Annotated in this window: 84 protein-coding genes, 1 tRNA gene and 1 pseudogene; 43 read left to right on the top strand and 43 right to left on the bottom strand. The window is 63.4% G+C overall.

What is annotated here, in order from left to right; all coding sequences use genetic code 11:
• Together CRO48_RS23970 and CRO48_RS23965 are read right to left on the bottom strand one after the other, a co-directional pair.
• Positions 1 to 3,311 (bottom strand): Ig-like domain-containing protein (locus CRO48_RS23970; protein WP_176526869.1); only part of this gene is annotated, 3,311 nt, incomplete at its 3' end.
• Between the two features lie 353 nt (positions 3,312 to 3,664).
• A complete protein-coding gene (locus CRO48_RS23965) occupies positions 3,665 to 4,597 on the bottom strand; it encodes a ribose-phosphate pyrophosphokinase (protein ID WP_097142285.1) in 933 nt (310 codons plus the stop codon).
• Positions 4,598 to 5,027: 430 nt separating this feature from the next.
• On the opposite strand from CRO48_RS23965, the gene CRO48_RS23960 reads away from it, so the two are divergent.
• A complete protein-coding gene (locus tag CRO48_RS23960) occupies positions 5,028 to 6,617 on the top strand; it encodes a calcium-binding protein (protein WP_097142284.1) in 1,590 nt (529 codons plus the stop codon).
• A 176-nt stretch (positions 6,618 to 6,793) separates the two neighbouring features.
• Here CRO48_RS23960 and CRO48_RS23955 read toward each other — a convergent pair whose 3' ends face one another.
• From CRO48_RS23955 to lgt, 5 genes are all read right to left on the bottom strand, one after another.
• A complete protein-coding gene (locus CRO48_RS23955) occupies positions 6,794 to 7,654 on the bottom strand; it encodes a hypothetical protein (protein WP_097142283.1) in 861 nt (286 codons plus the stop codon).
• 109 nt (positions 7,655 to 7,763) lie between these two features.
• On the bottom strand, positions 7,764 to 8,915 hold the full coding sequence (locus tag CRO48_RS23950; RefSeq protein ID WP_097142282.1) for a M24 family metallopeptidase: 1,152 nt from the start codon (positions 8,913 to 8,915) through the stop codon (positions 7,764 to 7,766).
• 19 nt (positions 8,916 to 8,934) lie between these two features.
• The gene (pgeF, locus tag CRO48_RS23945) at positions 8,935 to 9,711 is read right to left on the bottom strand and encodes a peptidoglycan editing factor PgeF (protein WP_097142281.1); all 777 of its coding nucleotides are present in this window, start codon (positions 9,709 to 9,711) and stop codon (positions 8,935 to 8,937) included.
• A gap of 113 nt (positions 9,712 to 9,824) precedes the next feature.
• Positions 9,825 to 10,925, bottom strand: coding sequence for a class I SAM-dependent methyltransferase (locus CRO48_RS23940; RefSeq protein ID WP_097142280.1), 1,101 nt, complete (start codon positions 10,923 to 10,925; stop codon positions 9,825 to 9,827).
• 15 nt (positions 10,926 to 10,940) lie between these two features.
• The gene (gene lgt, locus CRO48_RS23935; protein WP_176526868.1) at positions 10,941 to 11,777 is read right to left on the bottom strand and encodes a prolipoprotein diacylglyceryl transferase; all 837 of its coding nucleotides are present in this window, start codon (positions 11,775 to 11,777) and stop codon (positions 10,941 to 10,943) included.
• Between the two features lie 203 nt (positions 11,778 to 11,980).
• Here lgt and CRO48_RS23930 point away from each other — a divergent pair, with 203 nt between their 5' ends.
• The 4 genes from CRO48_RS23930 (at position 11,981) to CRO48_RS23915 (ending at position 14,405) form a co-directional block, all read left to right on the top strand.
• Positions 11,981 to 12,241 carry an accessory factor UbiK family protein gene (locus CRO48_RS23930; protein ID WP_097142279.1) on the top strand — a complete coding sequence of 87 codons (261 nt, stop codon included), beginning with the start codon at positions 11,981 to 11,983 and terminating at the stop codon, positions 12,239 to 12,241.
• Positions 12,242 to 12,624: 383 nt separating this feature from the next.
• On the top strand, positions 12,625 to 13,125 hold the full coding sequence (locus CRO48_RS23925; protein ID WP_097142278.1) for a type III secretion system chaperone family protein: 501 nt from the start codon (positions 12,625 to 12,627) through the stop codon (positions 13,123 to 13,125).
• 2 nt (positions 13,126 to 13,127) lie between these two features.
• A complete protein-coding gene (gene proC / locus CRO48_RS23920) occupies positions 13,128 to 13,946 on the top strand; it encodes a pyrroline-5-carboxylate reductase (protein ID WP_097142277.1) in 819 nt (272 codons plus the stop codon).
• Between the two features lie 117 nt (positions 13,947 to 14,063).
• Positions 14,064 to 14,405 carry a tRNA-binding protein gene (locus CRO48_RS23915; RefSeq protein WP_097142276.1) on the top strand — a complete coding sequence of 114 codons (342 nt, stop codon included), beginning with the start codon at positions 14,064 to 14,066 and terminating at the stop codon, positions 14,403 to 14,405.
• A 212-nt stretch (positions 14,406 to 14,617) separates the two neighbouring features.
• Here the strand turns inward: CRO48_RS23915 and CRO48_RS23910 are convergent, their stop codons facing one another.
• The 3 genes from CRO48_RS23910 to CRO48_RS23900 are packed head-to-tail and all read right to left on the bottom strand — an operon-like array spanning position 14,618 to position 17,242.
• Entirely contained in the window at positions 14,618 to 16,003 is a 1,386-nt protein-coding gene (locus CRO48_RS23910) for an ATP-binding protein (protein ID WP_097142275.1), read from the bottom strand.
• A 34-nt stretch (positions 16,004 to 16,037) separates the two neighbouring features.
• The gene (locus tag CRO48_RS23905; RefSeq protein WP_097142274.1) at positions 16,038 to 16,739 is read right to left on the bottom strand and encodes a response regulator; all 702 of its coding nucleotides are present in this window, start codon (positions 16,737 to 16,739) and stop codon (positions 16,038 to 16,040) included.
• A complete protein-coding gene (locus CRO48_RS23900) occupies positions 16,736 to 17,242 on the bottom strand; it encodes a MarR family winged helix-turn-helix transcriptional regulator (protein WP_407071951.1) in 507 nt (168 codons plus the stop codon). Before CRO48_RS23900 ends, CRO48_RS23905 begins: the two co-directional genes overlap by 4 nt.
• Positions 17,243 to 17,504: 262 nt before the next feature.
• Between CRO48_RS23900 and CRO48_RS23895 the strand changes: the two genes are divergently transcribed.
• Positions 17,505 to 18,395 carry a branched-chain amino acid aminotransferase gene (locus CRO48_RS23895; protein WP_097142272.1) on the top strand — a complete coding sequence of 297 codons (891 nt, stop codon included), beginning with the start codon at positions 17,505 to 17,507 and terminating at the stop codon, positions 18,393 to 18,395.
• Between the two features lie 55 nt (positions 18,396 to 18,450).
• On the opposite strand, the gene CRO48_RS23890 is transcribed toward CRO48_RS23895, so the two are convergent.
• Both CRO48_RS23890 and hppD read right to left on the bottom strand, forming a co-directional pair.
• The gene (locus tag CRO48_RS23890; RefSeq protein ID WP_097142271.1) at positions 18,451 to 18,720 is read right to left on the bottom strand and encodes a hypothetical protein; all 270 of its coding nucleotides are present in this window, start codon (positions 18,718 to 18,720) and stop codon (positions 18,451 to 18,453) included.
• Between the two features lie 293 nt (positions 18,721 to 19,013).
• On the bottom strand, positions 19,014 to 20,123 hold the full coding sequence (gene hppD, locus CRO48_RS23885) for a 4-hydroxyphenylpyruvate dioxygenase (protein ID WP_097142270.1): 1,110 nt from the start codon (positions 20,121 to 20,123) through the stop codon (positions 19,014 to 19,016).
• Between the two features lie 106 nt (positions 20,124 to 20,229).
• Here hppD and CRO48_RS23880 point away from each other — a divergent pair, with 106 nt between their 5' ends.
• The 3 genes from CRO48_RS23880 (at position 20,230) to CRO48_RS23875 (ending at position 21,796) form a co-directional block, all read left to right on the top strand.
• A complete protein-coding gene (locus CRO48_RS23880; protein WP_097142317.1) occupies positions 20,230 to 20,715 on the top strand; it encodes an Lrp/AsnC family transcriptional regulator in 486 nt (161 codons plus the stop codon).
• A gap of 130 nt (positions 20,716 to 20,845) precedes the next feature.
• Complete coding sequence (locus CRO48_RS31880) at positions 20,846 to 21,046, top strand: hypothetical protein (RefSeq protein WP_141402114.1); 201 nt, start codon at positions 20,846 to 20,848, stop codon at positions 21,044 to 21,046.
• Positions 21,047 to 21,154: 108 nt separating this feature from the next.
• Positions 21,155 to 21,796, top strand: a complete 642-nt coding sequence (locus tag CRO48_RS23875) for an MBL fold metallo-hydrolase (RefSeq protein WP_097142316.1) — start codon at positions 21,155 to 21,157, stop codon at positions 21,794 to 21,796.
• Between the two features lie 84 nt (positions 21,797 to 21,880).
• On the opposite strand, the gene CRO48_RS23870 is transcribed toward CRO48_RS23875, so the two are convergent.
• The 6 genes from CRO48_RS23870 to CRO48_RS23845 all read right to left on the bottom strand — a co-directional run bounded on the left by CRO48_RS23870 (position 21,881) and on the right by CRO48_RS23845 (position 27,064).
• Positions 21,881 to 22,303, bottom strand: a complete 423-nt coding sequence (locus tag CRO48_RS23870; RefSeq protein WP_097142269.1) for a BA14K family protein — start codon at positions 22,301 to 22,303, stop codon at positions 21,881 to 21,883.
• A 131-nt stretch (positions 22,304 to 22,434) separates the two neighbouring features.
• The gene (locus CRO48_RS23865) at positions 22,435 to 22,650 is read right to left on the bottom strand and encodes a cold-shock protein (protein ID WP_097142268.1); all 216 of its coding nucleotides are present in this window, start codon (positions 22,648 to 22,650) and stop codon (positions 22,435 to 22,437) included.
• Between the two features lie 450 nt (positions 22,651 to 23,100).
• A complete protein-coding gene (locus CRO48_RS23860) occupies positions 23,101 to 24,000 on the bottom strand; it encodes a DMT family transporter (protein WP_097142267.1) in 900 nt (299 codons plus the stop codon).
• A gap of 206 nt (positions 24,001 to 24,206) precedes the next feature.
• On the bottom strand, positions 24,207 to 25,310 hold the full coding sequence (locus tag CRO48_RS23855) for a PQQ-dependent sugar dehydrogenase (protein WP_245423647.1): 1,104 nt from the start codon (positions 25,308 to 25,310) through the stop codon (positions 24,207 to 24,209).
• A 208-nt stretch (positions 25,311 to 25,518) separates the two neighbouring features.
• Positions 25,519 to 25,956 (bottom strand): hypothetical protein, encoded by a 438-nt coding sequence (locus tag CRO48_RS23850; protein ID WP_097142266.1) that lies wholly within the window; start codon positions 25,954 to 25,956, stop codon positions 25,519 to 25,521.
• A 223-nt stretch (positions 25,957 to 26,179) separates the two neighbouring features.
• Positions 26,180 to 27,064 carry an EAL domain-containing protein gene (locus tag CRO48_RS23845; RefSeq protein ID WP_176526867.1) on the bottom strand — a complete coding sequence of 295 codons (885 nt, stop codon included), beginning with the start codon at positions 27,062 to 27,064 and terminating at the stop codon, positions 26,180 to 26,182.
• A 312-nt stretch (positions 27,065 to 27,376) separates the two neighbouring features.
• Between CRO48_RS23845 and CRO48_RS23840 the strand changes: the two genes are divergently transcribed.
• Positions 27,377 to 28,579, top strand: coding sequence for a pyridoxal phosphate-dependent aminotransferase (locus CRO48_RS23840; RefSeq protein ID WP_097142264.1), 1,203 nt, complete (start codon positions 27,377 to 27,379; stop codon positions 28,577 to 28,579).
• A gap of 270 nt (positions 28,580 to 28,849) precedes the next feature.
• The gene (locus tag CRO48_RS23835) at positions 28,850 to 29,797 is read left to right on the top strand and encodes a bifunctional helix-turn-helix transcriptional regulator/GNAT family N-acetyltransferase (protein WP_097142263.1); all 948 of its coding nucleotides are present in this window, start codon (positions 28,850 to 28,852) and stop codon (positions 29,795 to 29,797) included.
• Between the two features lie 102 nt (positions 29,798 to 29,899).
• Here CRO48_RS23835 and CRO48_RS23830 read toward each other — a convergent pair whose 3' ends face one another.
• From CRO48_RS23830 to trxB, 6 genes are all read right to left on the bottom strand, one after another.
• Positions 29,900 to 30,997 carry a calcium:proton antiporter gene (locus tag CRO48_RS23830; protein ID WP_097142314.1) on the bottom strand — a complete coding sequence of 366 codons (1,098 nt, stop codon included), beginning with the start codon at positions 30,995 to 30,997 and terminating at the stop codon, positions 29,900 to 29,902.
• Between the two features lie 147 nt (positions 30,998 to 31,144).
• The gene (locus CRO48_RS23825; protein WP_097142262.1) at positions 31,145 to 32,098 is read right to left on the bottom strand and encodes a lytic transglycosylase domain-containing protein; all 954 of its coding nucleotides are present in this window, start codon (positions 32,096 to 32,098) and stop codon (positions 31,145 to 31,147) included.
• Between the two features lie 170 nt (positions 32,099 to 32,268).
• The gene (locus tag CRO48_RS23820; protein WP_097142261.1) at positions 32,269 to 33,387 is read right to left on the bottom strand and encodes an alkene reductase; all 1,119 of its coding nucleotides are present in this window, start codon (positions 33,385 to 33,387) and stop codon (positions 32,269 to 32,271) included.
• Between the two features lie 76 nt (positions 33,388 to 33,463).
• Positions 33,464 to 33,757, bottom strand: coding sequence for an ArsR/SmtB family transcription factor (locus tag CRO48_RS23815; RefSeq protein ID WP_097142260.1), 294 nt, complete (start codon positions 33,755 to 33,757; stop codon positions 33,464 to 33,466).
• A 738-nt stretch (positions 33,758 to 34,495) separates the two neighbouring features.
• Positions 34,496 to 35,392, bottom strand: a complete 897-nt coding sequence (locus CRO48_RS23810) for a LysR family transcriptional regulator VtlR (RefSeq protein ID WP_097142259.1) — start codon at positions 35,390 to 35,392, stop codon at positions 34,496 to 34,498.
• A gap of 116 nt (positions 35,393 to 35,508) precedes the next feature.
• Positions 35,509 to 36,483, bottom strand: a complete 975-nt coding sequence (gene trxB / locus CRO48_RS23805; RefSeq protein WP_097142258.1) for a thioredoxin-disulfide reductase — start codon at positions 36,481 to 36,483, stop codon at positions 35,509 to 35,511.
• Positions 36,484 to 36,714: 231 nt separating this feature from the next.
• On the opposite strand from trxB, the gene CRO48_RS23800 reads away from it, so the two are divergent.
• Both CRO48_RS23800 and CRO48_RS23795 read left to right on the top strand, forming a co-directional pair.
• Complete coding sequence (locus CRO48_RS23800) at positions 36,715 to 37,182, top strand: Lrp/AsnC family transcriptional regulator (RefSeq protein WP_097142257.1); 468 nt, start codon at positions 36,715 to 36,717, stop codon at positions 37,180 to 37,182.
• A gap of 4 nt (positions 37,183 to 37,186) precedes the next feature.
• Positions 37,187 to 38,089 (top strand): glycosyl transferase, encoded by a 903-nt coding sequence (locus CRO48_RS23795; RefSeq protein WP_097142256.1) that lies wholly within the window; start codon positions 37,187 to 37,189, stop codon positions 38,087 to 38,089.
• A 10-nt stretch (positions 38,090 to 38,099) separates the two neighbouring features.
• On the opposite strand, the gene CRO48_RS23790 is transcribed toward CRO48_RS23795, so the two are convergent.
• Both CRO48_RS23790 and greA read right to left on the bottom strand, forming a co-directional pair.
• A complete protein-coding gene (locus tag CRO48_RS23790; RefSeq protein ID WP_097142255.1) occupies positions 38,100 to 39,176 on the bottom strand; it encodes a glycosyltransferase family 4 protein in 1,077 nt (358 codons plus the stop codon).
• 10 nt (positions 39,177 to 39,186) lie between these two features.
• Positions 39,187 to 39,663, bottom strand: coding sequence for a transcription elongation factor GreA (gene greA, locus CRO48_RS23785; protein ID WP_097142254.1), 477 nt, complete (start codon positions 39,661 to 39,663; stop codon positions 39,187 to 39,189).
• A gap of 245 nt (positions 39,664 to 39,908) precedes the next feature.
• Here greA and CRO48_RS23780 point away from each other — a divergent pair, with 245 nt between their 5' ends.
• The 4 genes from CRO48_RS23780 (at position 39,909) to CRO48_RS23765 (ending at position 43,816) form a co-directional block, all read left to right on the top strand.
• Positions 39,909 to 41,141, top strand: coding sequence for a putative DNA modification/repair radical SAM protein (locus CRO48_RS23780; RefSeq protein ID WP_097142253.1), 1,233 nt, complete (start codon positions 39,909 to 39,911; stop codon positions 41,139 to 41,141).
• Entirely contained in the window at positions 41,141 to 42,607 is a 1,467-nt protein-coding gene (locus CRO48_RS23775) for a UdgX family uracil-DNA binding protein (RefSeq protein ID WP_097142252.1), read from the top strand. Before CRO48_RS23780 ends, CRO48_RS23775 begins: the two co-directional genes overlap by 1 nt.
• Before the next feature lie 117 nt (positions 42,608 to 42,724).
• On the top strand, positions 42,725 to 42,970 hold the full coding sequence (locus tag CRO48_RS23770) for a DUF982 domain-containing protein (protein WP_176526865.1): 246 nt from the start codon (positions 42,725 to 42,727) through the stop codon (positions 42,968 to 42,970).
• Between the two features lie 213 nt (positions 42,971 to 43,183).
• Positions 43,184 to 43,816, top strand: a complete 633-nt coding sequence (locus tag CRO48_RS23765; protein ID WP_097142250.1) for a CatB-related O-acetyltransferase — start codon at positions 43,184 to 43,186, stop codon at positions 43,814 to 43,816.
• A 94-nt stretch (positions 43,817 to 43,910) separates the two neighbouring features.
• Here the strand turns inward: CRO48_RS23765 and CRO48_RS23760 are convergent, their stop codons facing one another.
• Entirely contained in the window at positions 43,911 to 45,479 is a 1,569-nt protein-coding gene (locus CRO48_RS23760; RefSeq protein WP_097142249.1) for an MFS transporter, read from the bottom strand.
• A 306-nt stretch (positions 45,480 to 45,785) separates the two neighbouring features.
• On the opposite strand from CRO48_RS23760, the gene CRO48_RS23755 reads away from it, so the two are divergent.
• Positions 45,786 to 46,418 carry a CatB-related O-acetyltransferase gene (locus CRO48_RS23755; protein ID WP_097142313.1) on the top strand — a complete coding sequence of 211 codons (633 nt, stop codon included), beginning with the start codon at positions 45,786 to 45,788 and terminating at the stop codon, positions 46,416 to 46,418.
• Positions 46,419 to 46,614: 196 nt separating this feature from the next.
• On the opposite strand, the gene carB is transcribed toward CRO48_RS23755, so the two are convergent.
• From carB to CRO48_RS23730, 5 genes are all read right to left on the bottom strand, one after another.
• The gene (gene carB, locus CRO48_RS23750; protein WP_097142248.1) at positions 46,615 to 50,100 is read right to left on the bottom strand and encodes a carbamoyl-phosphate synthase large subunit; all 3,486 of its coding nucleotides are present in this window, start codon (positions 50,098 to 50,100) and stop codon (positions 46,615 to 46,617) included.
• A gap of 249 nt (positions 50,101 to 50,349) precedes the next feature.
• Positions 50,350 to 50,865, bottom strand: a complete 516-nt coding sequence (locus CRO48_RS23745; RefSeq protein WP_097142247.1) for a DoxX family membrane protein — start codon at positions 50,863 to 50,865, stop codon at positions 50,350 to 50,352.
• Entirely contained in the window at positions 50,855 to 51,670 is an 816-nt protein-coding gene (locus CRO48_RS23740) for an HvfC/BufC N-terminal domain-containing protein (protein ID WP_097142246.1), read from the bottom strand. Before CRO48_RS23740 ends, CRO48_RS23745 begins: the two co-directional genes overlap by 11 nt.
• The gene (gene bufB, locus CRO48_RS23735) at positions 51,657 to 52,574 is read right to left on the bottom strand and encodes an MNIO family bufferin maturase (RefSeq protein ID WP_245423642.1); all 918 of its coding nucleotides are present in this window, start codon (positions 52,572 to 52,574) and stop codon (positions 51,657 to 51,659) included. Before bufB ends, CRO48_RS23740 begins: the two co-directional genes overlap by 14 nt.
• Positions 52,575 to 52,602: 28 nt before the next feature.
• Complete coding sequence (locus tag CRO48_RS23730; RefSeq protein ID WP_097142244.1) at positions 52,603 to 52,926, bottom strand: BufA1 family periplasmic bufferin-type metallophore; 324 nt, start codon at positions 52,924 to 52,926, stop codon at positions 52,603 to 52,605.
• Between the two features lie 187 nt (positions 52,927 to 53,113).
• Between CRO48_RS23730 and CRO48_RS23725 the strand changes: the two genes are divergently transcribed.
• The 4 genes from CRO48_RS23725 to CRO48_RS23710 all read left to right on the top strand — a co-directional run bounded on the left by CRO48_RS23725 (position 53,114) and on the right by CRO48_RS23710 (position 57,315).
• Positions 53,114 to 53,647: a sigma-70 family RNA polymerase sigma factor gene (locus tag CRO48_RS23725; RefSeq protein ID WP_407071950.1), complete on the top strand. Its 534-nt coding sequence runs from the start codon at positions 53,114 to 53,116 to the stop codon at positions 53,645 to 53,647.
• Between the two features lie 2 nt (positions 53,648 to 53,649).
• The gene (locus CRO48_RS23720) at positions 53,650 to 54,288 is read left to right on the top strand and encodes an NrsF family protein (RefSeq protein WP_097142243.1); all 639 of its coding nucleotides are present in this window, start codon (positions 53,650 to 53,652) and stop codon (positions 54,286 to 54,288) included.
• 174 nt (positions 54,289 to 54,462) lie between these two features.
• On the top strand, positions 54,463 to 55,392 hold the full coding sequence (gene ypfJ / locus CRO48_RS23715) for a KPN_02809 family neutral zinc metallopeptidase (protein ID WP_097142242.1): 930 nt from the start codon (positions 54,463 to 54,465) through the stop codon (positions 55,390 to 55,392).
• 186 nt (positions 55,393 to 55,578) lie between these two features.
• Entirely contained in the window at positions 55,579 to 57,315 is a 1,737-nt protein-coding gene (locus CRO48_RS23710; RefSeq protein ID WP_097142241.1) for a methyl-accepting chemotaxis protein, read from the top strand.
• Positions 57,316 to 57,387: 72 nt separating this feature from the next.
• Here the strand turns inward: CRO48_RS23710 and CRO48_RS23705 are convergent, their stop codons facing one another.
• Positions 57,388 to 58,389: an aldo/keto reductase gene (locus tag CRO48_RS23705; RefSeq protein ID WP_097142240.1), complete on the bottom strand. Its 1,002-nt coding sequence runs from the start codon at positions 58,387 to 58,389 to the stop codon at positions 57,388 to 57,390.
• Positions 58,390 to 58,489: 100 nt separating this feature from the next.
• On the opposite strand from CRO48_RS23705, the gene CRO48_RS23700 reads away from it, so the two are divergent.
• The gene (locus tag CRO48_RS23700; protein ID WP_097142239.1) at positions 58,490 to 59,395 is read left to right on the top strand and encodes a LysR family transcriptional regulator; all 906 of its coding nucleotides are present in this window, start codon (positions 58,490 to 58,492) and stop codon (positions 59,393 to 59,395) included.
• A 163-nt stretch (positions 59,396 to 59,558) separates the two neighbouring features.
• A complete protein-coding gene (locus tag CRO48_RS23695; RefSeq protein ID WP_097142238.1) occupies positions 59,559 to 60,944 on the top strand; it encodes an MATE family efflux transporter in 1,386 nt (461 codons plus the stop codon).
• Between the two features lie 99 nt (positions 60,945 to 61,043).
• Here CRO48_RS23695 and carA read toward each other — a convergent pair whose 3' ends face one another.
• Positions 61,044 to 62,252: a glutamine-hydrolyzing carbamoyl-phosphate synthase small subunit gene (carA, locus tag CRO48_RS23690; RefSeq protein WP_097142311.1), complete on the bottom strand. Its 1,209-nt coding sequence runs from the start codon at positions 62,250 to 62,252 to the stop codon at positions 61,044 to 61,046.
• 334 nt (positions 62,253 to 62,586) lie between these two features.
• On the opposite strand from carA, the gene CRO48_RS23685 reads away from it, so the two are divergent.
• Positions 62,587 to 63,036 carry a GatB/YqeY domain-containing protein gene (locus tag CRO48_RS23685; protein WP_097142237.1) on the top strand — a complete coding sequence of 150 codons (450 nt, stop codon included), beginning with the start codon at positions 62,587 to 62,589 and terminating at the stop codon, positions 63,034 to 63,036.
• 103 nt (positions 63,037 to 63,139) lie between these two features.
• On the opposite strand, the gene CRO48_RS23680 is transcribed toward CRO48_RS23685, so the two are convergent.
• Positions 63,140 to 64,006 (bottom strand): hypothetical protein, encoded by an 867-nt coding sequence (locus CRO48_RS23680; protein ID WP_097142236.1) that lies wholly within the window; start codon positions 64,004 to 64,006, stop codon positions 63,140 to 63,142.
• A 271-nt stretch (positions 64,007 to 64,277) separates the two neighbouring features.
• Between CRO48_RS23680 and dnaG the strand changes: the two genes are divergently transcribed.
• From dnaG to CRO48_RS23630, 10 genes are all read left to right on the top strand, one after another.
• A complete protein-coding gene (gene dnaG / locus CRO48_RS23675) occupies positions 64,278 to 66,284 on the top strand; it encodes a DNA primase (protein ID WP_097142235.1) in 2,007 nt (668 codons plus the stop codon).
• Between the two features lie 185 nt (positions 66,285 to 66,469).
• Positions 66,470 to 68,344: a DNA helicase RecQ gene (gene recQ, locus CRO48_RS23670; RefSeq protein WP_176526864.1), complete on the top strand. Its 1,875-nt coding sequence runs from the start codon at positions 66,470 to 66,472 to the stop codon at positions 68,342 to 68,344.
• Positions 68,345 to 68,389: 45 nt separating this feature from the next.
• Complete coding sequence (locus CRO48_RS23665; RefSeq protein WP_097142233.1) at positions 68,390 to 68,839, top strand: GFA family protein; 450 nt, start codon at positions 68,390 to 68,392, stop codon at positions 68,837 to 68,839.
• Between the two features lie 130 nt (positions 68,840 to 68,969).
• Positions 68,970 to 70,157 (top strand): glycine C-acetyltransferase, encoded by a 1,188-nt coding sequence (locus CRO48_RS23660; protein ID WP_097142232.1) that lies wholly within the window; start codon positions 68,970 to 68,972, stop codon positions 70,155 to 70,157.
• 185 nt (positions 70,158 to 70,342) lie between these two features.
• Positions 70,343 to 71,377: an L-threonine 3-dehydrogenase gene (tdh, locus tag CRO48_RS23655; protein ID WP_097142231.1), complete on the top strand. Its 1,035-nt coding sequence runs from the start codon at positions 70,343 to 70,345 to the stop codon at positions 71,375 to 71,377.
• Positions 71,378 to 71,782: 405 nt separating this feature from the next.
• On the top strand, positions 71,783 to 73,831 hold the full coding sequence (rpoD, locus tag CRO48_RS23650; protein ID WP_097142230.1) for an RNA polymerase sigma factor RpoD: 2,049 nt from the start codon (positions 71,783 to 71,785) through the stop codon (positions 73,829 to 73,831).
• A gap of 305 nt (positions 73,832 to 74,136) precedes the next feature.
• Entirely contained in the window at positions 74,137 to 75,582 is a 1,446-nt protein-coding gene (locus tag CRO48_RS23645; RefSeq protein ID WP_097142229.1) for a DUF1254 domain-containing protein, read from the top strand.
• Between the two features lie 236 nt (positions 75,583 to 75,818).
• Positions 75,819 to 77,216 (top strand): endo-1,3-1,4-beta-glycanase EglC, encoded by a 1,398-nt coding sequence (locus tag CRO48_RS23640; RefSeq protein ID WP_097142228.1) that lies wholly within the window; start codon positions 75,819 to 75,821, stop codon positions 77,214 to 77,216.
• Between the two features lie 161 nt (positions 77,217 to 77,377).
• Positions 77,378 to 78,517: a DUF930 domain-containing protein gene (locus CRO48_RS23635; protein WP_245423640.1), complete on the top strand. Its 1,140-nt coding sequence runs from the start codon at positions 77,378 to 77,380 to the stop codon at positions 78,515 to 78,517.
• Positions 78,518 to 78,627: 110 nt separating this feature from the next.
• Positions 78,628 to 78,918: a GYD domain-containing protein gene (locus tag CRO48_RS23630; RefSeq protein ID WP_097142226.1), complete on the top strand. Its 291-nt coding sequence runs from the start codon at positions 78,628 to 78,630 to the stop codon at positions 78,916 to 78,918.
• A 112-nt stretch (positions 78,919 to 79,030) separates the two neighbouring features.
• On the opposite strand, the gene CRO48_RS23625 is transcribed toward CRO48_RS23630, so the two are convergent.
• On the bottom strand, positions 79,031 to 80,137 hold the full coding sequence (locus CRO48_RS23625; protein WP_097142225.1) for a branched-chain amino acid ABC transporter substrate-binding protein: 1,107 nt from the start codon (positions 80,135 to 80,137) through the stop codon (positions 79,031 to 79,033).
• Positions 80,138 to 80,577: 440 nt separating this feature from the next.
• On the opposite strand from CRO48_RS23625, the gene CRO48_RS23620 reads away from it, so the two are divergent.
• From CRO48_RS23620 to CRO48_RS23610, 3 genes are all read left to right on the top strand, one after another.
• A complete protein-coding gene (locus CRO48_RS23620) occupies positions 80,578 to 82,236 on the top strand; it encodes an alpha/beta hydrolase (protein ID WP_097142310.1) in 1,659 nt (552 codons plus the stop codon).
• Between the two features lie 73 nt (positions 82,237 to 82,309).
• Entirely contained in the window at positions 82,310 to 82,885 is a 576-nt protein-coding gene (locus tag CRO48_RS23615; protein ID WP_097142224.1) for a transglycosylase SLT domain-containing protein, read from the top strand.
• Between the two features lie 252 nt (positions 82,886 to 83,137).
• On the top strand, positions 83,138 to 85,309 hold the full coding sequence (locus CRO48_RS23610) for a CHASE2 domain-containing protein (protein ID WP_097142223.1): 2,172 nt from the start codon (positions 83,138 to 83,140) through the stop codon (positions 85,307 to 85,309).
• A 111-nt stretch (positions 85,310 to 85,420) separates the two neighbouring features.
• On the opposite strand, the gene CRO48_RS23605 is transcribed toward CRO48_RS23610, so the two are convergent.
• A complete protein-coding gene (locus CRO48_RS23605) occupies positions 85,421 to 86,512 on the bottom strand; it encodes a FecR family protein (protein WP_245423639.1) in 1,092 nt (363 codons plus the stop codon).
• A gap of 198 nt (positions 86,513 to 86,710) precedes the next feature.
• Between CRO48_RS23605 and CRO48_RS23600 the strand changes: the two genes are divergently transcribed.
• The 4 genes from CRO48_RS23600 to CRO48_RS23585 all read left to right on the top strand — a co-directional run bounded on the left by CRO48_RS23600 (position 86,711) and on the right by CRO48_RS23585 (position 88,854).
• Complete coding sequence (locus tag CRO48_RS23600; protein WP_097142222.1) at positions 86,711 to 87,064, top strand: DUF1428 domain-containing protein; 354 nt, start codon at positions 86,711 to 86,713, stop codon at positions 87,062 to 87,064.
• Between the two features lie 62 nt (positions 87,065 to 87,126).
• Positions 87,127 to 87,549 (top strand): secondary thiamine-phosphate synthase enzyme YjbQ, encoded by a 423-nt coding sequence (locus CRO48_RS23595; RefSeq protein ID WP_097142308.1) that lies wholly within the window; start codon positions 87,127 to 87,129, stop codon positions 87,547 to 87,549.
• A gap of 103 nt (positions 87,550 to 87,652) precedes the next feature.
• Positions 87,653 to 88,030 carry a nuclear transport factor 2 family protein gene (locus CRO48_RS23590; protein ID WP_097142221.1) on the top strand — a complete coding sequence of 126 codons (378 nt, stop codon included), beginning with the start codon at positions 87,653 to 87,655 and terminating at the stop codon, positions 88,028 to 88,030.
• A 470-nt stretch (positions 88,031 to 88,500) separates the two neighbouring features.
• On the top strand, positions 88,501 to 88,854 hold the full coding sequence (locus CRO48_RS23585; RefSeq protein WP_097142220.1) for a hypothetical protein: 354 nt from the start codon (positions 88,501 to 88,503) through the stop codon (positions 88,852 to 88,854).
• A gap of 667 nt (positions 88,855 to 89,521) precedes the next feature.
• Here the strand turns inward: CRO48_RS23585 and CRO48_RS23580 are convergent.
• Positions 89,522 to 90,268 (bottom strand): SIMPL domain-containing protein, encoded by a 747-nt coding sequence (locus tag CRO48_RS23580; protein ID WP_097142219.1) that lies wholly within the window; start codon positions 90,266 to 90,268, stop codon positions 89,522 to 89,524.
• Between the two features lie 144 nt (positions 90,269 to 90,412).
• On the opposite strand from CRO48_RS23580, the gene CRO48_RS23575 reads away from it, so the two are divergent.
• A tRNA-Ile gene (locus CRO48_RS23575) sits at positions 90,413 to 90,488 on the top strand.
• A 136-nt stretch (positions 90,489 to 90,624) separates the two neighbouring features.
• Here the strand turns inward: CRO48_RS23575 and CRO48_RS23570 are convergent.
• The 5 genes and pseudogenes from CRO48_RS23570 to CRO48_RS32370 form a co-directional block, all read right to left on the bottom strand.
• Positions 90,625 to 90,894: a hypothetical protein gene (locus CRO48_RS23570; protein ID WP_141402112.1), complete on the bottom strand. Its 270-nt coding sequence runs from the start codon at positions 90,892 to 90,894 to the stop codon at positions 90,625 to 90,627.
• Positions 90,895 to 91,169: 275 nt separating this feature from the next.
• Positions 91,170 to 92,789 carry a DUF1254 domain-containing protein gene (locus tag CRO48_RS23565; RefSeq protein ID WP_097142217.1) on the bottom strand — a complete coding sequence of 540 codons (1,620 nt, stop codon included), beginning with the start codon at positions 92,787 to 92,789 and terminating at the stop codon, positions 91,170 to 91,172.
• A 524-nt stretch (positions 92,790 to 93,313) separates the two neighbouring features.
• Positions 93,314 to 93,703, bottom strand: coding sequence for a DUF4376 domain-containing protein (locus tag CRO48_RS23560; protein WP_097142216.1), 390 nt, complete (start codon positions 93,701 to 93,703; stop codon positions 93,314 to 93,316).
• Positions 93,693 to 94,106 carry a hypothetical protein gene (locus tag CRO48_RS23555; RefSeq protein ID WP_097142215.1) on the bottom strand — a complete coding sequence of 138 codons (414 nt, stop codon included), beginning with the start codon at positions 94,104 to 94,106 and terminating at the stop codon, positions 93,693 to 93,695. Before CRO48_RS23555 ends, CRO48_RS23560 begins: the two co-directional genes overlap by 11 nt.
• A 6-nt stretch (positions 94,107 to 94,112) precedes the next feature.
• A pseudogene (locus CRO48_RS32370) lies at positions 94,113 to 97,679 on the bottom strand (hypothetical protein); the annotation flags it as partial.

Genomic DNA, 97,679 nt, shown 5'->3' with positions numbered 1-97,679 from the left:
CTTCCGGACAGGGTCAGCGTTCCCGCGGTGGGCAGCGTCGCGAATTTCACGCCTGCCAGCGTGTGCCCATCCGCCTTGTCATTAAAGCCGAAGTCGGCGGCCTTGAAGGTGAACGTCTTGTCTTCCAGCAGTCCGACCGTCCTGTCGGTACCTGACGGAGCATCGTTGACCGGCTTGATCGAGAAGCGGATGGCGTTCGGCGTCGGGTCGGTGTCGATGCCGCCATTGGCCTTTCCGCCATTGTCGATGACCTGGAAGGAGAAGGATGCGGGCGCTGTGGCATGGGCAGCCGGCGTATAGACCAGCTTGCCGAGGTCGGCGGAAGCGACGATCTGCCCGGCCTTCAGCGCCTTGCCGGAGAGGGTCAGCGTTCCCGCGGTGGGCAGCGTCGCGAATTTCACGCCTGCCAGCACATGACCGTCCGCCTTGTCGGTGAAGCCGAAGTCGGCGGCCTTGAAGGTGTACGTCTTGTCTTCCAGTAGTCCGACCGTCTTGTCGGCACCCGAAGGAGCATCGTTGACGGGCTTGATCGAAAAGCGGATGGCGTTCGGCGTCGGGTCGGTGTCGATGCCGCCATCGGCCTTTCCGCCGTTGACAATGACCTGGAAGGTGAAGGATGCGGGCGCGGTGGCATTGGCGGTGGGCGTGTAGACCAGCTTGCCGAGATCGGCGGCGGCGACGATCTGGCCGGCCTTCAGCGCCTTACCGGACAGGGTCAGCGTTCCCGCGGTGGGCAGCGTCGCGAATTTCACGCCTGCCAGCGTGTGCCCATCCGCCTTGTCATTAAAGCCGAAGTCGGCGGCCTTGAAGGTGAACGTCTTGTCTTCCAGCAGTCCGACCGTCCTGTCGGTACCTGACGGAGCATCGTTGACCGGCTTGATCGAGAAGCGGATGGCGTTCGGCGTCGGGTCGGTGTCGATGCCGCCATTGGCCCTTCCGCCATTGTCGATGACCTGGAAGGAGAAGGATGCGGGCGCTGTGGCATGGGCAGCCGGCGTATAGACCAGCTTGCCAAGGTCGGCGGAAGCAACGATCTGGCCGGCCTTCAGCGCCTTGCCGGACAGCGTCAGGCTTCCAGCGGAGGGCAGCGCCGCGAACTTCACGCCTGCCAGCACATGACCGTCCGCAGTGTCGGTGAAACCGAAATCGGCGGGCTTGAACTTGTAGGCGCTGTCTTCCAGCAGCTCGATCGTCTTGTCGGCACCCGTTGGAGCATCGTTGACGGGCTTGATCGAAAAACGGAATGCGTTCGCCGTCGGGTCGGTATCGATGCCGTCATTGGCCTTTCCGCCATTGTCGATGACCTGGAAGGTGAAGGAGACGGGGGCGGTGGCATTGGCGGTGGGCGTGTAGACCAGCTTGCCGAGATCTGCCGAACTGACGATCTGGCCGGCCTTGAGTGCCTTGCCGGACAGGGTCAGCGTTCCTGCCGTGGGCAGCGTCGTGAACTTGACGCCTGCCAGCGCATGGCCGTCCGCTTTGTCGGTGAAGCCAAAGTCGGCAGTTTTGAAGGTATACGTCCTGTCTTCGAGGAGATCGATCATGCGGTCCGTTCCGGACGGAGCGTCGTTGACCGGCGAAATCTCGAACTGGAAGGTCTTCGGCACGGGATCGATATTGTTGCTTGTCCCCTGGTCGATGACCTGAAAGGTGAAGCTGGCGATCCCGGAAGCGTCTGCCGCCGGCATGTAGACAAGCTTCGCAATGTCGCCATAAGCGATCCTCTCTCCCGCCGAAACCGACCGGCCTTCCAGCAGCAGCAGGCCGGGTGGAAGGCTGGTGACCTGCAACATCGCAAAGGATTGGCCGTCGGCGTCGCTGAAGCCGAAGTCCGAGGCTGTAAAGCCGTAAGACTCGTCCTCCAGAACCACCACCGTCTTGTCCTTGCCGGTGGGGATGTCATCTACCGCGGTGACATCGAAGGTGATCGTATTGGCCTCGTCGTCCTTGTTGCGAGATCCGTCCGAGCCATATGTGCTGGCATCGATGACCTTGAAGTCTATCGACGCATAGTCTGTGCCGTGCTGATCCGGATCCGGCCGGTAGACGAGCAGGTCGATGTCATCGGCATCGATGAACTGCCCCACGGCGACCTGCGCACCGTCGAACAGAAGTGTCCCTTGCTCCGGCAGTGCGGTGATTTCGATTGCGGCCAGCCCATCGTTGTTTGCGTCCGAAAACTGGAAATCATCGGCTGCGAAGACATGCACTCCGTCTTCCAAAAGCGTGATCGTTGCGTCGAGGCCTTCCGGCGCATCGCCGACGTAGTCGACGGAAAGCTGGCGGACCTGCTTTGATCCACCGTCGCTGGTGATAAATGCGATCGAGAAGTCGCCATCCGGCAGGGCGGTTACGGTGGCCGGTGTGGTGGTATGAAGGTCCGGCATGGCTGCAATATCGAAGACCGCCCCGTCAAGGCTGCCATCTGCATTGATCCGCAGCCCCTGCAGCGCGGGCGTTTCGCCTTGGGGTGCCCGGGTCCAGGTTGCCAATATGTCGCCGTCACTCAGTTGCGTGAGGCTCAGAGTCATGTTTCGGACGGATGAGGGCAGGTCGAATATGGAGGCGTTCGTCGCTTCGCCGGCGTGAAGATCGGTGAACGTGACGAAAAGCTGGTTCGATTCCACATAGGCGGTCACACTCTCGCCCGGGCCGATAGGTGTTGCGATGGAAGCGTAGTTCGTAACCCATAACCGCTCGAACGACAGCAATTGCAGCTGGGCATCGTAGTGATAGGCAAAATAGACACTATCGTAGACCTCATAGTCGAAGCCCAGCAGGAAGACGCCGCCTTCACCGTCGGGAATTGCCGTGTATTCGTATATGAACTGGGGCGCTATGACCGGGTCACCGACGGGGTCGCCGGCTCTGTCGACCATCTGCAACATCAATCCGTCCCAATGTTCGTAGGAGGCGAGCCAGTTGCCGTTCGAAAGCGGGCTCAGGGCGGCATTGAGGAACGGAATCGCCCCGTTGTCGTCCTGGAGCATCTCCACCTCGCCGACCGGTTGGCCGCTGGCATCGAGGACTTGCTGAAAGAGGCCGGCGCCCTTGTTTGCCGCCCACATCAGGACATAGCCGGTTTCGCCTTCGCCCGGTTTCGGAATGAGCCACAGTCGCACCGGCGCGGCATTGACCTCCAATGTGAAGCGCTGACTGTCGCCGTCCGGGCCGAAACCGTGGATGACGATGCTCGCTCCCGTCCCCGCCTGGGCTAGGACATGGCTGCCATCCGGGTTTCTCGCCGAGGCGGGCCTTGTCACAAGTGACGAAAGATCGAGAACGTCGACGGTTCCGCTGATGTGGCTCACGGCATATCCCTCGGCCAGGCGCGCGCGGCACACGGAGGTCCGTTCGCGCGAACGTTGTGCTCGCGCGTTAGATCCCTCGCGGATCGCGTCGGTTTGCTGCTAAATTCCCCGCGGCTAAATTATGACACAATTCAACGTTGCGCAATCGGGGCGCGCAATTTTCTTCTTGCGGGTTGTGCTCGATATGCTAATGGCGCGGCGAATGTGATTCGGCGTGGTCGCACCGGGACGTGCCAATCGTGCCCGACCCGCCGTATGAGGTGGGCGACGCGCAGGATACCAGGCGCGCAACTTGCACCGCCGATCAGTTGCAAGCGATCGCTAAATGGCGGGGCTGCGCGCTGCGCCTCCCTTCAGTCGAACAGGCTGGAGACGGACTCTTCCGCTGCGGTCCGGTTGATCGCTTCACCAAGCAGGCCGGCGGTGGTGATGACGCGGATGTTGTGGGCGGACTGCACCGCCGTCGTCGGCTGGATCGAGTCGGTGATCACCAGTTCCTTGAGCTTGGAAGAGGTGACGCGGGTGACGGCGCCGCCGGACAGGACACCGTGCGTGATATAGGCGGTGACGCTTGTTGCGCCGTTCTTCAGCAGGGCTTCTGCCGCGTTGCAGAGCGTGCCGCCAGAATCGACGATGTCGTCGATCAGCAGGCAGTCCTTGCCGGAGACATCGCCGATGACGTTCATGACCTCGGACTCACCCGGCCGATCGCGGCGCTTGTCGACGATCGCCAGCAGACAGTCCAGCCGCTTGGCGAGCGCGCGGGCGCGTACCACGCCGCCGACGTCGGGCGAGACGACCATGACGTTCTTCAGGTCGTAATTGTCCTTCACGTCGCGGGCAAGGATCGGAATGGCGTAGAGGTTGTCGGTGGGGATATCGAAGAAGCCCTGGATCTGGCCGGCATGCAGGTCGAGGGTGAGGACGCGGTCGGCGCCGGCTTCGGTGATCAGGTTTGCGACCAGCTTGGCCGAGATCGGCGTGCGCGGACCGGGTTTGCGGTCCTGTCGGGCGTAGCCGAAGTAGGGGAGGACGGCGGTGATGCGGCGGGCGGAGGAGCGCCGCATCGCATCGATCATGATCAGGAGTTCCATCAGATGGTCGTTGGTGGGGAACGACGTCGACTGGACGACGAAGACATCCTCACCACGCACGTTTTCCTGGATCTCGACGAAGATCTCCTGGTCTGCGAAGCGGCGCACACTGGCGCGGCCTAGGGGGACATTGAGATAGTTGCAGATCGCTTCGGCCAGCAGCCGGTTCGAGTTGCCCGCGAAAACCTTCATCTATGGTCCGCCTGTTTGATGGCCTACGAGAATGCTGATGGGCTGCCTTTTAGCGTTCCCGGGCGTGAATGCAAGTCCCGTGCCGCAGGGTTTGCGCTCTTTCCTCCGTCGTGTCGTTCGTCGGAATGCGCTCTTTGCGTCGGAAGAGTGCGGATGACGAGCGGCAATGGGCAGGATCATGGCTTGCAGGCGGTGTCTCGCTGCAGGGGCACCCTGGTCTGTGCGTCGCGTGACACGTGCGCGTGGTAAGTCTTTCGGTCTAGTTTGTTTCGTTCGCATGTCATGATTTTGGAGGCGTGGACAAAATTACAAAGTAAGAACAACATGATTTTGCGGCGAAATCTGTCATTTTTTTCACCACCTTCCGGCCATGGTCTCTCCATGCCGCGAAAACTCTTTGGAATACTTACGTCATTGCAAGGAGGATGAAATGGCAATGTTCGGGAAAATGCACAATCTGGCTGCAAAGCTTGGAAAATCCGCCTACCAATATGTCCAGGACCTCAAGTCGCTCGAATGGCTCCTGCTCATCGATCCGGTCGACCAGGTGATCCTCGGAACAAGACGCAGCGACGTCCTCGCAACAAAGGCGGAGGGCAATATCGTGTTCGGGCTCGGCGCCGACGACTGGCTGAGCAGCAGCCACAATCGCACCGCGCTGCTCGGCGGCAGCGGCGACGACAAGCTGAAGACGACAGTGGTCATCCCTATGCAGGGCGACGATCCGGTCAAGGGACTAGCCATACAGATGGGCGGGTCCGGCAGAGATAAACTCGAGGCGACCATTACCCTTCAAGGGGGATTGCTTACCTTTCCGGAGCGTCAGCTCTCTGCCGAGATCCGCCAGGACGGGGGAAGGGGGCACGACATAATCAAGGCCACCGCAAACCTGGCGCAGACAGTTGTCGCAGACTTCACGGCGAAAATTCATATTCTTGGTGGATCGGGCGACGACAGGATCGATGCGCTGGCGGATACGCGCGGCGCTCTCGGCGACCTCCTGGCGAAGATTCTTGTCGATGGCGGTTCCGGCGATGACTACATAAAGGCGCGCGCGGAAACGGAACTGGTTGGTTCGATCGCGACTGCAAGCAACATACTCCACGGCGGATCCGGTGACGATGTACTCGATGCAACGGCAATAGGGCGTTCCATCGCCACCGAGCTTGTTTCCAACTTGCTGCGCGGCGGCTGGGGCGACGATATTCTACGTGCCTACAACTACACGAATTCCAATTCGAGGGCCCCGGTCGGCGTCAATGAGTTGAGGGGCGATCAGGGCAACGATCAGCTTGAAGTCAAGCAGATCGACACAGGCAATACATTTACGGACGTTACGAGCCGATTGTACGGAGGGACGGGCAACGACCGGCTGAAGGCAGAAACGACCGCGGCCAGCCAGCACGTCAAGGCGTTCAACTACCTGGAAGGAGGTGACGGCAAGGACGCCCTAGAAGCTTCGCTCGATGTCCGATTCGGCTCGTACGAGGTTGCCAACGTCCTTTATGGAGGAGCAGGAAACGATCGCCTCGCCGCGACCATTACCTCGGTTCCGGCCTCCTATTCGCCTGGCACCTTCAGCGTCGAAAACCGGCTCGACGGGGCCTGGGGCGACGATGTGCTGATTGCGACGGTGACTGCGGGCTCGCTCGGATCGAGCTTCCTGAAGGGCGGCTTCGGTGACGACAAGCTGACCGTGGTCGGCGGGACCGGCAACGTGCTGGACGGCGGCGCCGGACGGGACTGGCTGATCGGCGGGACCGGCGACGATTACATGATCGGCAGGGCGGGCGCGGACCGCTTCGTGTTCGCGCCGCAGAACGGGCACGACAAGGTCGACTTCGACAAGGGCTGGGACAAGATCGACCTCAAGGCCTTCGCCGCGGTCGGCATCCACGCCTTTGCGGATCTCGACATCGATGTCGGCGGTGGCGACAGTATCGTTCGCTTCGATACCGCAAACGACATCACTGTGGCCGGCGTGACCGATCTCAGCGCGGACGATTTTCTGTTCGCGTGACCGGAGAGCGGCTGCATGGCGCATTCCAGTGGGGCAGGATTGCCTTGACAGGCATGCGCCACGCGGCGACCGCGATCATGGATCGCGGGTCGCCTGCGTCGGGAAGGGTGCGGCTTACGTCGGGAGACGGCATGGAGCTTCATGCCGTGCCTCATGCCATGCTTCGTGCGGTTGGCTCATCCGCCCGACTGGCTCTTCCAGCTGACATATTCCTGGATCGTTCGCTGCGCGATCGCCTCCATCGTGGCGGCTGGCACGGCGGCCCAGGGATCCTTCGCTGTAGCGTTCACGCTATCCTGGCCCTGGATGCGATGAAGCCGGGCGCCGGTGCTGTCGAGCACATCCCAGACATAGACGACGTTGGTCTTGCCGCCGTCCTGCATGGCCGAGAAATATCCCTTCAGGATAAATCGGCTGCTGTTGTCGGAGGAACTCTTGATCGTCAGGCCGCTGGCGCGAGCCTGCGCGCCGAGCTGGCGGGAGAGCGGCGTCACGGCTTCGACCGGCGCGCCGATGATGGGCAGGAAACGGATGCTGTCGCCGCCTGCGGCCGGCGCGAGTGACGCGGTCTCGGTCTGCTGGGCGGAAGATTGCGGCTGGCCCGGATTGGTTTGGCCCCGCGCTGTTTGGCCCGGAGTGTACTGTCCCTCAGGACTCTGGCCTTGACCGTTCTGGCCCTGAGACGCCTGCTGTGCGGCGATGGACTGCTGCGCGCCCGGATCATCGATGACGGTGCCGCCAGCACCGCTCGCGACCGGATTGTGCTGGCTGCGCGAAAGGGCGTCGGCCTGGGCCTCCAGCGTGCCCGTGCCTCCTGCCTGCGAAGACCCACCCGGCGAACCGGCCATCGGGGACGCCTGCGCATTTGCGACCGGCGGGTTCTCGGCACTCATCTGGTCGAGATCGCGCTGGGTGACGGGCGGAGAGCGCATCGTGCCGCCGCCGACATCGACCTGCGGGGTGAGCGCATCCGTGCTGTTGCAGCCCGCAAGCAGGAGAAGACCGACCAGGGTGATCCGTTGCTTCAGCTCACGCATCCGTTTCCGTCCGCCGTTTGCGAAGTGCATCGTCCCTCCATTCCACGGACGGATTTATGCTGTGCGGTGCGGTGGCGTGTCAATTCCGGATTTGTCCGCCGGCGGGCGCTCATACCTCGATGAAATCGAGTCTGTAGCGCGACAGCGGCTTCGGAGCGTCCGGCGTCGTCAGGTAAGTCTGGCCCAGCGTCATCGCCGTTCCGGTGTCGGAATCCATGATGATCATGTGCACTAAGAGCGACATATCGGGCAGGATTTCCTGTGGATTGCCGACATGGAACATCTGATGCTCCATCCAGGAGGGCGAAAAACGGGCGCCCAGCGAATAGCCGCAGGCGTTCAGCCGGTGGCGGGCGAGGCCGCGCTCTTCCATGATCCGGGCGTGCGTGTCGAAGACGGTGCCGAAGGTGTTGCCGGGCCGCAGCACCATCTCGATGGCCTGGATGGCTTCGCGGCAGGCGCTGTAGAGTTCGCGGTGACGGTTGGTCGCCTCGCCGACGATCACGGTGCGCATCATGGCAGCGTGATAGTGTGCGCTCACGCCCGCCCACTCGAGCGTCAGCTGGTCGTTGGCGTCCAGTCTACGTCGCCCGGATTTGTACCGGCAAAGGAGGGCGTCTGCGCCCGAGCCGATGATGAACTCGTTGGCCGGATAGTCGCCGCCGCCGGCGAGTACCGCACCCTGCATGGCCGCGAGGATGGCAGCCTCGTCGGCGCCGGGCGCAATCAGGGGGAGCGCCGCGTCGAGCGCGTCGTCGGCAAGGGCTGCGGCCTTCTCTATGTAGGCGATTTCGGCCGCGCTCTTGATGAGGCGTAGTCGGCTGACGACGGGGGAGGCATCCACCAACTGGCCGAAGCTCTGGAGCTGGTTGTCGAGCAGCCGCGTGTTCCTGCCCGTCAGGCCATGGGTGTCATACTCCACGCCGATCCGGCAGCCGAGCAGGTCCATCTCGGAAAGCAGGTTTTTCAGGTCCATGGCCGGATCGGCGTTGGCCCGATCAACCCAGATTTCGATCTTCTCGATGTTCGAGGTCTGGCGCGCCTGCCTGAGATCCGCCGAACGGGTAAGCAGCACCATGTCGCCGTCGGACTTCACCACCAGGCACTGGAAGAAGCAGTAGCCGAAGGTATCGTAGCCGGTCAGCCAGTACATGCTTTCCTGCGCGAAAAGCAGTATGGCGTCCAGCTTCTCCTCGCGCATCTTCGCCGTCAGGCGCTGCAGCCGGTTGGCATATTCCTCGATGTCGAATTGCAGGGCCATGCTTCGCTCCCCGGTCTGCTCAGTCGTTGATCATTATCGCCGAAATCTGCCGGCCGTAGTCGGGTTCCTTGCGGTGTACGGTCCGGCGGTAGGAGAAATAGTCCGCCGCTTCGGGATAGGTGCAGATGTCGAGATTCTCCGCCGTAACCCCGGCATCGGCCAGCCGCTTCAGGGTGAGCGCCGGCAGGTCGAACATGGAATGACCGTCCCGTTCGGACGGTGTAAAGAATTCGCCGTAGCCGGGATTTGTTCCGACGAAGCGTTCGACGAATTCAGGGCCCACCTCGTAATTGCGTCCGCTGATCGACGGGCCAAGGCAGGCGACGATGTTTTCCCGCGTGGCGCCGAGCGCCTCCATCGCTTCGATGGTGTTTTCCAGAACCCCGGTGAGCGCGCCCTTCCAGCCGGCGTGCGCCGCGCCGACGACGCGCGCATGCGGGTCTGCAAAGAGGATCGGGCCGCAATCTGCCGTCAGGACGCCGATCACGAGGCCGGGCGTCGCCGTGACCAGCGCATCGGCTTCCGGACGCTCTCCTGCGTAGGTGGCGTCGACCGTGAACACGTCCGGCGAATGGACCTGGTGGACGGTGGCGAGTCGGCCGTGATCGGCGCCGAACCACCGACCGACCCGGGCGCGGTTTTCGACGACGCGGGCGCGCTCGTCGTTGGAGCCGAGCCCGACGTTCAGCCCGGCATAGATCCCTTGCGAGACGCCGCCGGCACGGGTGAAATAGCCGTGGCGAACTGTTGCGCCGGCCGCGCTTTCGATCAGGGGACTCTGGACAGGGGAAAGCACGGCATCATCCTCATCGCTTCGATATGGCCCCGCGAACGGGGCCTCTGGCGGGCTGCGGACAAGGCGGTGTCCGATTCAAATCGCGGCGATGTTGATCGCCGGGGGCAAGGCTGTCAATCCGAAGACCGGAACGGGGCAAGCGGCACATCGGCGCTGGCGACGGCGATCACCTTGAAGAGATCGCCCATGTTTCCGGCGCCCGATCCCGCCAGGCGCTCGACATCGGCGACAATCTGCCGTTGCAATTCCTCCTCGCGTCCGCGGCCGAGCGCGGATGCCCGGTCCGCCAGGCCAAGCCCCATGAGAAAGTCGCCCTGGTGGAGCGGGCCGTGAACGCGCAGGCCGCTTTCCCGGGCAACGGTCGCCAGCCGTTCGAAATCGACGTGGCTGGTCAGGTCCGCCTGCCCGGGATGGGCCAGCGGCGGATCGAAGGCATGCCGGAGGACGGCCTGCAGCGTGTCGCCGAAACCTGTCACGACGTAGCCGTAGTCGATGACGAGCGCGGCCCCCCCATGCGCGCGCAGTCGCTCGCATATTGCCGCCATGACCGCTTCGCGCGCCGGGGCGATCTCGAAGATCGTGCCGGGCGGTTCCGTCTTGTGGCTCTTGGGCAAAAGGTCGGGGTCGATGCCTGCCACGCCGGCGGCAAATGTCAGCTCTCCGTCGGCGTCGAGCCCGACCATGCGCTCGCGGAAACCGCTGGACGTACGAACGAACTGACGGATCGGAATCGCGTCGAACAGCTCGTTGGCGGCAAGCAGCAGGAAGCCGGGCGGCACTTCGTCGAAACTGTCGTGCCAGGAGACGCGCTGCGCGTGCTTTTCCAGCGTCTTCATCTGCACGTCTCTCAGACGCGGGCTGGTCTCCACGAGGTGGAAGGTTGCCGCGTCGTAGAGCGCCGGTGCGAGCCTCGATACGACCCGCAGCATGTCGGCCATCATTGTGCCGCGGCCGGGTCCGATCTCGGCGAAGCGCACGGCCTGCGGCGAGCCGTGGCGCTGCCAGGCATGCACCATGAAAACGCCGAGCATCTCACCGAAAAGCTGGCTGATTTCCGGCGCTGTGATGAAGTCGCCTTCGGTGCCGAACGGTTCCCGCGTGCGGTAGTAACCGTGTTCCGGATCGGCCAGGCACAGGGAGAAGTAATCAGTGACGCTGATCGGCCCGTTGGTGCGGATCAGCGCCTTGATCTTTTGGGCGAGCGGGGTCGGCATGGCCGGTCTCCGGGTTCAGATCGCGGCACGGCGGGCGCGCTGCATCGCCCAGATGCCAAGCGCCAGCATCGGCAGAGACAGCAGCATGCCCATGGTCAGCCAGCCGCCGAAGAGGTAGCCGAGCTGCGCGTCCGGTTCACGGAAGAATTCCACGAAGATGCGGCTGATCGCGTAGCCGGCCACGAACATGCCGGTCACGAAGCCGGGCCGCTTCAGCGCCTTGAAGGCGTAGACGGCGAGCGCAAGCAGTCCGAGCAGGAGGATGCCTTCCAGTGCGGCCTCGTAAAGCTGGCTCGGATGGCGCGCGAAGGGGCCGGCATTCGGGAAAACGAAGGCCCAGGGTGCGCCGGACAGACGGCCCCAGAGCTCACCGTTGACGAAGTTGGCGATACGGCCGAAAAAAAGCCCGATCGGCACGACGGCGGAGACGATGTCGAACAGGCTCCAGAGCGCGATCTTGTTCTTGCGGGCAAACAGGAACATGGCGATCGCCGTTCCGGTGAAGCCGCCATGGAAGGACATGCCGCCGTTCCAGATCTCCAAGGCGCGCAGCGGATTGTCCGCGATCGCGGCGAAATCGTAGAACAGGATGTAGCCGATCCGGCCGCCGAGAATGACGCCGAGTGCTGCCCAGACGAGGAAATCGTCGAGCTGGGCCACCGTCATCGGCGGCGTGTCCCTGGGCCACAGATCGGCGCGCGTCACCAGCCGTCGGGCATAGAGCCAGCCCAGCAGAATGCCGGCGACATAGGCGAGCCCGTACCAATGGACGGCGATGGGGCCGATGGAGAACGCGATCGGGTCGATATTAGGGAATGCCAGTACGGCAAGGAGTTCGGCTGCTGGGATCAAGGGTTTCCGGTCCGGTTGACGTGCGCGGAACATGGCGCTCGCATGCGGCACGGTCAAGCCGCATTTGCCGAAAGGGGGGCAGATGCCCCAGCTTATGCAGGCGCGCGGGTGATTCCGCTTGCATACCGGCGCGCCAGCTCCTACCTCAGAAAGCGGATGCGGCGGCAGCCGCGAATTGAGACTTGAAGCCGAGGAGGCGCGCCATGACGACCGGAACCAGTCGAATTCTCGACGACTTCGCCAAGCTGATGACCGATGCCGCGGGCGCTGCCCAGGGCGTGCGCCAGGAGATGGAGACGGTGTTTCGCGCCCAAGCCGAGCGGTTCCTGAACGGCATGGATCTCGTCAAGCGCGAGGAGTTCGAGGCGGTGCGCGAGATGGCCGTCAAGGCGCGCGACGAAAACGACGCGCTGCTGCAGCGCATCGAGGCGCTCGAGGCGCAGCTGGCAACAAAAAAGAAGTAGCTTTCGGCTCTTCGCTGACGTTACGGCAGGCCGGCGCGATGCGGATCGCGCCGGCCTGATTTTTTCGCAGAAATTTTAGGACCTGTGGACATCATTAAAAAAGCCTTATCGCAGAGTCGTTTAAGGTCCCGGGCTGAATCGTTTTGGGAACCTCTGTCCACAACGGCGGAGACAAAATGCGCCCGGGGGGCTGGTCTGCGGACTCTGCCGTTATAGACTGATTTTAAATGATGATTCGAAACGGCGGCGCCAGCTTGGGGCAGGGTTAGCAAGTCAGGGTACTGGTCGCGCCGCGCAATCATTCAGTGTTGTTTCCGGGTGGGTTGCCGCGTTCGTGTGAGTGATCGCGAATACGTGTGCCTTCCGGGCCAAAAGGGTGACGCATGAACCTGATGGAATTGGATGTCGTACGCGAGTCGAACCCGGTCGACATGATCGAGTTCGTCGCTGCGAACAATGACTGGTCGTTCGAACGGTCGGGCGAAGACGAAATCGCCATGACGGTCGAGGGCAAGTGGGCTGACTACCACGTCTCCTTTTCCTGGATGGAGGAGTTCGAAGCGCTGCATCTCGCTTGCGCCTTCGACATCAAGGTGCCGGAAAGTCGTGTCAATGAAGTGATCAGGCTTCTGTCGCACGTCAACGGTCAGGTCCTGATGGGACATTTCGACCTGTGGCGGCACGAGGACGTGGTGATCTTCCGCCAGTCGCTGCTGCTCGCGGGCGGCGCGGAGCCGACGAACCGGCAGGTCGAGGTGCTGCTCTCCAGCGCGCTCGAAACATGTGAGGCCTATTTTCAGGCATTCCAGTTCGTCGTCTGGTCGGGTATGGAAGCGCAGGCCGCCGTCGATGCGGTCATGTTCGAGACAGTCGGAGTAGCGTAGTCATGAGTGTAGATGCAGCGGGCCCCATCGTTCTGGTCGGAGCTGGAAACATGGGCGGGGCGATGCTCTCGGGGTGGCTGAAGAGTGGCGCGCCCGGCTCTTCCTTCCTCGTTCTGGATCCCGGCCCGTCGCCGGCCATGCAATCGCTTCTTGCCGAAAAGGGCGTGCGTCACGAGACGTCCGCGCCTGCCGGTGTCCAGGCATCGATCCTGTTCGTGGCGGTGAAGCCGCAGTTGATCGACGCCGTGCTTCCGCCGCTGAAGGGCCTCGTCGGTCCCGGCACCGTCGTCGTCTCGGTTGCCGCGGGCAAGACGCTGGCAAACCTGGAGGCGCATCTCGGAAAGGCGGCGATGGTCCGCGCGATGCCCAATACGCCGGCGATGGTCGGCCGCGGGGTTACCGGTGCCTACGCCAATGAAGGCGTGACCGCCGCACAGCGCGTGCAGGTCGATACGCTGCTGAAAGTCAGCGGTCCCGTCGAGTGGGTGGCGACGGAAGCCGATATCGACGCCGTGACCGCCGTTTCCGGCAGCGGACCGGCCTATGTCTTCTATCTCGTGGAGTGCATGGCTGAGGCGGGCCGCAAAGCCGGCCTGCCGGCGGACCTCGCCATGCGCCTCGCACGGGAAACCGTCTCGGGGGCTGGCGAACTTCTTCACCAGTCCCCCGATGACGCCTCCAAGCTTCGCCAGAACGTGACGTCTCCCGGCGGGACGACAGCTGCTGCGCTTTCGGTGCTGATGGCCGAAGACGGCATGCAGCCACTGTTCGATCGGGCGATCGCCGCTGCCCGCAAGCGCGCGGAAGAACTCGCCGGTTGATGCTGTGCCGTCGAATCTGATTCGACGTCTCCTCGTCCGTTTGATGAGGCTTGTCCCGCGCGCCTGACCGGCGAGGCGGGACGGATTCGTCCACCGTCTGTATTCGTGGAGCTCTCCATGTCCGATCCTATCTCCTTTGCCGATTTCGAACGGGTCGATATTCGTGTCGGCACGATTGTCGAGGCCTCCGAGTTTCCCGAGGCGCGCAAGCCGGCCTACAAGCTGACGATCGACTTCGGGCCGGAAATCGGGCTCAAGAAGTCGTCGGCGCAGATCACCGCGCACTATGATCCGGATCGGCTGGTGGGGCGGCAGGTGCTGGGCGTGGTCAACTTTCCGCCGCGACAGATCGGGCCGGTTCGCTCCGAGGTGCTGACGCTCGGCTTTGCCGACGAGGCGGGCGCGATCGTGCTTGCTGCGACCGAGCGCCCGGTTCCGAACGGCGCGCGGCTCTGCTGACGGACTGCCCGGGCTCCTGTCCGCTTCCCGGGCTCCTGTCCTGAGCTTGTTCACGGCGTTTTGTTCGACGCCGCCATCTGAAGCTGGCGGCTGCTATTCCTGTCTTGTCGGCTGATCGGGCATCGCCACCGGGCGGTGTGCTGCGCGCTCAGATTGCCCTCCGGAACGCGCCGCCGCCGCCTTTGGCGCCTTCTTTTGCGGCAGGCCTGTCCTCAAGCCGGAACGCGGATCGTGGCCCTGAGCCCGCCGAGCGGACTATCGGAAAGAGTGACGTTGCCGCCGTGGCTGCGGGCAATGTCTCGGGCGATCGCCAGGCCGAGACCGGTACCGGAAGAATCCAGATTGCGTGCCTCGTCAAGACGGAAGAACGGCTTGAAAACGTCGTCACGCGAGCGCTCGGGGATGCCAGGTCCGTCATCGTCGACGACGATCGTCAGCCATTTGGCGCTGTGGCGGGCCTGGATGTCCACCTTCTTGGCGTAGCGCAGGCCATTGGAGACGATGTTGCCGACCAAGCGCGAGAAGGCGTTCGGCCGCACGAGCACCTCGTCCTCGCCGTCGATCGAGCTCGTCAGCTCCTTGCCGTTCAGTTCCGCCTCGATCTCGAATTTTTCGAACAGGTTCGTCAGCCGCAACTGTCCCACGTCCTCTTCCGCCTCGCCGCGGGCGAAGGAGAGGTAGCCCTCCAGCATGCTCTGCATGTCCTCGACGTCCTGATTGAGGCCCTCGAGGTCGGGGTTCTTGCCGGCCAGCGCCAGCTGCAGCTTGAAGCGGGTCAGGATGGTGCGAAGATCGTGGCTGACCCCCGTCAGCATTGCCGTGCGCTGCTCCATCTGGCGTTCGATCCGTTCGCGCATGAGCATGAAAGCGAGGCCGGCGCGGCGCACCTCGTCCGCGCCGCGCGGAGCGAAGTCCTCGGGCATCTTCTGCCCCTTTCCGAAGCTTTCGGCCGCCTGCGCGAGCGTCAGGATCGGGCGGATCTGGCCGCGCAGGAACAGGATCGAGATGGCGAGCAGCACCAGCGACGTACCGACCATCCAGATCAGGAAGATATGGGTGTTCGACGCATAGGTGTGGTTGCGGCGGGCATAGACGCGCAGGATCCTGTTGTCGTCGACCTGGATGCGGATCTCGACGAGATTGCTGTCGCCCAGCGTATCGATCCAGAACGGCAGCTTCACCTGGCGCGTGATCTGTTCGCTGAGGATGTTGTCGAGAATGTTGAAGAAGGGCTTCGGGCGCGGCGGGGGAAGCTGGTCGCCCCGTTCTATCGCGATGTTGAGGTTCAGCCGGTCGCGGGCGATGCGCATGATCTGCGCATCGTCCCCGTCGTTCGGAAACGTATCGATCAGGTCTATGATCGCCGCGATATCGCGGGTGACGGCCATGGAGAGGCGCTCCGTCACGAGCTGCCAGTGGCGCTCCATGAAGACGAACGCGACGACGGACTGCAGCAGCACCATCGGGATTATGATGATCAGCAGCGAGCGGGTATAGAGGCCGGTCGGCAACTGCCGGCGCAGCCATTTCGCGACCCTGCGCCAGCCGCCCAGCGGCCGTCGCTCGATCTCGCGCTTGAACGTCTCGAAAGTCGTCATATCGGCGCTTCGCCTTCCGCCGCCATCCGGCGGTCTACTCTATACTCAGCCTGTAGCCGATGCCGCGAACCGTCTGAAGCCAGACGGGGTTGGTCGGGTCGTCCTCGATCTTGCGCCGCAGCCGGTTGATCTGCACGTCGATCGTCCGTTCGCCCACATCCGTCTCCTCGCCGATCAGTTCGTGGCGCGGGATAGTCTCGCCCGCCCGCAGCGAAAACAGAAGCATGATCTCCTGCTCGCGGTCTGTCAGCCTGATGGGATCGCCGCCGCGCTTGAGCTCCTTGCGCACGATAGAAAAGGTGTATGGCCCGAACATGACCTGTTCGATCTTCGGAGCGGCGGGCTGTGCGTTGCGCTTGAGGATGTTGTTGACGCGCAGCACGAGTTCGCGTGGCTCGAACGGCTTTGCCAGATAGTCGTCCGCACCCGCCTCCAGGCCCTCGATGCGCGCGGTGGTTTCCGTCAGTGCCGTCAGCATGATGATCGGGATGCTGCGGATGGCGCGCAGGCTCTGCGTCAGCTGCAGGCCGGTTTCGCCGGGCATCATCACGTCCATGACGATGAGGTCGAAATCCAGCCCCTGCAACTTGCGGCGGGCTTCGTCGGCATCGCCGGCCACAGTCACGCGGAAACCTTCACCGGTGAGATAGCGGCTCAAAAGCTCGCGGATGCGCTTGTCGTCATCGACGATCAAGAGGTGCGCTGCGTCGTCGGATGGCCTGTCCATGATCGTCATTGCCGTTCGTCCCGGTTAGCGTCGCGCGCATTCTGCATACCGGTCAGGAAGCGGGTTATCGCCCTGCGATCGTCCGCGCTCATGCCGTCGAAAGCGCGCTTGATGCGCTGATGCTGCGGTTCGGCCAGCGCCAGCGCCAGCTCGCGGCCGGCCCGCGTCGGGTAGAGCTTGCGCTGCCGGCGATCTTCGGGGCCTGCCAGCTGGCAAATATAGCCCGAGTCGATCAGCTGCTTCAAAACCCGCGCCAGACTTTGCTTGGTAATCTTCAGCGTATCGAGCAGATCGGCCACCGTCAGTCCTGGTTCGCGGTTGACGAAATGCACGACGCGGTGATGCGCGCGGCCGAAGCCGCTGCGCTCGAGAATCGCGTCAGGGTCGGAAATGAAATCGCGATAGGCGAAGAAGAAACCTTCGATGATCTCGAAATCTATGCCGCCCTCGTCGGTCAAGGGCTGGTCGAAGAACTCGATCGCACCCTTGCGTTCCGGTGTCTGTCGTACCACGCGGTCATTTCCTTTCATCGCATCGATACCCGGCGCAACATTCGCAAAAATACGTCAGCGTTATTGACATAATTTTACCTCCTTGTTACCCCATGTCCACAGCTTGCCGACGCAATCCCCATCCCCTGCGCCAGGTGACGGCGCCGGCGCCTGCCGGCATTCGGCCGTGTTGGCAAGGCAGTATCATGCCTGATGTCTGGTTTGACCGTATCGGGCGGAGAAATCAACATCAAGAACGGTCCTCAAGGGCCAGGAGGAGATCATCATGGCGGTTCCCTTTGATCAGCTGGAAGGGCAGATCTGGTTCAATGGCGAGTTCGTGGACTGGAAGGACGCCAAGATTCACGTCCTGACGCACGGGCTTCACTATGCAAGCGCGGTGTTCGAAGGCGAGCGCGCCTATGGCGGCCGCATCTTCAAGCTCACCGAGCACAATCGCCGCCTGCACCGTTCGGCCGAGGTCCTCGGCTTCAAGATACCGTATTCGGTCGAGGAACTGGACGCCGCGAGCGTCGAGCTTCTGAAACGGCAGGGCTTTTCCGAAGCCTATGTGCGCCCGATTGCCTGGCGCGGTTCGGAAATGATGGGCGTCTCGGCGCAGAGCAACCGCATCAACGTCGCGATCGCTATCTGGCAATGGGGCAGCTACTTCAATCCGGCGGAAAAGCTGAAGGGCATCCGGCTCGACATCGCCGAGTACCGCCGTCCCGATCCGAAGACCGCACCGTGCGAATCGAAGGCGGCCGGCCTCTACATGATCTGCACGATCTCCAAGCATGCCGCCGAAGCAAAGGGCTATGCGGATGCGATGATGCTGGACTATCGCGGCCAGGTGGCCGAGGCGACCGGCGCCAACATCTTCTTCGTCAAGGACGGCGTGCTGCATACGCCGACGCCGGACTGCTTCCTCAACGGGCTCACGCGCCAGACGGTGATCGAGCTGGCCAAGCGCCGCGGCTATCAGGTCGTCGAGCGGGCGATCATGCCCGAGGAACTTTCGAGCTTCAGCGAATGCTTCCTGACGGGGTCTGCCGCGGAGGTGACGCCGGTTTCGGAGATCGGACCCTACCGGTTCACGCCGGCGGCGATCACCGAGACGCTGATGAACGACTACATGAAGGAAGTCCAGCCGCTCGCAGCCGCGTCGGAGTAAGGCACAGGCCGGGAGAAAGGCGGCGTTCCATGCGCCGCCTTTCTCCTATTTGCGCTCAGGCCTGCTTGCGGCCGAGCAGGCTTCCGGCGATCGCCTGCAGCACGCCGCCACCGATCAGGCCGCCGATGGCGTTGGCGACCAGCACCGACAGGCCGGCCTCGCCACCGACCGCCTGCAGGAGCAGCCCACCGCCGATGCCGCCGATCGCCCCGACGATGGTGCGCACGACGACATTGGTCGCCTGTTGTTTCAGCATGGCGCCCACGGCATTGCCGCCGATGGCCCCGCTGATGAGCTGCGTGATGAGTGGCATCAAAGCTTCCATGTGCACTTCCCCCGATAAGGTCGTGCCGGAAGCGCGTCCACGCCTTCCGGCATCGAACACGTGATCCTGACAGCTGCCGTCCCATGCGGCCGACTCGCCAGTCGCCGATACTTTCGGCATCTCTAAAGTGGTTGCAAATTGTGCAACTGTCAATTTCACCGGGAAGATGGCCGGAGGAGCGGACGTGTCAGCTAATCCGCCTGCGGCGAAGTCGGCATGACGGGGCTTGTCCGGCGGCGACAAAAAAGCAGCCGCCCCTGAGGACTGCTGCCTGGAAGGGGTGAGGAGCGCCTCTATTCGGCCGCGTCGTTGAAGACACCGCGGCGGATCTGGTCCTGCTCGATCGATTCGAACAGCGCCTTGAAGTTGCCTTCGCCGAAGCCTTCGTCGCCCTTGCGTTGGATGAACTCGAAGAAGATCGGCCCGATGACGGTCTTGGAGAAGATCTGTAGCAGGATCTTCGTCGTCCCTCCGTTCACCACGCCTTCTCCGTCGATCAGGATACCGTGCTTCTTCAGCCGCTCGATCGGTTCCTCATGGTCGTGAACCCGCCCGTGTGACGCCTCGTAATAGGTCTCCGGCGGGCCCGGCATGAATTTCAGGCCGTTTTCGGCAAGCTTGTCGGTGGCGTCGTAGATCTCGTCGGTGCCGACGGCGATGTGCTGGATGCCTTCACCCTTGTACTTGCGCAGATACTCCTCGATCTGGCTTCTGTCGTCGGTCGATTCGTTCAGGGGAATGCGGATCTTGCCGCAGGGCGAAGTGATGGCGCGCGACACCAGCCCGCTCAGCTTGCCGGCGATATCGAAGAAGTGGATCTGCCGGAAATTGAAGAGTTCGCGGTAGAAGGCCCACCATTTGTCCATGTTGCCGCGGAAGACGTTGTGCGTCAGGTGGTCGAGATAGTAGAAGCCGACCCCCGCCGGCTTGGGATCGCGCTCCGCGACCCAGTCGAACTCGGCGTCGTAGGGCGAACCCTTCTCGCCATAGCGATCGACGAAATAAAGGAGCGATCCGCCAATGCCCACGATCGCAGGGACGTCGATACACTTGTCGGTGCCGGTATATTCTTCGGCGCCCATCGATACGGCGTGCTTCAGCGCATGCTGCGCATCGACGACGCGCCAGGCCATGGAAGGCGCGCAGGGACCGTGCTTTTCGACGAAGCGATCGGCGAAAGAGCCCTTCTCGGCGTTCAGGATGTAGTTGATGTCCCCCTGCCGCCAGACGGAGATGTCCTTCGTCCGGTGACGGGCGACCTCGCTGTAGCCCATGCGGGCGAACAGCTCGCGAAGCTTTTCCGGTTCGGGATGGGCGAATTCGACGAATTCGAAGCCGTCGGTGCCGGCGGGGTTTTCGGCCGTTATTTCGGCCGGTGGTGCGTCGTGCGGGAAAGGTCCCATGGCTTATCCTCCGTCAATTCCGTTACCCGATGCAAGTATGGACCGAGATCGCCGCATGAAGTTTGCAAAGTGTGTGGGCAATCCGGCGCCGGTGACGTATTTTTGCATGGAAGCACCATTTGGAGACGAAACCGTGCATCTTGACGCATTCGACCGGAAATTGCTGGCGCTGCTGCAGCAGGATTCGCGCCTGACGAACAACGAGCTTTCGGAGCGGGTCAATCTCTCGGCCTCGCAATGTTCGAGGCGGCGGTCGCGCCTTGAGGAGGAGGGGGTCATCCGTGCCTACCGGGCCGAGCTTGACCGCGAGAAGCTCGACCTCGGCATCGTCATCATCGTCACGGTGACGCTGGCGACGCACAACCGCGACAACGCGCAGCGCTTCGCTCGCCTGATCTCGAGCCTGCCGGAGGTGCTGGAGGCCTTCTCGCTCACGGGCGAGATGGACTACATCATCAAGGTGGTGGTACCGAACCTGAAGGCGCTCTCGGCCTTCGTCAACGACGTGCTGCTGCCGCACGAATCCGTTTCCCACGTCAAGACGGCAATCGTGCTCGACACGCTGAAGGAGACCACCGCACTTCCCGTGTAGCCGCCGAAGCCTTCGCGGTTCTCCGCGCCGGCAAGGCCCTGTTTCCGAACGGATTATCTGCATCGAACGTGTATCTCGCGGAACAGAATCGCTGCGAGCGCCGTTGTAGGTTGCATTCAGGAAATCGTTCATGCCTGAGAGGCAAGGGGACAGGTCGATGGAAAGCCAGACGATGGAGACGGGGTCGGTTGCGAGCCGCCTGCGTGGGGTGGTCTATACGTACTTCGCAGCAAATATCGCCGTCGCGGCGCTGCTGTTGACGACGGTGACATCCGACCCGGCGGCGCAGGCCGGGCACCTGCATTCCCAGGAAATCGCCAACGCAAGATAGTCTCTGGTGTTCCGGCCCGACGCGGACTTGCGCATTGAAGCGTGGAACCGGCGGCTGGGAACCTCTATATGCGTGGTAGCCACCAACTCACGCGAGGACCCCATGGGCATGCTTCAGGCGGGCGTCATCCCCGTCACTCCTTTCCAGCAGAACTGCACGATCCTCTTCGACATGGACACGAAGGAAGGCGTGATCGTCGATCCCGGCGGCGACGTCGATGCGATCCTGGACGTCATCCGCAAGAACGGGATCACGCTGAAGGCGATCTGGCTTACGCATGGCCATCTCGATCATGCCGGCGGTGCGAAAGAGTTGAAGGAAGCGCTGGGGCTCGACATCGTCGGGCCGCACAAGGACGATCTGCCGCTGCTGCAGCGCATGGAGACGCAGGCCGAGAAGTTCGGCGTATCCATGAAAGTGCAGAACGTCGTTCCCGATCGCTGGCTAGAGGATGGCGACCGCGTGTCCTTCGGCGAGCACGAATTCGAAGTCTACCATACGCCAGGCCACGCGCCGGGGCATGTGATCTTCTTCAACCGGCAGCAGAATTTCGCGCACCTGGGGGACGTGCTCTTTCGTGGATCGGTCGGCCGGACCGACCTTCCGGGCGGCGACGAGAAAGTGCTGCTGGAATCGATCCGCACAAAGGTGCTTCCCCTCGGAGACGAGGTCGGCTTCATCTGCGGCCATGGTCCCGGCGGCCGGATCGGTGAGGAGCGGCTGACCAATCCCTTTCTCCGGGGCATCTGATCGCCAGGTCAAAATCCTCAGGTGGAAATGCAAAAAGGCGGATGGGACCCATCCGCCTTCTTTCATTCAGGCTGTCGACCGGTATCAGCCGGCGACGCAGAAATGCTCCAGCCCGTCATAACCGACGAACGTGCCGCTGCGCGGGTTGAACGAACGGTAGGTGCCCTCGCAGTAGCGGTACCATTCCGGTGTCCAGGGCTCGAAGGTTCGCACCGCCACCCGTGCCGGGCGATAAACGGGAGCCGGGCGATAGACGCGGCGCTCCGGATAGTATTCGGGCTCGACATAGACGCGGCGCGGCTGGGCGCGATAGTAGCCGCCGTCATTGGCAATGGCGCTGCCGACGATGACGCCCGTGACGAGGCCTGCGGCTCCCGCCGCCCAGGCGGCGTCGTTGTTGTGATGATGACGCCGCCAGCGGTCGCCTGCTTCGGCGACGCCGAAGGAAGTAACGGTGGTTGCAGCGACTGCGGCTGCCAGCACAACTGTCTTCAAGAACCTGTTCATTTCGCTCGTCCCTGACAAGGCCGACTATCGGCTTCCATGCCATCGAGAGTAGGGGCGGGCGCATGAATGTGCGCTGAACAAAAAAAACCCGGCAGAAATGCCGGGCCACAACAGTTCTTTTGCAGTGCGCCTTAGCCGGCGATCTGCAGATTGACCGCCTTCGGTCCCTTGCCGCGACGATCCGGCTCGGTCTCGAAGCTCACCTTCTGGTTTTCAGAAAGGCCGTTCAGGCCAGATGCCTGTACGGCGGAGATGTGTACGAAGATATCCGCACCACCATTATCGGGCTTGATGAATCCGAAGCCCTTTTCGGTGTTGAAGAATTTTACGGTGCCAGTTTCGGCCATGCGTCAGGTCCTTTTCTCTCTGCCCGATATGGCGGCGGGCAGCATTTCGGTTTGCCCCAAACGGGGCGTGAGGCAGGCAGTTTCGATGTGAGGAAAGGGTCCTGTTTTACCGCAGCCAGCCAAGCGATGTTCAAAAAGAACATATCAGCACGGCTGCCCGGATTTTCTCGCGTCTCCGGCGCGCTTTTATTCTAAGGTCTTCCCGTGTTCGCAAATTGCCCGAACGGACGAAGAGTGCTGTGTTTATCATGAATTGGCAAGCAAAAGTTTCATACTTCTGATATGCAGCCTCAATTCGGCCGATTTCGATCCCGTGCCGTAATAGTGTTGCAACATTCTGGCACAATCCCCAAGCAGCGCCGAAAAATATATTCGGATTGACGCGCTATAATCGCAACCGATGAAGCATTGCGTGTCAGCGTTCATTTACATGTGTAATTACGGGGCGATCTAAGCCGCCGCGGCGCTGCGTTCCTTGGCCCTGGTGAATTCGGGCACGAGTTCCGTCGCCAGCATCGCCACGAAGATGATCGCGCATCCGGCATAACCGGCCGCACCGATGCTGTCGCCCATGATGAGCACACCGAAGATGGCGGCGAACAGCGCTTCGCTGGACAGGAAGATCGCCGCCTGCGGCGCGGTCGTGTAGCGCTGGGCGACGTTCTGGCACATGAAGGCGAGGCCGCTGGAGAAGAAGCCGGAAAACAGGATTTCCGGCAGCGCTCCCCTGACGGCCGAGAGACTGATCGGCTCGATGGTTGCGGCAACGGCGCAGCCGAGGATCGCGCATACGGCAAACTGGACGGCTGAAAGTGCCAGGGGACGCTGCGAGCGCCCGGCAAAGGTGCCGACGCAGATCATCTGCACCGACCACAGGAAGGCGCAGGCGATCGTGAGAAGGTCTCCGACCGTCAGGCGCGCGAAGGCACCGCCGCTCAAAAGGAATATTCCGGCCGTCGCCATCAGCGCCGCCGGCCAGACCACCCAGTGAGGCTGTTTGCGCAAAACGAGCGTGGTCAGGATCGGCGTGAAGACGACGTAGAGGCCTGTAAGGAAGCCGGAATTGGTCACTGTCGTGGTCAGCAGCCCGACCTGCTGGGTGGCGGCGGCGGCAAAGAGGGCAAGCCCGGTGGCGACAAAGCCGAGCCAGTCGCCGCGCGTGGCCGGCTTGCCGGCGCGCCTGTCTTCGGCCAGCGCAAAGGGAAGGGCCACGAAGGTGGCCACGGCGAATCGCAGGCCGATGAACCAGATCGGGCCCAGCGTCTCCATTGCGGTTGCTTGAGTGATGAAGCCCGCGCCCCAGATGGCGCCGGTCAGCAGCAGAAGAAGATTCGCCTGAAGGCGGGACACGACGGATCCTCGAATTTCGGGATTGGATTGGGCTTGCGGTTAGCATTTGCCTTCAAGACAGGCAAGCTGGCGCCCGGATGCGTCGTTGCTGTGCTAAAGTTCTTCCATAGTGGCGGACGTAACTTGCCGGCACCTCCGAGAGCCACGCCTAGTACTACACGACCTTCTAAGATCGGGTCGGATGCCAGCGGGTGCCGTGTGAACGGCTACAGCGACGAGGGGGCGCGGTAGAGGCGCAGCAGTTGTCCGTCCTCGCCGTCGGTGAGCAGCAGCACGGATCCGTCCGGCGCGACTTTGACATCCCGCAGCCGTCCGTATTCTCCGTCGAGCAGGCGCTCTTCGCTCAGCACCGTACCGGCCTCATCGCGTTCCAGCCGGGCGAGCAACTGGTACTTCAGCGCGGCCACGAGCAGGTTGCCGTCCCATTCCGGAAACATCGCCCCGCGATAGACGGCGATCGCGCCTGGCGCGATGGACGGATCCCAGTAGTAGGCGGGCTGTTCGTAGCCGGCCTTCGAGGCGCCTTCACCGATTTCCGCCCCGGAATACTGCTTGCCGTAGCTTATGATCGGCCAGCCGTAGTTCTTGCCCGGCTGCGGATAGTTCACTTCGTCGCCACCGCGTGCGCCGTGCTCGACGGTCACGAGCGTCCCGTCTTTCGGATCGATGTCGATCCCCTGCGGATTGCGATGGCCTTTCGACCAGATTTCCGGCAGACCGCCATTGAGGTCGGCGAAGGGGTTGCTTCCCGGAGTGGTTCCGTCCGGATTGATGTGGAGGATTGACCCGGCGTGGTCGCGCGGATTTTGCGCCCGGTCCTGCTGACCCCGGTCCCCGATGCCGAAGAACAGACTGCCGTCGGTAGCAATTGCGATGCGGGAGCCGAAATGCTGCCCCCGAGCGGTCAGCCGGTTCATGACGAAAATCTGCCTGACGTCTTCCAGGCTTTTCTCGTCGTCGGACAATCGGGCTCTCGCGACGGCGGTTCCGGCCCCGCCGCGTCCGGGGGCGCTGTAGGTGAGAAAGAGGATCCGGCTGGTGGAAAAGTCGCGGGCCAGCGCCACATCGAGCAGTCCGCCCTGGCCCCTGGCGGCGACGCGGGGCACGCCCCTGATCGGGTCTGAGGACCTGCCGTCTCGCACGATGCGCAGGGTTCCACGCTTCTCGGTGACGATATAGGCGCCGTCGGGGAGGACCTCGACCGCCCAGGGGCTGGCCAGGCCGGTTGCGACGGGCTCCACCAGCAGGCTCGCCTTCTTGCTCGGCACCTCCCGAACGTCCGCCGAGGCCGGCGCGAGCATGTACGACATCACAAGGAGCGATGTGCCCCAAACGCGGCCGATCGTTGCTCGTGGTTTGCCGGGTCGGATATCGGTAAACGTCATATGCGCTTGCTCCTCCGCTTTCATCCTAACTGTAGAGATCTGTGTGCCTTTTCAAGATGCTGTCACGAAAGGATGATCGCGGTGTGCTCGCGTGGCGCCGGCCGCTCCCGAAGGTGGCGCCGACGGCATGTGTTCATGCTTCGCTGTGCCAGGGAACGTTCGGCGATGGGCCGCGGTTCAAACTCCTGCCGGCGATCTGGCTGAGGCCGGCAAGCGTGATGAGACCGCTGAGCCCGAGCGCGGTTGCCAGGCGTCGGTCGATGGAGGTCTCCTTGTCGCCCTGAGCCTTCGTGCTTGCCGTCGCCATCCTGTCGATGCCGTCGACGGCAAGCAGATCCGTGTCGGTGCCGAGGGCCGGTCCGGCAGGGGGTAGGTCGAGCGCGAGACTTGTCTCGCCGAACTTGCCGTGCAGGATGGAACGCTCGTCGTCGAAGGTCGCTGCAGAAGCGACCTTCATGAGACCCACGATCATCAGCACGCAGGCTGCGAGTGCCGTAACGGTGATGTAGACGATCGCGCGGCTTTCGCGCCTGCGGCCATCCCTGACCATCTTCTCGTCGTCGATGAACATCTTCTCTCCCCTGCGTGCGTCAGGCTTGGCTTGGCGCCTTGTTGGGGGATAGAAGGCACGCCGAAATCGGCGTCAGGGGGACTGAAATAGGGCGTCCCTCGACCGATGTTGTGGTGATATCGTGGCGTGCGAAAAAAGGCTCCTACACGCCGGATTCTTGCGAATAGAAAGCTTGACGTGCCCGTCTAGGTTAGTTGGTGCAGGCTGCTTCTTCAGGGGCTCTTCAGCCGGTGCGGCGTCCGAAGGAACGGCGGCCGCGCGTCGGGGCGGCTTCGTTCGGCAGGGTCGCCGGCCCGCCCATGGCCGTTTCGTCCGGATCGGGAAAATCGAGGCCGAACGAGGTCGGCGCCAGTTGGGGGCGGGCGAGCAGGTATCCCTGCATCAGCGGCATGCCGATCTCCCGGCAAAGCTCCATCTGCCAGGCCTCCTCGATATTGGCAACGATCGGACGGATGCCCTCGCGCTCGAGTTGGGCGACGATGACCCGCAGCAGGGCCGCGGCTGTCGGCTGCCGGCCGAAGCGCTGCACCCAGATAGGATCGAACTTCAGGAGATCGGGCGCCAGCCGCGCCAGGCGCGCGAGATCGCCGTCCTGGGCGGCATATCCATCGATGGCGACGAGAAAGCCTGCATCGTGCAGATGCCGGGAAAGATGCGCCGCCGCGTCGTCGTCGTCCGGCAATTCGCGAATTTCGCAGGCGATAGAGGACGGTGCAAGAGCTGCTTCGTGCGCAGCGAGCCGCATGCGGTCGATTTCCTGGCGGATCGCATGTGCGGACCGGAAAAGGCCGGGCTGCGAATTGACCAGCAGCACCGCATCGGGCTTGCAAAGACTGCCGGCGTTGAGGATGTGCAGGCTGCGGCACAGGCTGTCGACCATCGGCCGGTCGTCCTGCGGGACAAGGGCAAGGAAATCGGCCGGTGCGACGAGCGCGCCATCGCATTCGACGCGAACGAGCCCCTCGATAGCCTCCAGCGAGAACATGCCCTCGGATGTCTCGCGCAGGATCGGCTGGAAGGCGGATTTGAGGGTATAGGGGCCGTAACAGGCAGTGGCGATGCCGTCGGCGTCGCGGTTCAGATTGGCGAATATGCTGCGTTCTGTCATTGGCATCGTCCGGCGCGTCCTGAACGTCAGGTGGCCTTGCCGATACTATTCACGCATGCATTAACCCACCCTGAACATTTCCCGTCAAATGCGGCGGGAGGGTGCCGCAGAAGGGCGCGCGATTCATCTGCCCTGCTGATGCGTCCATGAAAACTCTTAATCCGGCGGCGAATGCCGGCATTCGCCGCTGTTTTTCGAGTGCCGAGCCTTGCAAGACGGTTGCAGTTTGGCCATAGACCTATCCGCCATGGGACAGCCGCGGCCGGCCCATGGCCTCAAGCTGTCTTTGAACCCGAAAACGGACAATCGACCATGGCCTTTCTTGCCGACGCCCTTTCCCGTGTGAAGCCTTCCGCCACCATCGCCGTCTCGCAGAAGGCGCGCGAGCTCAAAGCGAAAGGCCGTGACGTGATCGGCCTCGGCGCCGGCGAGCCGGACTTCGACACGCCCGACAACATCAAGCAGGCGGCGATCGAGGCGATCAACCGCGGCGAAACGAAGTACACGCCCGTCTCCGGCATTCCCGAACTGCGCGAGGCGATCGTCAAGAAGTTCAAGCGCGAGAATAACCTCGACTACACCGCCGCCCAGACGATCGTGGGAACCGGCGGAAAGCAGATTCTTTTCAACGCCTTCATGGCGACGCTGAATCCGGGCGATGAAGTCGTCATCCCCACCCCTTACTGGGTGTCCTACCCGGAAATGGTGGCGCTGTGCGGCGGCACGCCGGTGTTCGTGGCGACGACCCAGGAGAACAAGTTCAAGCTGACGCCTGCGGATCTCGACCGCGCGATCACGCCGAAGACGAAGTGGTTCATCTTCAACTCGCCGTCCAACCCGTCGGGTGCGGCCTACTCGCATGACGAACTGAAGGCGCTGACCGACGTGCTCCTGAAGCACCCGCACGTCTGGATCCTGACCGACGACATGTACGAGCACCTGACCTACGGCGACTTCAAGTTCGCCACCCCGGTCGAGGTCGAGCCGAAGCTGTACGACCGCACGCTGACGATGAACGGCGTCTCCAAGGCCTATGCGATGACCGGCTGGCGCATCGGCTATGCCGCGGGCCCGCTGAGCCTGATCAAGGCGATGGACATGATCCAGGGGCAGCAGACCTCGGGCGCGTGCTCGATCGCCCAATGGGCCGCCGTCGAGGCGCTGAACGGCACGCAGGACTTCATCCCCGAGAACAAGAAGATCTTCGAAGGCCGCCGGGACCTCGTCGTCTCCATGCTCAACCAGGCCAAGGGCATCGAGTGCCCGTCGCCGGAAGGTGCCTTCTACGTCTACCCGTCGTGCAAGGGCCTGATCGGCAAGACCGCGCCGTCTGGCAAGGTCATCGAGACCGACGAGGACTTCGTCTCCGAACTGCTCGAAGCGGAAGGCGTGGCGGTCGTTCACGGTTCGGCTTTCGGCCTCGGCCCCAACTTCCGCATCTCCTATGCGACCTCGGAGGCACAGCTGGAAGAAGCCTGCAAGCGCATCCAGCGCTTCTGCGCAGCCTGCAAGTAAGCAGCCGGTACCACGATGATCACAACGAACCCGCCAGCGATGGCGGGTTTTTTCGTGGAGCAACAGCCTGCTCCGAAAGCGATTCAAGTCGCTGTGGAAGCGATTCCGGAATCTTCTCCAAGTAACTGAAATCACTGGTTGGCGTGCATCTGAAGCTATCGGTCGGCGGGCGTTGCGATTGGTGGTTGCCGCATCCGCATGACCATTGACGGCACCCGGGAGCGCGGCTAGATGGTTGTATTATACAACCTTATTGAGGCCGCATCGATCATGTCCGCAGAAAACTCGCACCGCTCCGTCGACGCCATCCGGGCCGTCTCTCGTCAACTCGTTCGCGAGCTGGGCTTCATGGGGGGCGATTTCGGCGGGACCGATCTTCCGCCATCGGCCGTCCATGCGCTGATCGAGATCGAGGGCGGCGGCGTCTCGGCGCGTGATCTTGCTATGCGCCTTCGCCTGGAAAAGTCGAGCATCAGCCGCATGCTGCGGAAGCTTGTGGAGGCGGGTGCGGTGCAGGAGGAGGCCGGCAGCGAAGACGGCCGCGTCAAGCGACTGTCTCTGACGGAGGCCGGCAGGAAACGTGTTGAGGCCATCCACGCCTTCGCCCGGGCCCAGGTGTCCGGTGCGCTGGGACGGCTGGGGCCGGGTCAGGACCACACCGTTCTGGAGGGGCTGCGACTCTATGCCGAGGCGCTGGGCGCCACCCCGGCCGCTCGCCCCGTCGCCCCGGTTGCAACGATCGTCAGTGGCTATCGGCCCGGACTGATCGCCCGCATCACCGCCATGCATGCGCTCCATTATGCGCGGACATCCGGCTTCGGGCAGCGTTTCGAATCCGTCGTGGCTGCGGGCCTGGCGGAGTTCTGCGACCGTCTCGGCAATCCGGGCAACGAAATCTGGGCGGCCATGCAGGGAAATGAAATCGTCGGCTCGATTGCGATCGACGGCGAGGACATGGGGGCGGGCACGGCCCATCTGCGGTGGTTCATCGTGGAGGATGCCCTGCGCGGTTCGGGCTGCGGCAAAAGGCTGCTGGATGGGGCACTGGCGTTTGCCGACGAGAAGGGGTTTTGCGAGACGCATCTGTGGACCTTTTCGGGTCTCGATGCCGCGCGCCATCTTTATGAAACGCGGGGTTTCGTTCTGGCGGAAGAAAGCCCCGGCACCCAATGGGGCAAAGAAGTGCGCGAGCAGCGCTTTGTGCGGCGCCGTCAGTGAGGGCGTGCCGGAGGGCTGCGCGGTTGCGCGTCGTGTTGGAGATCCGTGCCGCATGAAAAGGACGCACGCAACACGATTTGTCTCTATCTTACGCGACCTGCTTTAGAGCCCGATCACCGTCAGCATCACGAAGGTCGAAAAAAGAATGAAGTGGGTCATGCCCTCGATGGCGTTGGTCATGCCGTCGTTGAGGTTGATCGCGGCGACGATGAGGGTGATCGCGACCATGACCGTCTGCACCGGGCTCATCGCCATGATGAAGGGCTGTCCGGTATACAGCGCGATCGCTTCCATCACCGGCACGGTCAGGATGACTGTCGACAGCGACGCGCCCATGGCGATGTTGACCACTGACTGCATGCGGTTTGCGAGGGCGGCGCGCATGGCGGTCAGGATTTCGGGGGCCGCCGAGATCGCGGCGACGATGACGGCCATCAGCGCCATTGGCGCGCCGGTGCCTTCCAGTCCGGCGCTCAATGTCGTCGACATCACTTCCGCCAGCGCACCAATGATGACCACGCCGGCAATGATGACGAGGATCGAGGGCAGGGCGCGTTCGTCATCGCTTCCGTCATGCTCTGCCTTCTGCCCCGCCTGCGCGCCGCGCGGGTAGGCATAGCTGAAGAAGTAGCTGTGCTGGCCCACCTGCAGGCGCAGGAAGAGCGTGTAGAGCGCAATCATGGCCAGGATCGTGAACATGGAATAGAGCTGCCAGCTCTCGCGCGGGACGAATTCTGGCACGATCATGGAGATACCCATGGCGGTCAGGATCATGACGCTGTAGGTGCGGCTGGAGTCGTCGTTATAGGGCTGCTCGCCGTGGCGCAGGCCACCCAGCAGGGCTGCGAGCCCAATGATGCCGTTGATGTCGAGCATGACGGCCGCGTAGATCGTGTCACGTACGAGGGTCGGCGACGTCGCCTCCTGCATCAGGATCGCCAGCACGACGACTTCCACCAGCACTGCCGACAGCGTCAGGATCATCGTCCCATAGGGATCGCCGACCTTGGCGGCCAGCACCTCGGCATGATGCGCCACCCGGGTCGAGACGAGGATGATGGTAGCGACGAGTGCAAAGGCGACGACGAGCGTCAGCGGGCGCCCCGCGGCCAGCACGTCGTGTTCCGCCGCATAGGCCGCGATCGCTGCGACCAGGGCGACGATGAGATTTTTTTCCTCTCGGAGACGGCGAAGGTTTATCAAGATGAATACCCGCGGCTGATCCTTCGTGGCGATGCCGGCGTAACCTGCTGGAGTCAAAGGGAAACGCCGCTCCGGCAAGATAGCGCGGAGAAAGGGCTTGGCAACTCGGCGATCATTTTGTTTGCCGATCGCGTTCGAGCGGCTTCAGTTGTGAAAGACGATGCAGGCGCCGCCGGCGGCGCGGATCCTCTCGCAGAGCGCGTCGGCCTCCTTTCGCGACGGGCGGGCGATGCGGGCGGTATAGCGCGGTCTCGCTCCGAAGCGCGCCTGGCGCTCGCGCTGGATCAGCGGCTTTTCGGCATTCAGCGGCGGTGGCAGCCGTTCAACCGCCATCATGAAGAGCCGGTAGGCGGCCGGCTTGTTGAAATGGGCGGCGAGTTGTACGCCCCAAGGCGCCCATTCACCCTCGTCGGGAAAATCGAAATCCTTCAGCCTGCGGCTGTCGGCAAGTGCGATGCAGGCCTGTTGGAAGGGAATGTCCTTGTCGAGGGCCAGTTCGAGCTTTTCGGGCGGTGCCTCCTTCCATTGCTCGGCCGTGTGCGCCGTGATCGCAATGACATAGGCACGCGTTTCGAGCGGCAGCCGACCGGTGGCGATGAAGTTGGACAAACCCCCTTCGCCGGCATTGTAGGCCGCGGCGGCAAGCCCGAGGTTGCCGAAGCGGTCGCGCAGTTCGGCCAGGTATTCCGCCGATTTTCCAAGGGCCTCGAGCGGGTGAAAGCTGTCCTTCAGCCCTCGCAGCCTGGCCGTGCCCGGCATGAACTGGGCGATGCCTTGGGCGCCTTTCGGACTGACGGCATCGGGGCGGAACAGGCTTTCACGCCAGATCAGGCGGGCGAAATAGTCGGGCGGGAGCGCATTGAGGCGAGCATAGTTCTCGATTGCACGGCAAATGTCGCGACCATACGTCTGCTGCCGGATGCATAGCCGGGTGCCGTCGGAGAGATCCGTTGCAAACAGGCAGGGCGGCGGGGCGCGGAACTCCGGCTGGGCGCTCGCGGGAAAGGCGAGGAAGGCGGAAACGAAGATGGAAAAGGCGAGCGACAGCAGGACCCCGACAGGGCTCTTCCGTGCCGACTGCCATACGCCTGCGAACATCGCCCCGTTCCTCGTACCGTAGCGTGCCTGTCTTGATAGCATCGCCGAGGCTGCGCGAGAAGTGGAGGTGGCCGATCTCTTCTGAGGGCGATTGCTGTGACGGGCTGGCCCCACCTCCCCGCCGGACGGGGAGGTGGCAATGTTGAAAGCAGAGACCGTCCCGGGTTCGCTCAGGCGACCTTGGGCTGGGCCGGATAGTCGGTATACCCCTTCGCACCGCCGCCGTAGAAGGTGTTCTGGTCCGGCGCGTTCAGCGGCGCGTCGGCACGAAGCCGCGCGACGAGATCGGGATTGGAGATGAAGAGCTTGCCGAAGGCGACGAGGTCGGCGTAGCCGCTTTCCACCGCTTCGATCGCCATCTGGCGGTCATAGCCGTTGTTGACCATCCAGGCTGCCTTGCCGCCCTTGTTGCGATAGGCGGCCTTCAGCGCGGCATAGTCGAACGGAACGTCGCCCTGCAGGTAGTCGCGCGGACCGCCGGTGGCACCCTCGATGATGTGGACGTAGGAGAGATCGTCGGGCAGACCGGCGACGACATGCTCGAACAGCGGCTGCGGCTCGGCATCGAAGACGTCGTTTGCCGGAGTGACCGGGGAGAGGCGGATCGCCGTGCGACCTGCGCCGATCTCGGCGGTGATGGCGGCGACGACCTCGAAGAGGAAGCGCGCCCGGTTCTCGATGGAACCGCCATAGGAATCCGTGCGCTTGTTGCTGCCCGAACGCAGGAACTGGTCGAGAAGGTAGCCGTTGGCGGCATGGATCTCGACGCCGTCAAAGCCGGCTTCGATCGCGGCACGTGCGGCCTTGCGATAGTCCTCGACGATGCCTGTAATTTCGGCGGTCTCGAGCGCGCGCGGCTCAGAGGTCGGCGCGAAGGCGCCGGTACCGTCCGGGTTCATGATGTAGGTCTTGGACTGCGCGGTGATCGCTGACGGCGCCACTGGCTGGCCGCCGTTCGGCTGCAGGCTGGTGTGGGACACGCGGCCCACGTGCCACATCTGCACGACGATCTTGCCGCCGGCCTTGTGAACCGCGTCGGTCACATGCTTCCAGCCGGCCAATGCCTCGGGCGTGTAGAGGCCGGGAACGTCGGCGTAGCCCTGGCCCTGCTGGGTGATGGCCGTGCCTTCGGTGATCAGCAGTCCTGCGCTGGCGCGCTGTTCGTAGTAGGTCGTGTTCAGCGTGTTGGGAACGGCGTTGGGGGAGCGGTTGCGCGTTAGCGGCGCCATGACGATGCGGTTGGAGAGGTGCAGGTCACCGGCGTCGGTGGGATCGAACAGGCTGGTCATGGGAGGTCCCTTTCGGTTTGGGTCTTGGTCTGGATGTGGGGCTGACCGCGGGAGGTGTGGCCAGCGGGAAGGGCGCTCAGAGGGTTTCGTTCACATGCTTCAGGAATGCGGCGATGGTTTCCTCGTTGCGCTTGTAGAAGATCCACTGGCCGATGCGCCTGGTTGTGACGAGATCGGCCCGGTGCAGGGTGGCGAGATGGGCCGACACGGTCGACTGCGAAAGTCCGCAACGTTCGAACTGGCTGGCGCAGACGCCCATTTCGAGCGGGTGCTCCTGGCTTGCGAAGTGCCTTTCCGGTTCGCGCAGCCAGTTGAGGATCTCCACCCGGACCGGATGGGCCAATGCTTTGAAGATTTCCTCGGCTTCCATGCTTGCCTCATTTCGCTAAATCGCGATTTACCGATATATCGATCGTGGATTTTCGATATTCAAGGGAAGCCGGAAAAGATTTCGCAAGGCAAAAAAAAAGGCCTCAAGCGAAAGCCTGGGCCCTGTAGGTGTGAAGGTTTGAACCTCCAGAGGGGAACAGCCGATGCAGCGGCACTGGGAGGAAAAAAACCGCCAATCGCATCGACTAGGACCGATATGGGGCAATCGCGACATTGTTTCAAGGGAACGAATTGTCGACACATCGGCGGCATGGGGAAAAAATTTGCAAAGCGCACGATTCAGGGCAAAAAAAGAGGGCCGCAAGATAAACTTGGGCCCTTTATAGTTTTGAAGGTAAAAACCTCCAGAGGGGAACAGCTGCTGCGGGTGGCACTGGGAGGAAAACCACCGCAAATGCATCAGCTGCGCGCTGTATGCTGGTTTTTTGGGCAGCGGGCAATCATTTAATGTGCATGTCAGCCATGTCCTGAGTGCAGGTCTGCCTTTAAAGCTGCGCGCCCGACGAAATCGCTTCGGAATCGATGGATTTAATCGATTTTATTGCGAGCGGGCCGATTGCACAGGGCTGTTTTATCATCCTCGCGCGGGGAGGGTCGCGCCCGCGCAAGGAAAAGGCGTCCGCGGCGCTTCTTTTTGCCGAGCCAAGCGCATGCACCCCGAAGCATGAAGCGACCGGGCGCCTGCTAACCAACGTGGCCGGTGCCGCGGCTTCGACCGTCAGAAGTTCCAGTTGCGCGCTTTCGACACGATGAAGTCGCGGAAAACCTTGAGCTTTGCGGCGTTCTTCATCTCGTGCGGGTAGCAGAAGTAGGTGTCGAAGGACGGGATGTCGGCGTTCGTCACCAGTTGCAGCAGGCCCGGATCGCGGCCGACGATGTAATCCGGCAGCATGGCGATGCCGATGCCGAGCAGGCAGGCCCGCTTGATCGAGGTCAGGCTGTTGATCTGCAGCACGGAGGGGCGCGGGTTGTCCGAATCGCGCCCGGCGATCTGCAGCCAGTTGACGTCGAGCAGGTAGTTCGGCGCCGGTTCGCCGAAGGTGATGATCTTGTGGTGGTCGAGGTCGTCGATCGACTGTGGCTCGCCATATCGGTTGATATAGGACGGCGCTGCATAGACGTGCATGTGCACGGTGAACAGCTTGCGCTGGATCAGGTCGGACTGCTGCGGCTCGCGCAGGCGGATGGCGCAGTCGGCGTGGCGCATGTTGACGTCCAGTTCCTCGTTGTCGAGGATCAGCTGGACCTGCATGTCCGGATAGAGAGCCAGGAATTCCTGCACCTTGTCCGTCAGCCAGCCCTGGCCGAGGCCGACGGTCGTGGTGATGCGCAGCTTGCCGCTCGGCTTTTCCGTCGTCTCGGTCAGCTGGACCCGGACGCTCTCCAGCTTCATCAGCACGTCGTGGGCGGTGCGATAGAGGATTTCGCCCTGCTCTGTCAGGATCAGCCCGCGGGCATGCCGATGGAACAGTTTGATGCCGACATCCTGCTCCAGCGCGCTGACCTGGCGGCTGATGGCGGATTGCGACAGGTGAAGCTTGTCCGCTGCGTGTGTGAACGAACCGGCCTCGGCTGCGGCATGAAATATCCGCAGCTTGTCCCAGTCGAGCGCCATTACGTCCCCCATATCTTCAAGGCGGGGAACGCCGACCGTTTCCCGCCCGTTGCTGATTAATCTGTTCCCACTCCCGCGTGTGCGGGACGAGGCCCGCCTCGCGTTATTGGCGGCTTCTACTCGGCCGCAATTGCGACAGGCATATGACCGGCGAGATACCTTTCCGTCTCGAGCGCGGCCATGCAGCCCATGCCGGCCGCGGTCACGGCCTGGCGATAGATGTCGTCGGTGACGTCGCCCGCGGCAAAGACGCCGGGCACGTCGGTCGCTGTCGAATCGGCGGCGGTCCACAGATAGCCGTTCGGCTTCTGCTTCAGCTTGCCGACAAAAAGTTCTACCGCGGGCGCATGGCCGATTGCCACGAATACGCCGTCGGTCTGCATGTCGGTGACAACGCCGGTCTTGGTATTCTTCAGCCGGACGCCGTTGACGGAAGCCGGCATCGGCGGCTTGGCCTCGCTGCCGAGATACTCGATCACCTCGTGATCCCAGATCACCTTTACGTTATCCTTGGCGAACAGGCGCTCCTGCAGGATCTTTTCGGAGCGGAAGGCATCGCGGCGGTGGACGACCGTGACGGTCTTGGCCAGGTTCGACAGGTAGAGCGCTTCCTCGACGGCCGAATTGCCGCCGCCGACGACGATCACATCCTTGTTGCGATAGAAGAAGCCGTCGCAGGTGGCGCAGGCCGAAACGCCGAAGCCCTGGAACTTGTGCTCGGTTTCGATGCCGAGCCACTTGGCCTTGGCGCCGGTCGCGATGATCAGGGCATCGGCCGTCCAGACCTTGCCGCTGTCGGTGTGGACGCGGAAGGGGCGCACGTCCAGATCGACGGCGGTGACGAGATCGTTGACGATCTCCGCGCCGACGTGCTGGGCCTGCTTGAGCATCTGCTCCATCATCCAGGGTCCCTGAACGGGCTCGGCGTAGCCCGGATAGTTCTCCACGTCGGTGGTGATCATGAGCTGGCCGCCCTGTTCCATGCCGGCGATCAGGACCGGTTCCAGCATGGCGCGCGCCGTGTAGATGGCGGCCGTGTAGCCGGCCGGGCCGGAGCCGATGATCAGGACTTTGACGTGACGGGCAGACATGGCTGCACTCCCTGGCATTGCGCGCCCGGCCATCAAACAATGATGCGGGGCGACCGAAGAATTTTGTCGTTCATTTATGAGTGCGGGGGCCCAAGATTCAAGGGCGCGGAACCAATTGCCAACAGACTTGGCGTCCGGCGTGACATTTTTGTTCTTAAGCTCGCAATTATCTTACGTCAGCGCGCCGTTTCTGGTAATGCGCCTGCCAAACAAAATCAGGGAAGATCAGCCGTGTTTCGCGCCGAACTCGATGCAATCGACATCAAGATACTCAAGGAGCTTCAGGCCGACGGCCGCATGACCAATGTGGAGCTGGCCGCCAAGGCCGGAATTTCCGCGCCGCCCTGCCTGCGGCGGGTCCGCAAGCTGGAGGAGGCAGGCATCATCGAGGGCTATCATGCGATGCTGAACGCGCCGGCGCTCGGCTTCGACCTGGTGGCCTTCTGCATGGTCGGGCTCAAGCACCAGTCGGAGGCAAATCTGAAGGCGTTTGCCGCGGCCACCGCCGAATGGCCGCTGGTCCGCCAGGCATGGATGGTTTCCGGCGACAGCGACTTCCTGCTGCATTGCGTGGCCGAGAACCTGACCCGGTTCCAGGACTTCGTGATCGAGGTGCTGACTGCAAACGAACATGTCGACACCGTTCGCACCATGCTGACCATCCGCCAGGTCAAGAAGCTCGGGCTGGTGGAGATCTGAGGCGATGGCGCGTACCGACCGCCCGCTCTCCCGCTCGCTGATCAAGCTCGGCGCCCGGCTTTTTCTCGGCCGGAACCTCGCCCATGCGCAGGACTGGTTCCCGGGCCTTTCGATCGACGGCAAGCGGGTGGTTAACTATCGCGGCCAGCCGGTGGTCGGGCTGGAGGGGACGGACATTCTTCTCGATGGTTCGCGTGCGTGGATCCATATCGTCGGCTCGGGGCCGTCCGTCGCCGACGGCGACCTCTCCCGCCTCGATCCGGGCGGTGCGATCCTCCTGAACGGCGCCATTCATCTCGCCGGCGGCCCGGTCGCCGCGCCGCTCGCCGTTGCCGTTGAGGACGAGCGCTTCGTCTACCGGCATTTCGAGCTGATGCGGGAGAAGATCGCGGCCGGCCAGGCCTGCCTGTTCTCGGTCGCCGTCCTGCGCGCGATCTGCGAGCACGATCGCGGCTGGCTCGCCGACAAGCGTGTGGTGCTGATCAACGACATTCGCAAGCCCTACGGTCTGCCGCGCCGCACGGCCGCACAGATCAGCGGGCTGGATTTCGTGCGGCTGGACCCGACCGGCGAGTACGGCTTTTCGCTTGCGCCCGATCGCGGCGTGTTCCAGGGCGGATCGGTGGCCGTATCAGTGCTGCAGTTCGCCGTGGCGTTGCGCCCGATGATGATCGGCTTCGTCGGCATCGATATCCGCAACGCCAGGCAGCCGCGTTTCTACGAAGAGAGGGGCACATCGGCATTTTCCGGCGTGGCCGATGCCGAAGGCCGCATTCTCGGGCACATCGCTCTGGCGAAGGCCGTGGCCGAAGAGCAGGGCATCGGGTTTTCGAATTTCTCGCCCGTCTCGGCGCTGGCCGACATCGCAATCGCCTATGACGACCGGCTGGTACGAACCGGCGTCTGACCGCAGCCCCTCAGGACAGCAGCTGCCGGTAGACTTCCCCGATGGCGCGGGCTTCCTTTTCGAGGGCAAAGTTGGCGCGCACGTGGTCCAGCGCCCTGCGCCCCGCTGCAAGCGTCGCATCCGGGGCGGCCATGTAGCGGCCGATCGCGTTCGTCATGGCGGCGCCGTCGCCTGCCGGGACCACCGCGCCGGTCACCCCTTCGATGGTCATTTCCGCATAGGCGCCGGCATCGGAGGTGACGACGGCCGTCTGGGAGGCCATGGCCTCGAGGGGGGTGAGGCCGAAGCCTTCGTTGCGGGAGGGCGCCACGTAGAGCGTCAATCGCCGGTACCAGGGCTTGATGTCGTCGACCTCGCCGAGAAAGACGATGCGGGCCGACAGGCCGGCGGCGGCGATCTGCGCCTTCAGGTCGTCGGCAAAACCCTTGTGTTCCGGGGTGATGCGGCCGGAAATGACGGCCGTCCATTCCGGATGGAGCGGCAAGAGCTCGATCATCGCGCGAACGAACAGGTCGGTGCCCTTCTGGTGCCGCACACGGCCGAAGCAGCCGACCAGATATTTCCCCGGAAGCCCCGCAGCCTCGATCGTGTCTCCGGCACCCTGCGGCGGATGAAAGCGCTCCAGATCGACGCCGTGCTGGATGACGGTGTGCGGTACCTCGAGATAGGAGCCGGAGCGGCTGTTGGTTGCGATCACCGCGTCCATGCGGCCAATCAGGAACTTCGTATAGCGGCTGTGGCGGCGCTGGGCGGCAGAGGTGAAGAGAAGCTTCAGCGGCATGCGCAGCACGTCGCGCAGCAGGATGCCCGGCAGCATTTCGGTGTTGCGGCGCGCATGCCAGACGCGATGGCTGCGGCCGGCAGGAAGGCGCCAGAGCGAAACCAGGTCGCGGAAACGGATGTGCGGCAGGTCGCGCGGCAGACCGGGACCGAGCGTGGCGACGCGCTGGCCGAGCGCGCGCTGCATCGGCACCAGCTGGATGATCGTAGAGGTGACGCCGGAAAGGCGGCGCTTGAAATTGGGCGCGATGGCGTCGACATCGGCAATGTCGACGCCGCCTTCGTTGTCTGGCAGCCTGCCTGTCATGCTGACGGCATCAGCCCCAGCTGATCGAGAGGATCTCGTAGGCCTTGGAGCCGCCGGGCGCGTTGACCTCGATCGATTCGCCGACTTCCTTGCCGATCAGCGCACGCGCGATCGGGGACGAGATCGAGATTCGGCCGGCCTTCACGTCGGCTTCCTGGTCGCCGACGATCTGGTAGACCTTCTCTTCCTCGGTGTCCTCGTCGACAAGCTTCACCTTGGCGCCGAACTTGACCGTGTCGCCGGACATCTTGGAGAGGTCGATCACCTCGGCGCGCGCCACCAGGTCCTCGAGCTCGGTGATCCGGCCCTCGTTGTGGCTCTGCGCTTCCTTGGCGGCATGGTATTCGGCATTCTCCGAAAGGTCGCCATGGGCGCGCGCTTCGGAAATTGCCTCGATGATTCGCGGGCGCTCCTCCTGCTGGCGCCAGCGCAGTTCTTCCTGCAGCTTGACGAAACCGCCCTGAGTCATCGGTACCTTTTCGACCATTTTCCTTTGTCCTTTCGCCGTGTCCGCCTTGTGGCAGACACAAAACAAAACAGGTCCCGAAGGAAAACTTCGGAACCATGTTCAGATCTAACTTCGGTGGTTATAGCAGATCGTCATGAGCGATTGCCAGACAATTCGCACCACGCAAGTTGTGTGCCGGATCTTCGGCGTCTCCTGCGGGAGAAAACGAGGGCGCAAACGACAAATCTTGACACAGCATTTCGGAACATATAGTGAACATTGGAATGAGAAAGACCCTTCGCGAACGTTTGGCCATTCTTTCCGATGCGGCGAAATACGATGCCTCTTGCGCTTCCAGCGGCACGGTCAGGCGCGATTCCGCCGCCAGCGGCGGGCTTGGCTCGACGGAGGGATCTGGCATCTGCCACGCCTATGCGCCCGACGGCCGCTGCATCTCGCTCTTGAAGATCCTGCTGACGAATTTCTGCATCTACGACTGCGCCTATTGCATCAACCGCTCGTCCAGCAATGTCGAGCGTGCCCGGTTCACGCCGGAGGAGGTGGTGTGGCTGACGCTGGAGTTCTACCGGCGCAACTACATCGAGGGGCTGTTTCTATCCTCCGGCATCATCCGCTCGTCCGATCACACGATGGAACAGATGGTGCGCATCGCCCGCGACCTGCGCGTGACGCACAATTTTCGCGGCTACATCCATCTGAAGACCATTCCAGAGGCTTCGCCGCAACTGATCGAGGAGGCGGGGCTGCATGCGGACAGGCTCTCGCTGAACATCGAGCTGCCGACGGACACAGGAATTGCCCGACTGGCGCCGGAGAAACGGCCGGAGGGCATCCGCCGGGCGATGGGCGATCTGCGGCTGAAGATCGAGGAAGCGGCCGAGCCGACATTGGTGACGAAGCGGCGCCGGCGCTTCGTGCCGGCCGGGCAGAGCACGCAGATGATCGTGGGCGCAGACGGAGCCAGCGACGCGACCATCCTTTCGGCCAGCGGCCGGCTGTACGCGAGCTATGGCCTGAAGCGCGTCTACTATTCCGCCTTCAGCCCGATCCCCGACAGTTCAAAGAGCCTGCCGCTGGTCAAGCCGCCCCTGATGCGCGAGCATCGGCTCTATCAGGCCGACTGGCTCTACCGCTTCTACGGCTTCGGCATAGGGGAGATCACGGCCAGTCGGCCGGACGGCATGCTCGACCTTGATCTGGACCCGAAGCTGGCCTGGGCGCTCGGCAACCGCGCCGAGTTCCCCGTCGACGTCAATCGTGCCGAGCGGGAAAGGCTGCTGCGCGTGCCCGGCCTCGGCACGAAGACGGTGAAATCCATTCTGTCCGTGCGCCGTCTGCGGCGGTTGCGGCTGGACGACCTCGCCCGGCTTGGCGTTTCCATCCGCAAGGTCCAGGCCTTCATCACCGCCGAGGGGTGGACGCCGCGGCGGCTCATCGAGCGGCCGGACCTCGAGGCCATGTTTGCGCCCAAGCCGCAGCAGCTGACGCTGCTCTGATGCGCAGGGTCGTGCTCGACGGCTGCGGTGATTTCGACGAATGGCGCGAGGCAGCGCGCGGACTTCTGGCAAGCGGCGTGGCGCCGGGACAGGTCGAATGGCGCGACCGGCAGGGGGAGAACGGTTTCGACTTCGACGGAGTGGACGGGGCGATAAGCCCACCCGGGCCTGCGGCCGGAGTTTTGCAGCCGACCGTTCCGAAAGGCTTCATCGAACTGGCGCAGGCTGTGATCTGCCATTCCGACCCGGCGCGCTACGCAGTGTTGTACCGGCTGTTGTGGCGGCTGCAGGCAGATCGGCGTCTGCTGGAGCTTGCCTCCGACGCGGAGGTCGCACGCGCACAGCTGATGGCCAAGAGCGTGCGCCGCGATGCGCACAAGATGATTGCCTTCGTGCGCTTCAAGGAGGTGCCAGGGGCATCGTCGCCCGGCGGGCGGCGCCGCTTTGCGGCATGGTTCGAGCCGGACCACCACATCGTCGCACGCGTGGCGCCGTTCTTCCAGCGCCGCTTTACCGACATGGACTGGCTGATTGCCACGCCGAAGGGGGCGGCGTCCTGGGACGGAGATCTGCTTCAGCTCGATGCCGTGCCCCGCGTCAAGCCCGACCTTGCCGACGATGCCGACGAGCTCTGGCGCACCTACTATGCCAGCATCTTCAATCCGGCGCGCCTGAAGGTGAAGGCGATGCAGGCGGAGATGCCGAAGAAATACTGGCGCAACCTGCCGGAGGCGGCCCTGATACCGGGCATGATCGCGAATGCCGAAGCCAGGATGCTGGAGATGGCACGGAAGGCTGCGACCGAGCCGCAGCCCTATCATCACCGTATCCGCGAGGCGGCCGCGCGGGCGCCCGGGCAGGCGGCTGCTCCAGCCGGAACACTCGCCGCGCTCAACGCTGAGGCGATGGCCTGTACGCGCTGCCCGCTGCATGCGCCCGCGACGCAAACCGTCTTTGGCGAAGGACCGCAGGACGCGGCGGTGATGATCGTCGGCGAACAGCCGGGCGACATGGAGGACCTTGCCGGCCGCCCCTTCGTCGGCCCAGCGGGCAAGGTGTTCGACGCGGCACTTGCGGCTGCGGGGATCGACCGGGCGGGCCTCTACCTCACCAATGCGGTGAAGCATTTCAAATACGAACTGCGCGGCAAGCGCCGCATCCATCAGCGCCCGAACACCGGCGAGGTGCAGCACTGCCGGTTCTGGCTGTCGCGCGAGATCGAGCTGGTACAGCCAAAGCTGGTGGTGGCGATGGGTGCGACGGCACTGTCCGCCCTGACGGAGACCCGACACAAGCTCGCCGACATCCGCGGCGAGCCGATCGCGATGAAGGGCGGGCGGATGCTGTTCGTCACCGTGCACCCGTCCTACCTGTTGCGCATTCCGGATGAGGGGAAGAGGGCGGAGGAGGTGGAGCGCTTCCATCGCGACATGGGAGAGGTCGGCAGGCTGGCTGCGGCGATATGACGACAGCCCCCTCGGTATTGTGCCGATCGCCCGGCCAGCAGCTGTTCCCGATACCCTCTCATCATGCGCGTCGATCGATGCTATGAGCTCGCCAGATCGTATCCTGGAGACCAATCCGTGAGCAATAACTGGAACAAGAGTGTGACCCTGGCGCTGGAAGCGCCGGGCAAGTTCACGACCATAACCAACATTCAGCAGGCCTCGTGGGCGCTCATAGAGGATTGGCCGCTTGAAGAGGGCGAGGCGCTCGACCGGGCCCTGCTGGTCATCGAGGCGGCGATGAAAGGCAAGAAGACGGCCGAGGAAGCCAGATTTGCGTTCATCGCCGCGGCGCATGAAGCCGGAATCGAGATCAGGGAGTAATATGAAGTCTCGATTATAGGAGAATTACCTGCGGCCGGCTGCCGGGGACGTCTGGCGGGTTGAACTCCTTGGGTATGCGACCTGAAAGCGTCAATCAACATTGCCATTCAAACTATTCATGAGAGCATTTTGGTTGTGCGATGTATTCCCTCTCCCGTGGGAACTAGGATCGGTCGACCAACTGCGCTGGCTATTTTTTGAACGGTATTCTTAATGCCTTTTCTTGACGCGAATGCAACTCACCCAATCACTCTTCCAGACGGAACCCTATATCGCGACACTGTCTACCTGAAGAACGTTGTCAGTCATCCGCGCATGGAGATCGGCGAATACAGCTATTTCACTCACTCTGGAAAACCAGAGGAGACTGCCGAAATACTCGCGCCCTATCTGGGTCATGGCGTTCGCGAGCGGCTGGTAATCGGAAAATTTGTCCAGATCGCTCGAGGAAGTTATTTCATCACAAGTTCAGCCAATCATCCGATGACGGGCTTCACAACCTATCCATTCCGCATCTTCAAACCCGAGACCTTCGGCTACAAAGACCTGCCAGTGAGAGATACGGTGGTCGGGCACGATGTATGGATCGGCCATAACGCAGCAATCATGCCGGGTGTGCAAATCGGCTCAGGCGCGATCGTCGCTGCTGCCTCGGTGGTTGCTCGCAACGTTCCACCTTATGCCGTTGTTGGTGGAAACCCGGCCACGATCATTCGCATGCGCTATCCCACCGAGATAATTAGCGAGCTTCTCCATATTGCCTGGTGGGATTGGCCCGTTGAAAAAATCGAGGCGAACTTGGCCTTCCTTGAAACCGGCGACCTTGCTGCTCTCAAGAGAGTTTGAGAACTGATCTAGCCAATCGGTTTCTCGCGAGATCGTCCCAATGGCAGCTTCGGGGCCAAGAACCGCCCCTCGCGGCATCGGCCCTCACCATCCGTCAATGCGCCGCGGCAATGGCCTTCTCGTCGATATGCGCGCGGGCGTAGATCTCGCGTGCAACCGCGGCGAGGGCGAGCAGGGTGGCGGAGGCCAGCAGGCAGCTCAAGGCAAAGCCGTTGGAGAAGGACTGGCGTGCTGCCTCCAGCCAGGCGGGCACGGCAGCTTGCCCGAGCACGTCGACGCCCAGCGTCCTTGCTGTCTCGACTGCACCGCCGATCGTTGTCTTCACCGCCGCCATCTGGACGGGATCGAGGCCTGCGACATCCACGCCGTCCATCAGCCAACGGTAGATCAGCGTGCCGAAGCTTCCGAGCAGGGCAACGCCGAGGGCGCCGCCGAATTCGGCGCTGGTCTCCGAGATCGCGGAGGCCGAGCCGGATCGCTCCGGCGGGGCGGTGCCGACGATCAGCCCCGTGGTCGTCAACACGACGGGCACGAAGCCGACGGCGATGATCATCGTCGAGCCGAGCACGCCGTAGATGTTCTCGAACCAGGCGGCGACCGCCATCGTAAGCGTCCCCACCGCATTGACGACCAGCCCCAGAAGGACGGTCCTGACCGGCCCGAAGCGATTGGTAAAGCGGTATGCCTGCAGCGACATCACCGTGAAGACGATCGACGACGGCACGGACCAGAGTGCGGCTTCCAGCGGGGAGAGACCGAGCACGAACTGCAGAAACAGGTTCTGGTAGAGAAAGACGCCGAAGACGAAGAACATGCCGGCGAGGTTGACCAGCAGCGAGGCGGTGAAGGCCGGGATGCGGAAGAGTTTCAGGTCGATCAGCGGATGGGACAGGGTCTGCTGGCGGCGGATGAACAGCCACCCGACAAAGATCCCGGCTGCGATCGGCAGCAGGTGCCGGAATTCGAAACCGTCGGCTGCCATATGCTTCAGCCCGTAGATTATCGGCAGAACGGTTGCGAGCGACAGCAGCACGCTCGCCAAGTCAAGGCGGGCGCCGTCGGGGCTCTTGTATTCCGGCAGAAGCCGCGGCGCGACGAGCAGCAGGACCAGCATCACGGGGATATTGATGAGAAACACCGCCCCCCAATGGAAATGCTGAAGCAGGAAGCCGCCCAGCAGCGGACCGATGAGGCCGCCCAGCGAAAACGCCGTTCCCCAGACGCCGATGGCGCGGTTGCGCTCGGCTTCGTTCTTGAAAAGGTTGACGATCAGCGACAGGGTCGAGGGCGCTATCGTGGCACCGGCGATGCCGAGCAGCGCGCGCGACACGATGAGCTGCTGCGCGGTGGAGGAGAAGGCCGCAAGTGCCGAGGCCACCCCGAAGGCGAAGGCGCCGATCAGGAGCACACGCCGGCGGCCGATCCGGTCTCCCAGTGTCCCCATGGTGACCAGGAAGCCCGCGACCATGAAGCCGTAGATGTCGTTGATCCAGAGCAGTTGCGATGCGGACGGATCGAGGTCGGCGACTATCGCAGGCGTGGCGAGGAACAGGATGGAGAGATCCATCGAATAGATCAGGCAGGCGATCGACAGCACGCCGAGGCCGACCCATTCCCGCCGGCCGGCGAGGCAGTGACCCGCGTCTTTCGGTGTCGACTCCATGCAGTTTCTCCGTGCCCCTGAAGGCGATCTTAGCCGCTGCCGGGATTTGGCAAGCGGCCGCATGGCAAAAGAAGCGTGCGAGGCGCGTCGCCCTTGCCGGACGGGGAGTTTTGGCTTTTGCCTGGCCTGGCCGCAAGAGCCAAAGTCATGCATTCGCATTTTGATACGGCAGCATCTTCCGCTTGCCGTAGCCATGCTCATTCAAAATATTCACGGACACATTTGAGCGACGCAATGGATGCGACCGCTCCAGACGAATAGCCTCGGGCGCATAATCTCGCTTGTATCATTTTGAAGGTGATCTTCATGCCTATCCTAAACGCTGAAGCAACCCATCCAATCACGCTCCCGGACGGCACGCTGTATGGCGATACGGTCTACCTGAAAAACGTTGTTGATCATCCGCGAATGGAAATCGGCGAATACAGCTATTACACGCACTCAGGAGAGCCCGATGACACCGCAAGAATACTCGCGCCCTATCTGGGGCATGGCGTCCGTGAGCGGCTGGTCATCGGAAAATTTGTGCAGATTGCCCGGGGAAGCTACTTCATCACAAGTTCAGCCAATCATCCGATGAAGGGCTTCACCACCTATCCGTTCCGGATCTTCAAGCAGGAGACCTTCGGCTACAAGGACCTGCCGGTGAAGGACACGGTGGTCGGCAATGACGTATGGATTGGTCATGACGCCGCGATCATGCCGGGGGTGCAAATCGGCTCGGGTGCGATCGTCGCCGCAAGATCGGTCGTTACCCGCGACGTCCCGCCCTACGCAGTTGTCGGAGGAAACCCTGCCGCCATCATTCGGATGCGCTATCCTGCCGAGATCATCGATGAGCTTCTCGACATTGCCTGGTGGGATTGGCCGCTGGACAAAATCGAAGCACACCTGGCATTCCTCGAAAACGGTGACCTTGAAGGCCTCAGGTCGGCCTGAGAGATGGCTTGCCGGCATCCTTGCGGCATCATCCGAAGGGCGACTCCGAGCCTGAAAGGCGGAGGAGCGGCCGCTTAAGGGTCTTGCCGGCAAACTAATCGGTGGCTGTCGAGAAAAAACGCTCGCGACCTTTCGGCCGCGAGCGGTTCGGCATCATTTAGGGGAAAGGCGCCGAAAGCGCCCGTCCATATCGCTGTCAGGCGAAGTAGCTCTGCAGCGGATGGACCTCGAGCTGGCCTTCCTTGAGCGCCTTGATCGCCTCGGCGGCAGCGGCAGCCCCCGCCATCGTCGTATAGTAGGGCACCTTCTGCATCAGCGCGGCGCGGCGCAGCGACTTTGAATCCGAGATCGCCTTGGTGCCGTCGGTTGTGTTGATGACGAGCTGGACCTGACGGTTGCGGATGGCATCCTCGATGTGCGGACGACCTTCCTGAACCTTGTTGATCTTGGTGGCCTCGATGCCGTGCTCGCCGAGGAAGCGGGCGGTGCCGGAGGTGGCCATGACCTTGAAACCGATCCCGACCAGGGTGCGGATCGCCGGCAGCACGCGGTCCTTGTCCTCGTCGCGGATGGAGACGAACACCGTGCCGTCGCGCGGCAGGTCGACATTGGCGCCGAGCTGCGACTTGGCAAAGGCCAGCGCGAAATTGGTGTCGAGGCCCATGACCTCGCCGGTGGAGCGCATTTCCGGTCCGAGCAGCGTGTCGACGCCGGGGAAGCGTGCGAACGGGAAGACGGCTTCCTTGACGGCAATGTGCTTCAAGTTGCGCGGATCGGGCTTTTCGCCATAGGCCGCGATCGCGACGTCCAGCTTCTCGCCGGCCATGACGCGGGCGGCGATCTTGGCGATCGGCGCGCCGATGGTCTTGGCGACGAAGGGCACGGTGCGCGAGGCGCGCGGGTTGACTTCGAGCACGTAGATCGTGCCGTCCTTGATGGCGTACTGAACGTTCATCAGGCCGCCGACGTTGAGCGCCTTCGCCAGCGCCCTGGTCTGGCGTTCCAGTTCGTCGACGATATCAGAGGAAAGCGTGCGGACCGGCAGCGAGCAGGCACTGTCGCCCGAATGGATGCCGGCTTCCTCGATGTGCTCCATGATACCGGAGACGAAGACGCTCTCGCCGTCGCAGAGCGCGTCGACGTCCACCTCGACCGCGTTGGTCAGGTAGCTGTCGAACAGAAGCGGGTTCTTGCCGAGCAGTGTGTTGATCTGGCCGGTCTTGTCGTTCGGGTAGCGCTGCTTGATGTCCTCCGGCACCAGCCCGGGGACGGTGTCGAGCAGGTAGGTCTGCAGCATCGATTCGGAATGGATGATCTGCATGGCGCGACCGCCGAGCACGTAGGACGGGCGCACGACCAGCGGAAAGCCGATCTCGGCGGCGACGAGGCGGGCCTGTTCGACCGAATAGGCGATGCCGTTGTTCGGCTGGGCGAGGTCCAGCTTCTGAAGCAGCTTCTGGAAGCGGTCGCGGTCCTCGGCGAGGTCGATCGCGTCGGGGGCGGTGCCGAGGATCGGGATGCCGTTCTTTTCCAGCGCTTCTGCGAGTTTCAGCGGCGTCTGGCCGCCGAACTGGACGATGACGCCGACGAGCGTGCCGTTCGTCTGCTCGGCTTTCAGGATCTCGATCACGTCCTCGGCCGTCAGCGGCTCGAAGTAGAGGCGGTCGGAGGTGTCGTAGTCGGTGGAAACCGTCTCCGGGTTGCAGTTGACCATGATCGCCTCATAGCCGGCGTCCTTCAGCGCGAAGGCTGCATGGCAGCAGCAGTAGTCGAACTCGATGCCCTGGCCGATGCGGTTCGGGCCGCCGCCGAGGATGACGACCTTCTTCTTGTCGGAGATGCCCGCTTCCGAACGGGTCTGTCCGGCAAAGGGCTGCTCGTAGGTCGAGTACATATAGGCGGTCGGCGAGGCGAATTCGGCCGCACAGGTGTCGATGCGCTTGAACACGGGCCGGACGTCGAGCGCGTTGCGCAGCTCGGCCACTTCCTTTGGCCGCTTGCCCGAGAGCGTCGCAAGCCGGGCGTCGGAAAAGCCCATCGCCTTCAGCATGCGCAGGTTCTGGGCATCTTCCGGCAGGCCGTGCTCGCGAATGCGGGCCTCCATGTCGACGATCGTCTTGAACTGGGCGATGAACCAGGGGTCGATCTTCGAGCCCTCATGCACCTCTTCCGGCGTGAAGCCCATGCGAAGCGCTTGGGCGACCATGCGCAGCCGGTCCGGCGTCGGCGTGGAGATCGCCGCGCGCACCGCATTCTTGCCGTCGCCGTTTTCGTAGCCGGGGATCTCGATCTCGTCGAGGCCGGTCAGGCCGGTCTCGAGACCCCGCAGCGCCTTCTGCAGCGATTCGGCGAAGGTGCGGCCGATCGCCATGACCTCGCCGACCGACTTCATCGCCGTCGTCAGCGTCGGCTCGGCGCCGGGGAATTTCTCGAAGGCGAAGCGCGGGATCTTGGTCACCACGTAGTCGATCGACGGCTCGAAAGAGGCCGGGGTCGCACCGCCGGTGATGTCGTTCTCCAACTCGTCCAGCGTGTAGCCGATCGCGAGCTTGGCGGCGATCTTGGCGATCGGGAAGCCGGTTGCCTTGGAAGCCAGCGCGGACGAGCGCGATACGCGCGGGTTCATCTCGATAACGACGAGGCGGCCGTTTTCGGGATTGACGGCGAACTGGACGTTCGAGCCACCGGTTTCCACCCCGATCTCGCGCAGCACCGCGATCGAGGCGTTGCGCATGATCTGGTATTCCTTGTCGGTCAAGGTCAGCGCCGGCGCCACGGTGATCGAGTCGCCGGTGTGCACGCCCATCGGGTCGATGTTCTCGATCGAGCAGATGATGATGCAGTTGTCCGCGGTGTCGCGGACCACTTCCATCTCGTATTCCTTCCAGCCGAGGACGCTTTCCTCGATCAGGACTTCGGTCGTCGGCGAGGCATCGAGGCCGGAATTGACGATCTCGAAGAACTCCGAGCGGTTGTAGGCGATGCCGCCGCCGGTGCCGCCCAGCGTGAAGGAGGGGCGGATGATGGCGGGAAGGCCGATCTCGTCGAGCGCCTGCGCGCCGACGGCCATGGCGTGGCTCATGTAGCGCTGCTTGCGGTCGGTCTCCCCGAGGTTCCACTGGTTTTCCAGCTCGTCCAGCGCCTTGTCGAGTGCGTCGCCGGAAAGCTCTGCCTTGAGCTTGGCGCGCTCGGCCTCGTGCTTCTTGCGGTCGGCGTCCTTGATCTCGGTGGCGTTGGCCAGCAGCGACTTCGGCGTCTCCAGTCCGATCTTGGCCATGGCCTCGCGGAACAGCGCGCGGTCCTCGGCCTTGTCGATCGCCTCCGGCTTGGCGCCGATCATCTCGACGTTGTAGCGCTCCAGCACGCCCATGCGCTTCAGCGAAAGCGCGGTGTTCAGCGCCGTCTGGCCGCCCATGGTCGGCAAAAGCGCGTCGGGGCGCTCCTTGGCGATGATCTTGGCGACGACTTCGGGCGTGATGGGCTCGATGTAGGTGGCGTCTGCCAGGCCCGGGTCGGTCATGATCGTCGCCGGGTTGGAGTTGACCAGGATGACCCGGTAACCTTCTTCCTTCAGCGCCTTGCAGGCTTGCGTGCCGGAATAGTCGAATTCGCAGGCCTGGCCGATGACGATCGGCCCCGCGCCGATAATGAGGATCGATTTGATGTCTTGGCGCTTGGGCATGGCTCTATCCGTTTTCTTGCCTGCGCGAAAAACCGGCCAGGGTGGGAGGTTCACCGGCCGGGGCGCTGAAGGCATGGTCTTAAAAGGCTAGAAGCGGCTTATAGGCAAATGCCGGGCCAAGCGAAACCCCGAAAATGGCTGATTAAACAGAAATCCTGAGAGACAACGGCGCGCCGGCGTCACACCGCCGCACCGCTTTTGCTCCCCGGCCCGGCGCTCGTCGCTTTCCGGGTGTGAAACCGGCGCGATTCAAGGCGAATGCCGACATGCGAGACGGTCGATCCCGGCGAACTGGTCGATCGACCAGCGGCCGGGCCCCCACGCCATGATTGCGAGCGCCATCGCAGCCCATGTCACATGGACCGGCCATCCATCCGGCACGGTCAGCTGTATGACGAGGGTCATGGCCAACAGTGCGAGTGCCGCCGCGCGGGAGGCAAGGCCAAGAACCAGCAGAACCGGTAGGACGATTTCCGCCATGCCGGATGCGAAGGCGACGGTCGCGGGAAACGGGTAGGGGTACGGCCCCCCTGGCAGGTGCAAGCGGAACTCGGTCGAAAAAAGCAGGATCGCCACGTCATTCAGTTGCAGGAAGCCGTCCCATTTGTTGATGCCGGAGCGCCAGAAGGGCACCGCCAGCGCGAGCCGGAGGGCGAACTGTGCCAGTGACGGCGGGGCGAGATGGGCGATGCCCGCATAGGCCCGTCCAAAGGTTCCCGAGAGGCCCGCGGGTGATGATTGCGTCGGCGTCGGTTCATGTTTCATCGTGTGCTCCGTAGGCTGAGAAGCCGCGGAAGGCGCCGGCCTCGATGAAGCCGGCGATCGCGGCTGACAGGTCAAAACTCGGAAAGGCGGCCAGTGTGTCGTCGGCCGCGCGCCCGAGCGGAACGCCGTCCATCAGGCTTGCGATCATCTTCGCCGCGTCGGGCGAAACCTTGCGAACCTCGACGCCGAGGTGCGGACGGGTCAGAAGCGTCCATTCCGGTTCCTTGGTCTCAATCCGCCCGACCGGTGCGTCCCCGCGGTTGGCTGAAAAGATGCTGAATGCCGGATAATCCGAGGCGAGAAGGCGGGTTGCCGGATGCGCGACAAAACGGCTCGTCGCCAGCGCCTCCGGCGCGGCGCAGGCCAGCGATTCCGGGGCAAGAACGGCCTCGTCGGCGGCGTGATAAGCATCCAGCCAGGCGCGCTCTATCCGCGCGACATCGGCAAGCCATGGCATGGATCGGGCGTGCGGGTACTGCTCGATGAAGGCCGGGAAGTCGCGGCCGTACTCGAAGAGCAACGGGGAGGTCGGCGGCGTTGCGCGGATGTGAAAGCGGGCCATCGCCCGGAAGAATTCCGGCCCGGTGATCCGCAGGGTTGCCGGAAAGACGGCCGCCAGCGCCTCGATCAGGCTGACGGTGACGTTGTTGCGATAGATGCCGAACCGCCGCGCCGCCGCACTGCCGGCCGGGGCGGTGACGCCCGGCGGGGCAGGCCTTTCGGGATCGAGCAGGCGCCCGGCAAAATCCGCGGCATAGGGTGCAGCCTCGCTGTCCACGGAGATCTTCAGGTTAGACGGCCGCACGGCGTATCCTCCGGTCGGAAGAGACAGTGCGGTCCAGGATCGCCTGCGCGGCGGCGGCCTCCTGCGTCAGCGTTGGCCAGTCCGGTATGGCGCTGTCCCATTCGACGAGTGTGGCGATCGGTCCGGTCCTGGCCAAAACCGTTTCGTACAGCGCCCAGACCGCATCGCAGACCGGGCCGTCGTGGCTGTCGATCAGCAGGGGCTCGCCGTTCTCGTCGCTCTGGACCGCGTGCCCGGCGAGATGGATCTCCCGGACGAATTCGAGCGGGTAGTCTGCGAGGTAGCCGAGCGCCGACGTCCCGAGGTTGGTGGCCGAGACGAAGACATTGTTGACGTCGAGCAGCAGGCCGCAGCCGGTCCGTCTCGCCAGCTCCCGGATGAATGCGGTCTCGGTCATCGTCGATTCGGTGAAGGTCAGATAGCTGGAAGGGTTTTCCAGCAGGATCTGCCGGCCGATCGTCTCCTGCACCTCGTCGATGTGATCGGCCACGTGCTGCATCGTGGCTGCGTTGTAGGGCAGCGGCAGCAGGTCGTTGAAATAGGTGGTTTCGTGCGTGGACCAGGCGAGGTGCTCGGAAACGAGCGCCGGTTCGTAGCGTTCGATCAGCGTCTTGAAGCGCGCGAGGTGCTGCTTGTCCAGGGGCTGCGGGCCGCCGATCGACATGCATACGCCATGGATGGAGACGGGATAATCCTGGCGGATGCGGGTCAGGGCGCGATGCGGTGGGCCGCCTTCTCCCATGTAGTTTTCCGCATGGACCTCGAAGAAACCACGCCGGACGCCCTCCTCAAGGATTGCGGGCAGATGCTCGTGCTTGAAGCTCGTTCCCGCCATGCCGCCGATACAGTGGCGGGGAAAGCGAAGGGCGCGATGCCCGGCCGCAATGACGTTCGGTCTCATCATCATTCCCTCCGCTTTCAATGCGCTTGGATCAGGCCGGAATGTCGCGGTCGAGCGGCTCCATCGAGCCCTTGCGGCCATCAGGCAGTTGCATTGTCGCGCAGGTTCCGCCGTCCACGAACTTCCAGGCATTGCCCTGATAATCGACGGTCGAGGTGCCCTGGCAGGTCGTGCCGGGGCCAGCGGCGCAATCGTTCTGCCCCTTCATCGCGACGCCGAAGCACTTCTCCTTGCCGCCATCCATAGCGGCCTTGACGTCGGCTTCCGTCAGGGGGCCGGCGAGTGCCAGGGAGGAAAGTGCCGATGCGACGGCGCCTGCCAGAACCGCGGCGCTTACTGCTGAACGTGTTGTCATGTCTCAGTCTCCAGAGCGTTTTGCTTCGATGCGCCACATGACGCACATCGGCTTTTTCGTTCGGGGCCGGCTTGCGTTACACTGCCGGTGAACACGACTTCGTGATTGCCGGGGACGGCCAAGGGCAAATATCGTGCGCGACCTGTAACGAAACGAACCTCCCGGACGAACAGACAGGAGAAGCAGCTTGGAGAAAGGGGAGGAGCGCATTCTGGAGCAGATGCTGATCGCGGCGATCGAGGGCGATGAGCGCGCCTATGTCGCGTTTCTCGATGCGGTGGCGAAGCTGTTGCGGACGTGGCTCAGGCGGAAAGTCAGGCATGGAACCCTCGACGTGGAAGATGTCGTTCAGGAAACTTTGCTTGCCATTCACCTGAAACGGCACACCTGGCGTAGTGGCGAACCGGTCAGACCCTGGATCTTCGCCATAGCCAACCACAAGCTGATCGATGCCATTCGCCGCCACGGCCGTCTGCCGCTCGCCGACAGTCCGGCCCTGGAGGAGATCGAGGCCATGCAGGTCGAGGTACCGCAGGGCTGGGAGATCGACCGGGCGCTGGAGGTGTTGACGCCCGGTCAGCGATCGGTGGTGACGGCGGTCTCGATCGAGGGGAGTTCGATCCAGGAGACGGCGCGGGACCTTGGGATGAAGGAGACGGCTGTGCGGGTCGCGCTGCACCGTGGGCTGGCGGCGATCGCCAAGCGGTTCGGAAGGACATGAGAATGGAGACGAACGAACTCATCAAGGCGCTTGCCGCCGATACGCGGCGTCCAGGCTTGCCGTTGGGGCGTGCCTGGATAGCAGCGGTCGCAGCCGCGGTGCTCGTGGCCGCGGGCGTGTTTTTCGTGCTGCTCGGGCCGCGCCCTGATGCCCAGGAGGCGCTTTCCACAGTGCGCTTCGTGTTTAAATTCGTCTTCACGATCGCGCTGGCCGTTGCCGCTTACAGGCTCGCCGTCGCGGTCTCGCGGCCGGGCGGAGACTTGCGGGCGGCGCTTTCCGGCATGCTGGTGGCGCCCTTTCTGCTAGCCTTCTCCGTGCTGCTGGAGTTGGTCGCAGTGCCGTCGACCAACTGGACTGCCCGGCTGGTCGGGACCAACAGCACCGTGTGCCTGACCTTTGTTCCCCTCATCGGGGGCATTCCCCTTGTCGTGTTGCTCCTCGCCATGCGGCACGGCGCGCCTGTCAACGCGACTGCGGCAGGCGCGGTGACGGGGCTTCTGGCGGGCGGGATCGCCGCAACCTTCTATGCCGCCCATTGCCCTGACGATTCCCCGCTCTTCGTTGCCGTCTGGTACCCGCTTGCCATTGCCATTCTGGCAAGTCTCGGCGCGTTGCTTGGACGGTTATGCCTGCGATGGTGAGAGCGGCGAAGGCTGACGACCATTCTCGAGATTGCGGCGGTGATGAACCGTGGTACGGACATCGCCGATGACGTCGTTCAATCCGATTGCAACGCGGCTTCTCCGCTCTATAACTAAGCCAAAGGAACGAAACCGCCGATCAGCAGTTTTGCTCGCGCAACCGAGGGAACGGTCATGGAGTGGAAGGGACGCCGTCAGTCCAGCAACGTCGAGGATCAGCGCGGTGCGGGCGGGCCGGGCGGCTTCGGCCGTGGCGGCGGCTTCCGTATTCCGATGGGCGGCGGGCCGCGCCGGGCCGGCGGCGGCCTGAGCATCGGCACGATCATCTTCCTCGTCGTGATCTATTTCGTCCTCAAGATGATGGGGATCGACCTGCTGCAGGTGCTGGGTCAGGGCGGCGGCCAGGCGAACCTGCCGGGCTTCGAACAGACCGAAAGCGCCACGCGCTCCAACTCGCCGGCCCAGGAGGAGACCAAGCAGTTCATGGCGACGGTCCTTGCCGAGACCGAGGACGTCTGGAACGGCATCTTCCAAGCCAGCGGCGAAAACTATCAGGAGCCGAAGCTCGTGCTGTTTTCCGGCAGCATCCAGTCCGCCTGCGGCTTCGCTTCGGCGGCTTCCGGACCGTTCTACTGCCCCGGCGACCGCAAGGTCTATCTGGACATGAGCTTCTTCGACGAACTGGCCAACCGCTTCGATGCGGCCGGTGATTTCGCCCAGGCCTACGTCGTCGCCCACGAGGTCGGCCATCACGTCCAGAACCTGACCGGCGTCCTGCCGCAGTTCAACCGCGCCCGGCAGAGCATGAGCGAAGCCGAGGCCAACCAGATGTCGATCCGCGTCGAGCTGCAGGCCGATTGCTATGCCGGCATCTGGGGCAAGTATACCGAGCAGAAGGGGCTGCTGGAGACCGGCGATCTGCAGGAGGCGCTGAACGCCGCCGTGCAGATCGGCGACGACACTATCCAGAAACGCATGCAGGGCTATGTCGTGCCGGAAAGCTTCAACCACGGCACGGCCGAACAGCGCATGCGCTGGTTCAAGCGCGGCTTCGACAGCGGCCGCGTCCAGGACTGCGACACTTTCCGCGTCGCCAATCCCTGATTGCGGTGAGCGTGGGGGCCAGCCGTACCGCCCCCGCCAATGCCGCTCAACCCGACATAGGGGATTGAAGGATATACTTAATCGCTAATTAACGGTGTCCCACTAGTTTGTCTGCAGCGCGCGGCCATGCCTCTTCCTCGAAGGTGCCCCGACCGAGACGCTCGTTATCGTGGGAGTCCAAAGAAAATGTCTCGCTTTCCGAATTTCGGCCTGGATGCCTTAGCCGTGCTTGAGGCCCTGAGCCGGTCGCAGGCCATCATCGAGTTCGATCTGGCGGGCAACATCCTGACGGCGAATGACAATTTCTGTAGGGCATTGGGCTATCAGCGGTCCGAGATCGTCGGCCGTCACCACAGCATGTTCGTGCTTGCGGACGAAGCCGCTTCGCCTGAATACAGGGCGTTCTGGGCAAAGCTGGCGCGCGGCGAATATGACCAGTGCCAGTACCAGCGCCGGGCGAAGAACGGCCAGGAGATCTGGATCGAGGCTTCGTACAATCCCGTCTTCCGCCGCGGCAAGCCCTACAAGGTGGTCAAGATCGCCACGGACATAACCGCGATCAAGCGCAAGAGCGTCGAGGACGAAGGCAAGCTGGAAGCGCTTTCGCGGGCGCAAGCCATGATCGAATTCAGTCCCGATGGAAGGATTCTTCGGGCCAACGAGAACTTCCTGGCAGCGCTCGGCTACGACGCGGAGGAAATCGTCGGTCAGCATCACTCGATGTTCTGCGAGGAGGGATATGCACTTTCGCGGGAATATCGCGAATTCTGGGAAGAGCTTCGGGCGGGGCGGTTTTCCACCGGGCAGTTCATGAGGCTCGCAAAGGGCGGTAGGCGCGTCTTCATCCAGGCATCCTACAATCCGATCATCGACGAGAAGGGAAGGGTGTGCAAAGTCGTCAAGTTCGCGCTCGACGTGACAGAACGGATGCATGCGGTAGAAGAGCTCGGCGCGGCGCTGGAACGGCTTTCTCAATGCAATATCCGCATCACGCTGGACCAGCCGTTCGTCGGCGAATTCGAAAGGCTGCGAAGGGATTTCAACAAGTCGATCGGCGAGTTTCAAAAGACGCTGGTCAACGTGCTGGGCCAGACAGGAGACCTCAGCAGAAGCAGCCGGGAAGTCCGCGAGGCCTCCGAGCTTCTGGCTGAGCGCTCCCGCGAGCAGGCAGCGGCCCTCGAGGAGACTTCCGTGGCTCTCGGCGAGATCACCCGGACTGTCCACTCGTCGACAGAGAACACGAAGGAGACGCGCCAGCTCGTCCAGAGGGCGCGGGCATCGACAGCCGCATCGACGGAGGTCGTCCAGCAGACGGTCGATGCCATGCAGCGCATCGAGACTGCCTCGCGCGAGATCAGCCAGATCATCGGCGTCATCGACGAGATCGCATTCCAGACGAATCTCCTGGCGCTCAACGCAGGTGTGGAGGCGGCACGTGCAGGCGATGCGGGCAAGGGATTTGCCGTTGTCGCTCAGGAAGTGCGCGAGCTTGCCCAACGCTCCGCAAACGCTGCAAAGGAAATCAAGACGCTGATCAACAACTCGGGTGCGGGCGTTCTGGAAGGCGTGAGACTGGTCGGCAAGACCGGCGAGGCACTGAAGCAAATCGACGTGCTGGTGAAGGATATCGACGGCAATGTCGACAACATCGCCAAGGCTGCCGACGAACAGACGACAGGTCTCAACGACATCAGCAAGGCCGTCAACCGGCTCGACCAGATGACGCAGCAGAACGCTGCCATGAGCGCCCGGACGACGGCCATCAGCAGCACGCTGGCGCAGGGCGCCGACGCCCTTGCGCAACTGGTCAGCTTGTTCAAGCTGAACCGCCGCGCCGTCCAGCGCGAAGACGGATCGTCCGTGAAGTCGGACTACGCCGCCGGCGGGCGGGGCGGTCAAGAAACGGGACGCGCCGCGGCTTGACGAAAGGATGCGTCGGCCTTGCGGCGACCCCCGCCCCGGGGATCACCGTTTCGCTTGGATAGTCGGTTTGCTTCAGCGGTTCTTCTCGCTGTCCATGTGCGCCAGTTGCGCCTCGGGATAGCGGGCGCCGGCGGCCGAGCCTTTCGGAACGGCTTCTTCGATCGCGACGAGGTCGTCTTTCGACAGCGTGAGCGCTAGTGCGCCGAGGGCTTCCTCGAGGCGGTCCCTCCGCCTTGCGCCGACGAGGGGGACAATGTCCTGGCCCTGCGCTGCCACCCAGGCGATCGCGACCTGGGCCACCGTTGCGGAGGTGTTGCCAGCGATCGAACGCAGCGCCTCGACGAGTTCCAGGTTGCGCTCGACGTTGCCTTCCTGGAAGCGCGGGCTGAACGTCCGGAAATCGCTCTTCGCGGTGGCGGTGTCCTTCTGCCAGTGACCGCTGATCAGGCCGCGGGAGAGCACGCCATAGGCCGTGATGCCTATGCCGAGCGCGCGGCAGGTGGGCAGGATCTCGTCCTCGATGCCGCGCGAGATCAGCGAATACTCCATCTGCAGGTCCGAGATCGGATGCACTGCGGCGGCGCGGCGGATCGTCTCGGCGCCAACTTCGGACAGGCCGATGTGGCGCACGTAGCCCTGCTTCACGAGGTCGGCAATGGTGCCGATCGTGTCCTCGATCGGTACGTTCGGGTCGAGGCGGGAAGGGCGGTAGATGTCGATATGATCGACGCCGAGCCGTTGCAGCGAATAAGCGACGAAGTTGCGGATCGCGGCCGGGCGGGAATCGTAGCCGTTCCAGTTGCCCGCCGGGTCGCGCAGGGCGCCGAACTTGACGCTGATGATCGCCCGATCGCGGGCGCGGCCCTTCAGCGCCTCGCCTATGAGCATCTCGTTGTGGCCCATTCCATAGAAATCGCCGGTATCCAGAAGCGTGATCCCTGCATCGAGGGCCGCATGGATCGTGGCGATGCTTTCGGCGCGATCGGCCGGCCCGTACATGCCGGACATGCCCATGCAGCCCAGTCCGAGAGCGGATACTTCGGGTCCTGTCTTGCCGAGACGATAGGTCTTCATGGTGTTTCTCCTTTGCTTCGTCGTCGCTATCGGTTCTACTGCGGATGGCTTTGTGCGATAATCCGGTCTTTGCTAAACAGCTTGTACGGAATTTTGCACAATGGACGATCTGCCGCTGGGTGAACTCGATGCCTTCGTGGCCGTCGCGCGGGAACGCAGCTTTCGTGCTGCCGCGCGCCGGCGCGGCGTTTCCCCGTCGGCGCTGAGCGCAGCGCTGCGGCGCCTGGAAGAGCGGCTCGGGTTGCGCCTTCTCAACCGGACGACCCGCAGCGTTACGCCGACCGATGCCGGCTTGCGGCTGATGGAGCGCCTTGCTCCCGCGCTCGGCGAGATTTCGACCGCACTCGACCAACTGGAAAGCTCGCGCGACAGCCCCGCCGGCACCGTTCGCCTGAACGTGCCGACGATCGTCGCCCGCGCCGTGTTGCCGGGCATCGCCACGCGCTTTCTCAAGGCCTATCCGAAAATCACGCTCGAAATCGTGGCGGAAGACAGCTTCATCGACGTTCTTGCGGCCGGCTACGACGCCGGCATCCGCTATGACGAGCGGCTGGAGCGCGACATGATCGCGATTGCGATCGGCCCGCGCCGCCAGCGCTACGTCACGGCCGCTTCGCCGGTCTATCTCGAGGGGAGCGGCATCCCGTCGCACCCGGAGGAACTGCTTGCGCACGAATGTATCCGCCACTGCTTCACCAGCGGCCACGCGCTGCCGTGGGAGTTCGAGCGCGAAGGCCAGTCGGTGACGATCAGCCCGTCCGGGCCGCTCGTCGCCAACGCGCTCGACATGGAGCTTGCGGCTGCCATCGCCGGCCTCGGCATCGTGCACACGTTCGAGGAGGCGCTGGCTCCCGCGCTGGGTTCCGGTGCGCTTGTTCGGATACTGGAAGACTGGTCGCCGGAATTTTCCGGGCCGTTCCTCTATTATGCCGGACGCCGGCACATGCCGGCACCGCTCAGGGCTTTCGTCGATTTCATCAAGAGCGAGCGGCGCGGTACCGAGTGAAGTCTTGAGCCGTATTGCGTCGCTTTCCGACGATCTCGGCGCGAAATCTCGGCAAAATCGTCTCGTTTGGCGCCAAATTCGCAATTTTGTTGGATGCATCAATTCTATTCGATTGATTGCAGCTGCGCGTTGTGGTCCGAAGCAGCCGAAAGGCGGACGTTCGATGCACATGACCGTAAGACGCGAAGAAAACAGCTGGGGTTCACATTTCCGGGCGACGCTGGCGCTCGGCATTCCGCTGATCGGGGCGCAGCTCGCCCAACTCGGCATCCATACGACGGATGTGGTCATTCTCGGCCGGCTGGGGGCGACCCATCTGGCGGCGATCGTACTCGCCGGCCAGTTCTTCTTCACCTTCTTCATTTTTGGCTCCGGCTTCGCCACCGCCGTCATTCCGATGGTCGCGCAGGCCTACGGGCGCGGCGACGTCGTCTCCGTCCGCCGCTCCGTGCGCATGGGGATGTGGGTGGTGCTGCTCTATTCGATCATCACCTTCCCGCTCTTTTCCTATGCCGGGGACATCCTTCTCTTTGCCGACCAGAAGCCGGAGGTGGCCGCACTTGCGCACGAGTACCTGGCGATCGCCCACTGGGGCATGCCGCCGGCGCTTCTGTTCATGACACTGCGCGGCCTTGTCAGTGCGCATGGCAAAGCGGGCATCATCATGACGATCACGCTCGTCATCCTGGTCGTCAACGCCATCTTCGCCTATGCGCTGGTGCTTGGTCACTTCGGCCTGCCGGCCCTCGGCATGAAGGGGGCGGCCTATGTCTCAGCTGGGGTGAACCTCCTGTCCTTCATCTTGATGGTCGCCTATGTGCAGAGCCGGCCGGAACTGCGCCGATACGAGCTGTTCGTGCGTTTCTGGCGCCCGGACTGGCAGGCCTTCGTCGAGGTGCTGCATCTGGGGCTGCCGATCAGCCTCACCGTCATCGCGGAAGTGAGCCTCTTCACGGTGGCCTCCCTGCTGATGGGGGCCATCGGAACGATCGAGCTCGCCGCCCACGGGATCGCCCTGCAGCTTGCGTCCATCGCCTTCATGTTTCCCTACGGGCTGGCGCAGGCCGCGACCGTGCGGGTGGGCGTGGCGCACGGGCGCAACGATCATTTAGGCGTGGTGCGTGCCTCGATTGCGGTCCTCGTCGTCGCCACGGCCATTGCCATCACCGGCACCGCGCTTTTTGCGATCGCGCCCGTGCAGCTTGCCGGCATCTTCCTCGACCGTCATTCCAGCGAGGCTGCGGCCGTGCTGGCCTATGCCGGGCCGCTCGTCATCATCGCTGGCATCTTCCAGCTGGTCGACGGACTGCAGGCGATTGCGGCGGGCCTCCTGCGTGGCCTGAAGGATACGCGCGTGCCGATGGTGCTGGCGATGATCGCCTACTGGCCGATCGGGTTTGGATGCGCCTTACTTTTTGCCTTCCCGCTCGGGTTCGGCGGGATCGGCGTGTGGTTCGGCTTCCTCGGCGGCCTTGCGGCCGCGGCCGTGATGCTGTGCTGGCGCTACTACGTGCTGCTGCGGCGGGAAGGGCAGTCCGCGGCGTCGTGAGCCAGGCCGCAGCGTTAGCTTTCGAGGTGGAGGAGCAGACGGAAAAGGCCCGGAACGCGATCTGCGTCCAGGCCTTTGTAGTTCCTTTCCGCTGCAGGCTTATGCCCGCTCGGGGATCGCCTCTTCGCCCTTCTTCTCGCGCACCAGGTTGATGAAGCGGCGGAAGAGGTAGTGGCTGTCCTGCGGGCCGGGTGAGGCCTCGGGGTGATGCTGGACCGAGAAGACCGGCCTGCCGACAAGACGCAGGCCGCAGTTGGAGCCGTCGAACAACGAGACGTGCGTTTCCTCGACGCCTTCGGGCAGGCTTTCGGAGGAGACGGCGAAGCCGTGGTTCATCGACACGATCTCCACCTTGCCGGTGGTGTGGTCCTTGACCGGATGGTTGGCGCCATGGTGGCCCTGGTGCATCTTTTCGGTCCTGGCGCCGACGGCGAGGCCAAGCATCTGGTGGCCGAGGCAGATGCCGAACAGCGGGATGCCGGTCTTGATCAGGTCCTGGATAACCGGGACCGCGTACTCGCCGGTTGCCGCCGGATCGCCGGGGCCGTTCGACAGGAAGATGCCGTCCGGCTGCTGGGCCAGCACTTCTTCGGTGCTGGAGGTCGCCGGCATCACGGTGACCTTGCAGCCGAGGCCTGCGAAGAGGCGAAGGATGTTGCGCTTCACGCCGAAGTCCAGCGCAACGATATGGTACTTCGCCTCGCTCTCGGCGAGTTCCTCGAACCCTTCGTTCCAGACCCACGGTTCCTGGCTCCAGCGCGAGGACTGACCGGACGAGGCGACCTTGGCGAGGTCGAGGCCTTCGAGCCCGCTCCAGGCCTTTGCTTCGGCTTTCAGCGTCTCGATGTCGAAGACGCCGGCAGGGTCATGGGCGATGACGGCATTCGGTGCGCCGTGTTCGCGGATCCAGGCGGTGAGCGCGCGGGTGTCGATGCCGCACAGTCCGATGATGCCGCGCGCCTTCAGCCACTGGTCCAGGTGCTTGGCGGCGCGGTAGTTCGACGGGTCGGTGATATCGGCCTTGAAGATCACGCCGACAGCACCGTGGCGGGCGGCGGGGGTCAGGTCTTCGATGTCTTCGTCGTTGGTGCCGACATTGCCGATGTGGGGGAAGGTGAAAGTGACGATCTGGCCGAGGTAGGAGGGGTCGGTGAGGATTTCCTCGTAGCCGGTCAGCGCCGTGTTGAAGCAGACCTCGGCCTGAACCTTTCCGGTTGCACCGATGCCCTTGCCTTCGATCACGGTGCCATCGGCGAGAACGAGCAGCGCAGTCGGCTTTTCGGTGGTCCAGGGGGCAGTCGAGGTCATGGTCATCCCTTTTCCGGCGCGCCTTGCCGTTCGCCTTGAAAGGCGATGGGTCAGCCGCCATTTAATGTCGCAAACGTGGGCGCGCGGAGGTTCCGCGGCAAGCCACCACATGCAAATTTCGTGCAGGTGCCGGAAAATAGACAAAGCACATGGCCGGGTCAACCGGAACGCTGTGGATTGGCCGGATTTATAGTCCGGCAAAATCAAGGTGTTAAGCAATCGATTTGATTGCGACGGCCGTACCGGTCTATGAGAGCGCACGAAGAAACGCAAAACATGGACGTAATCCGATCCGCCCCGGCCGGCGGCGATTGGGTCCGTCGGAGTAAGGACAATGCGCGAGCAACTCGCAGAATGCCTCAAGGATTCGCTGAAGAAAAAGGATACGCGCCGTACCTCGACGGTGCGGTTGATCCAGGCCGCGATCAAGGATCGCGACATCGCCAACCGTGGAGCCGGCAAGGATCCCGTCGATGACGACGGTATCCGCCAGATCCTGGCGAAGATGATCAAGCAGCGCGAGGAATCGGCGCGGATCTACGAAGAGAACGGACGTCCCGAGCTTGCCGCGCACGAGCGCGAGGAAATCACAGTGATCAACGGCTTCCTGCCGGCGCAGCTGTCGGAGGACAAGGTCAGGTCGCTTTGTGCCGACGTCGTGCGTGACACCGGCGCGCAGGGGGTGCGCGACATGGGCAAGTGCATGAACGCCCTGAAGGAGCGCTATCCCGGACAGATGGATTTCGCCAAGGCGTCCGGCGTCGTGAAGGATCTGCTGAAGTAGGCGCTGTCTGTATTGTGACAGAGGAATCGGACGCCGCGAGCCTGCTCGCGGCGTTGTTCGTCTGTGCCTGCCGGCCTTCACCTGGCGCGTTGCCGGCATTGTTTTAGCCGCCCGTCACTTCTGCAAACGCCGCGTCGACCAGCGCATGCTTGGCCGCCTGGTATCGGCTGTAGTCCTGCAGGAGCCGGTGCGATATCCAGACCGCGCTTTCGCCGCGCCTGCCGCTCCAGCCGATATCGCCGGCTTCCGCCGCCTTGTTGAAAAGGCGCATGACATGGGTGCGGGAGATCGAGAACCGGCGTGCAACCTCGTTGATGGAAAGGGTGCCGGCGGCGATCCGCTCGGCCTGAAGGCCCGCGCCGTGCTCGCCGGGATCGACCGCGCCGATCAAGAGATCCATGAGCAGGCCGCCGAAGTTTGCCCAGGTGAACAGGTTGAAGGTCGGACCCTGGTAGCGGACCGCGTTGTCGGTGAGAATGCGCTGGGCGATGCACGGCTGCAGCCGGGAGAGCAGCGATGGATCGGCCGCGTAGGTTTCCGCGCGCCTGCCGCCGTCGAAGCTGTCGAGGCAGCCCAGATGGAGTTCCAGCCATTGCGACATCGCCTGGCTGGGAAGGTCGCTCGGGATCAAGGGCTTGCGTCGGCGGTCCTCCTGGCCGGGGGCGACATGGATGAACCCGTGCTCCAGCAGTTCCTGAATGAAATCCGCCGCGGTGTTCTTGCTGGCAACCGCGTGCTCCTGCACCACGCTGATGAAGCGCGCGGCGTACAGGCCGCTTGCGGGCTCTTCTGGATCGTGCGAGCAGGCGAGCGCAAAGGCGGCATGGCTCATCAGCCAGCGCTGCTGGGAGGAGAAGAGCCCGCCGAGCGCCGGGTTCTCGTCGTAGATCGCCAGAAGCACGCGCGCGCCGTGCCGGAAGGAGAAGAAGAAGTGGGGGTCGGCGAGGAGCGAGGCGGAATCGATCGACATGTCATTGTCCCGACAGCGAATTATCGTTCTCCTTGGCAAAGGTGGCTCTTGACTGTCAATTTCGAACTTAATTCAAATTATCGTGTATGTGCAGCCGCCCGGGAGGGGGATTTTCCGGACCTGTCCGAAGCGCCGGGGCGCTCCGCAGACTTGTCCCCTGTTGAATGCGCCTCGTATCCTCTTTAATGGCTGCCGATGATGGTACCTGCCTGCCGCCATCGCTATAGTGGCGGGCTCGCCTGATTGAAGGCGACGGAGACGACGTTTCAAGATGCGCTTTTCCCCTTCTTTCCTCGACGAAATTCGCGATCGCGTGCCGATATCGGCCGTGGTGGGGCGACGCGTCACCTGGGACAAGAAGAAGACGAACGTCTCGCGCGGCGACTACTGGGCCTGCTGCCCGTTCCATGGCGAGAAGTCGCCGAGCTTTCACTGCGAGGATCGCAAGGGGCGCTATCACTGCTTCGGTTGCGGCGTTTCCGGCGACCATTTTCGTTTCCTGAGCGAACTGGAGGGGCTGAGTTTCCCGGAGGCCGTGCAGCAGCTTGCCGACATGGCCGGGATGGCGATGCCGCAGCCCGACGCCCAGGCGGAGCGGCGGGAGAAGGAGCGCACCTCGCTTCTCGACGTGATGGAACTCGCGACGACCTTCTTCCAGGACCAGCTGCAATCGGCAGCCGGGGCGCGTGCGCGCGCCTATCTGCGCGACCGCGGGCTCACCGGCCGCACGATCGAGACGTTCCGGCTCGGCTATGCTCCGGAGGGGCGCAACGTGCTGAAGGAGCACCTGGCGGGAAAGGGCGTTCCCAAGGAGCAGATCGAGGCCTGCGGGCTCGTGGTGCACGGGCCGGAAATACCGGTCTCCTATGATCGCTTTCGCGACCGCATCATGTTTCCGATCCTGTCGGCGCGCGAGAAGGTGATCGCCTTCGGCGGACGCGCGATGTCGGCGGATGCGCCGGCGAAGTACCTCAACTCCAACGAGACCGAACTCTTCCACAAGGGCAACGTGCTCTACAATTTCTCCCGCGCGCGCAAGTCCGCGCAGGGCGGAGGACGTGGTGCGGCAGGCGACGACGGCGCAAATGCGACGGTGATCGCCGTCGAAGGCTATATGGATGTGATCGCGCTGCACCAGGCAGGCATCGAGAACGCGGTCGCCCCCCTCGGCACCGCGCTGACGGAGAACCAGCTCGAGCTTCTGTGGAAGATGACGCCCCAGCCGGTGCTGTGCTTCGACGGCGACGGGGCCGGCATCCGTGCTGCAAACCGCGCCGCCGAGCTGGCACTGCCGCACATCAAGCCCGGTCGTACCGTCCGTTTCGCGCTTCTGCCCGACGGCAAGGATCCGGACGACCTCGTGCGCCACGAGGGGCGCGCGCCCTTCGACAAGGTGCTTGCCGGCGCAAAGCCGCTCGCGGAGATGATCTGGTCGCGCGAAGTCGGCGGCGGCAGCTACGACACGCCGGAGAGCCGGGCGGAACTGGAAGCGCGGCTGCGACAACTCGTGTCCGTTATCGCCGACGAGAACGTGCGCCGCCACTACCAGCAGGACGTGCGCGATCGCCTCAACGCCTTCTTCCAGCCGGCGGGCCGGCAGGGCGGCGAGCGGCGCAGCTTCGGCGCGCGACAGGGGCGGCGGCAGGAGGGCGGCCGCAACGCCGTTGCCGGCAGCCAGTCGTCAACGCCGGCGACGATCTCCGACCGGTTGGCGCAATCGACGCTGGTGCGCGGGGCACAGGCGCTGCCGGCACTGCGCGAGAGCGTGCTGGCGCTGACGATCGTCAACCAGCCGCAGCTTCTCTTCGAGGAGTATGACGAGGTCTCCGCCATCGAGTTCGACAACCGCGACCTGCAGCGCTTCTGGTCCGCCGTGCTCGGCATCGCCGCCGGCATGGGAGAGCGGCTGTCGCGGGAACGGCTGGTGGAGGAGCTGGAAGCGGCCGGGTTCGAGCCGATGCTGAAGATGCTCGACCAGCAGATCCGGAATTCCCGCCTCTGGATCGCGACGCAGGAGGCAGCACCCGCCGATGCCCGTGAGGCATTCCTGCAGGCGCTTGCGCTGCACAAGCGCACCCGTGCGCTTCTGTGGCAGCGGCGCGAGCTGGAGCGGGAACTCGCCGAGGCGACCGAGGAGGGCGACGGCGAGCGCGCCTACCAGATCACCCGTGCGCTGCAGGAGGTGCAGATGGAAACCAAGCGGCTGGAGAACCAGGAAGCGATCATCGACGGCTTCGGCGTCATGTCCGGCCGGGTGAAGGGGCCGGCCAAGGGGTAGGGCAAGCTTTCGCCGCCGTTCACGTTCTGCGTGAACGTTTCGGCAAAGCAGAGTCGTTTCAAGCTCTTGCCCGCAAGATATGACGCATCGCTATCAGCTGCAGAGGACCCCGCATAAGATGGCTGCGGCTTGCATCTTGGGGCCGGGTGTCCATGATGCGCGGACGATTCCCTGAAAGAGGCCCGATGCCGCATCCAGAACGACAGGACCCGCCCTTCTCCACCGACCGGCTGTTCGATAACGCACGACGTCCCCTGGACGTTCTCAAGCGCGTATACGGCTACGATGCCTTTCGCGGCAAGCAGCAGGCGGTGGTCGAGCACGTGACGGATGGCGGCGACGCGGTCGTGCTCTTTCCCACCGGTGCGGGAAAGTCGCTGTGCTTCCAGATTCCGGCGCTCTGCCGGGAGGGTGTCGGCATCGTCGTGTCGCCATTGATCGCGTTGATGCGCGACCAGGTGGAGGCGCTGAAGCAGCTCGGCGTTCGCGCCGCCGCACTCAATTCCTCGCTGTCGCGCGAGGAGGCCGTGGCCGTCATGCGCGCGGTCCGCGCGGGCGAGCTCGATCTTCTTTACGTCACCCCCGAGCGTATCGTGACGGACGGCTTTGCCGAACTGATCGGCAATGCGCGGATCGCGCTTTTTGCGATCGACGAGGCGCACTGCGTCTCGCAGTGGGGGCACGATTTCCGCCCGGAGTATCGCACGCTCGATCGGCTGGCGGAGCGCTATCCTGGCGTGCCGCGGATCGCGCTGACGGCAACGGCCGACCCGCATACGCGCGACGACATCATCGAGCGGCTGTCGCTGGGCCAGGCGCGGGTGTTCACCACGTCGTTCGACCGGCCGAACATCTCCTACGATATCGTCGAGCGCGACCAGCCGCGCCAGCAGCTTCTGCGCTTTTTGTCGCGCCATAGAGGCGCGAGCGGCATCGTCTACTGCCTGTCGCGGGCCAAGGTGGAGGATACGGCCGAGTGGCTGGACGGGCAGGGGATCCGGGCGCTGCCCTATCACGCGGGCCTCGACAGGGCCGTGCGCGACGCCAATCAGGACGCCTTCCTGAAGGAAGAAAACCTCTGCCTCGTCGCCACCGTCGCCTTCGGCATGGGGATCGACAAGCCGGACGTACGCTATGTCGCCCATCTCGACCTGCCCGGTTCCGTCGAGGCCTATTACCAGGAGACGGGCCGCGCCGGGCGTGACGGCCAGCCTTCCGAGGTGTGGATGGCCTATGGCATGGCCGACGTGTTGCAGCGCCGGCGCATGATCGACGAGGGGGAGGCCGCCGAGGAGGTCAAGCGCGTCGAACGGGCGAAGCTGAACGCGCTGCTTGCGATCTGCGAGACCGCTTCCTGCCGGCGACAGGCGATCCTCGCCCATTTCGGCGAGGCGCATCCCGGCGGCTGCGGTAACTGCGACACCTGCCGCAATCCCGTCGAGACCTGGGACGGGACGGAGGCGGCGATCAAGGCGCTTGCTGCCGTCTACCGCACCGGCGAACGGTTCGGGTCCGGTCACGTCATCGACGTGCTTCTCGGCACCGTCAACGAGAAGACCGAGCGTTTCGGCCATGTCGACATGCCGGTCTTCGGGGCGGGCAAGGACCTTCCCGGCCGCACCTGGCAGTCGGTGTTCCGGCAGCTTCTCGCCGCCGGCCTTATCCGCATTGATCATGCGGCCTTCGGCGCGATGAAGCTCGAGCCGGAATCCCGCGCCGTCTTCCGCCGTGAACGCGAGGTGCGCTTCCGCAAGGATCGCCCGATGTCGGGCAGGGCTGAGAAGGGCCAGAAGTCGGCCGCCGCGCGCGAGCGCGCCGACCTTGCTGGCTCCGATCGCGAACTGTTCGAAAAGCTGCGCGCCGAGCGGCTGTCGATCGCCAAGGACCTGGACGTTCCGCCCTATGTGGTCTTTCCCGACGCGACCCTGATCGCGCTTGCGAAGGAACGGCCGCAGGACTGGGACGAGTTGCTGGATATTCCCGGCATTGGACAGAGCAAGCGCGAGCGGTTCGGCAAGGCGTTCCTCGCCGTGATCGAGGACTACGCCGAACTCGAATGAGGAGGCCTGGCGGAGCGGGCGTCGGGCAACAAGGGAGGAGAGCAGATGACGGACTGGAAACTGCCTTGGCACGGTGCCTGCCGTTGCGGGCGCGTGAAGCTGAAGGTAACGGCACCCCCTTTGCTGACCATGGCCTGCCATTGCACCGGCTGCCAGCGGATGTCGGGCAGCGCCTATTCGCTCAGCGCCGCCATTCCGACCGAGGGATTTGCCGTGACGGAGGGCGAGCCGGTGGTCGCCGGCGCGAACGCCGAAGCCGGCCATCATTTCTGTCCGGACTGCATGACCTGGATGTTCACGCGACCGAACGGGATCGATTTCTTCGTCAACCTGCGGCCGACGATGCTGGAGGACATACACTGGTTCACGCCGTTCATCGAGACCTATACGAGCGAGAAGCTCGCCTGGGCCGAGACGCCGGCGGTGCACAGTTTCGAGCGCTTTCCGCCCTTCGAGGCCTATGAAGGGCTCGTGGCCGAGTTTGCGGCCCGCTGACGGCGGGCCTTGGCGAGAATAACGCCGCGCTCCGGCGCCAAGCCGCCACCTCGCCGCCGGGACAGATGTGGGCCATCCGTGGTACATCTTTCGCCGACCGGGTTTCGCTTCCTACCTGCAAGGGTTTCCCATGAGCTCGACATTCCTTTCCCACCTGCGCACCGAACTCGAAAGCCTCAAGGCCGCCGGCCTCTACAAGTCGGAGCGCGTCATCACCTCCAAGCAGGCCGGCACGATCGAGGTGGCGTCCGGCGGGCGCGTGCTGAACTTCTGCGCCAACAACTATCTGGGACTTGCCGATAACGAGGAACTGGCGGAAGCCGCCAAGCAGGCGCTCGACCGCTACGGCTACGGCATGGCTTCGGTGCGCTTCATCTGCGGCACCCAGGAGGAGCACAAGCAACTGGAGGCAAGGATCTCGGCCTTCCTCGGCATGGAGGACACGATCCTCTATTCGTCCTGCTTCGACGCCAATGGCGGTCTGTTCGAGACGCTGCTTTCCGAAGAGGACGCGATCATCTCGGATGCGCTCAACCATGCCTCGATCATCGACGGCGTGCGGCTCTCCAAGGCCAGGCGCTTCCGCTACGCCAACAACGACATGGCGGCACTGGAAGAGGAGTTGAAGAAGGCCGAGGGCAGCCGTTTCAAGCTGATCGCCACCGACGGCGTGTTTTCCATGGACGGCATCATCGCCAATCTTCAGGGCGTCTGCGACCTGGCCGAAAAGTACGGCGCGATGGTGATGGTCGACGACAGCCATGCGGTCGGCTTCGTCGGCCGGCACGGCCGCGGTTCCGCCGAGCACTGCGGCGTCGAGGGGCGGATCGACATCATCACCGGCACGCTCGGCAAGGCGCTGGGCGGCGCATCGGGGGGATATACGTCCGCCAAAGCCGAGGTGGTCGACTGGCTGCGCCAGCGCTCGCGGCCCTATCTCTTCTCCAACACGCTGGCCCCGGTGATCGCGGCCGCCTCGCTCAAAGTGTTCGACCTGATCGAGAACGGTGACGCCCTGCGCAAGCGCCTCTCCGACAATGCCACACTGTTTCGCTCCGAGATGACGAAGCTCGGCTTCACGCTGGCGGGTGAGGGGCATCCGATCATCCCGGTGATGCTGGGGGATGCGGCGCTCGCCCAGGAGATGGCGGCGCGGATGCTGGAGGAGGGCGTCTACGTGATCGGCTTCTCCTTCCCCGTCGTGCCCAAGGGGCAGGCCCGCATCCGCACGCAGATGTCGGCGGCGCATTCGCGAGCCGATGTCGAGAAGGCGATTGCGGTGTTTGCGGACGTCGGGCGGCAACTTGGCGTGATCTGAGGGGGCAAGCGGGCAATTGTCACGTTGCCCTCGCCCTAACCCTTTCCCCGCAGGCGGGTAGAGGGGACGTGCCATGCGTGGACGTCGGAGTGGGGTAAAACGTGGTCGCCCTTCGCCCGCTTGCGGGGAGAAGGTGCCCGCAGGCGGATGAGGGGCTCTGTGGAGGCGGACATGAGGAGAAGGCCATGACCAACATGATGCGCGCGCTGGTCAAATCCAAGCCGGAGGTCGGGCTGTGGATGGAAAACGTGCCGGTGCCGGAGGTCGGCCAGAGCGACGTGCTGATCCGGGTGAAGAAGTCGGCGATCTGCGGCACGGACGTGCACATCTGGAACTGGGACCACTGGGCACAAAAGACGATTCCCGTGCCGATGGTGGTCGGCCACGAGTTCGTCGGGGAGATCGCCGAGGTCGGCTCGGCGGTGACGAAGTATCACGTCGGCGAACGGGTCTCGGGCGAGGGCCACATCGTCTGTGGGAAATGCCGCAACTGCCGCGCCGGACGGGGGCACCTCTGCCACTACACCAAGGGCGTCGGCGTCAACCGGCCGGGATCGTTCGGCGAGTTCGTCTGCATTCCCGAGCACAATGTCGTGCCGATCCCGCCGGAAGTGCCCGACGAGGTGGCGGCGATCTTCGATCCCTTCGGCAACGCGGTGCACACCGCGCTGTCCTTCGATCTCGTGGGCGAAGACGTGCTCGTCACCGGTGCGGGGCCGATCGGCATCATGGGGGCGATGGTGGCCAGGCGCGCCGGCGCCCGCAAGGTCGTCATCACCGACATCAACCCGTTGCGGCTGGAGCTTGCCCGCAAGGTCGGCATCGAGCACGTGGTGGACGCCTCGAAGGAGGACCTGGCCGAGGTGATGGCCGCAATCGGCATGACCGAGGGGTTCGACGTGGGGCTTGAGATGTCGGGCGCGCCGCCGGCCTTCCGCTCGATGATCGATGCGATGAACAACGGTGGCAAGATCGCAATCCTCGGGATCGCGCCCGACGGCTTCGGCATCGACTGGAACAAGGTGATCTTCAAGATGCTGACGCTGAAGGGGATCTACGGGCGCGAGATGTTCGAGACCTGGTACAAGATGATCGCCTTCGTTCAGGGCGGGCTGGACCTGTCGCCGATCATCACACACCGCATCGGGATCGACCAGTTCCGGGACGGTTTCGAGGCGATGCGCTCCGGCAATTCCGGCAAGGTGGTGATGGACTGGTGAGGCGCAGCGAGGGTGGGGCGAATCAGGAACACGCGCAACCCCTTGTCTTTTGCGCGACCATGCCTACATGTTGACCAACACCCGCAACCGCCGCGCCTGACGTTGAAGACCCGAATCAAAGGGTTTTCGGGGTTTTTTGGCGGAAAAGCTTGACGGAGCCGAAAAATCTGGGAATCACCATTTCTGGCAAAGGCGAGATGGATACGGCGGATCGGGAAGTCATGTCAATCATGCTGCACAGGCAGTATGTCCTCGGCCTTCGACGGCGAGGCGTGGTTAATCAGGATTTAAGTTTCATTCCGTTAGGTCACTGAAACGAATTGGCACGGCGCCGGAGCTTCGGGCGGGCGCTTGCACGGTCCCGGACGGCACTGAAACTGGATACCCCAGGAAAGCGAAGACTAAATGGCAACTAAGGTCAAAGAAAACGAAGAAGCCGAAACCGAACGCGAAGGTGCACCGGACGGCCCGCTTCTGGACCTTTCCGATGATGCCGTCAAGAAGATGATCAAGGCCGCCAAGAAGCGCGGCTATGTCACCATGGACGAACTGAATTCGGTGCTGCCTTCGGAGGAAGTGACCTCCGAGCAGATCGAGGACACCATGTCCATGCTCTCCGACATGGGCATCAACGTCATCGAGGACGAGGACGCGGAAGAAGCCCAGGGCGACGAGGACAGCGACGACGACAACGAAGGCGAAGGCGGCGAACTGGCCCCCTCCGGCGGCACCGCGCTTGCGACCGCAAAGAAGAAGGAGCCGACCGACCGCACCGACGATCCGGTTCGCATGTACCTGCGCGAGATGGGCTCGGTGGAGCTTCTTTCGCGCGAGGGCGAAATCGCGATCGCCAAGCGCATCGAAGCCGGCCGCGAGACGATGATCGCCGGCCTCTGTGAGAGCCCGCTGACGTTCCAGGCCATCATCATCTGGCGGGATGAACTCAACGAAGGCCAGACGCTGCTGCGCGAGATCATCGACCTGGAAACGACTTATTCCGGTCCCGAGGCGAAGGCTGCTCCGCAGTTCCAGAGCCCCGAAAAGATCGAGGCTGACCGCAAGGCGGCCGAGGAGAAGGAAAAGGCGAAGAAGTCTCGCAGCGCCGCCAACGACGACGACATCACCAATGTCGGCGGCGACATGCCTGCGCCTGAGGAAGAGGAAGAGGACGACGACGAGTCCAACCTCTCGCTCGCCGCCATGGAAGCCGAACTGCGTCCGCAGGTCATGGAGACCTTGGACACCATCGCCGAGACCTACAAGAAGCTGCGCAAGCTGCAGGACCAGCAGGTGGAAGCCCGCCTGCAGGCGACCGGCACGCTGTCGCCCGCCCAGGAGCGCCGCTACAAGGAGCTGAAGGACGAGCTGATCACGGCCGTGAAGTCGCTGTCGCTCAACCAGAACCGCGTCGACAGCCTCGTCGAGCAGCTTTACGACATCTCCAAGCGGCTGATGCAGAACGAGGGCCGGCTGCTGCGGCTTGCCGAAAGCTACGGCGTCAAGCGCGATTCGTTCCTGGAGCAGTATTCCGGGGCCGAGCTCGATCCGAACTGGATGAAGTCGATCGGCAACCTGGCAGCCAAGGGCTGGAAGGAATTTGCAAGGGCCGAGAACGCGACGATCCGCGACATTCGCCAGGAGATCCAGAATCTGGCGACCGAAACCGGCATCTCGATCGCCGAATTCCGGCGCATCGTCTCGATGGTGCAGAAGGGCGAACGCGAAGCCCGTATCGCCAAGAAGGAGATGGTGGAAGCCAACCTCCGCCTCGTGATCTCGATCGCCAAGAAGTACACGAACCGTGGCCTGCAGTTCCTGGACCTCATCCAGGAGGGCAATATCGGCCTGATGAAGGCCGTCGACAAGTTCGAGTACCGGCGCGGCTACAAGTTCTCCACCTACGCGACGTGGTGGATCCGGCAGGCGATCACCCGTTCGATCGCCGACCAGGCCCGCACGATCCGCATTCCGGTGCATATGATCGAGACGATCAACAAGATCGTGCGTACATCGCGCCAGATGCTGCATGAGATCGGCCGCGAACCGACGCCGGAAGAACTGGCTGAAAAGCTCGCCATGCCGCTCGAAAAGGTCCGCAAGGTCCTGAAGATCGCCAAGGAGCCGATCTCGCTGGAAACACCGGTCGGTGACGAAGAGGATTCGCATCTCGGCGACTTCATCGAGGACAAGAACGCGCTTCTGCCGATCGATGCCGCGATCCAGGCGAACCTGCGCGAGACGACGACCCGCGTGCTGGCCTCGCTCACCCCGCGCGAGGAACGCGTGCTGCGGATGCGCTTCGGCATCGGCATGAATACCGACCACACGCTCGAAGAGGTCGGCCAGCAGTTCTCGGTTACCCGCGAACGTATTCGCCAGATCGAAGCGAAGGCGCTGCGCAAGCTGAAGCACCCGAGCCGCTCCAGAAAGCTCAGGAGCTTCCTGGACAGCTAAACACTGCCACTACCCTCGCGCCCCGACAACAGAGCGCGGGGATCGGGTTCACGTGATTTCAGAAGGCCGGGCTGACACGCCCGGCCTTCTGCATTTCTGCCCGAGATGCGGGTGACGCGGCGTGCCATGCCATACGCCGAACGGAGTAGGTCTACTCCTTCAATCGACAGTTTTCTGCGCCTCCGGTCTGATGGCCGCCGTGATAGGATCACGCCTGTACGCGCAATGAGTGTTGGGGAATGCACTGTTCGCGGAAGTGCGCGGGCTGCGGCGTCGGGCCTGCGACGTTTCAGAAGGAGGATTTCATGCGGATTTCTCGTCGTGCCGTCTCTTTCGGCGGTCTTGGTGTTGTTGCTGCCGGCGCGATGTCGGGGCTCAAGCCTGCGCGCGCGGTCGACCTGCCAATCGTCGATCCCTTCGAGGGTGAGGGCGACTTCTGGACGGCCGTCGAGGCCTATATCTATGGCTATCCGCTGGTGACCATGGAAATGACGCGCCGCGTCGTCACCAATGTCGCCAAGCCGGAGGGCAGCAAGGGGCCGATGGGGCACCTGATCAAGCTGCGCGAATATCCGGATGCGTCTTTCACCGATGTCACAGCACCCAACGCCGACACGCTCTATACGACGGGCTTCGTCGACGTCGGCAAGGAGCCGTGGGTGCTTTCGATCCCCGACATGAAAGACCGCTATTACCTGTTTCCCATGCTCGACGGATGGACGACGGTGTTTCAGGTGCCGGGTTCGCGCACGACCGGGCAGGGGGCGCAGACCTATGCGATCACCGGTCCCGGCTGGGAGGGCAAGCTGCCTGACGGCATCACCGAGTACAAGTCACCGACGAGCCTCGTTTGGATCCTCGGGCGCATCTACTGCACGGGCACGCCGGAGGACTACAAGAAGGTGCATGCGATCCAGGACGAATGCCAGCTCTATCCGCTCAGCGCCCACGGCAAGCCCTGGACGCCGCCGGCGGGCGAGGTCGATCCCGGCATCGACATGAAGACTGCGGTGCGCGAGCAGGTCAACCGGATGGACGCGGTCGAGTATTTCACGCTTTTGAGCGAACTTATGAAGACCAATCCGCCGACGGAAGCGGATGCCGAGATGGTCGAGAAAATGGCGCAGATCGGCATCGTTCCGGGCAAGGACTTCGACAAGAGCAAGCTTGATACCCGCTTCGTCAGGCGCATTCCCGAGATCGCTTTCGGGCGGATCATGCTGCACTTCAAGTTTTCCGACGGCGACATCAGAAACGTCAACGGCTGGGGCTTTACCACAAAGACGGGCGTCTACGGCACCGAATATCTGCAACGTGCGCTGATCACCGCGATCGGGCTCGGCGCGAACCGGCCGCAGGACGCGGTCTATCCGACATCCGTGCGGATGAAGGACGGGTTGTTCGGCCGCGCCTATGACGGGGCGGAAAACTATGTGCTGACCTTTCCCAAGGGGCAGTTGCCGCCGGTGCGGGGCTTCTGGTCGATCACCATGTACAACGAAAAGTATTTCTTTGTCGAAAACCCGATCAACCGCTATTCGATCAGCGCGCGGCAGGACCTGAAGGTTGATCCGGACGGTTCGACCCACATCTACATTCAGAATGCTTCACCGGGGCCGGACAAGGAAAGCAACTGGCTGCCGGCTCCGAAGGGCAAGTTCATCCTGATGATGCGGCTCTACTGGCCGGACGACAGCCCGCCGTCGATCATCGACGGCTCCTGGGTGATTCCGCCGGCGCGCAAGGCTTAAGACGCGGTATCGTGCATATGCCGGGGCGCGGCTTCTGGCTCGCGCCCCGCTCGTTCGGCGCGTGCGTCCGGTTGCGGGCAAGGCGTGGGAAGTCACCCCGGAGACCGGATTTTTCGTGTGCCACGTTAATTCTTTATGTGCGATAACGTACATTTGTTGCGGCGCAGCACTTGGGGGCGCAACCCTGCGCTGCTAGGCTGATGGTGCTGGGGCTTTGCCTGGAAATGGAGAGCCCAATGAATTCAAGCGTCCTCAACGCCCTCGGAAAACCGCTCTACTACAGTGCGCCATCGACCGCATGGTTTTCCGCGGTCGGCGCCGGGCCGATCCTGAACGGAACCGCCGGCAACGATTCGCTCTGGGGCAGCGCCGGCGTCGAAATCACGATGGCAGGCGGGGCAGGCGACGACATCTACTATCTCTACTCGCCGGAGAGCATCGTCTCAGAAGCACCGGGCGAAGGGATCGACACGATCTCCACCTGGATGAGCTACAGGCTGCCGGCGAACTTCGAAAACCTGACCGTCACCGGCGACGGCCGCTACGCGTTCGGCAACAGCGCGGACAACATCATTTCCGGCGGCCCCGGCGCGCAGACGCTCTACGGTGGCCGTGGCAACGACGTGCTGATCGGCGGTGGCGGAGCCGATATCTTCCTGATCGAGAAGGGGACGGGCAACAAACTGATCGCCGATTTTGGCGGAGACGACACCGTCCGCCTGAAAGGCTACGGCATCACGTCGTTCGAGCAGGTGCAGGCGCGCCTGACGCAGAAGGGGGACAACCTGCATCTGGACCTCGGCGGCGGAGAAAAGCTGGTCCTTGCGGGCATGGCCGCCGAACAACTGAGCGCCGGCCAGTTCGATCTCGCCATCGACAAGTCTCACATGACCCGCAGCTTCTTCGACAATTTCTCCACGCTCTGGCTCCACAACGGCAAAAGCGGAACATGGGATGCCAAGTTTCCCTGGGCGCCGGAGAGCGGCGGAACGCTGCACACCAACGGTGAACTGCAGTGGTACGTCAACCCGGCCTACGAGCCGACGCGGTCGCTCAACCCATTTTCGGTTCAGAACGGGATCCTGACGATCTCGGCTGTGCGGACGCAAGAGGACATGAAGCAGGTGGTCAGCGGCTACGACTATACCTCCGGCATCCTCACTACCCATTCCTCGTTCCAGCAGACTTACGGCTATTTCGAAATCCGCGCGGACATGCCGGACGACCGCGGCGCCTGGCCGGCGTTCTGGCTTCTGCCGGCGGATGGAAAATGGCCGCCGGAACTGGACGTGGTGGAGATGCGCGGCCAGGAGCCGCAGACGATCCATACGACGGTGCATTCCATGGAGACCGGCTCGCGCACGAGCGAGACGACTGCGACGCACATGCCTTCCACCGACGGTTTTCACAATTACGGCCTGCTATGGACGAGGGACGAGCTGGTCTGGTATTTCGACGACGTCGAGATCGCGCGGGCGAGGACGCCGGCGGATATGCACGATCCAATGTACATGGTCGTCAACCTCGCCGTGGGGGGCACGGCCGGACAGCCATCCGGGGACTTCGACGACGGCGCACAGATGAAGATCGACTATGTGCGCGCCTATGCCCTCGACGACGACTGGATCCTTTAGGCCGGCGTCCCTAAATAAATGTCGCATCCGTGGCGGCGTCATTTGACGCGCGGCGCCGTCGTCGGCAAAACTGGCCGGGATTTGTAGTTGAACTTCGCCGCAAGCGGGAACGCCCGGGCCGGCAGTCGTCGTGAAAGCAGTTGTAACGGATGGAACCGCGGGTGGCAGATAAGCGTGGCAAGGGGTTTGGATGGGGCGTGGGCGTCTCGGCCGTGCTCCATGTCGCCATCGCCGCCCTTCTGTTCGTCAATCTTCCGGCCTTCGAGGCGGCGCCGCCGGAGGAGGAGAGCGTCAGCGTCGAACTGGTCCCGCCTCCGGAAGAGGAAACGCCGGAGGAGGCCCAGCAGGAGCCGCCTCCACCAGAGGAGCAGCAGGAAGAACAGGCGGCCGAGGTGCCTCCGCCACCACCACCACCACCGCCACCACCGCCACCCGCGGAGGAGCCCCCCGCAGAGCCGCCGCCGGAGGAAAAGACCCCGGAGGAAACGGCTGCGGAGGAAAAGCCGCCCGAAGAGCAGATGTCGGAAGAACCGCAACCGGGCGAAGAACAGGCGGCCGAGGAGCTTGCCGACGGCGTGCCCATTCCGGTCCTGAGACCCGTCCTTGAATATGGCGACAAGGATAGCGGTGTGAAGGTGGAAACGGATGACCTGACCCGGGGCTCGCCGCCGCGGGAGGAGGAGACGGCGGACAAGCCGCCGGAGCAGCAGACGCCGGCCGAACCGCCCGTAGCCGAAGAGCAGGCGGAAGACGCGCCCGCCGCCTCGCCGGTGCCGACTCCGAGCGAGCCGGACAGTGCGGACGGTTTTCCCGCAGCCCTTGCCGAGGGCGAGCCGACCGAAGGGAATGCGCAGGAGGAAGCGGCGAAGGCCGACGAGCAGCCGAAGACCGAGGAGGAGGCTGCTGACAAGGCCGAGGCGAGCGACGCGCCCGAGAGGAAGCTTCAAGAGGCGGACCGGCTTTTTTCGGAGAATGCCGCCGAGGATCCGGTCGCAAGGACAGCGATCGGCGACCTGCCGCGGAGCGTGCGCATCGAAAGATTGTGCAGCACGGAACTCTATGCCCAGCTCAGGCATGGCTCACCGGCCTACAATCCGGAGCTTCTGCCGTCCTATCGGTTGTCGAAGGGGACGGTGCTCGAGGTCACTCGCGCGGCGTTTCGCGCCAACACGCGCTGGTACAACCTCAGCTTCCGCTGCGAGGTGGATGACGAGGGAACGCGGGTCGTCGCCTTTGCCTTCGACGTCGGATCGGAGGTGCCGAAAAGCGAATGGCGCAAGCGCGGCTTTCCGTCGTTATAGGCGGCGATCGGGGCGAGATTTCTTGTTGGCGAGACCGGCGGGGCGTATATTCAAGATGGGGCTGAGGGCATGACCGCGGCGTCTGCGGACGTACGCAGGGGAGTTGTGCCATGACCACGTACATTGTTCTCATCAACTGGACGGAGCAGGGCATCAAGAACGTCCGGGACTCGCCGAAACGGCTCGACGCCGCAAAGAAGGTGATCGGCGAGATGGGCGGTTCGTTCAAGGATTTTTACCTGACAATGGGCGACTATGACATGGTTGCCGTCTGCGAGGCGCCCGATGATGCGGTAATGGCCCGCTTCGGCCTTACGCTCGCGCAGGGTGGCAATGTGCGGACCCGCACGCTCAAGGCCTTCCCCGAGAAGGCCTACCGCGAACTGATCTCGACGCTGTAAGTCCCGCCCTGGCGGCGCGGACAAGCGCAATGCCGCCTGTGTCTCGGGCGGCCAAACGAAAAGACGCCGGGCAGGGCCCGGCGTCACGAGTGTTTGAGAAGGTCGCCCAGGGTTACTCGGCGGCAACGATCTTGCCGTCTTCCCACTTGAACAGCGAGAAGCTCGGCGAGGTGAGGTCACCGCTTTCGCCGTAGGTGAGCTTGCCGATCGCGGTCTGGACCGGCTCGCCCGCCTTCAGCGCGGTGGCCACGGCCATGGCGTCTTCGGCGCTGCCGGCCTTCTCGATGCCGGCCTTGATCACTTCGACGGCGGCATATGCGTTCAGCGTGAAGGCTTCCGGCGGAATGTTTGCGGCCTTGAGCACTTCGACGGCCTTGGCGGAATCGGGGTTGTTCAGCGCGTCGATCGCGTTGGTGAAGAGCGTGCCGGCGACGGCTTCGTTACCGATCGCCCACAGTTCGGTGTTGGAAAGGCCGTCACCGCCGACGATCGTCGCCTTCACCGACATGTCCTGCAACTGACGGGCAAGAAGGCCGGCTTCGGGGTGATAGCCGCCGAAATAGATCACTTCGGCACCGTCCGCCTTGAGGCGGGTGATCAGTGCGCTGAAGTCCTTTTCGCCCGGGGTGACGCTTTCGTACAGCACCTCGGTGACGCCGCCCGCATTGAGGCCGGCCTTGAACGCGTCGGCAAGGCCCTTGCCGTAGGCGCCCTTGTCGTGGACGATCGCGATCTTCTTGTCCTTCATGTTCTTCAGGACGTGGTCGGAGGCGACGGTTGCCTGCTGGTCGTCGCGGCCGCAGGTGCGCAGAACGTTGGGCAGGCCGCGCGCCGTCAGGTCGGGTGCGGTGGCCGTCGGCGTCACCATCAGCACGCCGTTCTCGGCGAGAACATCGGATGCGGGAATGGCAACGCCCGAGGTGACCGGGCCGACGACGAAGCGGATGCCCTCGCCGACGATCTGGTTGGCGGCGGACACGCCCTGCTTGGGCTCGCCGGCATCGTCGGCAAGCTTGAGGACGACCTGCTCCCCGAGAATGCCGCCGTTCTTGTTGATCTCCGCCACCGCGGCTTCAGCACCCTTCTTCACCTGGTCGCCATAGGCTGCGACAGGGCCGGTCAGCGGTGCGATCACGCCGATGGTGATGTCGGCATAGGCTGCCGTCGAAAGCAGCAGCGATGCCGCAAAGGTTGCGCCGGTAAAAGACTTGAGGTTCATAGTTCATCTCCCTTGGATGGACCGCGATGGATCCTGGCGGCTGGCTGGCCGTTGGCAAGGAGCGATCGCTCCTGCGGCGGCGGGCCTAAGCGTTGCTGCGACCTTTTTGATCGAAGTGACACTTATTTGGGCATCTTAACTAGAAAACTCGCCTGTCGCGCGCAACAAAATAACGCGCGCTTCCAGGCAATATACAGGATGCGTGCGCTTTTGCCGCGCGCGGTGATGACGCCGAGATGACCTTGCATGCGACGATTGAAACGGCCGGCGAGCGGGTCCAATGTGCAGGTGGAACATCCGGCAGCGGTGCTTCGAAATTGCATGGCTGCATATGGAAATGCATCGGGGAGAATATGGGCTTGGATCGCAACCGTGCATTGCCTGTTCATAGCCGCAATGGCAGTGTCTGAGCCATGGGCGGCGAGCGAGGGGTCGATTTCATGTCGCATCGGATGATCAAGTTCTGGGCGTCGCTCTCGGTGCTGGGGCTCCTGCTCGGGGCGCTGTTCTTTGCGGCGTCGCTTACGCCGAGCCTTTTGCCGCGTACTTTCGTGACACAGGGTGTCCTTTCGGGCGTCTGCTTCGCGATCGGCTACGGTCTGGGCGTGCTGCTTGCCGCGACGTGGTCCTACCTGGAACTGCCAATGCCGGCAGGGCGCTTCTGGCGCCGGGTGAAGCTGCTGGCAGCTCTTGCATGCGCGATCGTCGTCGCCGTGTTCCTGTGGCAAGCTGCGGAATGGCAGAACTCGATCCGCACGCTGATGGAACTGCCGCCGGTCGAGACGGGGCATCCCTTCAAGGTGGGTCTTATCGCGGTTGCCACCTTCATCGTCGTCATCGTTGTGGCGCGGCTCTTTATCTTCGCCTGGCGCTCCTTCTCCCGGATGATCCAGCGCTTTGCGCCGCGGCGGGTCGCCAATCTGGTGGGCGGCCTGATCGCCGTCGTGCTGTTCTGGACCGCGGTCGAGGGCGTTCTCTTCCGTGCCGCGCTGCATTCGGTCGATTCCTCGCTTAGGGCGCTGGACGAACTGATGGAGCCGGATACGCCGCAACCGACCGATCCCCGCAGGACGGGGAGCGCCGCCTCTCTCGTGCCCTGGCCAGATCTCGGGCGGCGCGGTCGCGAGTTCGTTTCCGGCGACACGGCTGCGGACGCGATCGCCGCCTTCACCGGGCAGCCTGCGCGGGAGCCGGTGCGCGTCTACGTCGGGCTGAACGGCGCACAGACGGCCGACGCGCGCGCGAAGCTGGCCCTGCAGGAACTGATCCGCACCGACGGCTTTTCGCGCAAGTATCTCGTCATCATCACGCCGACGGGCACGGGCTGGATCGATCCGGAAGCAATGGGGCCGTTGGAGTATCTGACCGGCGGGGACGTCGCCAGCGTGGCGATCCAGTATTCCTACCTGTCGAGCTGGCTGTCGCTGCTGGTGGAGCCCAGCTACGGGGCCGACGCGTCGCGGGCCCTGTTCCGCGAGGTTTACGCCTACTGGAACAAACTGCCGCGGGACGCCCGGCCGAAACTCTACCTCTACGGGCTCAGCCTCGGCGCACTCAGCTCCGAGCAGTCCACGGAACTGTTCGAGGTGATCGGCGATCCCTATCAGGGCGCGCTCTGGGTCGGCCCTCCGTTCGAATCCCGCATCTGGCGGCGGCTGACCGCGGGGCGCAACGAGGGTACGCCGGCGTGGCTGCCGCGCTTCGGCGACGGCTCGTATGTCCGCTTCACCGCACAGAAGGACGCGCTGGGGGAGGCGACGGCACCCTGGGGGCCGATGCGCGTCGTCTACCTGCAGTATGCGAGTGACCCGGTGACCTTCTTCGACGAAGGCGCCTACCGCCGCCCGCCGGCATGGATGGTGGGGCCGCGCGGGCCCGACGTCTCCGATGAACTGCGCTGGTATCCGTTCGTCACCTTGCTGCAGCTCGGCCTGGACATGGCGATGGCGACGACGACGCCGATGGGCTATGGCCACGTCTATGCGGGCGAGCACCATGTCGATCCGTGGATCGCCGTACTCGGCCTGGAGGGCCAGTGGAGCCCGGAGGCGGTCGGCCGGCTGAAGGAGAAGTTCCGCGCGGACAGGCCGGCGGAATGAAAGTTCAATTCGTCTAAAAACGAAACTTTAAGCTTTACGAATTATCAATCTCTCGGAAATGAGAGATCGATCGATGCGTTGCGTTTTTGTCGTCGTCCTCACGATGATGCTTGCTGCCTGCGGGACCGTTCCGCGCAATACCGACAATGCCTGCGCTGTTTTCGAGCAGCGGGACGGGCTGTTCGAGAACTGGGAGCGCGACGCCCGACGCGTCGAGCGCGAATACGGCGTGCCTGTCGCCGTGCTGATGGCGACGATCTACGCCGAATCCGGTTTCAAGCACAACGCCAAGCCGCCCCGCCGCAAGCTACTCGGCTTCATTCCCTGGAAGCGGGTCTCGACGGCGTATGGCTACTCGCAGGCGCTCAACGGAACCTGGGACAGCTACAAGAAGCAGACCGGCCGCTGGATGGCCAAGCGCAACGACTTCGGCGATGCGATCCGCTTCATCGGCTGGTATCACAGCCAGAGCAACCGCAAGAACGGCATCCCGCTCAACGACACCTACCGCCTCTACATCGCCTACCACGAGGGGCATGCCGGTTACTCCAGGGGTAACTGGAGCGCGCCGGCGAAGGCGGGCGCAAACCGTGCCTCCAAGATGGCGTCGCGCTACTCCAAACAACTGCGCAATTGCAGCTCCTGGTAGGGCTCCTCCATTGCGGCAGCCTCTGCCGCTTTCCTGCAAAGCATAGTATGCTGCTCCGCCGACAGCCGAGATGGCCTTTCCGAACGGGCTGTGCCGATTGCCGGAAGAACCGCGCCGCAACCTCCCGTAACGGGTCTGGCACGGGAGGAATGCAGTGCCTTTGTGGTGCCGGAGCATCCTTCTGTGCGGCTGACGCACAAACGCTCGGGCGCTTCCGATTGATCACGCGGAAGGAGGGATCGAACCTGCGCCATGACACGTGCGCAACAGGTCGGCGTCATCCTCGGTCTTGCCATCGTCGCAGCGCTGACGCTGCTGCGCAGCGAGGATCCACTCTTCTTCCGCTTCGCACGCGAGGCTGTGTTCGACGAGTACCAGCGCCTTTCGCCGCGGCCGTTCGAACAGATGCCGGTTCGGATCGTCGATATCGACGAGGCGTCGCTGAAGGTGCTGGGGCAGTGGCCGTGGCCGCGCGACCGGCTGGCGCGGCTGGTCGATCGGCTGAGCGACATGGGCGTGGCGGCGATCGCCTTCGACATCCTCTTTTCCGAGCCTGATCGTCTTTCGCCGCGCAGCGTCGTGGAAGCGGTGGAGGGAATGCCCGCCGACGTGCTCGGACGCCTGCCCGACAACGACCAGATTTTTGCGAACGCCATTGTGAGCCGGCCGGTGGTGCTTGGTTTCGGCATTTCCAACGACGGCAGTTTCCTGCCGCAGGTGAAGGCGGGGTTTGCGTTCACGGGCGAGCCGCCCTTCGGCGCGCCGCCCGCCATCAAGGCGGCAACGCCGCTGCTTCCGGCACTGGAAGCCGGCGCCACGGGGCTCGGGCACATCAGCCTCGATCCGGGCAATCCCTCGCCGGTACTACGCACCATTCCGCTGCTACTCAGCGACGGTGCCCAGCTTTACCCGACCCTCACGCTCGAGGCGCTGCGCGTGGCGCAGGGAGCCTCCACCTACGTCCTTGCCGACGCGCCCGACAAGCTGGACACGATTACCAAGATCAAGGTGGGCGAGTTCGTCGTGCCGGTGACGGCCAGAGGAGAGCTCTGGCTCTATTTTTCACCCGACCGCGCCGAACGATACGTCTCGGCAGCAAAGGTCCTTTCCGACGCGCCGCTGCCGGAAGAGCTGCGGTCGGCGCTGCAGGGGGCGATCGTCTTCGTCGGCGCCTCGGCGGCCGGCCTGCAGGACATACGCACGACGGCGCTCGGCCAGCACGTGCCGGGCGTGTCGATCCATGCGCAGGCGGTCGAGCAGATCCTGTCGGGCCGCTTCCTGTCGCGCCCGGACTGGGCGGACGGGCTGGAGATCGTCTCGATTGCGCTGGCAGGCATGCTGATCGTCGTGCTTACGACCTTCCTCAGCCCGGCGATCGCGCTCGTCTTCGGGCTGACGGTGACCGCGGTGGCGCTGGCCGCGTCCTGGCTTGCCTTTCACTATGCCGGCCTGCTGTTCGATCCGCTGGCGCCGATCGTCTGCGCCACCATCACCCATTTCTCCGCCACCGCCTTTCGCATCCTGGTCATCGACCGCGAGCGGCGTGAGGTCCGGAGGGCCTTCGGCAAGTATCTTTCCCCGGAGCTGCTCTACCGGATCGAGCACACGCACGACGCGTTGCGGCTCGGCGGCGACGAGCGCGAACTGACCCTGATGTTCGTCGATGTGCGCGATTTCACAGGCATCAGCGAAAAGCGCTCGCCGAAGGAGGTGGTCGCCTTTCTCAACATCCTGCTGGATGCACTGAGCCGCGAGGTGATCGCCCATGACGGCATGCTCGACAAATTCATCGGCGATTCCATCATGGCGTTCTGGAATGCGCCCGTGGACGTCCCCGATCACGCGCGCAAGGCGGTGCGCGCCGCACTCGCGATGCGCCGGACGCTTTCGAGCCTCAATGCCGATGACGCCTTCGGCTTCGGGGCCGGCCAGAGTGTCGCCATCGGTATCGGCATCCACACCGGGCTCGCCTGCGTCGGCAACATGGGCGCGGAGGCGCACTTCAACTATTCCGCCGTGGGCGACACCGTGAACGTCGCTGCTCGCATCGAAGCGGCCTGCAAAGACGTCGGCTTCGACATCCTCGTCTCCGAAAGCACGGCTGCGCATCTGGGCGAGATGGCCCTGCTGGAAGCCGGCACGCTGCCACTGAAGGGACGACAGTCGCGTACCCGCATCTTCGCGGTGGCAGGCGATGAGCCGGTCGCTGCGACCGGTGCGTTCGCCGACCTGCGCTTCGTCCATGATCAGCTCCTGGCGGCGCTGCCCGCCCGCGCCGCTGATGCGGCTAAGCTTGCACATGCCGCGGGTGAGCAGTCCTCGGCGATCAACGAGGCGCTGCCGGCGTTCTACCGCCGCATCGTGCGCCGGAGCGAACACTTTGCGCAGGGTGAAGGGCAGCGGGCGGAGGAGGGTGTGAAATAGCCGGCGCGGGACGCCGATATCACAACGCCGCCAGCGATCCCACTCGCAATTTCCCGCCTGTGCCGCGCGTCTTCAGGTTTTGGAAGATGGCTTGTCTGCCGCCCGGTTGCATCAGTCGAAATCCGGCCTGTCGCGCGGCGTCGGCTCGCGGTCTGGCCGGTCCCTGTCTGGGCGGTCTCGATCTGGCCTGGACCGGTCGGGCTGGTCCCGGTCAGAGACGTCGCGCTGTGGTTGTTCCCTGTCAGACCGGTCCCTGTCCGGGCGGTCTCGATCCGGCTTGGTCCGGCCGGGCTGGTCCCGGTCGGAGACGTCGCGCTGTGGTCGTTCCCTGTCAGGCCGGTCCCAGCTCACCTTGTCGCGGTCGGGCTTCGATCGTCCCGGCCTGTCGAAGTCCGGCTTGTCGCGCGAAGTCGTTTCCTTGTCCGGGCGGTCCCAGCTCGGCCGCTCCACCCGCTTCCTTGGCGGCGGCGGCGGCGCGGGAGCCGGCTCCCGCACTCTGGGCGGCTTGCGATCGTCCTTCGGCTGCAGGGCTGCCTCGAGCCGGCATGCGCCGGTTTGCATGCCGCCGGTAAGCTTTTGGTCGCCGGTGAGGAACGGCAGGGCGCGCGCATTTCCAAGCTGGCGCAGCGTGGTGCGGTTCACCCGTCGTGGCGAACTGATGCCGCCGCTGCGGGTCGCGACCAGGCTGTCGCAGCGGCGCGTCAGTTGGCGGCAATCGCCGCGGCTGCAGAAGGAGGCCGCGCCGTTGAGAAGCACCATCGCCGTCGTCCCGTCCGACGCCACGTAAAAATCGAAGACGGTGCCGCGCACGCCGATCGTTCCGGCCGGCGTCACGATCTCGTAGGCAGTGCTCTTGGAGCTGCCGCTGACCCAGCGGAACGTCCCCTTGGCGGCGTTCAGGGTGAGCTTTTTCAGCGAGTTGCTGCCGTCATAGACGAACTTGTCGATTACCACGGACGAGCCCCAGCCGACGGCAAGCTTGGTTCCGTCCCGGAAGACGAACTGGCCAAGCCCCGAGCGCGAGGTGCGGATGCGCTCGTCGCGGTGCACGGGGTCGCGCACCACCATCTCCTGGCCGTTGCCGGTGACACTCGTGCGGATGAGTGCGGCCTGTCCCACGACTTCCACCGCATGCGCCCAATCCGCACCAAGAAGCGCCGCCGAAACGGTCAAGGCGATCGCCTGGCGACGCATGTGGTGCATCCCGCCCTCCGGAAAGCATCTGGAAATCGAGCGCAAACAATATATCAGGTATTGCTAATTGTCTCGTTCGGCAAAGGTGGTACGCGGCGCCGCTCCTTAAATCGGGACCGATTAGGGCTTATCATCACGCGTCTGTCCAACCGCTCAGGCGGAACGATCCCGCAGTTCAGCGCGTATCTCACGCGCGAGGAGGTTTGCATGCACTATGTCGATGGTTATGTGATTGCCGTTCCCAAGCATAAGCTTGACGACTACAAGGCGCTTGCGATCATCGCCGGTTCCGTCTGGATGGAACACGGGGCGCTTTCCTATGTCGAATGCGTCGGCGACGACGTTCCCTATGGCAAGTTCACGTCGTTTCCTCGCGCCGTGCACGCCAAGGACGACGAAGTGGTGGTCTTTTCCTGGGTCACCTATGAATCGCGCGAGATCCGCGATGCAGTCGTCGGCAAGGTGATGGACGACCCGCGCCTGAGAGAGGAGGAGTGGAAGAACATCTTCGACGGCAAGCGCATGATCTATGGCGGGTTTCACAGCTTTCTGGAACTATGACGCGGACAGGCGAGGGCGCCAAGGCGCGCCGCCGGCAGGCAATAGACGGACAAGGAGGCAGGGTGCCGCAAACCAGGATTTCCATTCAGACTCGCGGACAGGGGCTTTACGAATATACCGCCGAGGCGGAAGCCTTTGTGCGCCGGAACCGGAGGGACGAGGGGTTGCTGACGGTGTTTGTCCGGCACACCTCGTGTTCGCTGCTGATCCAGGAGAATGCGGATCCGGACGTGCGCCGCGACCTGGACACCTTCTTTCGCCGCCTCGTGCCGCCGTCGGACGATCCGTCCATGCGCTGGATCGTCCACACCATGGAGGGGCCGGACGACATGCCGGCGCATATCAAGGCCGCGCTCAACCAGGTCTCGATCGGCATTCCGGTCAGCGAGGGCAGGCTTGTACTCGGGACCTGGCAGGGGCTTTATCTTTTCGAGCATCGCGACCGGCCGCACGTGCGCGAGATCGTGCTGCATCTTGGTGGCTGACGCCCGCCGTCGAAGTGGAACCGGCCGGCCGCTGTTCGCGTTGTCAGAGGCCAGCCGGATCAGGTCCGTCAATGGACGGCCGTAGAAAAGGGAGGACTGCATCATGGCGAATGCGAACGCCGTTGCCCAGGAACTCGTCACGGCGCTGAATGCGCGCGACTATGCCGCAATCGCAGCACTTGCCGACGAGGATGTGGCGATCTCCGGGTTCGGGGAAGGCGGCGACATGGGGCGCGAGGCGCTGCGCGAGCGGCTTGCCCGACACTTCTCAAGCTTCGACGAGAGCTACGGCGATGCCGTGGTGATGGTGGCGGACGGCGGCTCGCCCCTGGCAATCCGGGTGACGGCGCGCGGCAGCGTTGCTTCCGGCAAATCCTATTCGGTCGAAAAGGTCCTGCTTCTTGAACTCGACGGCCACAGGATCGCGCGGATGGCGCTCATGGTGGACGAGGGCGAACGCATGCGGCAGATGGCGGGCTGAGCGACCACTGCGGAATATCGGCCGCTTCTGAAGTGTCGCTCCAGGGCGGGCGAGGCCTAAAGACGATCGCCCCCCGAAAATGCTGGTCCAATCGTTGCGCGGTGTGACCTGCCGGTCACGCCGCGCGCCTTGTCGTGCCATCGCCGTAGAGCCACATTGCAAGGCCGGCATCCTTCGCCCGCCGGAGGCGGTTCGCCGGCAATCGGCAAGAGTTTGCGGCGGAAGGCGGCCTGAGAGGGCGCGTCGCAAGCCGTGTCGGTCGCACGCCGCGTCTATCCCGTCGCGACGACTGTGGAAGAATGCCGCGACTGCGGCGCCGAAGTGCCGCTTCGCTTTGGGCGTTTTGCGGCTGAACGATGGCTGAACGCGCGGTTCCGGAGACGTTCAGCCTCACCCTTCTAATGTGTCTCCATTGAAACCCGCGGCGACCGGCCGAACCGCTCGGTCGTCGGCATCCGACGGAGACACCGATGTCCGACTTTCTCAAGAATTCCATTGCCGCCGTTGCCCTGACGCTTGCAGGCCTGACATCGCTCGCCCCTGCCGCCCACGCAGCAAGCTTCGACGCTCGCATTGAGACTGTCGGCTATCGCGACGGCTACTACGGGCGCGCGCCGGAGCGTCACCATCGTTGGGGCGACCGGCGCGGCCGCGGCCGCTGCGCGCCCTGGCTGGCTGTGGAGAAGGCCCGCGGCTACGGCGTGCGCGGCCCGCGCATCGCCGACGTCAGCCATCGCCGCGTCGTCGTCGAGGGCTGGCGCCACCACCGCTACACGCAGATCGCCTTCGCCAACGTCGCACGCTGCCCGACGCTGGGGCGCTGACGCGTTCACCGCGACCAGGGACGCAAGGCCCCGCGGCCGTATTTCGGTGTGCAAGACATGAGGCGTTGACATATCAGCCAAGACGCCCGTGACGGCGGCGCCTTCCGCGCCGCCTCGGCATCCTCGTCTCGACCCCAGATGCGCGAAGGCGACGGCAAGCGCCGCCTTCGCGCTCCTCGTCGATCTGGCCTGACCCAGCTTGCTCGCTCAGGGCCAGACAGCCTCGCTCGCTGGCATCACTCCCTCGGCAATCAGGGACGTGGACCCGCCGCGCCTTGACCTGCCGTGCCTTGACCCGCGGCGGATGCACTCCTGCCGGGCAGGCACCTCGCACGCTTGCGGCGCTTGTCGCCGTGCGGTTCAAGCGCGGGCGCAAGAAAAATGCCACCAGTTGAAAGCGGCCGGAAGGCTGCGAAGGTTGCTGTCACAGCCATCGTGCGAGAACTCGTCGTCCTCGCGAACGCCGCTCAGCCGCGGCCGGACATGGGCGTCACCGCTCACTTCACCAAGACGGATACCCTAGCTTCGCCGGCCCTGTCCCGGCAAGGGGGCGATTGCGGGAAAGAGGCCTGCCGCTTCCGGTCCGCGCAGGCTCCTGAGCCGGCCTCCCGAGGCACTTCGCCTCCGAAAGGCCGGCTTGTCCGTATTGTGGCGGCTTCGGTCCGGCTCAGTTCGTCAGAGCGAAGGTCATGTTGACGGTGACGGAATAGCTGCTTTCACCGGTGGCGACCGGCACGGCCTCGGCGGCGAAATCCTTCGCCATCGCCGCGCGCATCATCGGAACGGGCTGCGGGCGGTAGGACGTCTCGGAGATTTCGAGGACCTTGCCCAGGCCGATGCCGGCAGCCGCCGTCAGTTCCTTTGCGCGCGCGATCGCATCGGCAACCGCGCTCTTGCGTGCCGCGCTGATGGCTTCGTCCGGCTTGTCGTTGGTGAAGGTGATGCCGCCGGTCTGGTTGATGCCGAGCGTCACGGTCTGGTCCAGGATCGGGCCAAGCCGGGACAGGTCGCGGACGCGCACCGACAGCATGTTGGACACCTGGAAGCCGACGAGGACGGGGGGCTTGGCCTCGCCGTTGTCGCCCTGGGGGAACTGGTATTGCGGACTGATGCTGAAGCCCGAGGTCTGCAGGTCGCGCTCGGCGATGCCGGCGTCCTTCAGGGCCTTCATCACCTCGGCCATGGCGGCATTGTTGGCATCGAGCGCCTCACGCGCCGTCTTGCCGTCCTTGACGACGCCAAGCTCGACAAGCGCCATGTCGGGCGCAATGTTGGACCGGCCCTCGCCGGTGACGGTGATGACGGCCTCGCGCTGCCGTGCTTCCTGTGCGTGGGCCGGTACGAAAAAGCCCGCGGCCAGGGTGGTGGCGATCACGCCGCTCATGACGGCGCGCGACAGTCTCGGTCGAAACATTCAATATCTCCGCTTGGTTGTCCCTCACGTCGTTTATTCCCGCGACATTGTGTAAGCATTGCGGCGATGCTTGTCGGCCGGAAAGAATTCGTCTAGACGGAACCTCCGGGGCTGCCATTGACCCCCGCATGCCGCCACCGGCATGGGCCTGTAGCTCAATGGTTAGAGCCGGCGGCTCATAACCGCTTGGTTGGGGGTTCGAGTCCCTCCGGGCCCACCATTTTACTTTTAAAATCAATGCATTATATGAGGGTTAGCCAATCGGCTAGCCACGTGTAGCCGGACCCGGATTTTCGGAATTTTGACAGCGAAAAGCGGAACTTCTAAAATTCCGGTCTAGTGTCAAAAACGCATGCCTAAAGTTTTCCCCGCCGCCGTTTAAACGCCCCCGTAAGCATCGTCTTGATTAAATCAGGATCGCGCTGACCCTGTGTGTAGAGGCGGATGATGGCGCTGCCTAGGGCCTCGGCCAATTCACTCTCGCGAGTAAGGCCACATTCCTGAAGGCAGGCATCAAAGACGGATTGCAGAGTGTTAAGGTCATCGGGACCGAACACTTTGTCGTGTTTGCTGCTACCTGGAAACACTGGATACCCAGCCGCATCGTAGACGAAGGATGTGGACATTGAGACTCCCTCCAAATAGGTGAGGCGAGAGATGCCATCTCCCTGTCGTTCCTGCCATGCAGTTGGAGCCGATACCCCATCATCGTACGAGTGCGTAACCGTGTCTATCAAAATTGACATGTGGTCTCGCCACTGGTGGCCTAGGCCACAAGTCGCCTCACCAGCGCGTCGCATATGGGGGGTCACTCCAGGTACTGGAGTGACCATAGACTTGAGCCAGAAACAGGGGATAACGTTCAATAGCTAGACCGCGATGCTATCGTGTGTCCCGTGGACTAGTTCACGAGTTCGACCTCGCTTGGTCGCCATTCCTTGGTGAAGAACGGTTCAAGCGGGCTGTAAAGCCGCAGGCACGGGATAAAGCCTTTACCGGGCATGGTCTGGATCCAGTTGCCTCGTTTGACATTCGCAGGTTGCGTCGGACCGAAGTAGATCGTGGTCGTGCCGTCGGCGTCCGCTTCCGCAGCAGGCGAAGGAAAGCTCTGGCTACCTGCGCGAGGATAGCGCTGCGGCGTGTCGAGCATTGAGCGCGTCATGTTGTCGTAGAGTGTGAAGGACCAGAAGTTCGCCTGTGGGATGTCCTTCGGTAGGGTCACCTTGTAAGTTTTTGCTCCGTCGAACGGCTTTTTATCTGCATCCACCATCGTCCACAGGTATGTAGAACCGATGCCGGGCAGCCGCATGGCCATCGCGGGCGTGATCCCGGTTACGCCATAGAAAAAGTTTGTTCGCGCGTCGAGAGCGCGATAGCCCGTTGGAGGGTAGGGGACCACGCCGTCGTCTGTAATACGCGGAATCGGCGTCTCAAACTCGTAGCCAACCTCAAACAGCATGTTCTGCCAACCCGAGCCGGGATAGTAGTAGAAGCTGGGATCACGGGGAGCCATAAACAGAGTGCGCGAGGTGGCGTTGGCAAGCGCAACTGCTTCGGTGAGGATCTTCTTCATCCGCTCATCAGGCGCAAAGGGTTTGCCTTTAATAATGCCGATGGCGGCGATTGGGCCCATCAATTCGGGGTCGAGCGACTCTGCCGGCTCCTGCTGCACAACTTCGTTGAGCATCTCAAAGTAGCTGAAGTCGTTTGGCGGGATGGTGTTCATAACCTTGCCGGTTCCTTCGTGGAACACGGTCGGCGGCGGTGGCGTGATTTTCCCTAGTTTAGCCTCGCCACTCAGAAAGCTGGCGATGGGAGTGCCGACTCCGCCTGCCTCGTATGGATAGACCTTGGTGAACTTTCTGATCGTTTCGGCCACGGGCTTCGGATCGTTGTTCTCCAGGAACGAGCGAGCGAACCATATTACAAGGTTGGTCCGGGCATGGGCGATGTTGAAGCCACTCGGCAGCGGACCGTCATAGCCGGGTGGCAGGATCAGATATTTTCCGCCCTCGCCCCGGTCCGGACCAGGCAGGCCGATGTCGATGACCCAGCGGAACCAGTAGTCATCAATGGCACCCAGCGCCTTTGGCGGCACCTCCAGCACCATAGGGCCCTTGGTCAGATCGAGCATACCCATGGAGTAGACGGTGTCCGCATTGGCCGTCAGAAAAAGCGACTTGGCATCCATCAGCTCGGAGAAGACAAGAACTTCGTTATCCTTGACGCCGGCGCTCAGTAAGCCTTTGTGAAGGGCGCGTATGCTGACTCCTTGCATGGTGTTCACAAACGCCTGGAATGCGTGGCTGAAGGCCAGGTTGTCATACACTTTGGCGATGGTCTCATCGTTCGGCATGCCGTCCTTGAAGTCGAGTGGGCCTATCCGTGTGTCGACCCTTTCCGGTGTAGTGATTGCCGGCGGGACTTCAGCAGTTTGGGCGGAGGCTACGCTTCCGCCATACAGAGTGGTTGTCGCGAGGAGTAGAGCTAGGAAAGCGAGCCTGCTTGCTGTTGATGTCATGTCATTCCCTCCATTATGAATATTCAAATTCAAAAGCACTCCGGATGCACGTTCGACGCCCCCACAACAACACGTATGGTGCCATAGGATCCGCACACTATTAGCGTGAAAATGCGACTGACGCTAACTGGCTACCCGCAAAACTTGCAAGAGCAGGTGGTCGCGACATCGAAAAAGGCGGTAGCTTACAGCAAACTACGCCGTTGCCGTAATTTGACTGGAATTTTCCTGTTACTGCGGCATTAAGGTGAGATCAGCACTTCCATTACTGCCTTGTTCTGACCGCGCCCGCTCACCGAATACGTACAGTGGACCTCCTCGATCGTGAGGCCCATGAAAGTTTCGAAGACGCCTTGAGTGGCGTTCAAGGGCACGATGAAGGTGCCTCTCACTGCTTCAAAACCTCCGCCATTTCCTCAAACTCTTGCCGGTCGAAGACGTTCGTGCCGTAGTCGCGTTCGTTCCCCCAGTGGGGCTGTTGACCCGTCGCATGAGGCGTTTACGCGCCACGGCCACCCGGTCGGCTACGGCCAGTAGGTGTCGTTGGCGAAATCAGCCGGGATCGGGTTCATGTCCTTGATCACGCGCGCCGCATGAATGAGCGCCGCCTTGTGATTGACCACGGCATTGCCGAGGGCGATCAGGGTCGGCGCGTCCATCACATGCAGGCTGTTGTCGGCGGCAATCCAGGTGAAGTCGGTATCGCCACCATGCCAGCGATAGTCGCCAGGCTGTGCGCCGTTCATGATGGCGGCGATAGCCAGCGCCCCGGCGCCGGCAATGTTCTCCCTGTCCTGGTCGCGCGTCTGGTAGAGAATGCCGCCGAAGACAAGGCCGGCCACAATCCGCCGATCACGCTCGGCGTTGACCCGATCAGCTCGGCCAGACTGATCCTCGCGAATGTCAAATCGCATCGGTGGCCTCGACCGTCAGTGTGCACGGGATGTACGGAAACGGCGGCTCGAAATCGAACACATAGGTGCCCGGCATATCGGTGGTGAAGGCGAAGGCGGCGCCGTCCGTGGTAGCTGCCGCACCATTGAAGCGCACCACGGTTCCGGCCGGTAGCGCGCCGACCACCTCGGCGATGCCATCCGCTGCGATCGATGTTGCTGTAGGTAGATCGAGCACCGGACGATCGGCAAGCTCGCCCTGGTCGTCGATCCATTGCGTTGCATCGTCGGCTGAGACATCGAGCAAGATGTGCTCATTCTCGGCGTCCTCCATTTGCAAGAAGCAGTGCTCCTGGTTGGAGCAGGTGCCGGTGGCGATGATCTCGCCGGTATCTGTCCTATACTTCACGTAGCGAACACCCATGCGGGATCACCTCTTCGTCGCCATCAGGCGGATGTACCTGTCGCGGGCTCGCACCGCGCCATCGGGATAGGTTGACGAGCATCGAACCGTGTAGGTGATCGTTCCCGAACCCGAGAATCCGGTATCGGAGAAGGCAATGGTCACGGTCGGCTTCAGCGCTGAGCGGGCGGAGCCGGCGCCGGCGTAAACATAAGAAGAGTCGACGATCGTTCGCGTGTTGATGACTGTGCTGCCCCGTAAGATCTCGACCGTCGTGATGGTCTCGGCCGAAGTGACGGATGTGGTCTGCGAATTGTGGATCGTAAACGTTGCGGTGATGTCCACGGCATCCGCGTCTGCGACACTGATGCTCGCAGACGCCACGTTCACGGTGCTCGATCCGGATGGCCCGAAATCGTTGGTCAATCCGCTGGCAAAGGCACTCGTCACGAGGGTGACAGCACTGGCAGCGAGCTTGGTTGTCGTCACGCCGCCGAGGATGATCTTGTCCGTCTCGATCGCGTTGGCTCTGATGTGGTCAGCCGAGATCGCCCCATCAACGATCAGTTCGCCGCCCTTCTTGCGGCGAACAACCACGTTCGTGATGAACGCATTGTTGCTGCCGCCTCCAGCCCTGGTGATCTCGATGCGCTGTATCCTGTCCGCGGCGGCCGGCACGCTCATGGTGCCGTTCTGACGTTGCCAGCTCACGGACGTACCCGACAGCGTTACTGTGCTGCCGGACAGGTAACTGCCGGCCGCGTAGTAAACCAAGCGCACCCGGAATTCCCATGACGCGCCCGAACCGGACCCGGCGCAATCGAACTGAACGTTAAGCTGCTCGCCGCCCTGAACCGGAACATCTAGCCCGGAGGTCGACATGGTACGGTCATCCGCGGCGCCCGGAGTAGAAAGAATGTAATCCCCGCGCTGCGGTGGGCGGGCACCGGCGCCGACGACGTTCCAGCCACTCGGATATGAGCCCCACCCGGCATTGTCACCGGTAATCCACTGTCCGTTCGGGACAATGTTTTCCCAGTCCATGATGACGAGCTGCTTCGCCGTGATCGAGTTCGCGGCAATGTGGTTCGCACCGATTGTGTTGGCCGCGATCTTTGCGCCCGTGATGGATTCGGCTGCTAGCTTGACGGTCGTGATCGCGCTCGAGGCGATTTCCGTCGCCGTGATGGTGCCAGCGGCAATCTCGTTTGCGGTTACAGCGTTGGTCGCGATCTTGGCGGTTGTAACGGCATTGGCTGCGATCTTGACGGCGATGATCGAGTTGGATGCAAGCTCGACCGCCGTCAGCGTGCCGGCGACGACATTGGCCGCCGTGACGGCATCCGCGGCGATCTTGCCCGCGACAATCGCCCCGGCCGCGATCTTCGCGGCAACGACGGAGTTGGAAGCGAGCTCGGTCGAGGTAATCGTGCCGGCCACAATGTTGGTGGCCGTGACCGCATCGGCCGCAATCTTACCCGCGGTGATCGCGCCAGCCTGGATGTTGGCCGCCGAAATCGCGAGCGCAGCTACCTTGCTGGCAATGATGGCGCCGTCAACGATCAGCTCAGCGGATGCCATCTTTCGCCAAACGAAGTCCGTGAGCCAAACGTTGCCTGCGGTGGCATCCCCCACCAGCGTAACGTTGAGCTCGGTCACTCCGCTAGCCACCGTAAACACGGCGGTTCTTTTCACCCAGGTATTCGAAGCAAGGTCCGTAGCCCCGTAGGCGTAACCAGCCAGCAAAGAGTTGTTCTGGTCACCGATGCGAAGCTTGCTGTTCCCGCTTGAGCCATCCCATGCGCTGTCCCTGCGCACGTAGAACTCAAGATAGTACTCCTCACCGGGAGTGACTGCCAATTTGGGCGGGTAGTTAAAGGCGGTGTTCGCCCCGGCCGCAGCGCCATTGATCCTCATGGCCGTGGGTTTGCCGGAGGGGGAGGTCGAAATCGTAGCCCATGTGGCTCGTGCAGACAGGCTGACAAAGGGGGAAGTCGTTTCCACCTCGGCGCCCGCAAAGGGGTTCTCCAAATTGGCGACAAGCAACTTCTGAACCGTGATCGCACCCGCAGCTACTTTGTCAGCTACCACAGCATTGGTGACCAGCTTCGGCGTTGTAATCGCATCATCCGCGATCTTGGTCGTCGTCACCGCGTTAGTGGCCAGTTTCGCGGCGTCGACGGCAAGAGCCGCGAGCTGCGCGTTGCCCACCGCGCCCGTTGAGATCTTAAGCTGGGTGATGGCGCCCACGGCCACCTTTGCCTCTGTCACGGCGGCGGCGGCGAGCTTCAGCTCATTGACCGCATTGCTGGCGATCTTTCCTTGGGTGATTGCGTCTACCGCAACCTTCGCTTCCGTCACGGCATCAGCCGCGATCTTCAGCTGGCTTACCGCGTTTGTCGCAATCTTCTGCTGCGTTACTGCCACGTCGGCCAGAGCGGCCGCGACGACAGCCTGGTTTTCGATCAACTCGGTTTTGATAGCGGCCAGCTTGATCTTCAGATCGGAAACGGCGCGATCGGCGAGCTTGAGCTCGGTGACAGCCCCGGTCATGATCTTGTTGGCTTCGACGGCCGCGTCGGCAAGCTTCGCCGCGACGATGGCGCCGTCGAGGATGTCAGCGGCCGTCAGCTGGACGTTGGGCGTCCGGACTGGCATCCAGGCCGACCAGGCGAACAGTTCGGTATTGCCGCCGCCAACGAACTTGGCCTTCACCTCATAGTCGGTATCCGGAAGAAGCGAGAACGGCGCGAGCAGCGCTTCGCCCTCTTCCGGTTGATCCGATCGTCCCCGCCACATGACGGCGGTCTTTCCAGCCTCGCGAACCTGAAACGCGATCGCGCGGATTGCCACGTCGTCATTATTGTAGGGCCACGCGGCAAGAATGGCGGGCCGGCGATCGACGCCAAGTGCATCCTTCACGGTTGCGGGGAAGACGCCGAAGCTTCCGAGCACGCGCGGCTGTGGCTTCACCCTGCCGAGCGGCCCGGTCGTCGTCGGAAGCTCGTAGTCGCTCGACCAGTCGTAGTCGGTTGGGTCAAGTTCGGAGAAGGCGGCCGACTGATTAACGTTGTTCAGGTCATCGACAGCGCCAAGCTGAAAGCGCTTGTTGTCGTAGCCGTTGCGGGCCGAGGTCCATGCGATGACGTCCAGCGGCTCAAGGAGCTTCACAGCCGGCGTGAAGACGCCTTGATGCGAGCGGAAGCGTCGGTTCGCCTCGATCGCCGCGCGCATGAGCCTCTGCACCTGGCGCTTGTAGGGCACGGCCTCATAGGTGAGATTGGCGATCAGGCGGCGGCCGTCGTCTTCTGCTTCCAGGTCGCTCCTATACCGCGGCGGGGCGTCCTTCGCGGACCACGCTTCATCCGGTTCCGGATAGGTGGCGTGAGCGCCGTTATAGGTCTTTTCGAGGCCGGGGAACGGCGTGAAGGTCTGCGGCTCGGAAATGATCAGATCTTCGTCAGTGAAGTAGTAGACTGGCAGTCCGGGGTTGCCGCATACGGTCTTGTAGATGCCGCCGTTCTCGGCCGTCTTGCCGTTGCAGGCGCGGTCAAGCTTCTGGCAAAGCTCGATCGGCTCAAGATCGCCCTTCAC

It is taken from the genome of Rhizobium subbaraonis (assembly GCF_900220975.1).
GTDB lineage: Bacteria > Pseudomonadota > Alphaproteobacteria > Rhizobiales > Rhizobiaceae > Mycoplana > Mycoplana subbaraonis.
Note: the sequence above shows the minus strand (reverse complement) of the source record. Positions and strands in the feature narration are given on the sequence as shown.

Coding starts and splice junctions, on each gene's coding strand:
- CRO48_RS23845 (WP_176526867.1), bottom strand. CDS start 27,064: ATGACAGAACGCAGCATATTCGCCAATCTGAACCGCGACGCCGACGGC.
- tdh (WP_097142231.1), top strand. CDS start 70,343: ATGACCAACATGATGCGCGCGCTGGTCAAATCCAAGCCGGAGGTCGGG.
- CRO48_RS23640 (WP_097142228.1), top strand. CDS start 75,819: ATGAATTCAAGCGTCCTCAACGCCCTCGGAAAACCGCTCTACTACAGT.
- CRO48_RS23790 (WP_097142255.1), bottom strand. CDS start 39,176: ATGACAGGCAGGCTGCCAGACAACGAAGGCGGCGTCGACATTGCCGAT.
- CRO48_RS23620 (WP_097142310.1), top strand. CDS start 80,578: ATGTCGCATCGGATGATCAAGTTCTGGGCGTCGCTCTCGGTGCTGGGG.
- CRO48_RS23795 (WP_097142256.1), top strand. CDS start 37,187: ATGGCGCGTACCGACCGCCCGCTCTCCCGCTCGCTGATCAAGCTCGGC.
- hppD (WP_097142270.1), bottom strand. CDS start 20,123: ATGGGACCTTTCCCGCACGACGCACCACCGGCCGAAATAACGGCCGAA.
- CRO48_RS23600 (WP_097142222.1), top strand. CDS start 86,711: ATGCACTATGTCGATGGTTATGTGATTGCCGTTCCCAAGCATAAGCTT.
- CRO48_RS23755 (WP_097142313.1), top strand. CDS start 45,786: ATGCCTATCCTAAACGCTGAAGCAACCCATCCAATCACGCTCCCGGAC.
- CRO48_RS23745 (WP_097142247.1), bottom strand. CDS start 50,865: ATGAAACATGAACCGACGCCGACGCAATCATCACCCGCGGGCCTCTCG.
- CRO48_RS23855 (WP_245423647.1), bottom strand. CDS start 25,310: ATGTCGTACATGCTCGCGCCGGCCTCGGCGGACGTTCGGGAGGTGCCG.
- CRO48_RS23915 (WP_097142276.1), top strand. CDS start 14,064: ATGTCCGATCCTATCTCCTTTGCCGATTTCGAACGGGTCGATATTCGT.
- CRO48_RS23820 (WP_097142261.1), bottom strand. CDS start 33,387: ATGACCAGCCTGTTCGATCCCACCGACGCCGGTGACCTGCACCTCTCC.
- CRO48_RS23930 (WP_097142279.1), top strand. CDS start 11,981: ATGACGACCGGAACCAGTCGAATTCTCGACGACTTCGCCAAGCTGATG.
- rpoD (WP_097142230.1), top strand. CDS start 71,783: ATGGCAACTAAGGTCAAAGAAAACGAAGAAGCCGAAACCGAACGCGAA.
- bufB (WP_245423642.1), bottom strand. CDS start 52,574: ATGATGAGACCGAACGTCATTGCGGCCGGGCATCGCGCCCTTCGCTTT.
- dnaG (WP_097142235.1), top strand. CDS start 64,278: ATGCGCTTTTCCCCTTCTTTCCTCGACGAAATTCGCGATCGCGTGCCG.
- trxB (WP_097142258.1), bottom strand. CDS start 36,483: ATGTCTGCCCGTCACGTCAAAGTCCTGATCATCGGCTCCGGCCCGGCC.
- CRO48_RS23765 (WP_097142250.1), top strand. CDS start 43,184: ATGCCTTTTCTTGACGCGAATGCAACTCACCCAATCACTCTTCCAGAC.
- CRO48_RS23840 (WP_097142264.1), top strand. CDS start 27,377: ATGGCCTTTCTTGCCGACGCCCTTTCCCGTGTGAAGCCTTCCGCCACC.
- CRO48_RS23905 (WP_097142274.1), bottom strand. CDS start 16,739: ATGACGATCATGGACAGGCCATCCGACGACGCAGCGCACCTCTTGATC.
- CRO48_RS23585 (WP_097142220.1), top strand. CDS start 88,501: ATGTCCGACTTTCTCAAGAATTCCATTGCCGCCGTTGCCCTGACGCTT.
- carB (WP_097142248.1), bottom strand. CDS start 50,100: ATGCCCAAGCGCCAAGACATCAAATCGATCCTCATTATCGGCGCGGGG.
- CRO48_RS23590 (WP_097142221.1), top strand. CDS start 87,653: ATGGCGAATGCGAACGCCGTTGCCCAGGAACTCGTCACGGCGCTGAAT.
- CRO48_RS23610 (WP_097142223.1), top strand. CDS start 83,138: ATGACACGTGCGCAACAGGTCGGCGTCATCCTCGGTCTTGCCATCGTC.
- CRO48_RS23580 (WP_097142219.1), bottom strand. CDS start 90,268: ATGTTTCGACCGAGACTGTCGCGCGCCGTCATGAGCGGCGTGATCGCC.
- CRO48_RS23665 (WP_097142233.1), top strand. CDS start 68,390: ATGACGGACTGGAAACTGCCTTGGCACGGTGCCTGCCGTTGCGGGCGC.
- proC (WP_097142277.1), top strand. CDS start 13,128: ATGAGTGTAGATGCAGCGGGCCCCATCGTTCTGGTCGGAGCTGGAAAC.
- CRO48_RS23865 (WP_097142268.1), bottom strand. CDS start 22,650: ATGGCCGAAACTGGCACCGTAAAATTCTTCAACACCGAAAAGGGCTTC.
- CRO48_RS23955 (WP_097142283.1), bottom strand. CDS start 7,654: ATGCGTGAGCTGAAGCAACGGATCACCCTGGTCGGTCTTCTCCTGCTT.
- CRO48_RS23780 (WP_097142253.1), top strand. CDS start 39,909: ATGAGAAAGACCCTTCGCGAACGTTTGGCCATTCTTTCCGATGCGGCG.
- CRO48_RS23685 (WP_097142237.1), top strand. CDS start 62,587: ATGCGCGAGCAACTCGCAGAATGCCTCAAGGATTCGCTGAAGAAAAAG.
- CRO48_RS23705 (WP_097142240.1), bottom strand. CDS start 58,389: ATGAAGACCTATCGTCTCGGCAAGACAGGACCCGAAGTATCCGCTCTC.
- CRO48_RS23695 (WP_097142238.1), top strand. CDS start 59,559: ATGCACATGACCGTAAGACGCGAAGAAAACAGCTGGGGTTCACATTTC.
- CRO48_RS23570 (WP_141402112.1), bottom strand. CDS start 90,894: ATGTCCACATCCTTCGTCTACGATGCGGCTGGGTATCCAGTGTTTCCA.
- CRO48_RS23835 (WP_097142263.1), top strand. CDS start 28,850: ATGTCCGCAGAAAACTCGCACCGCTCCGTCGACGCCATCCGGGCCGTC.
- CRO48_RS23645 (WP_097142229.1), top strand. CDS start 74,137: ATGCGGATTTCTCGTCGTGCCGTCTCTTTCGGCGGTCTTGGTGTTGTT.
- CRO48_RS23720 (WP_097142243.1), top strand. CDS start 53,650: ATGGAGACGAACGAACTCATCAAGGCGCTTGCCGCCGATACGCGGCGT.
- CRO48_RS23815 (WP_097142260.1), bottom strand. CDS start 33,757: ATGGAAGCCGAGGAAATCTTCAAAGCATTGGCCCATCCGGTCCGGGTG.
- CRO48_RS23625 (WP_097142225.1), bottom strand. CDS start 80,137: ATGAACCTCAAGTCTTTTACCGGCGCAACCTTTGCGGCATCGCTGCTG.
- CRO48_RS23560 (WP_097142216.1), bottom strand. CDS start 93,703: ATGCGATTTGACATTCGCGAGGATCAGTCTGGCCGAGCTGATCGGGTC.
- CRO48_RS23680 (WP_097142236.1), bottom strand. CDS start 64,006: ATGTCGATCGATTCCGCCTCGCTCCTCGCCGACCCCCACTTCTTCTTC.
- CRO48_RS23615 (WP_097142224.1), top strand. CDS start 82,310: ATGCGTTGCGTTTTTGTCGTCGTCCTCACGATGATGCTTGCTGCCTGC.
- CRO48_RS23760 (WP_097142249.1), bottom strand. CDS start 45,479: ATGGAGTCGACACCGAAAGACGCGGGTCACTGCCTCGCCGGCCGGCGG.
- CRO48_RS23965 (WP_097142285.1), bottom strand. CDS start 4,597: ATGAAGGTTTTCGCGGGCAACTCGAACCGGCTGCTGGCCGAAGCGATC.
- CRO48_RS23555 (WP_097142215.1), bottom strand. CDS start 94,106: ATGGGTGTTCGCTACGTGAAGTATAGGACAGATACCGGCGAGATCATC.
- CRO48_RS23810 (WP_097142259.1), bottom strand. CDS start 35,392: ATGGCGCTCGACTGGGACAAGCTGCGGATATTTCATGCCGCAGCCGAG.
- CRO48_RS23850 (WP_097142266.1), bottom strand. CDS start 25,956: ATGTTCATCGACGACGAGAAGATGGTCAGGGATGGCCGCAGGCGCGAA.
- CRO48_RS23605 (WP_245423639.1), bottom strand. CDS start 86,512: ATGCACCACATGCGTCGCCAGGCGATCGCCTTGACCGTTTCGGCGGCG.
- CRO48_RS23950 (WP_097142282.1), bottom strand. CDS start 8,915: ATGGCCCTGCAATTCGACATCGAGGAATATGCCAACCGGCTGCAGCGC.
- CRO48_RS23700 (WP_097142239.1), top strand. CDS start 58,490: ATGGACGATCTGCCGCTGGGTGAACTCGATGCCTTCGTGGCCGTCGCG.
- CRO48_RS23880 (WP_097142317.1), top strand. CDS start 20,230: ATGGAAGCACCATTTGGAGACGAAACCGTGCATCTTGACGCATTCGAC.
- CRO48_RS23825 (WP_097142262.1), bottom strand. CDS start 32,098: ATGTTCGCAGGCGTATGGCAGTCGGCACGGAAGAGCCCTGTCGGGGTC.
- CRO48_RS23925 (WP_097142278.1), top strand. CDS start 12,625: ATGAACCTGATGGAATTGGATGTCGTACGCGAGTCGAACCCGGTCGAC.
- CRO48_RS23910 (WP_097142275.1), bottom strand. CDS start 16,003: ATGACGACTTTCGAGACGTTCAAGCGCGAGATCGAGCGACGGCCGCTG.
- CRO48_RS23940 (WP_097142280.1), bottom strand. CDS start 10,925: ATGCCGACCCCGCTCGCCCAAAAGATCAAGGCGCTGATCCGCACCAAC.
- CRO48_RS23870 (WP_097142269.1), bottom strand. CDS start 22,303: ATGAACAGGTTCTTGAAGACAGTTGTGCTGGCAGCCGCAGTCGCTGCA.
- CRO48_RS23775 (WP_097142252.1), top strand. CDS start 41,141: ATGCGCAGGGTCGTGCTCGACGGCTGCGGTGATTTCGACGAATGGCGC.
- CRO48_RS23710 (WP_097142241.1), top strand. CDS start 55,579: ATGTCTCGCTTTCCGAATTTCGGCCTGGATGCCTTAGCCGTGCTTGAG.
- ypfJ (WP_097142242.1), top strand. CDS start 54,463: ATGGAGTGGAAGGGACGCCGTCAGTCCAGCAACGTCGAGGATCAGCGC.
- CRO48_RS23730 (WP_097142244.1), bottom strand. CDS start 52,926: ATGACAACACGTTCAGCAGTAAGCGCCGCGGTTCTGGCAGGCGCCGTC.
- carA (WP_097142311.1), bottom strand. CDS start 62,252: ATGACCTCGACTGCCCCCTGGACCACCGAAAAGCCGACTGCGCTGCTC.
- CRO48_RS23565 (WP_097142217.1), bottom strand. CDS start 92,789: ATGACATCAACAGCAAGCAGGCTCGCTTTCCTAGCTCTACTCCTCGCG.
- CRO48_RS23875 (WP_097142316.1), top strand. CDS start 21,155: ATGCTTCAGGCGGGCGTCATCCCCGTCACTCCTTTCCAGCAGAACTGC.
- recQ (WP_176526864.1), top strand. CDS start 66,470: ATGCCGCATCCAGAACGACAGGACCCGCCCTTCTCCACCGACCGGCTG.
- CRO48_RS23890 (WP_097142271.1), bottom strand. CDS start 18,720: ATGGAAGCTTTGATGCCACTCATCACGCAGCTCATCAGCGGGGCCATC.
- greA (WP_097142254.1), bottom strand. CDS start 39,663: ATGGTCGAAAAGGTACCGATGACTCAGGGCGGTTTCGTCAAGCTGCAG.
- CRO48_RS31880 (WP_141402114.1), top strand. CDS start 20,846: ATGCCTGAGAGGCAAGGGGACAGGTCGATGGAAAGCCAGACGATGGAG.
- CRO48_RS23660 (WP_097142232.1), top strand. CDS start 68,970: ATGAGCTCGACATTCCTTTCCCACCTGCGCACCGAACTCGAAAGCCTC.
- CRO48_RS23960 (WP_097142284.1), top strand. CDS start 5,028: ATGGCAATGTTCGGGAAAATGCACAATCTGGCTGCAAAGCTTGGAAAA.
- CRO48_RS23630 (WP_097142226.1), top strand. CDS start 78,628: ATGACCACGTACATTGTTCTCATCAACTGGACGGAGCAGGGCATCAAG.